The organism is Paenibacillus guangzhouensis (assembly GCF_009363075.1).
Taxonomy (GTDB): domain Bacteria; phylum Bacillota; class Bacilli; order Paenibacillales; family Paenibacillaceae; genus Paenibacillus_K; species Paenibacillus_K guangzhouensis.
In genome coordinates, this window is sequence record NZ_CP045293.1 from 2,883,571 (window position 1) to 2,998,913 (window position 115,343).

Annotated in this window: 125 protein-coding genes and 2 other annotated features (2 of these 127 only partly in view); of the genes, 15 read left to right on the forward strand and 110 right to left on the reverse strand. The window is 46.9% G+C overall.

Features of this window, described 5'->3' with window-relative positions:
* From GCU39_RS12860 to leuC, 3 genes are all read right to left on the reverse strand, one after another.
* Window positions 1-1,418 carry the 5' portion of an N-acetylmuramoyl-L-alanine amidase family protein gene (locus GCU39_RS12860; RefSeq protein ID WP_152393880.1) on the reverse strand. Its footprint begins 97 nt before the window's first position, so the window shows 1,418 of its 1,515 coding nt (coding positions 1-1,418); the start codon lies at window positions 1,416-1,418; its stop codon lies off the left edge, out of view.
* A 199-nt stretch (window positions 1,419-1,617) separates the two neighbouring features.
* Entirely contained in the window at window positions 1,618-2,211 is a 594-nt protein-coding gene (leuD, locus tag GCU39_RS12865) for a 3-isopropylmalate dehydratase small subunit (RefSeq protein WP_152393881.1), read from the reverse strand.
* Between the two features lie 47 nt (window positions 2,212-2,258).
* Window positions 2,259-3,680, reverse strand: a complete 1,422-nt coding sequence (gene leuC / locus GCU39_RS12870; RefSeq protein ID WP_152393882.1) for a 3-isopropylmalate dehydratase large subunit — start codon at window positions 3,678-3,680, stop codon at window positions 2,259-2,261.
* A 215-nt stretch (window positions 3,681-3,895) separates the two neighbouring features.
* Between leuC and GCU39_RS12875 the strand changes: the two genes are divergently transcribed.
* The gene (locus tag GCU39_RS12875; protein ID WP_152393883.1) at window positions 3,896-4,816 is read left to right on the forward strand and encodes a LysR family transcriptional regulator; all 921 of its coding nucleotides are present in this window, start codon (window positions 3,896-3,898) and stop codon (window positions 4,814-4,816) included.
* Here GCU39_RS12875 and nagZ read toward each other — a convergent pair.
* Window positions 4,804-6,702, reverse strand: coding sequence for a beta-N-acetylhexosaminidase (gene nagZ / locus GCU39_RS12880; RefSeq protein WP_152393884.1), 1,899 nt, complete (start codon window positions 6,700-6,702; stop codon window positions 4,804-4,806). The genes GCU39_RS12875 and nagZ overlap by 13 nt on opposite strands.
* Window positions 6,703-6,807: 105 nt before the next feature.
* On the opposite strand from nagZ, the gene GCU39_RS31505 reads away from it, so the two are divergent.
* Entirely contained in the window at window positions 6,808-8,148 is a 1,341-nt protein-coding gene (locus GCU39_RS31505; RefSeq protein ID WP_193726912.1) for an SEC-C metal-binding domain-containing protein, read from the forward strand.
* A 58-nt stretch (window positions 8,149-8,206) separates the two neighbouring features.
* Here GCU39_RS31505 and GCU39_RS12890 read toward each other — a convergent pair whose 3' ends face one another.
* A complete protein-coding gene (locus tag GCU39_RS12890) occupies window positions 8,207-9,004 on the reverse strand; it encodes a carbon-nitrogen family hydrolase (RefSeq protein ID WP_152393885.1) in 798 nt (265 codons plus the stop codon).
* Window positions 9,005-9,127: 123 nt separating this feature from the next.
* On the opposite strand from GCU39_RS12890, the gene GCU39_RS12895 reads away from it, so the two are divergent.
* The 9 genes from GCU39_RS12895 to pdxR all read left to right on the forward strand — a co-directional run bounded on the left by GCU39_RS12895 (window position 9,128) and on the right by pdxR (window position 18,823).
* The gene (locus GCU39_RS12895) at window positions 9,128-9,592 is read left to right on the forward strand and encodes a hypothetical protein (RefSeq protein ID WP_152393886.1); all 465 of its coding nucleotides are present in this window, start codon (window positions 9,128-9,130) and stop codon (window positions 9,590-9,592) included.
* Between the two features lie 87 nt (window positions 9,593-9,679).
* Window positions 9,680-10,903, forward strand: coding sequence for a pyridoxal phosphate-dependent aminotransferase (locus tag GCU39_RS12900; protein ID WP_152393887.1), 1,224 nt, complete (start codon window positions 9,680-9,682; stop codon window positions 10,901-10,903).
* A 60-nt stretch (window positions 10,904-10,963) separates the two neighbouring features.
* Window positions 10,964-11,177 (forward strand) — a binding site (T-box leader).
* Window positions 11,178-11,230: 53 nt separating this feature from the next.
* Window positions 11,231-12,328 carry a glutamate 5-kinase gene (gene proB, locus GCU39_RS12905; RefSeq protein WP_152393888.1) on the forward strand — a complete coding sequence of 366 codons (1,098 nt, stop codon included), beginning with the start codon at window positions 11,231-11,233 and terminating at the stop codon, window positions 12,326-12,328.
* A gap of 45 nt (window positions 12,329-12,373) precedes the next feature.
* The gene (locus tag GCU39_RS12910; RefSeq protein ID WP_152393889.1) at window positions 12,374-13,621 is read left to right on the forward strand and encodes a glutamate-5-semialdehyde dehydrogenase; all 1,248 of its coding nucleotides are present in this window, start codon (window positions 12,374-12,376) and stop codon (window positions 13,619-13,621) included.
* A 53-nt stretch (window positions 13,622-13,674) separates the two neighbouring features.
* On the forward strand, window positions 13,675-14,523 hold the full coding sequence (gene proC, locus GCU39_RS12915) for a pyrroline-5-carboxylate reductase (protein ID WP_152393890.1): 849 nt from the start codon (window positions 13,675-13,677) through the stop codon (window positions 14,521-14,523).
* 5 nt (window positions 14,524-14,528) lie between these two features.
* Window positions 14,529-15,746 carry a 2,3-diketo-5-methylthiopentyl-1-phosphate enolase gene (locus GCU39_RS12920; protein WP_152393891.1) on the forward strand — a complete coding sequence of 406 codons (1,218 nt, stop codon included), beginning with the start codon at window positions 14,529-14,531 and terminating at the stop codon, window positions 15,744-15,746.
* Window positions 15,746-16,429, forward strand: a complete 684-nt coding sequence (locus GCU39_RS12925; protein ID WP_152393892.1) for a 2-hydroxy-3-keto-5-methylthiopentenyl-1-phosphate phosphatase — start codon at window positions 15,746-15,748, stop codon at window positions 16,427-16,429. Before GCU39_RS12920 ends, GCU39_RS12925 begins: the two co-directional genes overlap by 1 nt.
* Window positions 16,426-17,070, forward strand: coding sequence for a methylthioribulose 1-phosphate dehydratase (locus tag GCU39_RS12930; RefSeq protein ID WP_152393893.1), 645 nt, complete (start codon window positions 16,426-16,428; stop codon window positions 17,068-17,070). Before GCU39_RS12925 ends, GCU39_RS12930 begins: the two co-directional genes overlap by 4 nt.
* Before the next feature lie 313 nt (window positions 17,071-17,383).
* Window positions 17,384-18,823: a MocR-like pyridoxine biosynthesis transcription factor PdxR gene (pdxR, locus tag GCU39_RS12935; protein WP_152393894.1), complete on the forward strand. Its 1,440-nt coding sequence runs from the start codon at window positions 17,384-17,386 to the stop codon at window positions 18,821-18,823.
* Window positions 18,824-18,888: 65 nt separating this feature from the next.
* Here the strand turns inward: pdxR and GCU39_RS12940 are convergent, their stop codons facing one another.
* The 37 genes from GCU39_RS12940 to GCU39_RS13120 all read right to left on the reverse strand — a co-directional run bounded on the left by GCU39_RS12940 (window position 18,889) and on the right by GCU39_RS13120 (window position 52,161).
* Window positions 18,889-19,464, reverse strand: coding sequence for an SCO family protein (locus GCU39_RS12940; RefSeq protein WP_152393895.1), 576 nt, complete (start codon window positions 19,462-19,464; stop codon window positions 18,889-18,891).
* A gap of 413 nt (window positions 19,465-19,877) precedes the next feature.
* Window positions 19,878-20,213 carry a c-type cytochrome gene (locus tag GCU39_RS12945; RefSeq protein ID WP_152393896.1) on the reverse strand — a complete coding sequence of 112 codons (336 nt, stop codon included), beginning with the start codon at window positions 20,211-20,213 and terminating at the stop codon, window positions 19,878-19,880.
* 22 nt (window positions 20,214-20,235) lie between these two features.
* Window positions 20,236-21,099 carry a heme o synthase gene (gene cyoE / locus GCU39_RS12950; protein ID WP_152393897.1) on the reverse strand — a complete coding sequence of 288 codons (864 nt, stop codon included), beginning with the start codon at window positions 21,097-21,099 and terminating at the stop codon, window positions 20,236-20,238.
* Window positions 21,096-21,422, reverse strand: a complete 327-nt coding sequence (gene cyoD / locus GCU39_RS12955; RefSeq protein WP_152393898.1) for a cytochrome o ubiquinol oxidase subunit IV — start codon at window positions 21,420-21,422, stop codon at window positions 21,096-21,098. Before cyoD ends, cyoE begins: the two co-directional genes overlap by 4 nt.
* Complete coding sequence (gene cyoC, locus GCU39_RS12960; RefSeq protein ID WP_152393899.1) at window positions 21,423-22,049, reverse strand: cytochrome o ubiquinol oxidase subunit III; 627 nt, start codon at window positions 22,047-22,049, stop codon at window positions 21,423-21,425.
* Window positions 22,049-24,022 (reverse strand): cbb3-type cytochrome c oxidase subunit I, encoded by a 1,974-nt coding sequence (locus tag GCU39_RS12965; RefSeq protein WP_152393900.1) that lies wholly within the window; start codon window positions 24,020-24,022, stop codon window positions 22,049-22,051. Before GCU39_RS12965 ends, cyoC begins: the two co-directional genes overlap by 1 nt.
* A 38-nt stretch (window positions 24,023-24,060) precedes the next feature.
* Window positions 24,061-24,969 (reverse strand): ubiquinol oxidase subunit II, encoded by a 909-nt coding sequence (gene cyoA / locus GCU39_RS12970; RefSeq protein ID WP_152393901.1) that lies wholly within the window; start codon window positions 24,967-24,969, stop codon window positions 24,061-24,063.
* A gap of 196 nt (window positions 24,970-25,165) precedes the next feature.
* Window positions 25,166-26,086, reverse strand: a complete 921-nt coding sequence (locus tag GCU39_RS12975) for a COX15/CtaA family protein (protein WP_152393902.1) — start codon at window positions 26,084-26,086, stop codon at window positions 25,166-25,168.
* Between the two features lie 352 nt (window positions 26,087-26,438).
* Window positions 26,439-26,876: an AAA family ATPase gene (locus tag GCU39_RS12980; RefSeq protein WP_152393903.1), complete on the reverse strand. Its 438-nt coding sequence runs from the start codon at window positions 26,874-26,876 to the stop codon at window positions 26,439-26,441.
* Window positions 26,877-26,878: 2 nt separating this feature from the next.
* Complete coding sequence (locus GCU39_RS12985; protein ID WP_152393904.1) at window positions 26,879-27,652, reverse strand: tRNA(His) guanylyltransferase Thg1 family protein; 774 nt, start codon at window positions 27,650-27,652, stop codon at window positions 26,879-26,881.
* Window positions 27,653-27,672: 20 nt separating this feature from the next.
* On the reverse strand, window positions 27,673-27,936 hold the full coding sequence (locus GCU39_RS12990) for a hypothetical protein (protein ID WP_193726913.1): 264 nt from the start codon (window positions 27,934-27,936) through the stop codon (window positions 27,673-27,675).
* Complete coding sequence (locus GCU39_RS12995; RefSeq protein WP_152393906.1) at window positions 27,933-28,673, reverse strand: tyrosine-type recombinase/integrase; 741 nt, start codon at window positions 28,671-28,673, stop codon at window positions 27,933-27,935. The genes GCU39_RS12990 and GCU39_RS12995 overlap by 4 nt, the downstream gene beginning before the upstream one ends.
* The gene (locus GCU39_RS13000) at window positions 28,670-28,993 is read right to left on the reverse strand and encodes a DUF2500 family protein (RefSeq protein WP_152393907.1); all 324 of its coding nucleotides are present in this window, start codon (window positions 28,991-28,993) and stop codon (window positions 28,670-28,672) included. Before GCU39_RS13000 ends, GCU39_RS12995 begins: the two co-directional genes overlap by 4 nt.
* 101 nt (window positions 28,994-29,094) lie before the next feature.
* Window positions 29,095-30,069, reverse strand: coding sequence for a 2-hydroxyacid dehydrogenase (locus GCU39_RS13005; RefSeq protein ID WP_152393908.1), 975 nt, complete (start codon window positions 30,067-30,069; stop codon window positions 29,095-29,097).
* A gap of 100 nt (window positions 30,070-30,169) precedes the next feature.
* Window positions 30,170-30,880, reverse strand: a complete 711-nt coding sequence (locus GCU39_RS13010; protein WP_152393909.1) for a DnaD domain-containing protein — start codon at window positions 30,878-30,880, stop codon at window positions 30,170-30,172.
* A gap of 42 nt (window positions 30,881-30,922) precedes the next feature.
* Window positions 30,923-32,218, reverse strand: coding sequence for an asparagine--tRNA ligase (gene asnS / locus GCU39_RS13015; RefSeq protein WP_152393910.1), 1,296 nt, complete (start codon window positions 32,216-32,218; stop codon window positions 30,923-30,925).
* Between the two features lie 34 nt (window positions 32,219-32,252).
* The gene (locus GCU39_RS13020) at window positions 32,253-33,458 is read right to left on the reverse strand and encodes an acetate/propionate family kinase (RefSeq protein ID WP_152393911.1); all 1,206 of its coding nucleotides are present in this window, start codon (window positions 33,456-33,458) and stop codon (window positions 32,253-32,255) included.
* Window positions 33,455-34,327, reverse strand: a complete 873-nt coding sequence (locus GCU39_RS13025) for a 3-hydroxyacyl-CoA dehydrogenase family protein (RefSeq protein ID WP_152393912.1) — start codon at window positions 34,325-34,327, stop codon at window positions 33,455-33,457. The genes GCU39_RS13020 and GCU39_RS13025 overlap by 4 nt, the downstream gene beginning before the upstream one ends.
* Before the next feature lie 104 nt (window positions 34,328-34,431).
* Window positions 34,432-35,937: an AAA family ATPase gene (locus tag GCU39_RS13030; RefSeq protein ID WP_152393913.1), complete on the reverse strand. Its 1,506-nt coding sequence runs from the start codon at window positions 35,935-35,937 to the stop codon at window positions 34,432-34,434.
* Window positions 35,930-36,469 (reverse strand): hypothetical protein, encoded by a 540-nt coding sequence (locus GCU39_RS13035; RefSeq protein ID WP_152393914.1) that lies wholly within the window; start codon window positions 36,467-36,469, stop codon window positions 35,930-35,932. The genes GCU39_RS13030 and GCU39_RS13035 overlap by 8 nt, the downstream gene beginning before the upstream one ends.
* 147 nt (window positions 36,470-36,616) lie before the next feature.
* Complete coding sequence (locus GCU39_RS13040) at window positions 36,617-37,018, reverse strand: cbb3-type cytochrome c oxidase subunit I (RefSeq protein WP_152393915.1); 402 nt, start codon at window positions 37,016-37,018, stop codon at window positions 36,617-36,619.
* Window positions 37,019-37,115: 97 nt separating this feature from the next.
* Window positions 37,116-37,613, reverse strand: coding sequence for a cell wall elongation regulator TseB-like domain-containing protein (locus tag GCU39_RS13045; protein ID WP_152393916.1), 498 nt, complete (start codon window positions 37,611-37,613; stop codon window positions 37,116-37,118).
* Window positions 37,614-37,624: 11 nt separating this feature from the next.
* Window positions 37,625-38,938, reverse strand: a complete 1,314-nt coding sequence (locus GCU39_RS13050) for an amidohydrolase (RefSeq protein ID WP_152393917.1) — start codon at window positions 38,936-38,938, stop codon at window positions 37,625-37,627.
* Window positions 38,913-39,578: a redox-sensing transcriptional repressor Rex gene (locus GCU39_RS13055; protein ID WP_152393918.1), complete on the reverse strand. Its 666-nt coding sequence runs from the start codon at window positions 39,576-39,578 to the stop codon at window positions 38,913-38,915. Before GCU39_RS13055 ends, GCU39_RS13050 begins: the two co-directional genes overlap by 26 nt.
* The gene (dinG, locus tag GCU39_RS13060; RefSeq protein WP_152393919.1) at window positions 39,556-42,447 is read right to left on the reverse strand and encodes an ATP-dependent DNA helicase DinG; all 2,892 of its coding nucleotides are present in this window, start codon (window positions 42,445-42,447) and stop codon (window positions 39,556-39,558) included. The genes GCU39_RS13055 and dinG overlap by 23 nt, the downstream gene beginning before the upstream one ends.
* A 118-nt stretch (window positions 42,448-42,565) precedes the next feature.
* The gene (locus GCU39_RS13065; RefSeq protein WP_152393920.1) at window positions 42,566-43,195 is read right to left on the reverse strand and encodes a tetratricopeptide repeat protein; all 630 of its coding nucleotides are present in this window, start codon (window positions 43,193-43,195) and stop codon (window positions 42,566-42,568) included.
* 98 nt (window positions 43,196-43,293) lie between these two features.
* Window positions 43,294-43,677, reverse strand: coding sequence for an aspartate 1-decarboxylase (gene panD / locus GCU39_RS13070; protein ID WP_152393921.1), 384 nt, complete (start codon window positions 43,675-43,677; stop codon window positions 43,294-43,296).
* 14 nt (window positions 43,678-43,691) lie between these two features.
* Window positions 43,692-44,570, reverse strand: a complete 879-nt coding sequence (gene panC / locus GCU39_RS13075) for a pantoate--beta-alanine ligase (RefSeq protein WP_152393922.1) — start codon at window positions 44,568-44,570, stop codon at window positions 43,692-43,694.
* Entirely contained in the window at window positions 44,567-45,448 is an 882-nt protein-coding gene (gene panB, locus GCU39_RS13080) for a 3-methyl-2-oxobutanoate hydroxymethyltransferase (RefSeq protein WP_152397227.1), read from the reverse strand. Before panB ends, panC begins: the two co-directional genes overlap by 4 nt.
* Before the next feature lie 265 nt (window positions 45,449-45,713).
* Window positions 45,714-46,688, reverse strand: a complete 975-nt coding sequence (locus GCU39_RS13085) for a biotin--[acetyl-CoA-carboxylase] ligase (protein WP_152393923.1) — start codon at window positions 46,686-46,688, stop codon at window positions 45,714-45,716.
* A complete protein-coding gene (locus tag GCU39_RS13090; RefSeq protein ID WP_152393924.1) occupies window positions 46,681-48,021 on the reverse strand; it encodes a CCA tRNA nucleotidyltransferase in 1,341 nt (446 codons plus the stop codon). Before GCU39_RS13090 ends, GCU39_RS13085 begins: the two co-directional genes overlap by 8 nt.
* Entirely contained in the window at window positions 48,022-49,191 is a 1,170-nt protein-coding gene (gene bshA, locus GCU39_RS13095; protein ID WP_152393925.1) for an N-acetyl-alpha-D-glucosaminyl L-malate synthase BshA, read from the reverse strand. It abuts the gene before it with no gap.
* Window positions 49,192-49,250: 59 nt separating this feature from the next.
* Window positions 49,251-49,949 carry a bacillithiol biosynthesis deacetylase BshB1 gene (bshB1, locus tag GCU39_RS13100; protein ID WP_152393926.1) on the reverse strand — a complete coding sequence of 233 codons (699 nt, stop codon included), beginning with the start codon at window positions 49,947-49,949 and terminating at the stop codon, window positions 49,251-49,253.
* Window positions 49,946-50,368, reverse strand: a complete 423-nt coding sequence (gene mgsA, locus GCU39_RS13105; protein ID WP_152393927.1) for a methylglyoxal synthase — start codon at window positions 50,366-50,368, stop codon at window positions 49,946-49,948. The genes bshB1 and mgsA overlap by 4 nt, the downstream gene beginning before the upstream one ends.
* A gap of 45 nt (window positions 50,369-50,413) precedes the next feature.
* Window positions 50,414-51,217 (reverse strand): 4-hydroxy-tetrahydrodipicolinate reductase, encoded by an 804-nt coding sequence (dapB, locus tag GCU39_RS13110; RefSeq protein WP_152393928.1) that lies wholly within the window; start codon window positions 51,215-51,217, stop codon window positions 50,414-50,416.
* Window positions 51,201-51,749, reverse strand: a complete 549-nt coding sequence (locus GCU39_RS13115; RefSeq protein WP_152393929.1) for a tetratricopeptide repeat protein — start codon at window positions 51,747-51,749, stop codon at window positions 51,201-51,203. The genes dapB and GCU39_RS13115 overlap by 17 nt, the downstream gene beginning before the upstream one ends.
* A 70-nt stretch (window positions 51,750-51,819) precedes the next feature.
* Entirely contained in the window at window positions 51,820-52,161 is a 342-nt protein-coding gene (locus GCU39_RS13120; protein ID WP_152393930.1) for a nucleotide pyrophosphohydrolase, read from the reverse strand.
* 177 nt (window positions 52,162-52,338) lie between these two features.
* Here GCU39_RS13120 and GCU39_RS13125 point away from each other — a divergent pair, with 177 nt between their 5' ends.
* The gene (locus GCU39_RS13125) at window positions 52,339-53,208 is read left to right on the forward strand and encodes a YitT family protein (RefSeq protein ID WP_152393931.1); all 870 of its coding nucleotides are present in this window, start codon (window positions 52,339-52,341) and stop codon (window positions 53,206-53,208) included.
* A gap of 85 nt (window positions 53,209-53,293) precedes the next feature.
* On the opposite strand, the gene GCU39_RS13130 is transcribed toward GCU39_RS13125, so the two are convergent.
* From GCU39_RS13130 to GCU39_RS13410, 59 genes are all read right to left on the reverse strand, one after another.
* Entirely contained in the window at window positions 53,294-54,172 is an 879-nt protein-coding gene (locus GCU39_RS13130; RefSeq protein ID WP_193726914.1) for a sporulation protein YpjB, read from the reverse strand.
* 85 nt (window positions 54,173-54,257) lie between these two features.
* Window positions 54,258-54,911, reverse strand: coding sequence for a DUF1405 domain-containing protein (locus GCU39_RS13135; protein WP_227793567.1), 654 nt, complete (start codon window positions 54,909-54,911; stop codon window positions 54,258-54,260).
* 69 nt (window positions 54,912-54,980) lie between these two features.
* Entirely contained in the window at window positions 54,981-55,862 is an 882-nt protein-coding gene (locus GCU39_RS13140; RefSeq protein WP_152393934.1) for a menaquinol-cytochrome c reductase cytochrome b/c subunit, read from the reverse strand.
* A gap of 17 nt (window positions 55,863-55,879) precedes the next feature.
* Window positions 55,880-56,551: a menaquinol-cytochrome c reductase cytochrome b subunit gene (gene qcrB, locus GCU39_RS13145; RefSeq protein ID WP_152393935.1), complete on the reverse strand. Its 672-nt coding sequence runs from the start codon at window positions 56,549-56,551 to the stop codon at window positions 55,880-55,882.
* 16 nt (window positions 56,552-56,567) lie between these two features.
* Window positions 56,568-57,101, reverse strand: a complete 534-nt coding sequence (locus GCU39_RS13150; RefSeq protein WP_152393936.1) for a Rieske (2Fe-2S) protein — start codon at window positions 57,099-57,101, stop codon at window positions 56,568-56,570.
* 179 nt (window positions 57,102-57,280) lie between these two features.
* Entirely contained in the window at window positions 57,281-57,706 is a 426-nt protein-coding gene (locus GCU39_RS13155; RefSeq protein ID WP_152393937.1) for a DUF2487 family protein, read from the reverse strand.
* 127 nt (window positions 57,707-57,833) lie between these two features.
* A complete protein-coding gene (locus GCU39_RS13160; RefSeq protein ID WP_152393938.1) occupies window positions 57,834-58,013 on the reverse strand; it encodes an IDEAL domain-containing protein in 180 nt (59 codons plus the stop codon).
* Window positions 58,014-58,282: 269 nt separating this feature from the next.
* On the reverse strand, window positions 58,283-59,407 hold the full coding sequence (locus GCU39_RS13165) for a hypothetical protein (RefSeq protein WP_152393939.1): 1,125 nt from the start codon (window positions 59,405-59,407) through the stop codon (window positions 58,283-58,285).
* Window positions 59,408-59,840: 433 nt separating this feature from the next.
* Window positions 59,841-60,428 (reverse strand): histidine phosphatase family protein, encoded by a 588-nt coding sequence (locus tag GCU39_RS13170; protein ID WP_152393940.1) that lies wholly within the window; start codon window positions 60,426-60,428, stop codon window positions 59,841-59,843.
* Window positions 60,429-60,541: 113 nt separating this feature from the next.
* Window positions 60,542-61,132, reverse strand: coding sequence for an anti-sigma factor family protein (locus tag GCU39_RS13175; protein WP_152393941.1), 591 nt, complete (start codon window positions 61,130-61,132; stop codon window positions 60,542-60,544).
* Window positions 61,129-61,722, reverse strand: a complete 594-nt coding sequence (locus GCU39_RS13180; protein WP_152393942.1) for an RNA polymerase sigma factor — start codon at window positions 61,720-61,722, stop codon at window positions 61,129-61,131. Before GCU39_RS13180 ends, GCU39_RS13175 begins: the two co-directional genes overlap by 4 nt.
* Window positions 61,723-62,329: 607 nt before the next feature.
* Window positions 62,330-63,430 (reverse strand): prephenate dehydrogenase, encoded by a 1,101-nt coding sequence (locus GCU39_RS13185; protein WP_152393943.1) that lies wholly within the window; start codon window positions 63,428-63,430, stop codon window positions 62,330-62,332.
* A gap of 51 nt (window positions 63,431-63,481) precedes the next feature.
* Window positions 63,482-64,579, reverse strand: coding sequence for a histidinol-phosphate transaminase (hisC, locus tag GCU39_RS13190; RefSeq protein WP_152393944.1), 1,098 nt, complete (start codon window positions 64,577-64,579; stop codon window positions 63,482-63,484).
* A gap of 20 nt (window positions 64,580-64,599) precedes the next feature.
* Window positions 64,600-65,412 carry a tryptophan synthase subunit alpha gene (trpA, locus tag GCU39_RS13195; RefSeq protein ID WP_152393945.1) on the reverse strand — a complete coding sequence of 271 codons (813 nt, stop codon included), beginning with the start codon at window positions 65,410-65,412 and terminating at the stop codon, window positions 64,600-64,602.
* On the reverse strand, window positions 65,393-66,604 hold the full coding sequence (gene trpB, locus GCU39_RS13200; RefSeq protein WP_152393946.1) for a tryptophan synthase subunit beta: 1,212 nt from the start codon (window positions 66,602-66,604) through the stop codon (window positions 65,393-65,395). The genes trpA and trpB overlap by 20 nt, the downstream gene beginning before the upstream one ends.
* On the reverse strand, window positions 66,601-67,287 hold the full coding sequence (locus tag GCU39_RS13205) for a phosphoribosylanthranilate isomerase (protein WP_227793568.1): 687 nt from the start codon (window positions 67,285-67,287) through the stop codon (window positions 66,601-66,603). The genes trpB and GCU39_RS13205 overlap by 4 nt, the downstream gene beginning before the upstream one ends.
* Window positions 67,284-68,093, reverse strand: a complete 810-nt coding sequence (gene trpC, locus GCU39_RS13210) for an indole-3-glycerol phosphate synthase TrpC (protein ID WP_152393947.1) — start codon at window positions 68,091-68,093, stop codon at window positions 67,284-67,286. Before trpC ends, GCU39_RS13205 begins: the two co-directional genes overlap by 4 nt.
* Window positions 68,083-69,126 carry an anthranilate phosphoribosyltransferase gene (gene trpD / locus GCU39_RS13215; RefSeq protein ID WP_152393948.1) on the reverse strand — a complete coding sequence of 348 codons (1,044 nt, stop codon included), beginning with the start codon at window positions 69,124-69,126 and terminating at the stop codon, window positions 68,083-68,085. Before trpD ends, trpC begins: the two co-directional genes overlap by 11 nt.
* A gap of 34 nt (window positions 69,127-69,160) precedes the next feature.
* A complete protein-coding gene (gene trpE / locus GCU39_RS13220) occupies window positions 69,161-70,711 on the reverse strand; it encodes an anthranilate synthase component I (RefSeq protein ID WP_152393949.1) in 1,551 nt (516 codons plus the stop codon).
* A gap of 392 nt (window positions 70,712-71,103) precedes the next feature.
* On the reverse strand, window positions 71,104-71,475 hold the full coding sequence (aroH, locus tag GCU39_RS13225) for a chorismate mutase (RefSeq protein WP_152393950.1): 372 nt from the start codon (window positions 71,473-71,475) through the stop codon (window positions 71,104-71,106).
* Window positions 71,476-72,570, reverse strand: coding sequence for a 3-dehydroquinate synthase (gene aroB, locus GCU39_RS13230; protein WP_152393951.1), 1,095 nt, complete (start codon window positions 72,568-72,570; stop codon window positions 71,476-71,478).
* Between the two features lies 1 nt (window position 72,571).
* Complete coding sequence (gene aroC, locus GCU39_RS13235; protein ID WP_152393952.1) at window positions 72,572-73,741, reverse strand: chorismate synthase; 1,170 nt, start codon at window positions 73,739-73,741, stop codon at window positions 72,572-72,574.
* A 183-nt stretch (window positions 73,742-73,924) separates the two neighbouring features.
* A complete protein-coding gene (locus GCU39_RS31510; RefSeq protein WP_018755320.1) occupies window positions 73,925-74,089 on the reverse strand; it encodes a hypothetical protein in 165 nt (54 codons plus the stop codon).
* 74 nt (window positions 74,090-74,163) lie between these two features.
* Window positions 74,164-74,955 carry a CheR family methyltransferase gene (locus tag GCU39_RS13240; RefSeq protein ID WP_152393953.1) on the reverse strand — a complete coding sequence of 264 codons (792 nt, stop codon included), beginning with the start codon at window positions 74,953-74,955 and terminating at the stop codon, window positions 74,164-74,166.
* 19 nt (window positions 74,956-74,974) lie between these two features.
* Window positions 74,975-75,418, reverse strand: coding sequence for a nucleoside-diphosphate kinase (gene ndk / locus GCU39_RS13245; protein WP_152393954.1), 444 nt, complete (start codon window positions 75,416-75,418; stop codon window positions 74,975-74,977).
* A 57-nt stretch (window positions 75,419-75,475) separates the two neighbouring features.
* Complete coding sequence (locus GCU39_RS13250; RefSeq protein WP_152393955.1) at window positions 75,476-76,450, reverse strand: polyprenyl synthetase family protein; 975 nt, start codon at window positions 76,448-76,450, stop codon at window positions 75,476-75,478.
* Window positions 76,447-77,313: a menaquinone biosynthesis protein gene (locus GCU39_RS13255; protein ID WP_152393956.1), complete on the reverse strand. Its 867-nt coding sequence runs from the start codon at window positions 77,311-77,313 to the stop codon at window positions 76,447-76,449. Before GCU39_RS13255 ends, GCU39_RS13250 begins: the two co-directional genes overlap by 4 nt.
* Window positions 77,270-77,920, reverse strand: coding sequence for a UbiX family flavin prenyltransferase (locus GCU39_RS13260; protein ID WP_152393957.1), 651 nt, complete (start codon window positions 77,918-77,920; stop codon window positions 77,270-77,272). The genes GCU39_RS13255 and GCU39_RS13260 overlap by 44 nt, the downstream gene beginning before the upstream one ends.
* A gap of 1 nt (window position 77,921) precedes the next feature.
* Window positions 77,922-78,791 (reverse strand): UbiA-like polyprenyltransferase, encoded by an 870-nt coding sequence (locus GCU39_RS13265; RefSeq protein ID WP_152393958.1) that lies wholly within the window; start codon window positions 78,789-78,791, stop codon window positions 77,922-77,924.
* Entirely contained in the window at window positions 78,784-79,515 is a 732-nt protein-coding gene (locus GCU39_RS13270; RefSeq protein ID WP_407671675.1) for a demethylmenaquinone methyltransferase, read from the reverse strand. The genes GCU39_RS13265 and GCU39_RS13270 overlap by 8 nt, the downstream gene beginning before the upstream one ends.
* Before the next feature lie 4 nt (window positions 79,516-79,519).
* Window positions 79,520-80,386 (reverse strand): heptaprenyl diphosphate synthase component 1, encoded by an 867-nt coding sequence (locus GCU39_RS13275; RefSeq protein WP_193726915.1) that lies wholly within the window; start codon window positions 80,384-80,386, stop codon window positions 79,520-79,522.
* Between the two features lie 116 nt (window positions 80,387-80,502).
* Window positions 80,503-81,084 (reverse strand): hypothetical protein, encoded by a 582-nt coding sequence (locus GCU39_RS13280; RefSeq protein ID WP_152393960.1) that lies wholly within the window; start codon window positions 81,082-81,084, stop codon window positions 80,503-80,505.
* Between the two features lie 57 nt (window positions 81,085-81,141).
* Window positions 81,142-81,378, reverse strand: a complete 237-nt coding sequence (mtrB, locus tag GCU39_RS13285) for a trp RNA-binding attenuation protein MtrB (protein WP_152393961.1) — start codon at window positions 81,376-81,378, stop codon at window positions 81,142-81,144.
* An 83-nt stretch (window positions 81,379-81,461) separates the two neighbouring features.
* Window positions 81,462-81,734, reverse strand: coding sequence for an HU family DNA-binding protein (locus GCU39_RS13290; RefSeq protein WP_152393962.1), 273 nt, complete (start codon window positions 81,732-81,734; stop codon window positions 81,462-81,464).
* 217 nt (window positions 81,735-81,951) lie between these two features.
* The gene (locus tag GCU39_RS13295; protein WP_152393963.1) at window positions 81,952-82,947 is read right to left on the reverse strand and encodes an ABC transporter permease; all 996 of its coding nucleotides are present in this window, start codon (window positions 82,945-82,947) and stop codon (window positions 81,952-81,954) included.
* Window positions 82,944-84,461, reverse strand: coding sequence for a sugar ABC transporter ATP-binding protein (locus GCU39_RS13300; RefSeq protein WP_152393964.1), 1,518 nt, complete (start codon window positions 84,459-84,461; stop codon window positions 82,944-82,946). The genes GCU39_RS13295 and GCU39_RS13300 overlap by 4 nt, the downstream gene beginning before the upstream one ends.
* A 41-nt stretch (window positions 84,462-84,502) precedes the next feature.
* Entirely contained in the window at window positions 84,503-85,609 is a 1,107-nt protein-coding gene (locus tag GCU39_RS13305; protein WP_152393965.1) for a sugar ABC transporter substrate-binding protein, read from the reverse strand.
* Window positions 85,610-85,806: 197 nt separating this feature from the next.
* Window positions 85,807-87,285 carry a stage IV sporulation protein A gene (spoIVA, locus tag GCU39_RS13310; RefSeq protein WP_152393966.1) on the reverse strand — a complete coding sequence of 493 codons (1,479 nt, stop codon included), beginning with the start codon at window positions 87,283-87,285 and terminating at the stop codon, window positions 85,807-85,809.
* A 376-nt stretch (window positions 87,286-87,661) separates the two neighbouring features.
* A complete protein-coding gene (locus GCU39_RS13315; protein ID WP_152393967.1) occupies window positions 87,662-88,102 on the reverse strand; it encodes a disulfide oxidoreductase in 441 nt (146 codons plus the stop codon).
* Window positions 88,103-88,115: 13 nt separating this feature from the next.
* Window positions 88,116-88,862 carry a DsbA family protein gene (locus GCU39_RS13320; protein WP_152393968.1) on the reverse strand — a complete coding sequence of 249 codons (747 nt, stop codon included), beginning with the start codon at window positions 88,860-88,862 and terminating at the stop codon, window positions 88,116-88,118.
* 24 nt (window positions 88,863-88,886) lie between these two features.
* Entirely contained in the window at window positions 88,887-89,636 is a 750-nt protein-coding gene (locus GCU39_RS13325) for a hypothetical protein (RefSeq protein ID WP_152393969.1), read from the reverse strand.
* Window positions 89,633-89,977, reverse strand: coding sequence for a 2Fe-2S iron-sulfur cluster-binding protein (locus tag GCU39_RS13330; protein WP_152393970.1), 345 nt, complete (start codon window positions 89,975-89,977; stop codon window positions 89,633-89,635). The genes GCU39_RS13325 and GCU39_RS13330 overlap by 4 nt, the downstream gene beginning before the upstream one ends.
* A 34-nt stretch (window positions 89,978-90,011) precedes the next feature.
* The gene (locus GCU39_RS13335; protein WP_152393971.1) at window positions 90,012-90,314 is read right to left on the reverse strand and encodes a 2Fe-2S iron-sulfur cluster-binding protein; all 303 of its coding nucleotides are present in this window, start codon (window positions 90,312-90,314) and stop codon (window positions 90,012-90,014) included.
* Window positions 90,315-90,442: 128 nt separating this feature from the next.
* Window positions 90,443-90,715, reverse strand: a complete 273-nt coding sequence (locus GCU39_RS13340; protein ID WP_152393972.1) for a stage VI sporulation protein F — start codon at window positions 90,713-90,715, stop codon at window positions 90,443-90,445.
* A 76-nt stretch (window positions 90,716-90,791) separates the two neighbouring features.
* Window positions 90,792-91,838 (reverse strand): NAD(P)H-dependent glycerol-3-phosphate dehydrogenase, encoded by a 1,047-nt coding sequence (locus GCU39_RS13345; RefSeq protein ID WP_152393973.1) that lies wholly within the window; start codon window positions 91,836-91,838, stop codon window positions 90,792-90,794.
* Window positions 91,831-92,445, reverse strand: coding sequence for a glycerol-3-phosphate 1-O-acyltransferase PlsY (gene plsY / locus GCU39_RS13350; protein WP_152393974.1), 615 nt, complete (start codon window positions 92,443-92,445; stop codon window positions 91,831-91,833). The genes GCU39_RS13345 and plsY overlap by 8 nt, the downstream gene beginning before the upstream one ends.
* Window positions 92,446-92,466: 21 nt before the next feature.
* Complete coding sequence (der, locus tag GCU39_RS13355) at window positions 92,467-93,789, reverse strand: ribosome biogenesis GTPase Der (protein ID WP_152393975.1); 1,323 nt, start codon at window positions 93,787-93,789, stop codon at window positions 92,467-92,469.
* Between the two features lie 128 nt (window positions 93,790-93,917).
* Window positions 93,918-94,439, reverse strand: coding sequence for a YphA family membrane protein (locus GCU39_RS13360; protein WP_152393976.1), 522 nt, complete (start codon window positions 94,437-94,439; stop codon window positions 93,918-93,920).
* A gap of 145 nt (window positions 94,440-94,584) precedes the next feature.
* Entirely contained in the window at window positions 94,585-95,646 is a 1,062-nt protein-coding gene (gene fni / locus GCU39_RS13365) for a type 2 isopentenyl-diphosphate Delta-isomerase (RefSeq protein ID WP_152393977.1), read from the reverse strand.
* Between the two features lie 27 nt (window positions 95,647-95,673).
* Window positions 95,674-96,909 (reverse strand): 30S ribosomal protein S1, encoded by a 1,236-nt coding sequence (rpsA, locus tag GCU39_RS13370; RefSeq protein ID WP_152393978.1) that lies wholly within the window; start codon window positions 96,907-96,909, stop codon window positions 95,674-95,676.
* A gap of 110 nt (window positions 96,910-97,019) precedes the next feature.
* On the reverse strand, window positions 97,020-97,592 hold the full coding sequence (locus tag GCU39_RS13375) for a lysophospholipid acyltransferase family protein (protein WP_152393979.1): 573 nt from the start codon (window positions 97,590-97,592) through the stop codon (window positions 97,020-97,022).
* Window positions 97,593-97,595: 3 nt separating this feature from the next.
* Window positions 97,596-98,297, reverse strand: a complete 702-nt coding sequence (gene cmk / locus GCU39_RS13380; RefSeq protein WP_152393980.1) for a (d)CMP kinase — start codon at window positions 98,295-98,297, stop codon at window positions 97,596-97,598.
* A gap of 134 nt (window positions 98,298-98,431) precedes the next feature.
* Window positions 98,432-98,662: a hypothetical protein gene (locus GCU39_RS13385; RefSeq protein ID WP_152393981.1), complete on the reverse strand. Its 231-nt coding sequence runs from the start codon at window positions 98,660-98,662 to the stop codon at window positions 98,432-98,434.
* Between the two features lie 61 nt (window positions 98,663-98,723).
* Window positions 98,724-99,377, reverse strand: a complete 654-nt coding sequence (locus tag GCU39_RS13390) for a flagellar brake protein (protein WP_152393982.1) — start codon at window positions 99,375-99,377, stop codon at window positions 98,724-98,726.
* Between the two features lie 170 nt (window positions 99,378-99,547).
* Window positions 99,548-100,909 (reverse strand): germination protein YpeB, encoded by a 1,362-nt coding sequence (ypeB, locus tag GCU39_RS13395; protein ID WP_152393983.1) that lies wholly within the window; start codon window positions 100,907-100,909, stop codon window positions 99,548-99,550.
* Window positions 100,910-100,993: 84 nt separating this feature from the next.
* The gene (locus GCU39_RS31515) at window positions 100,994-101,143 is read right to left on the reverse strand and encodes a hypothetical protein (RefSeq protein ID WP_193726916.1); all 150 of its coding nucleotides are present in this window, start codon (window positions 101,141-101,143) and stop codon (window positions 100,994-100,996) included.
* A gap of 40 nt (window positions 101,144-101,183) precedes the next feature.
* Window positions 101,184-101,876 (reverse strand): glutamic-type intramembrane protease PrsW, encoded by a 693-nt coding sequence (gene prsW, locus GCU39_RS13400; RefSeq protein WP_152393984.1) that lies wholly within the window; start codon window positions 101,874-101,876, stop codon window positions 101,184-101,186.
* Between the two features lie 104 nt (window positions 101,877-101,980).
* Window positions 101,981-102,595 (reverse strand): genetic competence negative regulator, encoded by a 615-nt coding sequence (locus tag GCU39_RS13405; RefSeq protein ID WP_152393985.1) that lies wholly within the window; start codon window positions 102,593-102,595, stop codon window positions 101,981-101,983.
* A gap of 357 nt (window positions 102,596-102,952) precedes the next feature.
* Complete coding sequence (locus tag GCU39_RS13410) at window positions 102,953-103,396, reverse strand: hypothetical protein (RefSeq protein WP_152393986.1); 444 nt, start codon at window positions 103,394-103,396, stop codon at window positions 102,953-102,955.
* A 95-nt stretch (window positions 103,397-103,491) separates the two neighbouring features.
* On the opposite strand from GCU39_RS13410, the gene GCU39_RS13415 reads away from it, so the two are divergent.
* Complete coding sequence (locus GCU39_RS13415; protein WP_152393987.1) at window positions 103,492-104,340, forward strand: polysaccharide deacetylase family protein; 849 nt, start codon at window positions 103,492-103,494, stop codon at window positions 104,338-104,340.
* 50 nt (window positions 104,341-104,390) lie between these two features.
* Here the strand turns inward: GCU39_RS13415 and GCU39_RS13420 are convergent, their stop codons facing one another.
* From GCU39_RS13420 to GCU39_RS13430, 3 genes are read right to left on the reverse strand one after another with little or no spacing between them, the layout of a single operon-like run.
* A complete protein-coding gene (locus tag GCU39_RS13420; RefSeq protein WP_227793569.1) occupies window positions 104,391-105,233 on the reverse strand; it encodes a metallophosphoesterase in 843 nt (280 codons plus the stop codon).
* A 24-nt stretch (window positions 105,234-105,257) separates the two neighbouring features.
* The gene (locus tag GCU39_RS13425) at window positions 105,258-105,512 is read right to left on the reverse strand and encodes a hypothetical protein (protein WP_152393988.1); all 255 of its coding nucleotides are present in this window, start codon (window positions 105,510-105,512) and stop codon (window positions 105,258-105,260) included.
* A gap of 3 nt (window positions 105,513-105,515) precedes the next feature.
* The gene (locus tag GCU39_RS13430) at window positions 105,516-106,109 is read right to left on the reverse strand and encodes a CPBP family intramembrane glutamic endopeptidase (protein ID WP_152393989.1); all 594 of its coding nucleotides are present in this window, start codon (window positions 106,107-106,109) and stop codon (window positions 105,516-105,518) included.
* 66 nt (window positions 106,110-106,175) lie between these two features.
* Here GCU39_RS13430 and GCU39_RS13435 point away from each other — a divergent pair, with 66 nt between their 5' ends.
* Together GCU39_RS13435 and serA are read left to right on the forward strand one after the other, a co-directional pair.
* Window positions 106,176-107,090, forward strand: a complete 915-nt coding sequence (locus tag GCU39_RS13435) for a hypothetical protein (protein WP_152393990.1) — start codon at window positions 106,176-106,178, stop codon at window positions 107,088-107,090.
* Between the two features lie 183 nt (window positions 107,091-107,273).
* Window positions 107,274-107,503, forward strand: a binding site (T-box leader).
* A gap of 64 nt (window positions 107,504-107,567) precedes the next feature.
* The gene (serA, locus tag GCU39_RS13440) at window positions 107,568-109,154 is read left to right on the forward strand and encodes a phosphoglycerate dehydrogenase (RefSeq protein ID WP_152393991.1); all 1,587 of its coding nucleotides are present in this window, start codon (window positions 107,568-107,570) and stop codon (window positions 109,152-109,154) included.
* 159 nt (window positions 109,155-109,313) lie between these two features.
* Here serA and GCU39_RS13445 read toward each other — a convergent pair whose 3' ends face one another.
* The 6 genes from GCU39_RS13445 to GCU39_RS13470 all read right to left on the reverse strand — a co-directional run.
* Complete coding sequence (locus GCU39_RS13445) at window positions 109,314-110,750, reverse strand: HAMP domain-containing sensor histidine kinase (protein ID WP_152393992.1); 1,437 nt, start codon at window positions 110,748-110,750, stop codon at window positions 109,314-109,316.
* A gap of 4 nt (window positions 110,751-110,754) precedes the next feature.
* Window positions 110,755-111,471 carry a response regulator transcription factor gene (locus GCU39_RS13450; RefSeq protein ID WP_152393993.1) on the reverse strand — a complete coding sequence of 239 codons (717 nt, stop codon included), beginning with the start codon at window positions 111,469-111,471 and terminating at the stop codon, window positions 110,755-110,757.
* Between the two features lie 85 nt (window positions 111,472-111,556).
* Entirely contained in the window at window positions 111,557-112,819 is a 1,263-nt protein-coding gene (ccsA, locus tag GCU39_RS13455; RefSeq protein ID WP_152393994.1) for a cytochrome c biogenesis protein CcsA, read from the reverse strand.
* The gene (gene resB / locus GCU39_RS13460; protein ID WP_152393995.1) at window positions 112,816-114,492 is read right to left on the reverse strand and encodes a cytochrome c biogenesis protein ResB; all 1,677 of its coding nucleotides are present in this window, start codon (window positions 114,490-114,492) and stop codon (window positions 112,816-112,818) included. Before resB ends, ccsA begins: the two co-directional genes overlap by 4 nt.
* A gap of 105 nt (window positions 114,493-114,597) precedes the next feature.
* Entirely contained in the window at window positions 114,598-115,116 is a 519-nt protein-coding gene (gene resA, locus GCU39_RS13465; protein WP_152393996.1) for a thiol-disulfide oxidoreductase ResA, read from the reverse strand.
* 126 nt (window positions 115,117-115,242) lie between these two features.
* Window positions 115,243-115,343, reverse strand: partial view of a pseudouridine synthase gene (locus tag GCU39_RS13470; protein WP_152393997.1) — the 3' end only. 646 nt of this gene lie beyond the right edge of the window; 101 of the gene's 747 nt are visible here — the last part of the coding sequence; its start codon lies beyond the right edge, outside the window — the gene reads right to left on this strand; the stop codon is at window positions 115,243-115,245.

The following is a 115,343-nucleotide window of genomic DNA, read 5'->3' on the forward strand; positions in this document are numbered from 1 at the left end:
AGATTCGATAGATAGCCGACCTCCAGCAGTACAGCCGGCATCGTCGTCTCTCGTGTCACATGCAAACTCTTCTGACGAACACCGCGATCTGGCAGCTGCGTAGCTTGCACCAATTTGGCGTGCATCACTTCCGCGAACCCCTTACTTGCATCCTCGCGAGTATAATAGGTCTCCGTTCCAGATATTGTAGGCTTATTCTCTACGCTGTTGGCATGAATCGACACGAATAGATTCGCCTGCACCTGCTTCGCTAGCGCAACCCGATCACTTAGCGTTGGATATGTATCGTCTGATCTAGTCATGATAATCTGCACATTCGCATCGTCTCGGAACAAATCGGCTACTTTTTGCGCAACGGACAGATTGAAATCCTTCTCACGACGCTTGTTCGGGCTGCTCGTTCCAGGATCATTCCCACCATGCCCCGGATCGATCATCACGATATATTTACCGGATTGCGGCGGCGTCACGACAGGTTGTTGTCCAGTGCCAGAATTCCCTTCAGGAATCAGAGTTCCGCTATTGAAATCTACGACAATCGTATTCGGATTTTGCTCTGTATAGACGCTGGCATTCTGACTCTGCGTCAGATCCAGCACGATTCTTACCGTCGATGGCGTATTAGAAAAGAGTGAGAACCGAATTTTACTCACCACGTCATGGTTAGGCACCTGGATCTCGCCGGTTCCGTTCGTGCCGAATACAGCGCTTTTGAAATAGGAATCCGCAAATTTCGCGTTAGGCAAATCAATGACAACACGGTCCGGATTGGTAAGCCGTTCCTGCTTCGGTACGACCCCGCTTTTGTTCACGCCGACAATGAGACGATTATCTTCGAAGGACACGGCCTGTACTTCGGCAATCTCCCCGGATTTCACGCCAGACGATAGATCCGTATCACTTGACTCGCTTGGTACAGTTGGTGTTACAATCCCGCCTTGCTCCGGCTCTGGTGTTGTCGTCGGCGGTACAGGCTGTGTAACTTCAGATCCGAAATCGGAAGAAAATAAAAAGACGGATTTGCTCTCACTCTCCCAATTCACGACAAGGCCCATTTGTTCGCCGACAAAACGCAGCGGAACCAATGTGGTATCCTTGCTCAACGTCGGCGGCATATCCAGCGTAACCTTCTTATCATTCACCGTCGCCCATTTCTGGTCTACGACAAGCTGAATTGTTTTCTCCGCATTATGTATAGAGGCCATGCGTGTCTTCTTATTCCAGTCCACCTGGAAGCCTAGTTCTTCGACGACAACCCGGATCGGAATCATCGTTGACCCCTTGATTATCTGGGGCGTCGCAGACGGCGAGACAGACTCACCATTGAGATATAACTGCAACCCCGCTTCTGCATGCATCATATTCGGCAACAAGAGCAACATCCAACAGAACAACACGATAGCACCAATTTTTTTCATCCGATTCTCCTGATCTTCATAGATTTGAATTCTATCAATGGCAACATGATAAGACGCGACATCTTATCACAACATTAGACATCCAAAACTTTACAAAAGTTGCGTGTTATAGTAAATATAAAACAAAAAAAATAGAGCTTCAACCCTCTATTTGTCAAAGGTTTGAAACTCTTATCATAGATTGAAAGATTTCTGTCGATTACGCTAGATTGCGTTGTTTCTCGTAAGCCGCAATTTTGTCTTCATGCTGCAGCGTCAAGCCGATATCATCCAGTCCTTGAAGAAGGAATTGACGGCGATGCTCATCAAGATCGAACTGAATTTCAAGACCGTATGCATCCGTAATTTTTTTGTTCTCAAGGTCAACCGATAATTGATATCCTTCATGCTTCGCTGTACGTTGGAATAGATCTTCAACCTGCTCTTCAGACAATTTAATAGGCAAAATGCCGTTCTTGAAGCAGTTGTTGTAGAAGATATCCGCAAAAGTTGGCGCAATGACACAGCGGAAGCCGTAATCCAAGATCGCCCAAGGCGCATGCTCACGGGAAGAGCCGCAACCGAAGTTGACACGAGAGATAAGTACCGAAGCTCCCTCATAGCGCGGCTGGTTCAATGCAAACGATGTGTTCACATCGCCATTTTCATGGAATCTCCATTCATAGAATAGAAATTGACCGAAGCCCGAACGTTCAATACGCTTCAAAAATTGTTTGGGAATGATTGCGTCCGTATCGACATTCACGCGATCGACTGGTCCGACAATCCCTGTTAGCTGTTTAAATGGTTCCATCGTTTATTTCCCCTCTCGTCCTTCTTATCTGACTCCGAATCTATACATTAGTTCGCTGCTTTCAATTCCCAATTACGCACATCGACGAAATGTCCCTTGATCGCTGCTGCCGCTGCCATTGCTGGTGATACCAAGTGCGTACGTCCGCCGCGTCCTTGACGTCCCTCGAAATTCCGGTTCGAAGTCGATGCGCAGCGTTGTCCTGGTTGCAATACGTCCGGGTTCATCGCAAGACACATACTGCAGCCGGCATCGCGCCATTCAAAGCCTGCTTCGGTGAAGATTTTGTCTAGGCCTTCTTTCTCTGCTTGAATCTTAACGCGTCCAGATCCTGGTACGACAATTGCTGTTACTTGACTCGAAACTTGGTATCCGCGTGCAATCTCAGCTGCTGCGCGCAAGTCTTCGATCCGACCATTTGTGCAAGATCCGATAAAGACATAATCGATTCCGATCTCAGACATCGGTGTTCCTGGTTTCAAATCCATATATTCAAGCGCTTTTTCAGCTGCTTTACGCTCATTATCTGAAGCGAAATCATTCGGGTTCGGTACAGTCGCCGTAATGTCTGTCCCCATCCCTGGGCTAGTTCCCCAAGTGACTTGCGGGATCAAGCTATCGACATCGAAGTCAACTATAAGATCATAGGTTGCTCCCTCGTCGGATGTCAGCTGCTTCCAAGCAGCAACCGCTTGATCATAAGCTTCGCCTTGCGGTGCATATTCACGGCCGCGCAGGTATTCGAATGTTACTTCATCCGGTGCGATAAGACCTGCTCTTGCACCCGCTTCAATGGACATGTTGCATACCGTCATGCGCTCTTCCATCGTCAAGGAGCGGATTGCTTCACCTGTATATTCAATAACATAACCTGTTGCGAAGTCTGTACCGTATTTCGCAATAACGCCAAGAATCATATCTTTTGCTGTTACACCTGGTTTACGACTACCGACAAATCGAACTTCCAATGTTTTAGCTTTTGCTTGTTGCAGACATTGTGTTGCAAGCACGTGTTCCACTTCGCTTGTACCGATCCCGAAAGCTAATGCGCCAAACGCACCGTGCGTTGATGTATGGCTGTCGCCGCATACGATCGTCTTGCCTGGATGCGTGAGTCCAAGCTCTGGACCCATAACGTGAACAACCCCTTGATCTAAACTGTTCAAGTCATAGCAAGTGACGCCGAAATCTGCACAGTTCTTCGATAATGTGTCAATTTGCTGCTTCGAGATTGGATCAGTAATATTGAAACGATCCTTTGTAGGTACGTTGTGGTCCATCGTTGCAAAAGTCAGTTCTGGACGGCGTACTTTACGACCCGACATGCGAAGTCCTTCAAATGCCTGTGGAGATGTTACTTCATGAACCAAATGCAAATCAATATACAAAATGCTTGGTTTGCCTTCCTCTTGATGAATCACATGATTTTCCCAAATTTTCTCAAACATCGTCTTTTTCGCCATTATCATTCACCTCGTCATCATATCGAAACCTTATCAGATTTGCGGTTATTGCTGATTTCCGTACGCAAATCTTTCCTTTGAATGAATCATAGCATTTCCATTTCGATTGCTCCAAGATATAATAACTATAAGTGTTATAGGTTTTTCTTATAGAGGAATTTCAAAAAGTCATAGTCATCAACACATAATCATTAATCTCAAAATAGGAGGTTTACCCTACAATGGAATTACGCCAATTACAATATGCTATTCAAATCGCCGCCGAGCGGAATTTCTCCCGTGCTGCCGAGAAGCTTCATATCGCTCAGCCTTCCCTAAGTCAACAGCTCTCGAAGCTCGAGAAAGAAATCGGCGTCCTCCTATTTCAGAGGAACACCAACTCCGTTGAACTGACGCATGCCGGCGCAGCGTTTATTAATCAAGCACAAAAAATTATCGATGCCGTCGATCAATTGAAGCAAGAGATGGCGGACATCTCCAATACCCGTACGGGAAAAGTCGTAGTCGGGAGTATGCCGATTACCGGGTCTCATATATTGCCGCACGTCTTACCTGTCTTCCAAGAGAAATATCCGGATATCGAAATGGTTCTCGTCGAAGATACGTCTGCCGACTTGGAGAAATTAACGGCTAACGGCCAGACTGACTTCTCGCTGTTATCTCTTCCGCTCCAAGAACCTTCTCTCACCTATGAGACAGTTATTGAAGAGAAAATTGATTTGGCGGTCCCGCCGAGCCACATTCTTGCAGCGCTCGCGAGCTGCAACCCAGAGCGGCTCATCCGCATTGAAGATTTGAAAAATGAACCGTTCATCGTGCTCAAGAAAGGCCAAGGTTTCCGTCAAATTGCGATAGAACTATGCCAAGCGGCAGGCTTCACGCCGAAAATTGTGTTTGAGAGCAGCAATATGGAGACCGTGCAATCCCTCGTAGCCGCAGGGATGGGAATTGCTTTCGTCCCACATTTCATCGCGCGTGCGCGTCGTAGTGAGTTCATTCCAACTTATCTGCCGCTGGAGGACCCATCGCCGAAGCGGACGCTCGTCATCGCATACCGGAGGGGACGTTATCTCTCCAAAGCGGCAGAAGCCTTCATTGACGTGTTCAAAACGACGATTCAACAGCAATTTCAATCTTCATAAGTTAAGCCTGCCCCGACGTCGAACAGGGTCTGGCCATTCAGATCAGGAATTCGTACAGGCAGCTTGCCTGTCGGAATATTCAGCCCTAGAAGCGTACGCACGCCTGCTGGTAAGTTGGCTGTTGGACGATCCCCATAGACAGCAACAAAGGCAGGAACATCCGAAATATATCGAATATCATAAGGCGCGCCGACCGAGAGGACGGCCGCTTTTTGTTTGGCCTTTCGAAGCTGGCTCCATACCTTGCGCACCGCTTCGCGCTGCTTCTTATCCGTATTCAAATTCCTTGTTACGAGAAGGACTGCGTCTGATGTTCCGATTTGTTTCATCTGATCAGACGATATTCCGCCTGTTATCGGAAGTGAAATGATTTTCTTAAATTGCGACTGCCCTTCCTTCGACAGAATCGCATGGAACTGCCGTTGTATCTCGGGTAATAGACTTGAAGGACCTAACACATATAGTGAGGCATTCGCATTCACCTTGAAAGGCAATTGGTGGTCAAGATTCTGTAGGAGTGTCACGGCATGTTCCGCTATTGCAAGCTCTGATTGTCTTGCTTCTTGGTCTTGCATCGCCTTTTGAGCCATACGGAATTGGTCAACATACGGCGTTGACTGCTGCGAATCGAGCTGTCCATACTTGTGCTTCAATGTTAAGATCCGCTCCACGCTTGCATTGATACGCTCCTCGGATATCACACCTTGCTTCACGGCATCTGTTAGCCACTTCACCGAAGCATCTGGATTCGACGGCATCAATAACAGATCAGCTCCAGCCTGCACCGCCTTGATGATCGCTTCTTTATTGCCAAAATTCGATGAGATGGCTTGCATTTCCAGAGAGTCCGTAACGATCACGCCGTCAAAACCTAATTCATCTCGTAAGATCTCGGTTAAGAAGGTATGGGATAACGTTGCAGGAATGTGGACGCTGGCGCCATCTTTTTTGGAGACGACCGTCTTAGTCTCGATCTTCGGGAATGTAATATGCGCGGTCATGATCATATCCACGCCTTGCTTCATCACTTCTCGGAAGGGTAGGAGCTCTACTTGATCAAGACGCTGCCGATCATAGGGAATGGACGGCAGACCTAGATGGGAATCCATCGATGTATCGCCATGCCCAGGAAAATGCTTCACAACAGAAGGCATTCCCGCCTCCTGCAACCCTTTGACCATGGCCATCCCCATGGCAGCAACATCTTCCGGCTCAGAGCCAAAGGATCTGATGCCGATGACCGGATTATCCGGGTTATTATTCACGTCGAGTGAAGGGGCGAAATTGAGATTGAATCCAAAAGACTCGATCTGTTCGCCGATCAACTTGCCCGTCTGCTCTGCGAGATCCGGGTTTCCCGTAGCTCCTAACGCCATATTGCCCGCAAATCGCGGCAGCCATGGAAGGCGTGTAACGACCCCGCCCTCTTGATCAATGGCGACCCAGATCGGTACGTTCGTCTTTGCTGATTTTAAGTCCGTGATCAACTTCACGGTCTGCTCCGCAGATTTCAGATTGCGCTGAAACAAGATCACACCGGCATATTGCTGCTTGCTGAGCTCAGATGCAGACGTCGCCTTCGATTCGCGTTCTAACGTATCCAGATCAACGATCATCATTTGGGCAACTTTCTGTGCAAGGGACATGGAATCCACTTTGGCTTGTATTGCAGGATCTACCTGATCTGGCTCAGGTGAGGACTCCGGCTTGGTTGAAGCTTCAGGCTGCGTCCCCGAAGAATCTCCTGATAGCTCAGGAGGACTCGCATGTAACGCTTGCTGCCCTGTGGTCTGACCGAATATCCAGGCAGGCTTCTGTACATAAACCATCATCGAGATGACGACAATAAGAACGAAGCTTGCTATCATGAGTATGATTTTTCGCATTTTTCCCACATCCTTCGACAAGATTTTAACATGATCAATTTATTTAAATCGGAATATATGCTATAATTTCCTTTTAGCCCTTTTTTCTAGGAGGTACTCGTACTCGTGATTCATAAAGTTGGAAGAAATGACCCCTGCCCATGCGGCAGCGGTAAGAAGTACAAAAAATGTTGTATGAACAAGAGTGAAGAGCAAAGTCAGGATACGAAGATTATTATCCCTGTTGCGCAAAAGAATGCGCAAAGCGTTCAATCTCTTGTGGAAGAATGGTTCGCAGAAACACCTTCCTACAACACGGTTGCAGAGCAAATTGTCGAACATATGAAGGAGAGCTACAGCTGGGATCAAATTACGGAAGCACTCCACATTTGGCACGCTTATGCAACTCAGACGTCTCCGACCATTCGGAAGACAGAAACATTAACAGCGGCGATCGAATATTACGTTGCCCAGACACATGGCCTTGAGCAAGTAACGCAGTCCAGTCTTGGCACAAAATATAGTGTATCACCAGGAACCGTATCCCAGCGCGTACAGCAAATTCGGGAATTTATGAATGAACATCCGTGCTATGATCCACTGGATCAGCGCATTCCGCAACTACGCCATATGCTGACAGAATCTAAAATGCATCACATTGAGAAGCTTCTTGCTGAGCAGAAGTTCGCATCGATTGATGAGGCCAAAGACTATATGCTCCAGCTTATCAATCAAGGGAAGATAACTCAAGGCATGAAGACGGAATCCGTCGCAGAGGAAGCGCAAGAATTGCTATACGAAGCATGGGAAGAACCATCACCCGCTCGCCGTACAGAGCTCGCGAACCAAGCGCTTAAGCTTGATGCGAACAACTGCGATGCATACAACATTCTTGCAGAGAGTGCAGTAGCAACCCCTGAAGAGTCTATCGGTTATTACGAAGAAGGCATGCGTGTCGGAGTTAACGCACTAGGCGCATCATTTATCGAACAGAACAAGGGACAAGCATGGGGCAGTGTTCGACTTCGTCCATACCTTCGTTCCAAAGCGGGATTTGCTCGCAAATGTATGGAGCTTGGCCGGATGAAAGAAGCTATTCTTCATAACGAAGAAATTATCCGACTCGATCCGACGGACCATCTGCATGTGCATAATCCGTTAATCACCGCTTTTATCGAAATGAATCAATTAAAATCCGCGTCCAGTCTGATCGAGACGTATCCATCTGACAAATCGGTCGCGTTCGTCTATAATCGTGTACTGGTCGAATATTTGCTTAACGGCATTACGCCACAATTGACTGCATTATGGCGTGCGGCAGCAGAGTCACATCCTGTCGTTGCGGAATACCTATTCCAATCGAAGAAAATGCCTGCTTTCAAAAACGAAGCTGTACAATATGTGCAATCGCATGCTCATCTTTGGCAGCAACATGAAGCGCTTAACGCTTGGGTTAAGCAACAATGATAAAGATAAAGCTGCAATCCATCCGGATTGCAGCTTTTTTGGTGTTGCATCATCTTCCCTAGTAATGCTGCGGTCTACGATCTTCAAACACAGGGATCCTGCCTCGTACCTCATCAACTAATGACAAATCAATCGTCGCAGAGAGGATCTCCTCACTGTCTTGTCCTTCAACCAATACTTCGCCCCATGGGTCAATAATCATCGAATGCCCGAAGAACTCCGTCGTACCGCTCGTTCCGACACGGTTGCAGGACACGACGTACATTTGGTTCTCAATCGCACGCGCCGTAAGCAGCGTACGCCAATGATGCAGGCGCGGATTCGGCCACTCCGCGGGCACGAACAAGATTTTTGCACCCGACAACGCTAACTTCCTAGCTAATTCCGGGAATCGGATATCATAGCAAATCATCATCCCTGCGTTCACGCCATCTGCCTCGAATGTACCGATATGATCGCCTTCGGCTAGGTACTTCTCTTCGTCCATCAATCGGAACAAATGAATTTTGGAATAATCCGCCACGATTTCTCCTGTGCGATCAAAGACATAGATCGTATTGTAAATCTGATCGCCACGCCGTTCTGCTATGGATCCCGCGACCACATGCACCCCATGCGTCTTACAGAACGCGGAGATTAACACCTTCGTGCGTTCCCCATCCTTATCCGCAAGCTCATGAATTTGTTCAAGGGCATAGCCCGTATTCCACATTTCAGGCAATACAATGCAATCCGGCTTCACATTCGCCTGAACGGCTTGTTGTAATAATTGCTCTACCTTCTTAAAATTCTCATCCGGCTGTCCGATTGCGACATCCATTTGCAGAACGGACAACTTCCATTTTTGCTCGCCCATTGCTCTCGTCCCCTTATCAATAATTGCCATGTTGCTTGTAATAATCATAACGTGTGATGGTTCACTGTCAAGATGGGCACCATAGAACCGAAGCCTGTAAACATGACTAAAGGAGAAGATGACATGATTCGAAATTTATGGTACAAATCATTTGCCTTATGCTTCATCCTGATTGCTCTCGGGTTGGGGATGTTCGCGCCTACATCTAATGCTGCAATGGCTGCCGCCCAACCGAATGAGCTTCAGCCGATTCAACAGTTCGAGTTAAAATCCGAGAAAATCGTGAAAGTAGTTCCGAATAATGATGCTTTTCAAAAGGAGGCACTGTCTTGGCTCAATACAGCAACTGGATTGTCGACACAGCTTAGCCTAGATGACAAGTGCGGCTCGATTTACAAGGTACCGCTCAAAAAGGAAATCACAAAGGAGTTCAAAGGGCTCACATTCGTCGTAAGCGAAATCTTCTTAATTTATTGCCCAACCAAAGAACCACTCATTCTCGTCTTTAACAAAGAACGCAAACCATTCTTACTTACATTCAGCGCAGATGTGAAACCGTTCATTACGATGGTCGATAAAGCGCAGTAATCCGAGTTCTTCACTCTGTACACCTCCGGTAAATCGTGCTAAATTAGGTGTATTGTACATCTCGAAGGATATGGAGTGAAGTAAGACATGGTAACAACAGAGAAGAACGAGCAGCCAGAGCAAGGTGGACACGCTGCATCGATTTACATCGAGCCGGCAGAGCGGATGCAAGGACTGCCAACCCAGTTCTTCGCGAACCTCGTCAAACGCGCGAATGCGAAAGTTGCAGAAGGTTATGACATCATTAACCTTGGACAAGGCAACCCGGATCAACCTACACCGCCACACATCGTATCGGCCTTGCAGGAAGCGGCTGCAAATCCGATGTATCATAAATACCCGCCATTTAGCGGTTACGGCTTCTTAAAAGAAGCGATTGCAACGAGATATCGCGAAGATTACGGCGTAGATCTCGATCCGGAGACAGAAGTCGCTATTCTATTCGGCGGCAAAACGGGTCTCGTCGAGATCAGTCAGATTTTGCTCAATCCGGGAGACGTATGTCTTGTTCCTGATCCCGGTTATCCTGATTATTGGTCTGGGGTCGCATTAGCAGGTGCCGAAATGGTATTCATGCCGCTCGTGGCACAGAATCAGTTCCTGCCTGACTTCAGCGCAATCCCAGCCGAGACGCTCGAGAAAGCCAAATTAATGTTCTTGAATTATCCGAACAATCCTACGGGCGCCATCGCGGATGAAACGTTCTATGCGAAGACGATCGATTTGGCTCGACAACATAATATCGTAGTCGCTAGCGACTTCGCCTATGGGGCGATTGGATTTGATGGTAAAAAGCCGAAGAGCTTCCTCGAGTTGCCTGGTGCCAAAGAAGTCGGCGTCGAATTCTATACGTTGTCCAAAACCTATAATATGGCGGGTTGGCGCGTCGGCTTCGCCCTGGGGAATGCAGAAGTCATCAAGCTAATAAATCTGATGCAGGACCATTATTATGTAAGTCTTTTCGGCGGCATTCAAGCTGCCGCGGCAACGGCCCTGACTGCGTCGCAGACTTGCGTAGAAGACCTGGTCGCTACGTACGAGAGCCGTCGAAATGCGTTATACGCTGCACTGGACCGCATCGGGTGGCACGCCGTTCGTACGCCCGCTTCTTTCTTCTGCTGGCTTCCAGTTCCTGAAGGCTACACGTCAAGCAGCTTCGCAGACCTGCTGCTCGAACAGGCGCATGTCGTGGTCGCACCTGGCATTGGATTCGGTGAACATGGTGAAGGTTATGTCCGCGTTGGCCTTCTAGCATCAGAAACAAGGCTGGAGGAGGCAGTAGAACGGATCGGACGGCTTGGCCTTTTTTAACTCCGAATTCGTCCCTTTACAAACCTCAATTTTCCATGTATCCTATTAGGAAATGAAGATCTAAACGTATTGACAGGACCAGTATGAAAGAGATGTGACGTTAAGAGAGCAAGCTTCATCGGCTGTAAGAGCTTGCCGCCCACGCTTTCAGAACCCTATCCTCGAACGGTCGGCTGACAAAGCTGAACAGCGCCTTCTGTTACAAGGCATTCAAGTTGGATGAGCAATCATCAATGAAGGTGGTACCGCGGAAGCATAAGCTTTCGTCCTTTAGTTATAAAGGACGAAGGCTTTTTTGTATTTATACGATTTGAAGGAAGTGAAGACATGCAGCGTATCGTAGTGAAGATTGGAAGCAGTTCCCTCACCTCTGACGAGGGTGGCTTGAATCGCACGAAGGTCGAATTTTTCGCCAGTGAGATAGCTGCTCTCCATGCATCGGGTGCTCAAGTGCTCCTCGTTACATCGGGAGCCGTAGCAGCAGGATTTAGACAGATTGGATATACAACACGCCCTAAGCTGCTGCACGAGAAGCAGGCGGCTGCCGCAGTTGGTCAAGCGCTGCTCATGCGAGCATACCAAGAGTCATTCTGTGCTTACGGTATTGGCGCAGCTCAAATACTACTTACCCGATCGGATTTCAGTAATCGCCAGCGCATTCAGAATGCGCAAATGACGATCGAAGAACTATTGAAACAAGGGATCATTCCGATCATTAATGAGAATGACACCGTCTCCGTAGATGAGCTGAAGTTCGGGGATAATGATACCTTGTCCGCTCTGGTTGCGAACCTCGTGCGGGCAACAGGACTTATCATTATTACGGATACAGACGGCCTATACACGGCAGACCCACGGTACAATCCCGATGCCGTTCGCATTGAACGGGTGCAAGAGATTAACGAAGAAATCATCGCAGGTGCCGGCGGTTCGGGTTCACTAGTCGGTACAGGCGGAATGCGTTCCAAAGTCGAAGCTGCACGGATCGCAATGCGTGGTGGTGTACCCGCTTTTGTCGGCCGGGTGATCGAACCTGGCGACTTGGATATGGCGGCACAAGGATCTGGTCGCGGGACGTATTTCGATACACAGCTCCACTCGCTCTCGACGAAGAAGCAGTGGCTCGGATTCCATTCCACACCAAGTGGGCGAGTCTGCGTAGATGCAGGTGCCGAACAAGCGCTGCTAGCTGGCGGTAAGAGCTTGCTCCCTGTCGGTGTACGAGACGTAGACGGCGACTTCCATGCCGGTGATGTGATCGAAGTGCATAACCTGAACGGCCAATTGGTCGGTCGCGGGGTCGTTAATTATACCGCGGACCAAATGCGAACCGTCGCTGGCCTGAGCACGGATGAAGTACAAAAACGCATCGAGGTCCCTCGCATCGAAGTGATTCACCGTGACGAATGGATCTCGTTGAAATAATATTGAACCAAAACAGACGATTATATTTTAGGGAGGCAGAAGAACATGAGTGAAGTTCGTGAGAAATCGACGTTAGCCAAAGGAACCTTAGTACAACTCAACCGTCTGACTTCGGCGGAGAAGAATGATGCCCTATTGAAGATGGCAGATGCACTGATCGCAGAACAACATTCGATTATTGCAGCGAACCAAGAAGATTTGGAGCGCGGGCGTGCGAATGGCACAAGTCCCTCACTTCTCGATCGTCTTGCATTAAATGAATCGCGTATTGCAGCGATGGCCGAAGGGTTGCGGCAGATTGTGGAGTTGACGGATCCAATCGGCGATCAGCTCGAACAGATCGAGAGACCGAATGGACTCAAGATCGAGAAGATTCGTGTGCCGCTTGGCGTCATCGGCATCATCTATGAAGCGCGTCCGAATGTCACGGTGGATGCAGCCGGCCTCTGTCTCAAGACAGGAAATGCCGTTGTGCTGCGCGGCGGCTCTTCCGCCATCAGCTCCAACAAGCGCATCGTTGAAGTGCTGCAGCAAGCCCTTGCAGATTCAGCCGTTCCTGTGGCAGCACTTCAATTGATCGAAGATACGAACCGTTCATCCGTGGATGAGATGTTGAAATTGAATGGGCTGCTCGATGTCGTCATTCCTCGCGGCGGCGCTTCCCTCATTCAGAATGTCGTTCAGAATGCGACGGTGCCCGTGATTGAGACAGGCGCAGGCATCTGCCATACATATCTGGATGCAACAGCGAAGCTGGATATGGCATTGCCGATCGTTATCAATGCGAAGGTACAACGCCCTTCAGTCTGTAACTCGATGGAGACCCTGCTCGTTCATGAAGATTTTGCTGCAGCGCATTTAAGCGCGATTGCAGATCAACTGCGCAGCAGCAACGTTGAATTACGCGGTTGCGAGCGTACAGCTAGATATATCACATTAGATCAGAACGCAACGGATCAAGATTATGCGACGGAATATAACGATTATATTCTGAATATTAGAGTGGTGAATGATCTCGACGAAGCACTTGATCATATTCGTCAGTATGGGACCATGCACTCCGAATGTATCGTAACGGAAACCGCAGCGCATGCAGAACGTTTCCTGCAAGAAGTCGATGCGGCCGCTGTCTACCATAATGCATCTACGCGCTTCACCGATGGATTCGAATTCGGCTTCGGTGCCGAGATCGGCATTAGTACCCAGAAGCTTCATGCGCGCGGACCAATGGGTCTTCCAGCCTTAACATCAACGAAATATCGCATTTATGGCACAGGTCAAATTCGACAATAACATCTATAGAATCGTCAAGTTTCATATTTTGTATAGAATCAGGTGAAGTCATTATGAAAACAACTATCGCAGGTCAACAAATTTGCTTCTACGGCGCAGGTTCGATTGCGGAAGCGATCGTACGCGGCTTGCTCGATAAAAATATCGCCACGCCTGAGCAGATCACATTGCTCAATCGGCAGAATCAAATTCGTCTTCAAGAGCTTGAAGCACGCTACCACGTTCAGACAACGAACGAACAAGCAGCCAAAGAACAAGCTTTACGCGATGCATCGATCATCGTGCTGGCCATGAAACCGAAGGATGCAGCCGAGGCCTTATTGGAGATACGCCCGCTCGTCAATCCCCAACAACTGATCATTTCGGTCATCGCTGGATTATCGATTGGCACGATGCAAGAACTACTGGACGCCCACAATCCGATCGTACGTACGATGCCGAATACATCGAGCACCATTGGTCTTGGAGCAACCGGCATGTGCTTCTCATCAAGCGTTAATGCCATACAGCAACAGATCGCGCTGAATATGTTCGAAGCCATCGGCGTCGTCAGCATTGTCGAGGAGAATCAGATGGATATCGTGACGGGCGTATCTGGCAGTGGACCTGCGTATGTCTATTATTTGATCGAATCGATGATCGCAGCCGGCATTCATGGGGGACTATCGAACGAGCAGGCGAGAAATCTGACCATACAAACGCTAATCGGCGCTGCACATATGGTACAATCTACAGGTGAAGACCCAGCTGAACTTAGACGGAAAGTGACCTCCCCGGGAGGAACTACGCAAGCAGCTATAGAAACACTACAATCATTTCATTTCACCGAAGCACTCATGACGGCAATACAACGCGCTGCGGATCGTGCAGGTGAGATGGGTGCTCTGATCGGGAGGAAATAAGGAAAATGAGACAGACATGTATCGCAACCTACCGCTGCTATGATGACAAAGCTGATTTCAACAAAAAAGCTGTATCCATTGCTGTCGGATTAACCGTCGGAAGCTGGACAGAACTGCCTGAAGCAAAGAAAAAAGAGATGGAGCGCCATTTGGGTCAAGTCGTTCAAGTGATAGAATATCCTGCTACAGAAGCGAATGAACGGTATGCGGATATTCAAATCGCCTATCCTGACATCAACTTCAGCCGCGATATTCCTGCACTGCTCGTGACGGTATTCGGCAAGCTGTCGATGGACGGCAAAATCAAATTGATGGATCTCGATCTCTCAGACAATTTCTTGTCAGCTTTCCCAGGTCCGAAATTCGGGATCGAGGGCATTCGCAATCTACTCGGCGTGAACGATCGACCTCTGCTCATGAGCATCTTCAAGTCTGTGATCGGCCATGATTTGGACGGTCTGCGTGAACAATTCTACCAGCAAGCGCTTGGCGGTGTGGATCTGATCAAAGACGATGAGATACTATTCGAAAATCCGCTTACGCCGATCGAACGTCGTGTCCAAGTGTGCATGGCGGCGGCGAAGCAAGCCGAAGAACAGACAGGCAAGAAGCTGCTCTATGCCGTCAATCTTACCGGACCCACGTCTAAACTTGCGGATCAAGCACGGAAAGCCATTGATGCTGGCGCGAATGCGCTGCTCTTCAATGTGTTGTCTTATGGATTCGACGTGCTGCATGAACTAAGCTCAGATGCATCGATTAACATTCCTATCGCTGCGCATCCAGCGCTTGCAGGTGCATTCTATCCTTCACAGCATTACGGAATCGCTGCCCCGCTCTTGCTCGGGAAGCTGATGCGGGTCGCTGGTGCGGATTTATCCCTCTTCCCTTCACCGTATGGCTCGGTTGTGATGCCGAAGGAAGAGAATATGGGCATTCGCGATGCACTATTAAGCGGCAAGCTCCCGCTCCGCACGACGATGCCGGTACCATCGGCTGGGATCCATCCTGGTCTTGTCCCGCTCATCCTGCGTGATTTCGGACGCGAAGTGGTCGTTAATGCAGGCGGCGGTGTTCATGGTCACCCGCAAGGTGCAGCAGCTGGAGGCCGAGCTTTCAATCAAGCAATTGACGCGACGCTCCAAGGTATTACTTTGCAGGATTACGCTGCATCCCACCCAGAACTTCAAGCAGCAATTGATATCTGGGGGGTTCGATCCTAATGCAGAACCAAGCCAAACAGCCCGTCGTCTTCTGCGATTTCGACGGCACGATCACCATCAACGACAATATTGTCGCGATCATTCAGCACTTTGACCCCCCGGGTTGGAAAGCGATCGTTGACGATGTCATTGCTGAACGCAAGTCGGTTCGTGCAGGGGTTGGTGAGATGTTCCGCCTACTGCCAACGTCGCGGCGTGAAGAAATTACCCGATTCGCGATCGATCAAGTTCAAATTCGACCCGGCTTCGCTGAATTCCTTGCATTCTGCAAAGAACAGAACATTGAGTTCTATGTGACGAGCGGCGGCATTGATTTCTTTATTTATCCTATCTTGGCTCGTTTCGATATTCCGAAAGAACGCATCTTCTGCAACGCCAGCGATTTCTCTGGCTCGCATATCGAAATTTTATGGCCGAATGCCTGCGATGACGCTTGCGACAATGACTGCGGCATGTGCAAGACGAAGATTATTCGTTCCTTCTCACAGAGCGCATATGACCGATACATTATTGGCGACAGCATTACTGATTTTGCAGGAGCGAAGTTGGTTGAACATGTCTACTCCCGTTCCCACCTTACAACGAAATGTGAACAGCTCGGATTAGCGCATGTTCCCTACCATGATTTCTTTGACATTATCCGTCACATGGAAACGATGAAAGTTGGTGCAGCATTATCATGACATTTGCAAGTATTCCATTAGAACAGAAGCAGCGTGCATTACAGGAACTACGTGAGATTAAGACCCAGTTCGCCGCAAGACATTGGTTCCCTGGCACGAGCGGTAACCTATCCATTCGTGTCGGTGAGCATGCTTCGGACGATTTCCACTTCGCGATTACCGCGAGCGGCAAAGATAAATCTGTCAATACGCCGGAGGATTTCTTATTCGTGGACGCGGCAGGTATACCCGTTGAAGCGACGAGTCTAAAACCAAGCGCGGAGACACTCATCCATTGCGAAATCTATCGGATGACAGGCTGCGGTGCGATATTCCATGTTCACACGGTCTTCAATAATATCGTCTCTGAGCTATTCCAAGAACGCGGATCGATTCCCGTCAAAGGCGTTGAATTGATCAAGGCCTTCAACATCTGGACAGAAGACGCCGAGATTGAGATTCCGATCGTACCAAATTTCGCACATATCCCGAGCATCGTCCCGCATGTGACCGAGAAGCTCAATCCGCAAATTCCCGGTATTATTCTGCGTAACCACGGCATCTATGCTTGGGGTGCGAATGCATTCGAAGCGAAACGCCATCTGGAAGCCTTCGAATTTCTATTCGAATACGTCTATCGTTGGGAGCTGCTTAAACGTTAAACGGACAAATAGCATATCATCCATCTCGAAGGGGCACATTGCCCCTTCTTTTTCATTCCACTCCCGCATTTCCCTTCCATCCTCCACCTCACGGGTAATTTCAAGCGACAACGCTCACACTATAGCCATGATCCGCGCATTCCTATGAGACCATCCAATTCTCCCATGACCGTACCATCCATGTTCAACAGATTGCTATAGATTCGACATGTTTTTGATGAAAAGTAGAGCACGCGATAGACTTGCCGAATGATATGATGAGAATGATTTCGTGACATAACTCACACTTAATTCAAGGCTAGGAGGTGCAATCATGTGGAAGCCCGACCGTAACAGCAGCCTTCCTATCTATCAACAAATTGCCGATGAAATCGAACAACGAATATCCTATGGGGAATTCCCGCCAGGAAGCCTGCTTCCTTCCGAACGCAAATTAGCGGAGCAGCTAGGGGTGAACCGAAGCACGGTAATTCTCGCTTATGCGGAGCTTCGAGCTCTAGGCATTATCGAGAGTCGTACGGGTAGCGGCACAAGAGTAAGCAAATATAAATGGACAGCGACGCCGAAGCATACGCCGAACTGGCATCGATATGTGGAGGGCGGCAGCTTTCTGCCGAATCTGCCTTTCTTGCGCCGCATCCGCGAAGCGCTTCAACAAGATAATACATTAATTGATTTTGCGAGTGGCGAACTGGGAGCAGATATTTCACCCGTAGCGGAAATCAATATGCTTATGGCTGAGCATCATCACACGGAATATCTCGGATACAACAACCCCCAAGGGTTCATTCCGCTGCGCGAATCACTCGTAGATTATTTAAGCCAGTATCGCGGGATTCAGACGACGGAATCCTCTATCCTCATCACGTCCGGATCTCAGCAGTCCTTATACTTGATTACACAATGTCTGCTAACGCCCGGTGATGCTGTTGCGATTGAAGATCCATCGTATTGTTATTCGCTGCCGATGTTCCAATCCGCAGGCCTGCGGCTGTTCCGACTTCCCGTTGATCAGCATGGCGCCAAGCCTGAGGATGTTCGCTCACTCTATAAAAAACATCGGATCAAAATGGTGTTTTTGAATCCGAATTATCAGAATCCCACTGGTGTGCGTCTCGCGCCCGAACGCAGAAATGAACTTCTCCAGGTGGCAAGTGAATTAGGCCTTCCCATCGTAGAGGATGATCCGTTCAGCTTAACTTCCTATGACGGCGTGCCGCCCATGCCGCTCAAATCCATGGACACGGTGGGATCTATACTGTACATTGGTTCCTTCTCCAAAATCGCAGCTTCGGGGTTACGCGTTGGGTGGATGGTTGCTCCTCATTCCGTTGTGGAGCGGCTCGCGGATGCAAGGCAACAAATGGATTACGGACTCAGTGTCGTACCTCAGAAGGTCGCCGCGCAGTTCTTGAATTCACCGTTATTCCCGCCGCATCTGGATCGATTGCGTATGAATCTCCAGTATAAACGGGATTTAGTGATCGAAGCCCTTCAGAAGGAGCTCCTAGGACTTGTCGAATTCTCCATCCCGCAAGGTGGACTGCATCTCTGGTGCAAGGTCATTCCGAAGGTCAACGATCACAAGCTGCTAGAGGAAGCCATTCGCCGCGGCGTCGTCTTCGTGCCCGGCAGTGTTTACGGGTCGGATTCAGGGTATGTACGCTTCACTTATGCAAGACCTAACACAGAGGACATCGTCCAAGGCATTTCTCATTTTGCTGCTGCACTTCGCAGCGTGCTAGCCAAATAAAAAGGTGACTGAAGCTTCTCGCAATGTGCGCAAACGCTTCGGTCACCTTTTTATTATGGATCTCATTATCCTTGCAGTGCCTTAATATCTTTGATGATTTGATCATATGGCGTATCGGTCATTCCATCGTATTTGGCCACGACATTACCTTCGGCATTGACCAGATAGAATGACGTACCATGAATCACTTGATCCGATGCTTGATCCTTCGCGATCGCAGATCGGAATGATTTCAGCACAAATGTCTTGATCGTGTTAAAATCATACCCTGTTAACGCATGCCAATTAGAGAAATCGGCATTGAATTTAGATAAGTAGCTTTTCAGCGCAGCAGGATCATCCCGCTCCGGATCAACGGAAAATGAGACTAATTCCGCTTCGACTCCCTCCGCCTTTAACCGCTTTTGCAAATCGGCCATATTGGCGGTCATGGTCGGACAGACGGTGGAGCAGTACGTGAACACCAAGTCTGCCACCCACACTTTACCGCGCAAATCTTCCAAGGATAGCAGCTTCTCGTCCTGATTCATGAACTGAAAGGGCTCCACCGGCATATTCAGCTGCTTAGCCTTGCCTTGGCCGCACGCCGCGAAGATGAGCATCATTATAATGATTATTACGCATAAGCTTGCTCTTTTCACCCATACTCCCTCCTATTTATTGCGTGTTCAAAAAGTCGGCATTTCAGCACCTGAGAGTTTTCGCAGAAAACTTGCATCGTAAGAGTTCGCTCAGGTTGCGAGAGCTTGAAGAGCCTATGCTTCCGTAGCGCGTTTTTCTTCGAAAAACTTTCAGGAACGGAGTTTAGGCAAAACCTAAATGAGTACCTGAAATGTTTCTGAAGGAAACATGCTTCGTAAGCGTAAACGCTTCGAAGGTGAACGCAAGATTCGATGTCGATTATGCTTCTTGAATGACTTCGTGATGTATAAACCTTTATCGAAGCAAATCCTCGATGAGCGACCGCGTCCGTAATGTAGGTTTAGACGCCAATCAGAAAGTAAGTCACTTTCTGATGCGGACAAATGATAACTTTTTGAATAACTTTTTATAGCTATTTCTGTTTGGATAGCCATTGTGTTAGCGCATCGATCTCCTCGCTGTTTAAGGCTTTCTCGAACGCTGGCATGCCTTTGGTACCATCATGGATAATGGTGTAGAGCTGCTCGTTAGACAATTTTGTGCCGATCTCTTGCAAACTCGGTCCAACTCTGCCACTCAGGTCAGCCGCATGGCAGGATAGACAGGACTTTTTATATAATGCAACGGCACTGGCATCTTCCGGAGCGATCGTCTGGGAATCCACCACTTGTGTATTCGTACTTGGTCCACACGCAGGCAGAACGAGTAGAATCAACAATATGAGCGATATTGTCAGTTTTGCCTTCATACAATTCCTCCAACCTTCTGCATTAAAATGGACGTCCTGCCGTATCGACAATCATCATCACAAAGACAACCATCAAATAATTCACCGAGATCAGGAAATTGGTTCTCGCCCATTTCTCCGTATTGGCTGATGACGTGCCACGCGCCGTATGCCATGCCCACACCAGACCCGCTGCCATGGAGACCGCGAGAAAAATGAGTCCTGCATAGCCATACATGTAGATCATAATCACGGTAGGAAGCAGTAGGACAACGTAAGGTATCATTTGCAGCTTCGTCCGTCGTACGCCCTTCTCAACCGGGAGCAGCGGGAATCCCGCCGCCCGATACTCCTCTACCCGCCGAATCGCTAGCGACCAGAAATGTGCCGGCTGCCAGAGGAACAGCAGCGCGAATAATAGAACCGCGCCGGCATCTACCTCATTCGTATAAGCACAATAGCCGATGATCGGCGGCATCGCACCAGAAATTCCACCGATGGATGTGCTCCATGTCGATGTCCGCTTGAGCCACATCGTATATACAATCATATAGACGAACATGCCTAGGAGACCGAGCCATCCGCATAGCACGTTGACTTTGGCGAAAAGAATCCATTCACCGCATACCCCAAGCACGAGTGCGTAAATCCATGCGAGGCGTCTGTTCAAGCGACCGGCTGCCAAAGGCCGATCCTTCGTCCGAATCATTCGCTGGTCCAGCTTCCAATCCCATACATTGTTCATGACGCACGAGGAAGCCATCGTAAATACGGTGCCTAACAGCACCCACCATAATTCCGTCCAGTTCACCATCCAACGGGATGCAAGCCAATACCCGCCAAACGCAGCGATAAGATTCAGTTGAAGGATACGCGGCTTCGTCAGTTCGATCCAATCTCTCATCATATCGCTACCATATTGTACATCATGATCCACATGGAACCGACGACGATCACGAGCAGAATAATTAGGCCGAGGATCAACGACAGCAGGTTATAGCGCGGTTTGTCTTCCTCACGCAAATGCATGAAGAAGATCAATTGAACAGCAAGCTGTAGAACCGCTGTAATCATCAGGACGATGCTGCTCGCCTTCCCGGCAAGCCAACCATTCATCACCACAGCGATCGGAATGATCGTGAGTAGAATGGAGAACACGAATCCGATCGTGTACGATTTCAAAGAACCATGCGCTTTCGAATCATGAGAAGCGTGCGTCTCGTGCTGCATTTAGCTCACCCCCATGAGATAGACAATCGTGAAGACGAAGATCCAAACCACATCAAGGAAATGCCAGAATAAACTGATCACATTCACCTTACGCTTCGTAACCGGAGTAATCCCACGCTTCGCAATCTGAATCATCAATGCGACCATCCAGACGAGTCCGAGTAGAACGTGAAGCCCGTGCGTGCCGACCAACGTAAAGAAAGCCGAGAGGAACGCACTCGTACTGATCGTCGCTCCTTCATTCACGAGATGGGTAAATTCATTGATCTCCATAATAATAAACGTCGCGCCAAGCGCAACCGTCGCACCCAGCCAGCCCAGTAACGCGTTACGATTGCCTTTATGCATCGCAAGCACGGCAAGGCCGCTCGTATAGCTGCTCGTTAATAGAATGAAGGTACTTGCGATGATCCCTCCCATTTGGAAAAGATCTTTCGGCCCGGGCCCTCCATTCGTGTTACCCTGTAATACAATATACGTAGCGAACAAGGTACCGAAAATAATGACATCGGTCATCAGGTAGATCCAGAAGCCGAAGGTACGCATTTCCTCCATGTCCGGGTGATCATGATGCTCCGCTTGAGACAGCTGATGCTCTATTTTGCCTGCATTGTGTAATTGAGCCATTAGCTCGTAACCCCCCTTATCGCAGCTTCTGTGTGCTTGATTTCCTCTACAGGGATGTAATAGTCCGTATCGTAATTAAAGGAATGAATCAGCATACATACGACCACGCCGACAAGTCCAGGGATGGCTAACCAGAGCCAATCGAAGATGAATCCAAACCCGGTGAAGAACCAGAACATAGACATGATGATCGGAATACCTGAGTTTTTCGGCATATGAATAGGCTCGGTAATCTTAGTCGCCGGTGTCGCAATCCCTTGCAATCTGCGCTGCTTCTCTTCCCACCATTCGTCTTGCGACGTAACCTGAGGCAATGTCGCAAAATTATAATGCGGTGCAGGCGATGGGATCGACCACTCCAACGTCCGGCCGTTCCAAGGGTCACCCGTCTCGTCTTTTTGAAGGTGCTTCACACTATAGACGATCTGCCACACTTGGAACAAGAAGGCGATGCCCATGAGTCCCGCTCCGATGGTAGACACTAGGTTCATCTCCCACCAGCCTTTATCCCAGCCGTAAGTCACAACGCGCCGTGTCATCCCCATGAGTCCAAGCGCATACTGCGGCATGAAGCAGAGATAGAATCCGATATTCCAGAACCAGAAGGCCCATTTGCCAATCCGCTCATTCAGCTTGAAGCCGAACAACTTTGGCCACCAATAATATAATCCTGCAAAATACCCAAACACGACGCCGCCAATGATGACTTGGTGGAAATGGGCAATTAAGAAGTAGCTGTTATGGAACTGAAAATCTGCTGGTGCTACCGATAGCAAGACCCCTGTCAGTCCACCTACGATAAAGCAAGGGATAAAGCCCATCGTCCACAGCATCGGCGTCTCGAACGTTATTTTGCCGCGGAACATTGTAAAGAGCCAGTTGAATACCTTCACCCCTGTCGGGATCGCGATCAACATCGTCGTTAAGGCGAAGAACGCATTCACATCCGCGCCAGAGCCCATCGTAAAGAAATGGTGAGCCCAGACGAGGAACGATAGGATACTAATGATCATCATCGCGTAGACCATCGATTTGTAGCCGAACAGCTTCTTCTTCGCGAAGGTAGATACGATCTCGGAGAAAATCCCGAAGGCAGGCAGCACGATAATATATACTTCAGGGTGCCCCCACATCCAGATCAAGTTAATGTACATCATCGGGTTCCCACCGCCATCCAACGTAAAGAAATGCGCGCCAGCATACCGGTCTAGAAATAACAGCGCCAGCGTTGCTGTCAGAATCGGAAACGAAAAGATGATCGCAATACAACTGGAGAGGACCGACCAAGGAAACATCGGCATCTTCATCAGCTTCATGCCCGGTGCGCGCATTTTCAGAATGGTGACGATAAAGTTAATCCCTGTCATCAGACTACCAATTCCTGAAATCTGTATGCCCCAGATATAGAAGTCTTGTCCGACACCCGGGTTATGCATGATCCCCGAATATGGCGGATACGCGAGCCATCCTGCGTCCGGCGACCCGCCAATGACGAAGGATAAGTTAAACAGCATAGCGCCAGAGAAGAACAGCCAAAAGCTCAGCGCATTGAGGAACGGATAGGCTACGTCACGTGCACCGATCTGCAGCGGCACCATGACGTTGAACAATCCGAACATAAATGGCATCGCCATGAACAGAATCATGATGACGCCGTGCGTCGTAAAAATCTGGTTATAATGATCCGGTGCCAGCAGACTAAGCTCCGGTGCGGCCAACTGTGCCCGCATTAGGAGCGCATCGACGCCGCCGCGGAAGAGCATAAGGAAGGCCGCTAGAATGTACATGATGCCAATTTTTTTATGATCGACGGTCGTAAGCCATTCCCGCCAGAGCCAACCCCATTTGTTGAAGTACGTCAGCCCGAAAACAATACCAATCATCGTAATGACGATACTGGCATCCGCCCCATAGATCATCGGATCTCCCGTGACGAAAAATTCCGAGGCAAAGGTTTTCACTCTTTCCCACATGGGTATTTCTCTCTCCTTACATATCGGATCGTAATCCGTTATTCTTGTTTGTCAATCTTCTGGATGTCCTTCCAAGACAGGCCATGGTTGTGTGAAGAAGCATATTTCGTCACCGTCATCTCGAACAAGCCTTCTGGAAAACCGGAAAATGTTCTGACTTCGGAGGCAGCAGGTTCCGTCAGCTTCTTGTAGCCGTCCAAGGTTAAAGCTGGCGAGGAGGCTTTGACGTCACTCACCCACGTGTTGAAGGCTTCCTTCGAGGTTGATTTCACATCAAAATACATCTTGGCGAAATACTTCCCCGTGAAGTTGGCGCCTGATCCCCAGAAGTCCCCTTGCTCATCCGCCTGCAAATGCAGTGTCATCGCCATCCCTGACATCGCATACATCTGACCTCCGAGCTGCGGAATCCAGAAGGAGTTCATCGGAGAATCGGCTGTAATCTCGAATCGAATCGGTACATCTTCTGGAATTTGAATGTAATTGATTGTCGCAATGCCTTGCTCCGGATATTGGAACAGCCACTTCCAATCCAGCGATGTCACCTGAATGGTTATCGGCTTCTCCTTGGATGCTAGCGGTTTGGATGGTTCAAGCGCGTAGGTGCTCTGTACCGTAATCACCGCGAGAATCGTAATAATAATGATCGGTATCCCCCACCAGATCACTTCCAACTTCGTGCTATGCTCCCAATTCGGCGTATACTTCGAAGTTCTACCTTTACGATCACGGTAACGCCATACAATGACCGCGAATAGAATCAGGACGGGTACGATAACGACACACGTCAATAGCAATGAAATGAACATTAAATCGCGCTGCTGCTCGGCGATCGGCCCTTTGGGATTCAGGACGATCATTTTTTCCGTGCATCCGGTGGCCGTTAGCAGCAAGATCAGCAGCATGGCTACGGAAGCGAACCATCGGCGTGCTTTGGGTAATTTCATGATTGCGGCTCCTTTCGATTTACATAAGTACGTTATAGCCACGTATTACATTAAGAGGGAATGTGATAAAAGTCACCAACCACTGCAGGTCCCGTTGCACCAACCATGTTCAAGGTTTTGAAACAAATTTCACGTTGGAAATGAACGCCAAAAAGGCTCTTCATCCTAAGATGAAGAACCTTTGACCTAATGGACGTTATCTAATTCGATGCTTCCAGGATCGGATGGCGATATCCGTCAGAATACTGAACAATGCGGTCGCCAGCACATTATGAAGCAGACTTGCAAAAAGGTATACATCTTCGTTATGGATCGTCTCGTTCAGCAGCCCACCGCTGAAGATTTGAGCGACCACAAAAATAATGGCATACATTGCGGCCTTCCGCAGCATGGATGGCTCACCGTTCGTTTCCCTCCGACGCACGAAGAAATAGAATCCTGCGATGAGCAAAAATAAGACCGCGGCAGCAACCCGGTGGAGGAACACAATGCCTGAAGCGCCTCCTAGATAAGGAATCAGCTGTCCGTTGCATAACGGCCAACCCATACAGCCCGCTTCGACCTCCAAATGGCGGATATACGCCCCGAGATAGACCACGACATAACAAAAGACCCAGATGCCCCAGGACATGAAATACATGGACTTCGGCAAGAATGTCGAATGGCCCGAATCGCCCATTCGCTCGAGGCGCCTGATCCAGACGACCAACAGCATACTGCTGGCAACAGCGAGCAATGAGATGCCGAAGTGTAACGCCATCACGGCAGGCTGTTGAGGCCATAGGACTGCTGCCGCCCCCATTAATGCTTGGACGACAGTGAAAAGCAAGGTTCCACCAGCATAGACGATAGCTTCAGTGTGCTCTCTCAAGTATCGCCATGTATATAGAAATGTCAGCAGGACGAGAATCCCTACAATCCCTGTGACCATGCGATGCGAATATTCAATCAACGATTCTACGGTATAAGCCGGAATAAATTTGCCGTTACACAGCGGCCAATCATCACCGCAGCCGCGACCTGAACCCGTCTTCGTCACCAGCGCCCCGGCAAGCAGCACGAGGAACATCCCGATGAACGTCGACCACGCCAACCATCGATATCGGGTGGTGATCATACGGCATCCCCTCCCCGATCGATTGTACGAGTCCTATAACCTCTTTCGAGTGTTGTCTTGTTGTCTATCATGTTGGTTCTACTTCCTTTCAAGAACGATTGCTAGTTGCATCCTGATCGTATCGGATCGGGGGAGGAACGTAACCATCCATTCAAGTGGTTTGTGAGCCAACCAATGAGGGGAACCTAAGCTTCAGGGCAAATCTATGTACAGAATTTTGGAATAATTGAAGTTCTTTAGAATTGTCGCGTAAACCATTTTAGATGAACAAGAGAAAAAAGCTGTAGTCATCTATTATACGTGGCATAATTCGGAGGAAAGAATAAAAAGCATTGTGAATGAAAAACTCGCTTTATTCCATTTTTTCAATCAAGAAATTTCCATTTAATGATCTAACTATAAACAACTCATCAAATCCTTCAGCGTATGAAGGCTTTTGTAACTTCTTTGAAGTGCTCTTAAGTGCAATTTCAGGTACTTTTTCTTTACCATACCTTTTCTCATTTCTTGAATAAGACAGGTCATAGTCAGGTTCGAAGTAATAACCAATAACCTTCATCTTATTTTCCTTTGCTATTTCGATATACTTCCTTCTGTCATCCATTGTTGGATTGGTATTGTCAACAACAAATGGCTGCATAGCTTTAATAGATGCTGCTAAATATATATCCTCGCGGTTTCTTGTTTTTAACATATCAAGGTTGATCCGCATATGAGACTTAAAGAATTTCTCTTTGTAAAATGTTGATTTTCCCGAAGCTTGAATTCCTACAAAAATTACACACTCCACATTTATTCATCCTTATTCAAATAGACATATTGATTAATGTATTCTCGATCCTGACTAAAAATTGGTGTTTCATAATCGACATCCCATTTACTGCGAGTAGCTTCGCCTTTTTTATAATACTGCTTAGTAATGCACACACCACGCTTTTGCCAAACGGGCAAGTCGTTCCAATTGATCCCTTTTTCTAAAAATAGCTTATCTTGGAGCTTCTTACCATCTAGGCCTTCCAGTTGATTATGCGGGAAGTTTGCCTGTGCAACCATTGAAATACTGTTCTTGCTTGCGTCTTGTTGTCTCCAAAGAAAATAGTTAGTTACTTCATCGTGAGGTAGCACCCATGCTCTAGCATCAAAAGTCGCTAATTGCTTCTCAGGATAGTATCCCTTAATTACTTCGTTAAACTTTGCGGTTGCAAGCGAAGCAGACACAGAAACGATTTTTTGAAGATTGTTTTCGAACCAAGATTGAGTCGTTAGTTTATCATAATTGGTAAGGAGTAAGGAGATCTCATCACTCTGATGATACACTAGTTTACAGCCCATAATATTCTGTGCTAAAAACTTGCATGTCTCCCACATTGCATTCGTTAACAATTCATCAAATGGTTTTTTCAATCCTCTTGTAAAGGTATGAAAGTGGCAACCATCAATCCGAATAATTACAGGAAGCCTATTAGGTAAAATTTGTCTGAATGTATTCTCATACCCCTTCATTCTGTCTCCGAAATTATCTTTTTCATTTTTTATCTCCTTTATCTGATGAAAGAATTGTTTCATTATGTCAGCATGACTTACAATTACTCATTCTCTACCCAATTAAACTCTAGACTTTCACAATTTAATCTCTGTCTTATCCATTCCTCAACTTCTCTTTTCGAGTAAAGATTCATTGAAGAAGCATATACTACCTTTGATTTTTCCCTAATCTCAACTTCGAATAGAAATTCATCAAGTGCTGCAGAATAAATCTTATTTACAACAATAGTATAATGAACGTTATTTACAACAACCTGAGAAGTCCATTCATCCATCCCTACTTCCACTTCCTTTTGATTATTCACATAAACTTTTCTGGGTATAGTTGCTGTGAAATCTTCATATATCTTTCGCATTCATGGTAATTTTCATCACCCATTATTTTTTGAACTTGAACAACTGTCTTACCTTCTGTAAACAAAAACGTTCGTCTAGAATGTCTTAATGTTTCAGTGTTGATTTTGCCAGAATTCTCTTCTGCCATTCTTCTTATTTCTTCTTCAGGTTTTCCTTCTTCTATATATACGTTTAAGAAGTAATCATAACTTGCGTCCTGAAATGCCTTAATTACTGTTGCATAAGTCAGACGTTGACTTCTATGTGTTTGAAAAAGATAGTCGCTAATGATAATGGGTTTGTAAGACCTGCCTGTTTTTCGACTGTTTTGTTTTCGGGTTTCATTGACTTGATGCACTCCACTTTCCCATTCCGACAGATGCTCTTTCAATGCTTGATGTGTTTCATCGGAGAAATATCCTATTCGATCAACATTTCCCTTCGTATCTTTTATATTAACAATTTGTTTCTCAAAATTAATATCTTGTAATTTACAATCAATCAATTCCTGCCGCTTCATACCTGTTTCATACATAAACATAATTAACGCTCGGTTACGGTAACTTAAACTATGATCAGCTATATTCATAATCTCATCGTGAGAAAGTAAAACGAACGCACCAGAACTATCATTATTATTAGACAAGAGAATATCATCTTGAGCTAAAAGTTCCTTTCGTTTATCATTGTCAGATTGTCCTCTCATTGCTCCTCCTTTGTATTGTCGATTTTCTTGAATTCCACTAACAAACTGCCTTTTACTGTGACGATGCCTGAATCTCCAATCTTCATCTTTTCATATTTTGCGGGATTCATGACTGTTACTGAGACACTTGCACCATTATCTTTTAAAAAGATGATTGTCCGTGACGTTGCTTTATTTGCTGATCCCATGACAGTAAACGTCTCTTCATCTTTATCAATAATGGTTGCATGAAACGTCTCATTGGATCTTTTCAAATAAACGATGTATAAACCAAGCAATAATAATCCTACAGTAATATAAAATAAGATTTGATTATCCATATATCACCTCATTATGATTTTCTCGCATATTCCGAAGTTCGTAAGCATGATAAATAGAGACGCGAATTGCGTCTCCATTTAATATTATTCAATTGTATAATCTACACATTCCTAAGTTCCGGAATCAACGCGATATCCGACTTGCCTTGCAGCGCATGCACAAGGTTCCTAGCCGCAAGACTTGCCATCTCCATACGCGTCGCTGATGTCGCCGAGCCGATATGTGGCAAGGTTACGACATTCGGCAGCGTAAGCAGCGGATGCGCTGGATCGATCGGCTCCTGCGCATAAACATCCAGTCCGGCCGCATAAATGGTACGCTGCGCGAGAGCATCGTACAGCGCGGATTCGTCGACAATTGGGCCGCGTGCGACATTCACGAACACAGCGGTCTGCTTCATCAGACCGAATTCACGCGCGCCGATCATCCCCCTCGTCTCCGGCGTCAGCGGCAGCATGAGCAGCACATAATCCGACGTCGCGAGCAGCTCGTCCAATCCCACATATGTGACGCCTAACTTCTCTTCAACATCGGGCTTCCGATTACGATTGTAATACTGCACATTCATCTCAAATCCAAACCTGGCACGTCTCGCAATCGCTTCGCCAATTCGCCCCATCCCTATAATACCTAAGGTAGCATGGTGTATATCCAGCCCATACAGCTCCTCTTCTTGCCCCTTCTTCCATCGGCCTTCCCTGACCCATGCATGCAATTCCGTAACGCGCCGTCCAGCAGCCAGAATTAAGGCGAATGCTAAGTCAGCGACGGTCTCATCCAGCACGTGTGGCGTATGTGTCGCAAGGATGCCACGTGCGATAATAGGCTCTAGTCGCAAGTTATTATAGCCTACAGCATTATTTGAGATCACTCTTAAACGCGGGGCCGCTGCGATGACTTCCGATGTTACGGGCGTTCCGCTCAAGAGCACGCCTTCCGCATCCCCAATTTCTTCGATTAGCTGTTCTTTGGTGATCGCTTCATTTCCGTTCCAATAACGAACTTCACAATGCGCTTCGAGATATTCCGCTACTTCGCCTGGAACCTTTTTAGCAACATAGATACTCGGTTTCATATTCTGCCCCTCCATCGTCTGGTTATCTGTTACCATCATAATCCATCCCTAGGCAAAAAAACAGCCTGAACCACATGAACCATGTGACTCAGACTGCCTCTTAATTCCCTCGTGCACCTCGAAATTTCTGTGCGTAGGCTCTTGCATCCTCTGCGGTACGGACGCGGTTACGCATCCATTCGAGCAGAATGCGATCGATATAGCGGAAGTGAACTTTACCAGCGAACACCGCTTCCTTCAGTGCCAACAAGATGAGTTCCTCCGGGTACTGATCTTGATCCAGCCACCCTGAGATCGTCTCACATTCCATTGGCGATAACGGGCGGCCGAATTCACGTTCGAAAATGATGAAAAGGTTGCTCTCTTCACTCTCGCCAGCTGCAAAGGCTGTACCACTACCCTGGGATCTGCCATTTCGCTGTTCTTGCTTCCGCTCTTCTTTCACATCTTCGGATAAGAGCTGCCCCAGCTTCTCGTAAATACCCGAAAGATTATAACGTTCATATTGAATCCCGGTCTGGGGATCGACTTCTTCATCAATCGATAAATATTGATCGCGCATGAGCTTCTGTATGGCTTTGATGACTGTATCCGGTGAAGCGCCCATGCGATCCTGCAATTCTTCAATCGTCGGGAAGGCATTCTGCTCCATTTGCTGGAACCCGGTTAATTGAAGAATCAGCATCATGTCCGTATCACTGAGCTTCATGCGGCGATAATATCGAAGAAGTGCATAGGGAAAGTGAATACTGCCCACTTCCATCCCAAGCGAGATCCCCTTGGCAAATGCCCGCCATGCTTCACTGCTCAAGTCAGCTCACCTCCATCCCCTCATCATAGCATCGATTGAGGTTTATGGATACAAACGATAGAGCATCCGTGGGAACGGAATTGTCTCCCGTACATGATCAAGTCCGCAAATCCATGCAACGGTACGCTCAAGTCCAAGACCGAAGCCGGAATGAGGCACCGTACCATATTTGCGTAGATCTAGGTACCATTGATACGCTTCCGTGGACAGCTCATGCTCCGTGAACCGCTCTTCGAGCAGTGCCGGGTCGTCGATCCGCTGGGAACCACCAATGATCTCGCCATAACCTTCTGGCGCAATCATATCCGCACAGAGGACCACATCAGGATTGCTTGGATCTGGTTTCATATAGAATGCTTTGATCTTCGTCGGGTAATGCGTGATGAATACCGGTGTCTCGTATTTCTCCGCAATCGCTGTCTCATGCGGCGCACCGAAATCCTCACCCCAAGGAATATCATGGCCAGTCTCGTTCAAGAATTTGATCGCGTCATCATACGTAATGCGCGGGAACGGTCCAACGATCTTCTCCAATTTGGAAATATCGCGGCCAATCGTCTCAAGCTCGCTGCGGCAATTATCCAATACGGATTTCACGACATAAGCGATGAAAGACTCCTGCACACGCAAGTTCTCTTCATGATCGACGAACGCCATCTCGGGCTCGATCATCCAGAACTCGATCAAGTGACGGCGTGTCTTCGATTTCTCCGCACGGAACGTCGGTCCGAAGGAATAGACTTTACCAAGCGCCATCGCTGCAGCTTCCATATAGAGCTGACCGCTCTGTGTCAGGTATGCATCTTCGTCGAAGTACTTCGTATGGAACAAGTTCGTTGTCCCTTCACAAGATGAAGGTGTAAGAATCGGTGGATCGACGAGCGTAAATCCGTTATTATCGAAGAAATCTTGGATCGCTTTAATAATTTGCGAACGAATCACCAGAATTGCACGCTGTTTCGGCGCACGCAGCCAGAGATGGCGGTGATCCATAAGAAAATCGATGCCATGCTCTTTTGGCGTAATCGGGTAGTTCTCCGTAATGTGAATCACTTCGATGCCCGTAACCGTCATCTCATAGCCCGATTGGCTGCGCGGCTCTTCGCGAATCTCACCTGTAACGTAGAGAGAGCTTTCTTGCGTTAAGCTTTTCGCCGCATCCCATACCTCTTCAGGCACTTCACTGCGAACGACAACGCCTTGGATATACCCCGTACCGTCGCGCAATTGCAGGAATTGAATTTTACCGCTTGAACGCTTATTGTGCACCCAGCAGCCGATTCTTACAGGCTGTCCGACGTGCTGACTTACTTGACGAATGACAGTTTGTGCAGCCATCCTAATTCTCCCCTTTAACAACAATTGATATTGCTTATTTCGATTCTACCACCAAGCGATGCGTATCGCGAGCGATCATTAATTCTTCGTTCGTCGGTACAACAAGCACTTTCACTCTGGAGTTCGTCGTTGAGATGAAGCGCGGCTCTTTGGAACGTACGAGATTCGCTTCTTTGTCTAGTTCAATGCCGAGGAATGTCAATTGCTCGAGCAGACGCTCACGCAGCACAGAAGCATTCTCACCGACACCTGCTGTAAATACAAGTACGTCCACACCGTTCATAGCTGCCGCATAAGCACCAATGTACTTACGAATCCGGTATTCGTACATTTCGAAGGCGAGTGTCGAATTCGGCTCATTTTTTTGCATGCCATCGATAATTTCACGCATGTCACTGCTCACACCAGAGATTGCAAGCAAGCCGCTGTGTTTGTTTAACATCGAGTTGACTTCATTTACCGTTAAATCTTCTTTGTTCATGACAAATGGAACCACTGCTGGATCAAGATCTCCGCTGCGTGTTCCCATCATTAATCCTTCAAGCGGCGTCATACCCATCGACGTATCAACGGAGATACCGCCTTGAACAGCTGTTAAGCTACCGCCATTTCCGATATGGCAAGTAATGATCTTCAGATCTTTAATGTCGCGTCCTAAAAATTCCGCTGCTTTGGCGCTTACGTAATCATGGGAAGTCCCATGGAATCCATAACGACGAACTTTGTGCTTCTTATACAATACGCGCGGAATGGCATACAAATACGCTTTCTCTGGCATCGTCTGATGGAAAGCTGTATCGAATACGACCACTTGCGGTACGTTAGGCATATTCTTCTCTACCGCCACAATACCGGACATATGCGCTGGATTATGAAGCGGCGCAAGATCGAACAATCGGCGAATTTCCGACTTGGCTTCTGGTGTAACGATCGAAGACTGGCTGAAAGACTCTCCCCCGTGCACGACACGGTGTCCGACAGCATCGATCTCATCAACCGACTTGATCACGCCGACTTGCGGATCAACCAATTTGTCGATTACTTTACGAATGGCAGTCGTATGTTCCAAGATTTCGCTTACTTCGCTAATTTCTTGACCGCCTGTCGGCTCATGGTTCAAGATCGAAGAATCCATCCCGATCCGTTCTACAAGGCCTTTCGCAAGTACAGATTCATCTGTCATGTCGTACAATTGATATTTGACTGAAGAGCTTCCCGCGTTAATAACTAAAATTTTCATACTCGATCCCCATCCTTATCGTACTTGAAAAATCCTTCGCCCGACTTCACGCCCAAATGTCCTGCGCGAACCATCTTCTTCAGCTGTACCGATGGACGGTATTTCAAATCGCCGAACTCACGGAACATACGCTCCATCGCTGCCAATACCGAATCCAGACCAAAACGATCGGCCATCTCGAGCGGACCATGTTGGAACGCATAACCAATACGCATTGCGTCATCGATATCTTCTGCTGTTGCAACACCTTCTTGCAAGACATGCAAAGCTTCATTAATTAAGGTAAGGATAATACGCGATGTCACGAACCCTGGAGATTCGTAGACCATGATGCCTTTTTTGGATACAACTTCTTCAACGAAGTGCTTCGTCTGGACGAATGTATCATCCGACGTCTTCAGACCGCGAATGATCTCCACCAAATTTACTTTCGCTACAGGATAGATGAAGTGCATACCAATAACGCGCGACGGATATTTCGTCGAGCTTGCAAGCTCAGTAAGACTGAGTGTAGACGTGTTACTCGCCAAAATAATATGACCTGGACATACCGCATCCAGTTCCGCGAATACTTGCTTCTTCATTTCCAAATCTTCGGAAATCGTCTCGATCACCATGTCGCATGTTCCAAGCTCTGCAAAATGCGATACTTTGTGGATGCGGGAGAGAATTAATTTCTTCTCCGACATCGTAATGCCCCACTTCTCAAGCTGTTTATCCAGACTTAATTCAATCATGCTGTATGCATAATCTAATTTCTCAGACGATTGCTCCACTAATAATACATCAAGTCCGCGAACCGCCAACATTTCAGCGATTCCTTGACCCATGGTTCCCCCGCCAATGACGCCAATTTTCTTAAATTGCATGGTTCAAACCATCCTTTCCGACAACTCTATATATATCATCTCTCAGAACTCCGCCATCTATTTTAACATGTCGAAAAAAATTAGACAAAAAACCAGCGCACATTTTACGCTGGTAATTGTGTATTGTCACAAAATATTCTTCTAAATTGGTCGCCAGAGACTACTTCTTCCGAAATAAGGAATTCCAAACTCGTCTCAAATACCATTTTATGGGATAATAATTCATTTCGCGTCCGTTCGAACAATTCGTTCATAATTCTTTCGTTTTCCTTCATGCGTTCTTCTTGGGTCACAATCTGGACATTGGTAATGCCCAAATTTGTCAATCCGGCATTCATCATCGTCTCCACAATTTGCAGCGACTGCTCAAAATCATTCGACGATCCTGTACTTCTGCCACCGTAGAAAATCTCTTCTGCTGCAGCTCCGCCTAACGCGATCATAATCTGGCTTTCGAGAAACTCTTTGGTGTGCAGATATTGATCCTTCAGCGGGTTATGACGCACATACCCAAGCGCTTGTCCACGCGGACTGACGGTAACTTGCGCGACACTGCCGGGTCTTACAATCTCAGCCATAATCGCATGACCTAATTCATGAATCGCGACACGACGACGTTCTTCATTGGTCGCTTCCCGATCCGTCTTCTCCCCGAGCATGACTTTATCAATTGCCATCGTCAAATGTCGCTGCTCGATCTGTTCGAGCTTCTCTCGCATGGCATAGATCGCTGCTTCATTCATCACACTCTCAAGCTGCGCGCCAGAGAATCCGAAGGACTGAACGGCAATGGTATCCAACTGCACCGAATTATCCATTGGTTTATTTTCCGCATGGATGTTCAGAATGTGTAATCGACCCTTCTTATCCGGCAAATCGACGCGAATGTGGCGATCAAATCGACCCGGACGAAGCAATGCGCTATCGAGCATTTCCTTGCGATTCGTCGCGGCAATCACTAAAATTCGCGGTGTACCGTTCGAATAGATCCCGTCCATTTCGGTTAACAGCTGATTCAGCGTTTGATCATATTCCTTCTGCTGGCCGCCTTCGCGTTTCCCACCGATGACATCGATCTCATCGATGAATATGATCGCATTTTCTTTCTTCTCTTTGACTGCTTGATCTCTTGCTTTCTTGAACAAATCACGAATTCGGCCTGCGCCGACACCTACGTACATCTCAACAAATTCACTACCTGAAGCCGCAACATAAACGGCGTTGGAATAATGCGCTGCGGCTTTGGCCATGAGCGTTTTCCCGGTTCCAGGCGGCCCCGTTAGCAAGATCCCTTTGAGCGGTCTAATCCCAAACTTCTGGATTTCCTCATGTTTGATCAGAAAATCAAGCGCTTCAATCAGTTCCTGCTTCGCACGATCCTGACCACCAATCTGTTCGAACGTCAAATAACTTGGCTTCGATGACCCGCCGACTCGTCTCTGCTGGCCGCCAACGGCCAAACTGCCGCCTCGACTCTTCATCGCGAGATAAATGACACCCATGACAAGGGCAATGCCTACAAAAGGCAGGATGTTCACCCCAATCATTCCGAGAAAAACAAATAACGCAATCACAAAGCCAAAGACGATTTCTCTCCAAGCTTTAAGCATTTGGCCACACCCCCACGGGCTCACCCTTCCTAGGAAGAATGATATATTTGCTCGCTTTGCCGTCGGTGATGGTAATATATACATTTCGATCATCCATCTCTGCAGATGCATGAACTTGTGGCTGATGTAACGACTTGCTCGTCTCTTCTAACACTTGCGGGACCTCTGTATATTGTTTGTTCTCCATGGCTTGCGCAACGCCGAACAGGGCATGCGACCACCAATCATCAAGCAGAGGAGACGAAGGATTGATGACGGTAATGTTCAGTTTCTTCTCGCCAAGCACTTTATTTCCAGACTGATATATATGTTGAACGATTTCTCGCAAATTCGCGCCGGGTTGAACTTGGATGGCAAGCTGAACATCATTACGCGTAATATTCGCTTTCGCCTCGGATACGGTCGATACTTCTTTGGCTACTTTCTCTACAGGACTTTGCACGGCAACATTCTGATAGAAGAACCAACCGCCGAATAGGACGGCCATCGATCCGACCAGTGTTAGAATTAATGGTTTAACACGTATTTTCAATGTAACGCCCTCCTTCATATCGTATATCACAGAGTATATCACAGAGTATACACGATTGAAGAATGTAATGTGTGGAAGACTTACCATCCTATCTAAAGACAAAGAAAGAGCCTGCCGTAATAGGCAAGCTCTTCGCGATCGACTGCATTACTTCGATTTTCTCAAGGTACGCGTCTCATTCGTATTCGCATGTTTAAAGATATTAATCAAGAGGCAAATCGCGCTTAGGATGATCAGGACGCCTCCACCACCGGTGATAGGTCCCCATGGCATATCTTCCTTCGTAAGCAATAACGTGACGAGAGACCCCATCATGATGATGATCCCAAGATTCATTAACCAGAAATGCCACTTGGCTAGTAGACTGCTCTCCGCTCTTGGGAACAATAGATAGATGATGCCGGATACCGCCATAGATAGCCAACCAATGAGATTTACATGCGCATGAACTCCTGTAAGCACATAATCTTTCGCCATTGACATATACAGTCCTAAGCCCATTGATAAGATAAAGTACAGCACCCCAATCTTCAAAAAACGAATGCCCATGGAACGTACCAACCCCTTCCGATCAATATCACATCATCGATCAGGAAAGTATATTGGTGAGATTCCTATTTTAGAATAAGTTTTTGAGGAGGGTAGGTTATCGATTCGGCAGCGTATAGGTTGTCAAATATCCGGCATCGGAGAAGCGATAAAAGTCGTAGTAATAATGGACTTTCTCATCTTCCGTTTTGGAAGCCTTGTAGAACACTTGCCACACATACTGCTGTTCCCATATTCCCGGTACAATCGTAATAATGTCTGCACCAGGCGATCGACTTAATACTTTGGCCTGTATCGCTTCCTTCGTCGATCCTTGCTTCAGCGGTTCCTTATGCACGGATGTTCCCTCTTGATTCACCCATACCACGACATTCTGATCTAGTTCGTCGATGCCATTCACGATGTAATAGACATCTTCCCATACGGATTTCTGCACACCGTTCACTTTCTTAAGCGCCGATTGCTCTTGTGCGGCCCGTGAAGCTCGATCTTCTGCAATCCACTCACCGCTCTGTACATTCCGATAATACAAATGCAGGCCGAGCATAATCAGTACTATGACCGATAAGATAATAACGATCCATCTTCTCTGCATCTCTAACTCCCTTAACGCGCCAGCAATCCATCGAAGCAAGCCTGTGCTTCACGCATAATTTTTTCTTCGTCGAGGGTTAGACATTCCCGATTCTTCACAACCTGCTTCCCATCTACCCATACATGCCAGACATCTTGCGCAGCACCCGAATAGATGACATGTGATATGAGATCTGTATGCGGTTTATAGTGAGGCTGATCGATATTGACTGCGATGAAATCGGCCTTCATTCCTTCACGTAACACACCCGTTACATGTTCTAATCCGATCGATTTCGCTCCATAGACTGTGCCAAGACGAAGAGCTTCTAATGCAGGTACGGCCGTCGGATCACCCGATACTCCTTTATGGATCAATGCAGCGAGACGCATTTCTTCGAACATATCGAGATTGTTGTTGCTCGCTGCGCCATCTGTACCAAGCGATACGGTTACCCCTGCTTTTAACAAATCTGTTACTCTCGCGACCCCACTCGCAAGCTTTAGGTTGCTACCAGGGTTATGCGATACACTTACATTATACCGAGCAAGGGTCTCAATTTCCTCATCATTCAAATGTACGGCATGCGCAACAAGCGTCGGACGCGTAAACACGCCAAGCTTCTCCAAATGCGCTACAGGGCGAAGACCGTATTCGTTCACGTTCTGCTGGACTTCTGCAGCTGTCTCCGACATATGCGTGTGCATAGGCAGGTCGAGATCATGCGCAGCTTGAACGAACTTCTCAATAAAGGCTGGAGGACACGTATAAGGCGCATGCGGCGACATCATGGTCGTAATTCTGCCATCTGCTTTCCCATGCCAATCTTTCGCGAATCGAACAGCCTCTGCAAGCTTCGCCTGTTGAACATCCTCAGGACATAGACCGATCGCACCACGCATCAGAACCGCACGAATGCCGGACTCGTCCGTTACTTTTGCAACTTGATCCATATGATCATACATATCTAGGAATGTCGTCGTACCGCCCTTTAACATTTCAAGGACAGATAACGATGTGCCCCAATAGACATCCGTGGACGTGAATTTCCCTTCCATCGGCCACATTTTCTCTTGAAGCCATACTTGCAGTGCAAGATCATCCCCGTGACCGCGAAGAAGAGACATCGCTGCATGACCATGTGTATTCATTAATCCAGGCAAGAACAAGAGCCCCTTGCCATCCATGACCTCTGCATCCTCAGGGATGACCAAATCCGCCGGAAGCTGCTCACCTACATAACGAATGTGATCTCCTTCGATCACCATAACCCCATGTATAACCGGTTTATCTTCGTTCATCACGGCAAAATAGCCGTTCTTAATGATCCATAGATTCTTCTTCATCTTCGTCCATATCCTTCCCATTATGCAAGTAGTACGCCAAGCTCAATAAATCTGTTGTAAAATCAGCCGTATGCACGCGCACATGCTGAGGTACTTTTAAGATGACCGGCGCGAAATTCAGAATTGCCTCGACCCCTGCATTGACGAATGCATTGGCTACATTTTGTGCTTCGAGCGCTGGAACCGTAATAATACCGATCCGAACATTATGTTCACGAACCGTTGCTTCCAAATCTTCCATCGGCTGTACCACAATATTGTTGATTTTGGTTCCGATTTTTGGTTGATAAGCATCAAAGACAGCTACAATTTTCATATTATCCTTAAGATATGTATTGTAGTTGCTTAATGCTTGCCCGAGATTACCGGCCCCGACAAGAGCGACATTAATCTGCTGATTCAGCTTTAGAATCTGACGGATTTTCTGAATGAGATAGGCAACATCATAGCCGATCCCTTTACGGCCGAACTCACCAAAATACGCTAAATCTTTACGGATTTGAGCTGGATTCAAATCCAGCTTCAATCCAAGATCTTGCGAAGAGACGGTCAGCACTTCACGCTGCTGCAATTCACTTAAATAACGTAAATAAATGGGAAGACGACGTACAACTGCTTCAGATATTTTCATTGTTTTCATGGATGACTCCCCTCTCTTCCTCGTCCGACAGCCATTCTTGCATGCGAGGCACGATCTGATCCAGGCGCATATGTTCCATCTTCGGCCCGGGTAAAGAATATAAGAAATACTTGCCATAATAAGATTCGATGACGCGGGTGTCATAAATAATGACGATGCCTCGGTCTTGCGCGGTGCGCACCAGTCGGCCAAATCCTTGCTTGAACCGGATCACCGCTTGCGGAACCGATAATTTCATAAATGGATTCTTCTTCTCCTTCTGCAGCAGTTCCGCTTTCGCTTCAATGAGCGGATGATTCGGCGGCTGGAACGGAAGCCTCACAATGGCGAGACAGGTTAGTGCATCGCCTGGGATGTCGACTCCTTCCCAGAAGCTGCTCGTACCAAGAAGAACGGAGGCGGATTGATCTTGAAACCGCCGGGTGAGCTTGCTGCGATTCCCGCTGTCGATCCCTTGTCCAATAACTTGGATTTGATGTGGGCTCAGCAGCTCTTTTAATGGGTCATACACTTGCTTCATCATCCGATAAGAAGTGAATAGGACGAGCATTCTGCCTTGTGTGGCGACAGCTGCATCAGACAGCGACTTCACTAAAGTCTGAATGAAGTGGGCGTCCGGATTCGAGCCTTTGAGCATCGGGAAATCCCGTGGGATGACGACTAACGCCTGCTTCCGATACTGGAATGGCGATGGAAGCACCATGCTCTGAAGTCGCCCTTGATCCTGCGCTTCCTGTAGACCTAACTGCTCAATCATATACTGAAACGATTTATCAACAGATAACGTCGCTGACGTGAGCACGATGCTCTTCTTGCTATCGAAGAAGTATTCCTTCAGCTGTGCGCTCACATCCGCTGGAACGGCGAATAATTGCAAGGATTTGCTGCGGAAATGACCGCTCGCTTCCATCCAGAATACAACATTGGGTTCCTTCATTTTCATGAAATAACGAATATCATCGCGAGCACGTGCCAAATCCTTCACGGTACCAGATAGGTCCGTCACAGCCGCTTGAATGCCGTAATCTTCTTGCACATCACGAAGATCTTGGAGCAATCGTTCTGATTTGCGGACAATTTCATTCAAGAGGGCATTCAGCTGGTCTTCCAGCATGGAGGCCGTATCCCAATCATTTGGCATTTTCTCCGTCTGCAGACGATAGACATATTGTCCCTGCTCTTGGTTCGCATCGCTTGTTCGCTGTGGCATCATACTGAACAGGATTTCCGTTAGTTTGTCCCACATCTCCTTCGCATCGACAAGCTGTGAGTATGAATCCTCGATGATCTCACAAGCCATCTGCGCTTTTTCGTCGGGAATGACATGAAGCCGATTCCGAAGCGTTGGCAATTGGCCATTCTTACTATCCTTAAGCAGACGCAGCAGAATATGAACAAGCCCGAAATACTTCACGTGCAGACCGAGATGTTTCCCGGCAACTTCCTCTAGATGATGCGCCTCATCGATAACCAGATGATCATAGGCAGGCAAGAATCGATGATCTACCTTAATATCTGTGAACAATAAGGAGTGGTTCGTAATAATCACGTCAGCAATATTCGCCTCGTGCCTAGCACGATGATAGAAGCATTTGCGGAACCAAGGGCATGCCCGGTTCAGACAGGAATCGGTGTCGCTTGCGACCGTATCCCAGAAGTCAGCGCCTTTATTGCCGAAGTGAAGCTCTTCATTATCCCCATGCTCCGTCTCCGCGAGCCAGACCAGCATCTGTGCTGCTGTAATAATATCTTCCTTAGGCGTGACGAAGTCCTTCGTATTTATTTTATGTTCAAATTTGCGCAAGCACAAATAATGACTGCGCCCCTTTAACACCGATACTTTAAAATCAACCGGCAGTATCGTCTTCAAAAGCGGCACATCCCGCTGTCTGATCTGCTCTTGCAGATTGATTGTATGTGTGCTGACGACGACTTTGTTCTCATTTTTGACACTGTAGTAAATCGATGGAATGAGATATCCTAAGGATTTACCCGTTCCTGTACCCGCTTCCAACAGAAGATGATGGTCATCCTCCAGCGCCGAATTTACTTCATGGAACATAATATTCTGCGCTTCACGCTGTTCGAATTGAGGAAGGAATTGTCGCAGACGATCAATCGAATCTGTACAGAACTGTTCAAAGGTCTGCCCTTCGAGTGGATTGGATAGCATCTCTTCCCGTGGTGGCGGAATTTCCGTCCAGTCTTCAATTTGAAGTGCGAACTGACGGAATGCACGTCCACTATCATCGGTAATCACCGGTCGCATCTCACGATCTGCCAGCAGTTCATGCATGAACCAGTTCAGATCGCTGTCATCCTGCGCGAACAGGTCTGCCAATCGTTGAACCGCAAGGAGCGGCAAATCATCCAGCTTCGCTAGACACTTGAGCAGTACATGTGCTGTGGCTAGTGCATCGCTATCCGCTTGATGCGGACGTTCATGCGGAATATCGAACCACGAGGTCACTGCACCTAGTTGATACGTCGTTAATGCCGGGAAACAAATCCGCAAGAAGTCGATCGTATCCAAGATGCGTCCTGTGAATGGCAAATACCCCGTCTGATCAAGTGCCTGCTGCAAGAAGTTAAAGTCGAATGCAACGTGATGCGCAACGAGCACAACATCACCGAGAAGAGGTACCATCTCCATCATCACATCGTCCAACGTTGGTGCATCAGCCACATCATCATTTGATATCCCGGTTAATTGGGTTATAAAAGGAGGGATATTCGTGCTTGGTTTCACAAGTGAAGTGAAAATGCGATCTATGGATAAATCATGATCTATAATAACAAGCCCAACCTGAATGATTTCATCGGTGGGCTGGTTTCCTGTTGTCTCAAAATCGAGAACTGCGAATTTCATCGTAATAAGGTCCCTTCGTTCCAATGATCTCTTAAGCATAACAGATCACCCGGAATTTTGGAATTAGCTATTAACTACAGGTGCAAAATGTCAGTTGTTCATCCATAATTTTCAAAGACTACATAAAGGAAGTTAATTCGCTGCCATACTGATAAGCACCTTCATACTCTGTGCTCTCGCATAGCTTCAAATTGGTGAGCGGTTCTTGAAATGTAGGATCCGCTTGGTGGGCAAATTGGAAATATTCTTGCGCCTTCTCGATATTCTGATTCTGCGCTTGAATACAGCCTAGAGCATTGTAAGAGATAGCCTTCAGCTTCTTGCTCTCGGTAAGGGGAATAATAAATTGAAAATGTCGATAAGCATCATTGAATTCATTCAATTGCAAATAAGCCATTGCCAAATAAATGCGTCCAACTAATGAGTCTGGATACTGCCGAATGACTTGCTCGAACGCTTCCGCAGACAAATCATACATACATAATTTGTAATATCCTTGGCCGCGTTGAAAAGCTTCACTTTGACTCTCAGGCAGTACGGACACTGAAGCATGTTCAGGCTGACTCTCACGCAAGACCCCCATTTTCTCCTCGAATCGAAGCCATTCCTCCACAATGCCATCACTCATGGATTTCAGCAAGGTTAATTTCTGCTGCAAGTCCTGCTTAGCTCCACCTTGAGCCTTTGGATAATGCACAAGAATCTCATCCAACATTTCGTTCATTGTCGCAAATAAATGTTGAAACATAAATGCACCCCACCTCTAGCGAAAGTGAAATAATGATGTACGACAGCTACATCTTCATTTTTCGTAAAGGTGGGGCATTTCATACTGGAAACCAACGATTAAAGAATCGTGGCGTGAATTTCCTGATGGAGCTTACTTACGATTTGATTGTTCTCACCTAGAATGACAACTTGTGGTTCATAGCTCTTCGCTTCCTCATTCGTCATCATCGCATAAGAAATAATAATGACCTGATCGCCTGGCTGGACGAGTCGTGCCGCAGCGCCATTCAGACAAATGACACCGGAGCCTCGTTCACCAGGGATAACATACGTCTCTAACCGTGCGCCATTGTTATTATTCACGATCTGTACGCGCTCGTTCTCCCACAGATCCGCTGCTTCCATTAAATCACGGTCAATCGTAATACTTCCAACATAATTCAAATTCGCTTCGGTCACCGTCGCCCGATGCAGCTTCGATTTCATCATATTTCTCAACATATGCAGTCAACCCCTTATAAAATTCGGTTATCGATTAAGCGTGTTGTGCCAAATCGTACCGCTAGCGCAATGATCGCTTGACCTCGATGAGCATGAAGCGATGTACTCGCATCGAGTTCCGTTAATTGCGGGAAAGATAAGATTTCTACATAATCGATATCGGCCTGGGGCGATGTCTCGATATGCTGAACAATACGCGCTCTAAGCTCTGATACCGTTGTGACCTCACCGGATTGCATCCAGGTATCGACTTGGAATAAGGATTGTGATAATACAAGTGCTTCTTGACGTTGTTGTTCCGATAAATAAACATTTCTAGAACTTAATGCTAGGCCATCTTCTTCACGAATGATCGGACAAGGCACGATCGTCACCGGGAAATTCAAATCCTCCACCATTTGCTGGATCACAGCGACCTGCTGCGCATCCTTCATCCCGAAGAAAGCATAGTCCGGCTGTACAATATTGAACAATTTGGATACAACGGTCGTCACACCGTCGAAATGTCCTGGACGTCTTGCGCCGCATAGCAACGTCGTCACTTCTTTCACGTTGACTTTCGTCTTGGTTGGTGACGGGTACATCGTATCTACGGTTGGCAGGAAGACCAGGTCCACGCCTAGACGTTCAGCAAGCGCTAAATCACGCTCGGCGTCCCGCGGATATTTGTCTAAATCTTCGTTCGGGCCGAACTGAATCGGATTTACGAAAATACTCAGTACGACGATATCGCATTGCTCTTTGGCAGCGCGCATGAGGCTCGCATGACCTTCATGCAAATAGCCCATGGTCGGTACAAAGCCGACGGTTGGGAGACGTCCTTCCTTGGTGCGCTCTTGTCGTAACTGAGCTAGCTGCTCGCGTAGCTCATGAATTTGCTCGATTGCGTTCATTGCACAGTTTCCGCCTTTCGTTCCTGCTTACGTGCGCCATAGAGGCTCTCTACAACAGCGTCTTCCGCTGTAAAGACATGCTCAGGCGCTGGGAAGCTGCCTTCTTTGACCTCTTGCACATATTGTGAAATGCCTTGCCGGATTAACGCCCCGACATCGGCATAGGTTTTGACGAACTTCTTAGCTCGATAAGGTGATGCATACGTAACGACGTCGTGGAATACCAATACTTGACCGTCGCATCCACGTCCAGCGCCGATGCCAATGGTTGGAATACGCAATTGTTCCGAGATATACGTTGCTACTTCTTCGGTCACAAGCTCCAAGACGATCGCAAATGCACCGGCACGTTCTAACGCTTTGGCATCCTCTAACAGTCGCTTCGCATCCTCCGGCACTTTTCCTTGCACCCGGAATCCACCGATTTGATGAACAGATTGCGGTGTAAGTCCGATATGCCCTACAACAGGCACGCCGGCTTTGACAACAGCATCCACGGCAAGCGCAATTTCCGCACCGCCCTCCATCTTGACTGCATGTGCTCTGCCCTCCTGCATGAGTCGCGCCACATTGCGCAGCGTCTGATCAACGCTGCCATGATACGTCATGAACGGCATATCGGCAACCACGAAGGTATCTTGTGCTCCGCGTACGACGGAACGAGTATGATACACCATATCATCAATCGTTACGGGTAATGTGGAATCGTAACCGAGTACGACATTCCCTAAGGAGTCACCGACGAGAATCATGTCGACCCCAGCTTCTTCCGCCAAAACAGCCGATGGATAATCATACGCCGTAATCATCGTGATCGGGTTCTTATCCACCTTCATTTGTTTGAACTTCGGAATTGTTAGTCGTTGTTTGCGTTTCATTTCAGTCATTTCTCATCATCCCTTCTTTTCTGTATTGTGCGCAAAACAAAAAAACCTTTTAGCATTTCCACTAAAAAGGTCACCGTACAAAAAAGAATCATGGTGCTGATCCTTCTGTCTCGGTCCCTTCGGCTCAGAGCAGAATCCATAGTCCACTAAGATATAGAGTTCAATTGGAATGCTAGTACAAATCTGTTAGAGTGCAGTTCAACAATCGTTGATACTGCCTCTTCACAGACAAGTATAACAAAATCAGTGCGCATTTTCATCTGTGAAATTCCACATCGCCCGAGAAAATTTTACGTCGCTCGCCTGTAGCCGTTTCGGTGATCCACAACGCACCAAGTTCATCAAGCTGCTCTGCGATGCCCGTTACTTTCCCTTGCAGGGTATTAATGGTGATCGGTCGATGGAGCGAAATAGATAGCGCCTCCCATAACGTTCGAATCGGAGCAAAGCCCTGTTCATGATATAGCGCATAGAGCGTCTCGAACTCAGCCAAGAACTCGGTAATAATCGCGGTACGGTCTATCTTCGTACCAGATTCAATCTTTAGCGAAGTTGCCACGTCGCGAAGCTGCTCTGGATAATCCTCTTGATCCAAGTTCACACTAATGCCGATTCCAGCGATGCAATACCGAACCCGCTCATCCTCAGCGTTTGACTCAAGCAAGATCCCGCTAATTTTCTTCGTTCCCACAAGCAGGTCATTCGGCCATTTGATACCGATCGAAATAGGCACCAGCCTTTGAAGGGAACGGCAAAGGGCTACGGCGATAAGTAAGGTTAGCTGCGGCGTGAACTGCAAGGAGGTCTGAGGCTTCAGAATCAGACTCATCCAGATTCCTTTGCCGGATGGGGAATAGAAAGCCCGTCCCATACGACCGCGACCTGAAGTCTGTTCTTCCGCAATGACTAATGTCCCTTCCGGCGCCCCCTGCTCCGCCAATTGGTGAGCGATAATCTGGGTTGAAGGCGTCGATTCCAACAATTTGATTTGCTGCCCCATCACAGATGATTTCAGCTGGCTGAGCAGCATCAAGGTATTCAATCGGTCCGGCTTCTGCTTCAGCCGATAGCCTACGCGAGGAATCGCATCGAACTCATAGCCTTGGCTTCGCAGCTTATTGATTTGCTTCCATACCGCCGTACGACTTATTTGCAGCTGCCGGCTGATTTCTTCTCCCGATATGTACGCATCTGGTTTGGCTAATAACAGTTGTAATAATGGTTCACTCATTTTCTTGTATCACTCGATTCACTTCATCTAGGATAGCGCTGCGTGTATTTGGAATCTCCCCCATCGCAACGCGGTATAACATTTGCTTCAATAATTCACCAAGCCAAGGTCCTGGAGTCTTCTTTAGGTGTTTGACGATATCTTGCCCTCGAATAGCTAGATCAGACAATTGACTCGTCTCAAGTGCTGCCAGCCAAGTTGCACCGTATTCCCTGAGTTCACCGATCATGGCTGTATCATTGAACAGTCGACGCAAGAACAGCTGATCAACAGCCAACAGATGAAGCAGCCTACTGGCTGTAACCTTGCCAAAGTCGATGATCGCTTGGGTCCATAAGGAATAGACACCAACGCCCTTCTGATTACTAGCATGCTGTATCTCTTCAGTCCACTCGATCAATTGCATTAACTTAACAATATCCGAAGCAGTCCGATTAGCGAATTTTAATCGCTTCATGAGTTCATCAGCCATTTCTGATCTTACACCACAACGGTGAAATAGGAGTGCCCATCTCGTAATCGCGTCATGTTCCAGAGCACAATCCCATTCGGTTATAGCTTGAATGTCACTGATCAATTCGACTCGAGATAAGACCTCTTGATCATCTGTGACAAGTTCAGATAGAGATGCCTTCGTATGCGATACAAGTCCACTGTGTACGAGCAGCCGCAATCCATGTTCGAGACTTAGCAAGGACTTCTCGACAACCTTCTCTAATTCCGTACGAACACGTTCCATCGCAATATATTGCAGCTTATCTCGGTGATGAATCAGCGCAAGCCAAGTCGGTCCGTCGATCTGACAGTCGTAGCAGGCTGCGAACCGGATCGCACGCAGCATCCGAAGCGCGTCCTCTTGAAACCTCGCATCAGCCTCACCGACACACCGTACAATACGTTGCTTCAGATCATGTTGCCCATCAAACGGATCGTGGAGCTTCCCCCCCACATCGAGAGCCATCGCATTGAATGTAAAGTCTCTACGCTCCAAATCCCCTTCTAAATGCTGAATAAACGCAACCTCCGTAGGACGTCGATAATGCTCATATTCTGATTCTTTACGGAAAGTCGTCACTTCGAAAAGGTTCTTGTCTATCACAACCGTCATGGTACCGTGTTGAAGCCCTGTTGGAATCGTATGGTCGAAAATAGACATAACCTCTGCAGGCAGCGCAGAGGTTGTAATGTCTACATCATGAATGGGCTTATGCAGTAATGTATCCCGCACGCAGCCTCCAACAAGATAGGCTTCAAATCCAGCCTCATTCAATTGCATAAGCACAGACTTCGCACCTGCAACCAAAATCGGATCCGCTTGAATTTGATCCCACATTTATGAACAGCCCACCTTCAACAAGGAATCCGGAATCGGACGCCCCAATACACGATAGTAGATTTTCTCATATTCAGCGGTAATCAGATCGTTGCAAAAGACATGACGTGCGCGATCTAGACAGTTCTGTCTAAATCGATCCATCAATTGCGGATCAGTTAAGAGTCGCAGCGCATACTCCGCCATGTCATCCACGTGACCAATCTCTGCTAAATATCCCGTCTCTCCGTGGGTCACCAGTTCAGGAATCCCTCCAGCGATCGAACCTATCGTCGGAACCCCGCATGCCATCGCCTCGAGTGCAACGAGTCCGAAGCTTTCCTTCTCGGAAGGGAGCAGCAGTAGATCGGCAAGAGAGATCACCTGTGCAACATCATCTTGTTTGCCAAGGAATGTTACGCGATCTTCGATGCCGAGCTCACGGATTTTGGATTGAATTTTCGGCAAATCCGGTCCTTCGCCAACCAATAGCAGCCTCGCAGGGGTCTTGCTCTGAACCTTTGCGAACACATCGACGACATCGCTCACACGTTTAACCGGCCGGAAATTCGAGATATGCATCAAAATCTTCTCATTCGGCAATGCGAATTCTTTGCGCAATCCAATACAATTCCGCGGGTAATAGACACGTTTGTCGACGAAGTTATACGTAAGATCAATGTCTTTCGTAATATCTAGCAGTTCATGCGTTTCACGAATGAGATCTTTGGACACCGCGGTTACAGCATCACTCTGATTAATCGCAAGCCTGATCAAATCTTTCAAAGATTCATCCTGCGCAAGGACTGTAATGTCGGTGCCATGAAGCGTTGTAACGACTTTCAACGGATGATCGCCAACCATTTGCTTCGCGAGATATGCACATACCGCATGCGGCACTGCATAATGCACATGCAGAATATCAAGCTGCTGCATCTTAGCGACTTGCGCCATTTTCGAAGCCAATGAAAGATCATATGGCGGATATTTGAACACATAATAATCGTTCACTTCGACTTCATGATAAAAAATATTTTTCTGGAATGCTCCCAAGCGGAACGGAATGCTGTGCGTAATAAAATGAACTTGATGACCTTTTTCTGCCAAAAGTTTACCTAATTCTGTCGCCACAACACCCGAACCGCCTAGAGAAGGGTAACAGGTTATGCCAATTTTCAATGATTCTCCCATACTCTTGGTCCTCCTAATCACGAAAGGGTCTTAGCTACAAAATTATATTCCGTCATCTGCTAAAAAAGATTAACCAAATAAGGCGGCTTGCTCACAAATCCCTCAGCATAGCCGACAAGGCGCTTCTGTCCGAGCATTCGGTCACGAGCTTCTACTCGCTCCAAATACCCTTGATTCAAAGGCGTTGAGACGATATCATTTCCTGCCTTTGGCGCTTCGAATTGCGAACCATAGGCACGTAATGAATCCATCTTGAGCTCATACACCTCGGTGACGTCTACCATCATCGTAGCTGGGCCCAAATCATTAATAAAATAAAAATAAAACTGCTCAACCATCCAAGGCGCGACCTCCGGCATATACCGGCGAAGCTTGGCATTAAATACAGCCTCTTCAACCATCTTCCCACATTGAATATGATCAGGATGGCGATCTTCCCAATACGGCGCGAATACAATGCGTGGACGCAATCGGCGAATCTCAGCGACGATCGGATCGATCTGTTCTGGAACCGAGCGAAGTCCCCGGTCCGGCAAACCAAGAATGCTGCGTTCTGCCAATTGTAATACCTGGCTCGCAGCCTGTGCTTCTTGTTGTCGTAGTTCAACGTTCCCGTTGGAGGACATCTCGGCAAACGTGAGATCACAAATCCCTACTCGTTGCCCAGCCTTTGTATGCTTCGCAATGGTACCTCCCATGCCGATCTCCGCATCATCAGGATGCGCGCCGAACACGAGTATATCTAGACCTGTGCTCATTCTTCCACACCTGGTTTATATTTATGGACAAGCTCTCTCCACGCGAAATCGCCGCGACCTAATGCTTTGACAAGAATCTCTGCTGTCGCAACATTCGTCGCTACTGGAATACCTTGTACATCACAAAGACGTAGCAATGCGATAATATCCGGTTCATGGGGCTGTGCCATTAATGGATCGCGAAGGAAAATAATTAAGTCCATTTCATTCTGAGCCACTAGCGCACCGATCTGCTGGTCTCCGCCAAGCGGTCCGGACATGAAGCGATGGATATCAAGATCAGTCTGCTCCATAATGCGAAGTCCTGTCGTTCCTGTCGAGTACAATTGATGTCCTTTGAACACCTGTTCATACGCAATGACGAAATTGACGATTTCATCCTTTTTGCGATCGTGTGCGATAAATGCAATCTTCAACATGTCTCATCTCTCCACTCTCTTATCTATTTCCAGCCTCTTGCTGGATCAGTCAATAAAATGTTCAAAACCGTAAATGAGCCCCGTATATTCCATCACTTTATGCACGGCCAAATTGACACCTGGCATATAACCCGCTCGTTCATAAGAGTCATGACGAATTTTGAGCGTCTGGCCAAAGCCGCCAAAAATGACTTCTTGCTGCGCGAACACACCCGGCAGGCGTACGCTATGTATACGGAAACCATTGTAGTAACCGCCACGCGCCCCTTCGATCGTCTCATGTTCATTCGGATTACCCTGACGCAATTCCTCACGCACCTCAGCAATCATCTCTGCTGTCTTAACCGCTGTACCCGATGGTGCATCCAGCTTCTGATCTCCATGATACTCGATAATCTCAAGGTGTGGAAAATATTTTGATGCTTGTGCCGCAAATTTCATCATGAGTATCGCACCAATCGAGAAGTTCGGCGCAATAAGCCCACCGATCCCCTGCTGCTTACAGTGCTCGTCCAACTCTGCAATTTGTTCTGGCGTAAATCCAGTCGTCCCGATAATCGGACGAACCTTATACTGAATCGCCAAGCGAGTATTGGCAAGCACGGTATGTGGGGTGGTGAAATCCACCATAACATCCGGTTTGGATTCGATGAGTGCACGCTCAAGATCACCTGTTACTTCCACACCGCACGCCGGCAAGCCAACCATCGAACCTGCATCCTGCCCTACCTTGCTCGGTGAAACGGCGGCAACGAGCTGCAGTTTCTCATCTTCTAATACCATTTTAACGACTTCTCTACCCATGCGGCCGCCTGCTCCAACGACTGCTACACTAATCGTCTGTGACATTGTAACTCTCCTTCGACATATTGTTCAGATCCATGTGTAAATGATCTTTATACTGTGACAATAAATTGGTAATTGCCGTGTTATAGGGGTCTAATTGCTGCGCTTCCTTGATCACTTGGATGGCTTGGTGATAATCCTTCAATTCTGCATAAGCCATGGCAAGCATCGTATACGACTCAATCGCAAGCGGATCCAGTTGGATCGCATCCCGCAGCAGCAGAATGGCATAGTGCGTCTCCCGAATGGACTGGGTTAGCAGCTTCTCCGCTTCCATGGTGCGCAGCTTCGCCGTCACAAAATTCAAGTGCGTGCGATACCCTTCATTGTTCGGGTCATATCGCAGCGCTAGTCTCGCCTGTTCGAGCGCATTCGGTAGTCGATTGCTGCGCGTATAGGTCATGGAGAGCTTATAATGATGATTCGGATTATCTGGTTCGAGTACAATAGCCATCTCGAACCAATAGATCGCTTGCTCAAAGTCCCCCTGTAGAATCGATTGATAGGCTTTATGAATACACTCTTCCGCTGTCATACGCACACCTCCCTAACGATACACTTGGTTAAGCATATGATACGATGACAATTTCGGTGTATCCTTACAATCAATCTTTTGGTGTGTCCTCAATCCGAGTCCATCGATTGGCATCTCGTGTATTAAATTTATGCATGACCTTGTTATGCGCTTCTGTCAGATCAATGCCAAGCGAATTGGCAAAGCACACCGTAATGAATAAAATGTCGCCTAGCTCCAGCTCAATGGAGTTATCTGCTTCGGATGCTTTTTTCTTCTTCTCGCCATATTCATGGTTCACTTCACGCGCCAATTCCCCAACTTCTTCGGACATCCGTGCGAGGAGTGCGAGCGGGCTGAAGTACCCTTCCTTAAACTGCGAGATATACTGATCGACTTCACGCTGAATGTTAGCGAGTGATTTCTCTTCCATCCCGTTTTTCTACTCCTATCGCCTTTTTATCATATCTGAAAACTGCATTCTGTCCATTTTATGAACATGTACTATTATCCATATGTTACTTCAAAGAACCTTTGAAAACAAATCATTTTTTAAACAACCTAAAGAAGGTATACTAAGGATATTATGAACAATATAGTGAGGGATCCCATGAAACTACATAACTTAGGCAGCACAATCAAGACCGTTATTCCAATCTTATGCGGTACAGCAATTTATGCTTTTGGACTTCTGTATTTCGTCATTCCAAATCAGCTGATGGAAGGCGGTCTTACAGGGATTGCGCTTATCCTGAACTACGCCTTTCATATTAAGCCTTCAATATCTACGTTGCTTCTTAATATCCCTCTGTTCTTCGTCGGATTAAAAATATTAGGCAAACGTTCCATGGCCTATACGATTCTAGGTGTACTCTCATTATCTTTTTTCCTTTGGTTAATTGAGATGCTCATGGGAAATGGTATCATCGATCCGCTCAAAGCAGATCATGATATCATCCTTGCCGCCTTATATGCGGGTGTAACGCTAGGCGCTGGTCTCGGCATCGTATTTCGCTTTGGAGGCACCACGGGCGGTGTAGACATTATCGCGCGCATTCTGAATCGTAATTTCGGCTGGAGTATGGGGCAGATCATTCTGCTGCTCGACGTTGTTATCATCGGATCTGCGCTACTGTTCATCCCGAAAGAAAAAATATTGTATACCTTCGTGACCGTCTTTATCGCCTCGAAGCTCATTGACTTCATTCAAGAGGGTGCTTATGCGGCCAAAGCATTCACCATCATAAGCGACGAAGCTCCTGCGATTGCTGACATTATAACGAAGGAAATGGAACGTGGAGTAACATTAATCCCAGCCATCGGTGCCTATTCCAAACAAGCGAAGCATATGGCCTACTGTGTTATTGCCCGCTCTGAAATGCGTACGCTGCAAGGCATCATCCGGTCCGTTGATCCACGTGCCTTCATTATTATTAATGATGTGCATGATGTGCATGGAGAAGGATTCAAAGAGGGATAACATTGCCTTCGGATTCAATAGCATACAATAAGCCTCAGGGCCGTGATTTACACGGTATCCCTGAGGCTTTTTTTACATTCTATATTTATTTATTACGATCATCTGGTTGGTTACGCAACCGCCGCTGGCGGGCAACCTTCTGCTCGTATTGATACTTGCGATACCCCACATACGTTAGGACAGTTACGACAACCGCTCCAATCCCTACAATCCAAATCCACGGATCTTGACCTGTGCCGATCGGCGGCACGAAAGTCGGCTTATCTGTGCGCTTCATGAATAGTTCCTGGATGATTGGGTTCCCCATGGCAACAGCTTCGGCAACATGTTTGCCTTGGAATGGCTGCGATTGGGAAGCCGTCTGTAAGAAGGACATATACGAGTCGAACTTCTCGACTGAATCCGCCGGATGAACGATAATAACGGCTGGACGAATCCGTTCATAATGCTGCTGCAGTTCTCTGAAAGCTGAAGCAAACTCCTCCTTGCTCGATGCCTTCGCTGCGCTCTCCAACTTATTCATGTCCTCGATAAAGGCCTTGTAATATTGGGTCCACAATCCTTCCTTGGCGTTCACTAACGCATCGACAGCAAGTCTCATCTTCGCTGTTACAACTAACCAACGATCCGGGTCGATACTCACTGCATGGACCGTTCGTTTGGCCTCTATAATACTGTTCGTCAGCGCACGAATGCCCTCGACGGACGTCAATCGCCCTAAAGGGATCTGCTTCAGCATTTGTTCAATCTGTGCAACATCCTCACGAACCTGCTTCGTCTCACCCGATATGGCCCCCTGGTAGATACGTTCACCTTTCGCCGCGAATTGCTCTAATAGCTGCCGCTCATCTGGTCTTTTTGATTCGATTTGCTCCAAGACAGGTCGCATTTCTGTATTCGAATCCGATTTGGCAGCATCGCTTGGCTGACAGCCCACTAACAAACCGCATAAAATAATAATCATAAAAAATCGTGAAAACACGGACATCCCCCCCATACTTACCCTATGTGGGGTTGTCCGTGCTTAGAACCTTACTCTGAGATGTTCGCTACTTGCGATTCGTACGAGACATGCCTCGTCCAGGTCGGGCAGCGATATATGCCAACAACCCCATGACAAAGCTAACGATCGTAAGGGAGAACGTAAAATTACGAACGACGGTGATATGAGGGTCAAGCCGATACGATAAATAAGGGTAAATGCCATAGGAGTAATCCATCGTGTCATTCAAGAGTGTCCATAAGCCTGCTATCACCAGTGACGTTAAGCCGAATGTAAAGAAAGGCACATAAAGCAATGCTTCAACCGCCATCGTTAAATGGGAAGACATTAACATCCAATGCTGCCATTCTAACGGATCACCGAGCGCTGTCCCAGCGAGGATCATCGCTATGGCCCAAATGCCGTACTTCACGGAAGTTACAACAGCCAACGCTTCAATCACTTTGCGAACCCCTCTCCATAGCTTAGAGGTTGGCGGGAAGAGCAGGAATCCTATGGCGATCGTAAAAAACAATGAGGCGGTAGGGCTGTCCGGGACGAATACGATCTGCCAGATCGGCTTATGATTTATTGTCTCAATCAATTGATTCCTGTACCAGTAGTAGCCGTAAACCGTACCGATCCCATTCGAGATAAATAAGGCCCATAAGATCAGTCGATTCAATAAGAGCTGTTTACAGTACCATAAGAAAGATCTCACGCTTGCTTCTCCCTCCATATAAAGAAAACCTGACCGCCTATACGATCAGGTTCTGTCTAACTTATAAGTTTACTGCGCTTTCTTCTGCTTCGCAAGCCATTCTGCGATACCCGTGATCTGATCATCCGTTAGGCCGTTCCCTTTTGCCGTGTCGTACATCGCAGGCATGTTACCCTTACCATTCTTAATGACACCAAGAATATCATCTTTGGAGAGGGTATCACCGATCCCACGCAACGAAGGACCATTCTGTCCCTTCAGATCTGTCCCGTGACATGCAAGGCACGTTGCGACCTTCATCGATTCCAATGCAGGATCTTCCGGCGCAACGAGAGCAACTTCAGCAGTTCCTTTCGCCGCATTGCTCTTCGGAGGCAGCCCTTCGAGAGCTCGCTCTCTTGCCTCTTCTTCACGAACATGATGTTCAGGGGTTGTTCCTGTAATCTTCAATTCTTCTTCATAGCCCATCCACGAAGTAACCGTTAAATAAATTACTCCTATAAGCGATAGGAACATTAGCGAAGAAGCAATTGGTCTTCTATAGAAGCGTCTTTCTTTACCACGATCCAGGAACGGTGCAAGCAGAAGGCCACCGAATAGGACGCCAGGAATACCAACAACACCAAGAACGACATAGTCTCCGGATGCGTATGGCATCTTCAATAGCTGATACAAGAACAAGAAGTACCAGTCCGGTACTGGAATAAACGATGCATTTGTCGGGTCCGCTGGATAACCAAGCGGTGCCGGTTCCGAAATCGTGAGGACGAGGAAACCGACTAACATGACGCAACCTACCATCCATTCTTTCAATAGAAAGTTCGGAATGAAGGCTTCGGATTTACCCGGATAGGATGTATAGTCTGGTGGAGTTGCAATCTCGCTTCTTTTACGAATACGTGAATCTCCAACATAGACAACTTTTTCTTTCGAGTTATGACCATGTGCCACGCGTGCTTCCTCCTCTCTTATAGTGGTCCCGAGATTCCTTGTTTACGAATCATAAAGAAGTGTCCGCCTAAGAGTGCAAGAAGTCCAGCCGGTAGGAAGAATACGTGCAAAGCGAAGAATCTCGACAACGTCTGTGCTCCGACGATTGTTCCCCCTTGCAGTAATTCTTTCACGTACGGACCAATGACCGGTACGGAATCCGCAATCTGCATACCTACTTTTGTAGCAAAGTATGCTTTGTTGTCCCATGGTAGCAAATAACCAGTGAAACCAAGTCCGAGCATTACGAAAAGGATCAATACACCAACGACCCAGTTCATTTCGCGAGGTGCTTTGTAAGATCCTGTAAAGAATACGCGGAGCGTATGTAAGAACATCATGACGATAACGAGACTCGCACCCCAGTGGTGCATCCCGCGAACGATCTGACCAAATGCAACTTTGGTCTGTAAGAACTCAACGCTCGCATAAGCATTGATAATGTCCGGAACATAGTACATCGTTAAGAACATACCGGACAAGATTTGAATTACTGTGATAAAGAACGTCAATCCGCCAAAGCAGTATACAAATGCGGAGAAGTGATGCGCGGGGTTAACGTGTTCAGGAACCTCGTGATCCGCAACGTCTCTCCACATCGGCGTAATATCAAGACGTTCATCTATCCAGTTGTAGATACCTTTAGCCATCTGATTTTACGCCTCCTTATTTTACTCTTGTGTTATCGATCAAATCGCCCAAGTAAATGAAACCGTTCTCGATTTTCATCTGATACTCTTTCAATGGACGAGGTGCGACAGCCAAGTTCTTGCCGTCTTTGGTGTAGTGAGCCCCATGACAAGGACAGTGGTACTCGTTCGGGAAGTTCTTGTCATTGTTCCAACCAATTGTACAACCTAGATGCTGACAAATCGGGGACAATGCAAAAATCTTACCGTCTTCACCTTTCGATATGTAAGCAGATAATTTGGCATTGCTCTCGTACCATCCATCCACTTGGTGCTTCTCGAAAGAAAATTCTTGCGGTTCATTCGTAATTTTGCTTTCTTCGACAACCTTAATGAACGAGCCTTTTTCTTTCTTTTCCAACAACGGATTTACGGCAAAACGAATCATCGGAAGTGCTACACCGCCAGCCATAAATGCTGTTGTACCCCCAAGCGTGTACGCAAGAAATTGACGACGTGTCATTTCCTTCCGTGCGTTTCCCTTCTTCTCATGTTCATTATGGTTACTCATTCTGTGTTCAACCCCCTTTGCCAACCATAGTTTCTTACGTTTCAATGAATAAAATCACACACTAACTAGGACATAATTATAATATCTTAGGACCTGTATAGCGTCAAGAATTTACCAATACATTTCTAGGAAGTTCCCGGAAGGCCGCAGGTAAATGTTGAGAATTTGTCACAATTAGTCTAGACATTTTTGTGCCAAAGTTGCTGAATTTTACGGGTCATAATACGTCCGATATTCTCTTCCTCAGATGGGGCAACAGTGGCTGGAGACAGCACCAGATCAGCATTCTTGACCATTTCATCTGTAAGAGATAGTTGCGCTGAGATCAGAATTACGTATGTAAAACCGCCTTCTTTGAGATGTTGACAAAATGCATTGACTCTTGCGCAATCTTCCTCTTCAGCATAATGGAAAGCGGGATATGTTACCATCCGGCCTTTAAAAGGAACCTCCACTTCATCCATCCAATCCCTCAAATGTTCTAATGCTGAAGTCGCTTCATACGGCGATTCCTTGCCGGTTAGTCCTGTGATGGGGAGGAGGCAGGTGTCAAGATAAGGCTGCAATTCTTCCCATTGATCGCTTGCAATTTCACTAAATTTCATGGTATCACTCCTCTCCCATCCATTATAAACATAATTTTCCCAGGGACAAGATAGACCATACAGAACTTCATGAAATATTTAGCATGGAAAGTGATGACAAAAACAAAGAGTCGCTGCGCGCGACTCTTCAATTCATGGATTTCAGCTCATCCGTCAGTAGTCGGAAGGAGATCCGATCCCCTGTTGCCAAAGCTTTGTCAATCTCCTGATATATCTGTTCAGTTCGATATTTGCGCAGCGCTTCGTCCAGCACCATTTCCGCTGTCAGACTTAACATTGCTTCGTAAGTAACTTTCATTTTATCCATAGGATACACCTCCACACTAACGTCCAAGAGATCCTATATTCCTTTCCTCTCACCGCATCTTTCCATAGTTCGACGCTTATGCCCATTCATCATCTGCGATTTCGGACGACCTTGGCGGGTGAACCTAGAGAAAGAGTATAGGCAGATCATTCGTATTCCGGGTGGAACGACCAACTGCCCTTACTTAAGCATATTCAGCGTTACCACGACCGCTTAGTGCTATCGCCCCCATCGCACCCGAATGTACTCTCGCCTAGCGAGACTTCATCTTATGAATGGGATGGCAGCACGATTTTATCATCATGGGGAACGTAAACCCCTTGCACAACAGCTTTTCCCATTGTAGTCATCTGAACCATTTGCCCATGATGCTCATCTTCACCAAACCGAAGTAACCCTAGGTGCATCATCATCCGTAGAATTCGCTGCTCCATGATCGACTCCGCTTCATCATAATAAAACGGCTTAATGAAGGGGCCGATGACTTGCTGTAAGGATTGTACGGTCACCCATTCTCGTGAACAGCTCTCAATCCAATGAACAAGCGATAGCAAGTTGGGAATCGCATTTTTATACAGGCGTAACCAGAAGCGATACATATTGGTGAGCAATTCCTTCTTCCCTTGCACAAACATATCTTGCCCGGCGGAAGTCAGAATCAAGCGCTCTTCCCGTTCTTCCAGCAATCCTTGATAAATCGCATAATCATACAGAAATGATAATCGATTCGGATACTCTTTGAACCTTCGTCCATAACCGAACCGCCATCCCCCTTTACCAACGAGTGATTCTGTAACCGACAGACTCTCTAGCAATTGCTGCTGACTTCTCCGATACATGACCCCTTCGCCGTTCAGCGGGATGGTGTGATGATGCACGAATTTAAGAAGTAAATGTAAATCCTCTATAATCAGCATCTGCTCATCTCGATAGACAGGTGGTTCGGAGGTATAATGCAGCTCGGCTTGAAATTTTCTCTCCAATACCGAGCGAAAGCGGTCTTTAAGATCCAGAGGAACTTGGAACAAATAACGCGTCTGCTGAGAGAACCCGTTAAATAGCCAGCCTAAATACTTAAATTTCACGATGGTATCCCGCGGATTCGACGAGAGTACCGCTTCAGATAGACCGAATTTCGTCTGCTGAACATAGGCGACCAGTTCTTCTAGACTTAGTGTCTCGCGATGATCGAACAGTATAGCGTTCAGAAATCGCAAATCTTCTATATTTAGCCGTGCAATATGTTCTTCAAAGATGTCCTTACGGCTGACGGTGGAAAGAATGGACTGAATCAGCTCATTCTTCGAGTTCTCATTACACTCGCATTGGTAGTGTTGTGCAATTCTCGTGAGTTGATGAATATCAGCATAACTAAGCATGTCTGCAAAATTCATTCGAGTTCCTCCGGTCGGTCGCTAACTACGGTATCATGTTCCGTGTGAAACAGGCTCTTTTAGTATCGAGTTCAAAAAAGTCGGCATTTCAGCACCTTAAAGTTTTCGGAGAAAACTTACTTCGTAAGCATAAACGAAGGTTGCGAGAACCTGAAGGGCCAATGCTTCCGTAGCGAGTTTTTCTTCGAAAAACTTTCAGGAGGAACGGAGTTTAGGCAAAACCTAAATGAGTACCTGAAATGTTTCCAAAGGAAACATACTCCGTAAGCATATGCTCTTCAAAGGTGAGCGCAAGATTCGATGTCGATTATGCTTCTTGAATGACTTCGTGATCAAATGAAGACTTTTTGAACATCCTCTTTTACATACCATTATGGGATTTTTATCAATTTTTATTCCCCAGAACGCAAAAAAAACGTCCAGCTCTTATGAGCTAGACGTTACTCTCTTCTAAATGACGTGTGCAGTTATATAGGATTGGACTCCAGTGAAGATCTTTCTTCTCCAGTACGGTAAAGGAAAGATTCTTAATATTCTCTTGGTACCGTTCTTGAAATAGCGCCAGATATAACTGTGCTAGGAAACTGCCATGACTCACCATCAGAATGTTCGCATTCGAATGCTGCTCACTCATATCCTGGAGGAATTGCATCGCTCGTGCCCGCACTTCTTCATTGGTCTCTTGGCCCAAATCACGTTCACGCCATTGATCTCCCCAACGGGTCATACGTTCCTCTTGCGTCGTTCCTTCGACTTGACCATAGGAACGCTCAATGATGCGCTCATCTGGCGGAAGTAATGGAACATGTAATGCGTTAGCGATAATGGATGCCGTCTCTTCTGCGCGCTGCAACCCGCTAGAGATGACATAGTCCCATGTGAACATATCCCTTGCGAGCCGATCCGCCAATAACTTCGCTTGATTTCTTCCGTTCTCATTCAGCGGAATATCGGTCCGGCCTTGTATTTTGCCAATCAAATTCCAGTCGGTCTGACCGTGTCGTATTAAGCCTATTAGCAAGATCTTCGTCTCCCTTATCCAGGTTAATCAAGAATCAACGCATCATCAATCCTTGAATCTATATCTATTCATCGCATGCAAACGTTCATTATTTGCTTATGTCTATGAATTCGCTATCGTCTGACCCTTGCCAACCAGTTCAAGAGCAACAAGGAGAATGTAATTCCTAACAATGACAGCGCGATCCAATAATGAGGATATGTAGGCACAACTTCGAGTATCGGTGGATCGCCAGCGTAAGCTACTGCAATTTGACTCAAATTCAAATCGATAGAAATATTCGCATCTCCGCCAACGAGCGCATTGATCTGATTCAGTTGATCTGTATCTGAGGGCCCGCCAGCAATCATTAAATATAGAAAGCTACATAGAAATATAGCCATAAATCCAGCAATACATGCCGTCGCATTCCGTCTAATTTTCATGGAGAAGGAATAGCTTCGACTCGTGACGGGCATCAGCCATGCTGATTCCGTATAAATACGCGCCATGACGTTCCTGCTTAGATCCATATCCGCCCCATACATCGCATCAACCGGCGCTGTAAATTCTTGAATAAGCGTCTGACTTTCTTCCCATATTCTGAATTGCTGAGTACAATCCACACAATGTTCAAGATGTCGGTCTACATGGAGACGAACAGCATCATCCTCAGGCAAATCCCAATACTCCCCTAACAATTCTTGGACTTCTTCGCACTTCATCTGGATTTCATCCCTTCATATTCCTCGTAAATCGGTTCAGCAAAATAGGGTTCCAATTGATTTTTCACGCTTGCTCGTGCACGAAATAACAAGGATTTAACGGAACTCACCGTTTGCCCGAGAATATTAGCGATCTCTTGATAATCCATCTGATCGTATTCTCGTAATATAAGGGCTGATCTCTGCTTTTCTGGAAGATTGTTAATTGCCTCGCGAACTAAGCTGACCTTCTCACTGCGCAGCACCTCTTGCTCTGGAACAATATCACTGGATGCAACAGGTACATACCCGCTCTCATCGAGAGATACATTCGCAGCCTTCTGCTTGCGCAATTCACTCAGCACGGTATTCCGAGCAATTGTATACAACCATGTCGAAAAAGAAGCATCCACCTCACGAAACGAATGAAGGCTGCGAAAAGCCTTGTAGAACGTCTCGGAACATAAATCCTCTGCTAACAATTCCAGTTGCGCGCTTTTGAGCATATGAAAAATAAATGCCACAATCTTGCGTTGGTAACGCCTCATCAGCTCCGCATAGAGCTCGACGTTCCCCTCTTTAATTTCACGAATTATCTGGGAATCGGTCATGAAATACGACCCTCCTTGCCTTTCCAAGAACATCCCAGCTCGTTACATAGTTATACCGAACTGAGTATAAAAAGTTGCGGTGCCAACACCACTTTATTTCGAAACATGCACTTTTATTTACGTTTTTGATAATTTAATCCAGATATTAGGGTAAGATACCTAAATTTTATTGTACCATATCCTATCCCTCTCAAAGATAAAGATTTTTTAAGAATTGCTCTGCATTCGATGAAAAAAAAGTAACTATTCACACAAATATTACCTATCGATCTCATACGCTCGAATGTTATTCGCAGGACGATTGTATGATTCATAGAAATGACGATTCAAGATATGTAAAAAGTTGCGTGTAACCCTTCTAACCGATGCCTACAAGTAAGTCCTCAGATTATCGTAAATCCATCTCAAAGTAAAGGGAGTAAAAACAACCATTTCCATCTCGGCCAATATCTCTTTACATAAAAAAAAGACCGCCTAACATGTAGGCGGTTGCACAAAGTGCAATTATTTGGATAGGAGTGGAGAGAAACCATACTGTACTTTTATTATATGTATACGTTTTCATTTTGTCAACACTATTTTTGCCAAAAAAATACTTCTCAAAAATTTAAACGTATACCGTAAAGCCTAAGGTAGGCAATACTTGCTGTGCACGGTCCCAATCCTTCTCATTTCGGAACGATAATCGAAGCACGCCAGGTACATCCTCACGGCTCTCAATGATCTGCAAATTGCTTAGGTTCAAATGCTGGTTCCCGAGCTCCGTTGCAATTCGTCCGATGACGCCCGGCTCATCCGGTACGTCGACGTAGACGTCATACAGCGAGGTGATCATGCCTTTCCGCCGTTCAGGCAGCTGACTGCGGAATGCTCCCGCTTGCGTGAATTCCTGAATGATCCCTTCCCCATCTTCACGGTTCAGAATATCAATAAAGGCGTCTACTTGATTGTTCCAATCCTTCAATAATCCTAGCAATACGTTCTTATTGTTGAGCAGAATATCACGCCAGATATACGGATCGCTGTTCGCAATCCGAGTGATATCGCGAAACCCACCAGCCGCCAAGCTCTGGTAGAGCGGATTCGTATCATTGTACTGCCTAATCTGATTCACGAGCGCTACTGCAATGAGATGCGGCAAATGACTAATGGCGCCAACGATATCATCATGAAGCTTCGGATCCACGCGAACGATCTGTGCTCTCGTATATTTCAGAAGCTCTTCCAATCGATGGTAAGCTTCTTCCGAAGCATCTTCTTCTGGCGTCAGGACATAATACGCATTCTCGAACAATAATGTGGAAGCTGCTTCGACACCGGAACGCTCTGATCCCGCCATCGGATGACCTCCGATGAAGGCAACCCCTTTCTTGCTCCAATCCGTCTTCTGCGCGCATGCAGCAATAGAAGCCTTCGTACTGCCAACATCTGTAATGATGCAGCCTGGCTTGAGCGGCAGCTCGCTTAACCGCTGCAGATATTCCTCAAGATTCCCCACTGGGACACAGATGAAAATAAAATCAGCATCCAGCGCCGCCTCTTCAAACGACGTTGTCGCCATATCTACGACATGGCGGTCCAAATATTTCTGAGCTGATTTAGGATTATTGGAATGACCCATCACGGTGATCCCCGGCTTGCCTTTGAAACACAAAGCCAGAGATCCACCGATCAGTCCTACACCGTAAATTGCAATTTTGATCGACATGTCAGTTCACTTCTTTTATGAAATATAGTCATGCTATCGATTGCAGGAATATTATACTTCTACGGCTACTTCCTGCAATACTTGTTCTAATGCTTGAATAAACTTGCGATTCTGTTCTTCGCTGCCAACCGTCACGCGGATATAAGTTGGATATGCCTTATGACCAGCACGTACGATGATCCCTTTACGCATGAGCTCATTGAATACCGTCATCGCAGGACGTTGAACGTCGAACATCACGAAGTTGCCGTGCGCTGGGAATGAAGATAATCCAAGACGGCTGAATTCGGCTTGCAAATATGCGATACCCGCTGCATTCGAGTCACGACACTGACGGATGAAATCTTGGTCGCCTAGTGCAGCTAACGCAGCAGCTTGCGCAAAACGGGATGTATTAAACGGCTCACGCACCTGATTAATGAGCTTCACAACCTCAGGATGACCGATGCCATAACCAATCCGTAAAGACGCTAGACCATAGATTTTGGAGAATGTACGCAGTGTAATGAGATTCTCATATTGCGGTAATAGCTCAAGACCATCGGGATACGATGGATCTGTCACATATTCGCAGTATGCTTCATCCAACACAACAAGTACATGCTTCGGCACTTGATCCAAGAAGGAGACTAGTTCTTCCTTCGAGACAATCGTACCCGTTGGGTTATTGGGGTTGCAGACCCAGACTACTTTCGTCTTATCGGTAATCCGTGCGAGCATCCCGGGCAGATCATGCTTCCCGTCAACAAGAGGCACCTGGATGCATACGGCACCCTCAATATCCGTATTATGCTTATATTGCGGGAACGTCTGGTCCGCCATAATCGTCTCGTCGCCCGGAACGATGAATGCTCGAGCAATCATAAGAATGATCTCATCCGATCCTGCCCCGTATACCAATTGGTTCGGATTTACATTGAAATGTGCTGCAATCGCTGCGGACAGCTCAACCGCAAATCCATCTGGATAGATGCTGACTTGCGAGAGCTCATTCGCAATAGCTTGCTTCGCCTTCTCAGAGCAGCCGAACGGGTTCTCGTTCGACGCCAGCTTAATGACTTCCGTCAAGCCTAGCTCCCGCTTCACATCTTCAATGGGTTTACCCGGTTGATATACTGGTAAATTCACTATATTTGATTTAGGCTGCATCGTAATCATCCTTTCAAAATTTATGCCTTTAATTGTCGCACAAATTCTTGAATATGCAACAGCGCTGCATTCCTTGTCGTCGGTGAGCCAAGGTTTGGCAGCTCATCTTCAATTTTTCGTACAATCGCACTTCCTACTACAACACCATCACACATATGTGAGAACATACGGAACTGCTCATTGGTAGATATCCCGAACCCTACGGCTACGGGTAAATCCGAAGCTTTCTTCACCGATTGAATGAAGGCTTCGATTCCTTCATGGAAGGACGAACGCTCACCGGTAACACCTAACGAAGATACACAATAGATGAAGCCTCCAGCATTGCGAACGATCCGCTCGATCCGATCTTGCGAAGTCGGCGCGACGAGCGGGATTAAATGAATCTTCGTCTTCATGGCTAATTCGCGCACATGATGATCCTCTTCCACAGGCAGATCCGGAATGATGATGCCGCTGATATCGTTCTCGCCCAAGAGGTCGAAGAATCGCTCCAGTCCCAATTGAAGAACCGGATTATAGTAAGTAAATAGAATAAAAGGTAATGTGACGCCCTGTTCTCTAGCTTCCCTCGCAACATGAATACAATCCAAAATCGTTATTCGATGCTGCAATGCACGGGAAGAGGCACGTTGGATGACCGGACCGTCCGCAAGCGGATCCGAGTATGGAACGCCAAGCTCCACCATATCCGCGCCTGCTGCTTCCAACTGCTTAATGATCTCGATTGAAGTCTGGATATCGGGGTCCCCGATAGTTAAGAAAGGAATAAGTGCTGTTTCGCTTGCCGCACGCAGCTTCTCAAACGATTGATCAATGCGATTCGTTAGCATCTGTGCCACCTCCCAAGTATTTCATGATGGATTCAACATCCTTATCCCCGCGTCCAGATAACGACACGACGATGATTTGATCCGGACTCATGGTCGGTGCAACCTTCACAACCTGGGCAATCGCATGCGCAGATTCCAGCGCCGGAATAATACCTTCTGTACGACAGAGCAATTGTAGTGCTTCTAATGCCTCATCATCTCGGATAGGAACATACTCAGCTCGGCCAGAATCCTTCAGATAAGCATGTTCTGGTCCAACGCCAGGGTAATCCAAGCCTGCTGAAATGGAGTGCGCTTCGATGACTTGTCCATATTCATCTTGCAGAAGATAACTCATCGAGCCTTGAAAGACACCTTTGGAGCCTTTCGTCATCGTTGCCGCATGGAATTCTGTATTTACCCCTCGGCCTGCCGCTTCAACACCGATTAATCGAACAGATTCATCTTGAACGAACGGATAGAAGATCCCCATCGCATTGCTGCCGCCGCCAACAGCTGCGACAACTGCATCTGGCAGTCGGCCTTCCGCCTCCAAGATTTGAGCTCTCGCTTCATCCCCGATGATTCGTTGAAAATCACGCACCATCATCGGATAAGGATGCGGACCAACAACAGAACCCAAAATGTAGAATGTATCCTGCACGTTGCTTACCCAGTATCTTAACGCTTCATTTCCCGCATCCTTGAGCGTTTTTGAACCCGATGTTACAGGAATCACTTCGGATCCGAGCAATTTCATGCGGAACACATTCAGTTGCTGACGTTTGGTGTCCTCTTCGCCCATGAACACTTTACACTCAAGTCCCAGTAATGCCGCTACGGTCGCCGTTGCTACACCATGCTGTCCTGCACCTGTCTCGGCTATCACCTTTGTCTTGCCCATCCGCTTCGCGAGTAGAGCTTGCGCAATCGTATTGTTGATTTTATGCGCTCCGGTATGGTTCAAGTCTTCACGCTTCAGATAGACTTTGGCTCCGCCTAAATGCGAAGATAGTCGCTCTGCATAATAAAGCGGTGTCTGTCTTCCGGAATACTGCTTGAGCAAATAGTTCAACTCTTCGATAAACGTTGGGTCTTGCGTATATTGATGATAAGCTGACTCCAATTCTAATAATGCGTTCATCAATGTCTCAGGAACGAATCTTCCTCCGAATTCACCGAAACGTCCATGCTGATCTGGTACCTGTTTCATTGTAACTTCACCCTTTCTACAAATGCTGTCACTTTCGCGATGTCTTTTACGCCGCCTGTCTCAACGCCACTGGATACATCTACCCCATCCGGTGCCCGTTCTACGATCAATCGCCGAACATTATCTGGATCTAACCCGCCAGCAACGATTAGCTTGATACCAGCCTCTCTCGCCCATGATTGGTATGGAACGATTAAATCCCAATCAAAGGTCTTGCCGGACCCGCCAATATATACAGGATCATAGCTATCCAAGAGAAAAGCATCGACAACCCCACGATAGGCGTCCCATGCTTCAGGTCCCTTATCATTCTCCTGATCCAACTTCATCGAATGTGCTTTGTAAATTTGAACGTGGCAGTTGTCTTTCAGTGCCTTGCAGAATTCAGGACTTTCTTGTCCGTGCAACTGCACGACATCCAGCGGGACTGTGCGTAATAATTCGACGACTTCATGCAAATCAGGGTTCACGAATACGCCAACCGTCAAAGGTATAGTCCTATTCTGCTCACGAAGATAGGCAATCATCTGGGCTGCCTGCTCCAGGCTAACCCGTCGTTTACTTTTCGCGAATACAAATCCGATTTGATCGATAGGTAAGTGTATCATCGATTTTAGCACTTCAACGCTTTGAAGTCCACAAATTTTCACCGTCGGCACGTTCGTCATTTGTTCCACAGTCATGAGCGTAACCCCTTTAAAGGCGCCTCGCCCATCAGACCATTGATCGCTTGTTCAACCGATTCCTGACGCATGAAATGCTCACCAATCAATACAGCTTGCGCGCCGATAGACTGCAAATATGAAATATCAGCTGTGCTTGAAATCCCGCTTTCACTCACATTGGTAACCCCCTTCGGCATCAAGCTGATGAGCTCTTCCGTCGTCCGGATATTCGTCTCGAATGTATGCAGATTGCGGTTATTCACCCCGATTAATGTCGCTGTCCCGATATCGAGCACAGTCTCGAGTTCGGCACGGTCATGCACCTCGACCAACACATCAAGTCCAATCGACTTCGCCGTACGATGATAGGCTGCGAGCTGCTCCTTCGTAAGAATCGCGGCAATTAACAGCACAGCGTCTGCGCCTATTAATCGCGCCTCATATATTTGACGTTCATCAATAATAAAATCTTTGCGAAGGATCGGTACATTCACGGCTTCGCGCACAGCTGTCAAATAACTGTTGCTTCCTTGAAAATAGTCCGTATCGGTCAATACCGAGATACAATCTGTTCCCGCTGCTTCATAATCTTTTGCTAATGCAACCGGATGAAAATCAGGACGAATCAGCCCTTTGGACGGCGAAGCTTTCTTCACCTCTGCAATCAGTCCCATCGCGCGGTGACGTCCCGTCGATAGTGCCTTCTCAAATCCTAAGCATGCTGGCATTTGTGAAATTTGCTGCTCTGCAATGGACAATTGGAATGTGTCGGCCAGTTGCGCCACTTCCAGCTTTTTGGTTGCTACAATCCGATCAAGAAACATAAGCCATTTCCCCTGTCGTCTTAATAAGTTGTTCTAATTTCGCGAGCGCTCTGCCCGAATCAATTAGCTCCCCAGCCAATTTCACGCCTTCTTGAATCGTTGAGGACTGACCAGAGACATAGATGCAAGCCCCGGCATTCGCAAGGACGATGTCTCGATAAGCCCCCCGTTCGCCCTGAAGGATATTCCGTATAATCATCGCATTCGTCTCCGCATCGCCGCCCAAGACATCCCCCAAGGAATGCGTGCGCAATCCCAGCTGCTCCGGATCGATATCGAATGTTCGAAGATCGCCTTGTCGAAGCTCTGTAACACGAGTTGGAGCCGATATGCTAATCTCATCTAGTCCATCATGGCTCGATACGACCATCGCCCGCTTCAGCCCTAGCTGTTGAAGAACTCCGCCGATCGTCTCCGTCTTGGAACGATCATAGATACCGAGCAATTGGCGGTCAGCGCCCGCCGGATTCGTGAGTGGTCCAAGCATGTTGAAGATCGTTCTTACGCCTAACTCACGACGCGGTCCAGCAGCATGCTTCATCGAAGGATGATAGACCTGCGCGAACATAAAACAAATATTGATGTCATTCAGACATTGTGCTGCAGCATTACTCGTCAAGTGAATATTGACGCCGAGGGCCTCGAGCACGTCCGCACTCCCTACTCGACCAGATGCCGTACGATTGCCGTGCTTGGCAACTCGAACACCGTTCGCCGAAGCGATAATCGCCGATACGGTCGAAATGTTAAATTTATGAATGCCAGACCCACCAGTACCGCAAGTATCGAGCAGTTGGTGCTGTTCTGTCAACACACGGTTCGATTTAGACCGCATAACTTCCGCAAAGCCTGTAATTTCATCGACTGTCTCACCTTTGATCCGCATCGCGGTGAGGATGCTGCCGATTTGGGCTGAAGTCGCATGCCCTTCCATGATCTCATGCATGATCTCCTGCGCTTCTTCACGGGTTAAATCATGGCCACCTATCAATTTGTCAATCGCATCAATAATCACTTGATCTTCTCTACTCATCTCTGCTCCTCCTCAATCTATTCTCAGCTACGAGCTAGGCTCTTACAAAATAATCTAAATTCGTATATTGCACTTCCGCTTTCTGTTGGTTCGGGAAAATGGCTTCCGCCATCCGAATCGCTTTCAAACAGCCCATCGCCTTGTTAACCGTCTCTTGGTACTCGTTCTCGGGAATGGAATCCCAGACAATGCCTGCACCGGCTTGCACATACGCGCGACCGTTCTTAAAGATCATCGTTCGAATCGTAATACATGTATCCATATTGCCGTTAAAACCGAGATAACCGATCGCTCCACCATACGCGCCGCGCGACTCCCGTTCCATCTCGGCAATAATCTCCATCGCTCGAATCTTCGGCGCCCCGGATAAGGTTCCCGCAGGCATGCAAGAGAGTAATGCATCGAAGAAGTCTTTATCCCGTCTGAGCTGTCCCGATACATTCGAAACAATGTGCATCACATGGGAATAACGTTCAATTTCCATATAGGAGTCGCACCGTACTGTGCCATATTCCGATACACGCCCGATATCATTGCGTCCTAAGTCAACCAACATCAAATGCTCCGCGCGTTCCTTCTCGTCAGCGAGCAATTCACGCTCTAGCGCTTCATCCTCTTCCGGTGTCGTTCCACGTGGCCTTGTACCCGCAATCGGCTTCGTCTCAATCCGTCCATCACTGACCTTCACGAGCGCTTCCGGGGAAGCTCCGACGATGACCTCGTCATCCATTTTCAAATAGTACATATATGGCGACGGGTTCATCGTTCGAAGTACACGATAGACTTGGAGAGGTGATACCTCAGTCTCGAGATGGAAGCGCTGGGACAGGACGACTTGAAAGATGTCCCCGGCTCGGATCAATTCCTTCGCTTGATTCACGTTCGCAATATATTGCTCTTTCGAAATGTTCGAAGCGACATCGCCAAGGTCGACTTGTTCCGGTATCGGATGACTGCTCATCATCCCATGAGGAATCGGTTGTCTTAAGCGATCCATCATCGACTCGATTTTACGAACAGCCTGCTCGTAGAGCGTCTCGATATCCCGATCTAAGGCATAATCCGGAATATGAATATTCGCCATAACTTGAATTTGCTGTTTCATATGGTCGAACGCAATCACTTGGTCGCAGAACATGAATTGGATATCATTCATGTTCATATCATCGACAGCGTGCGCTGGTAAGTTCTCGTAGTACTGCAGCAGATCATAGCCGAAGAACCCGATCGCCCCACCTGTAAATGGAGGCATGTGCTCGAGTGCTGGGGAACGGAAGGAACGCAAGTACGCTTTTAACGTCTCGATCGGCTTCTCTTCCACCCGCTCGACATGACCTTTTTTCTCAATTTCAATCACACCGTTTTTACCACGAATCATTAGGAACGGGTCTGTACCAATAAACGAGTATCTTGCCCACTTCACACCGCCCTCGACACTCTCCAGCAAGAACGCTCTTGGTTCTTGATAGAAGTGTTGGAAGATCCGAATAGGTGTCTCGGTATCCGCCATGATCGTACGAACCACAGGGATGAGGTTATACTTCTCTGCATATTGCATCACTTGTTCTAAACTCGTATTGGTCATTTCGATTCACTCCTCGCATTCGTGGTATTTGTCGCAGGATCTATACAAAAAAAACCTCTACCAAAGGTAGAGGTCCGTTAGATATCGATAATGATTGCCCAGGAGTATGCGGAATAACAAGCTAAGCCCATGCCCAAATACGGCAAGAACGATAGGAATAGCCTATTCCATTGTACTCATCTCAAAAAAAACTACACTCGACTGGACACTGCTCATCTCAACTCATCTATACTAGCTCTGCTCTGGCTCTGCTCACAAACACTTACATATTATCAACACTATAACGTATCTGAGGAGTATCGTCAATCCATGATCCTATTTTTATCCTGTCGTCATGCGGTTCAGAGGATTATAAAAAAAGCCCGATCCTTACGGATCAGGCTCCTGCCATCCTAATTCTGTTCTACAAGATCCGGACGAAGACGCTTCGCTTCATTCAGATAGACATGACGAACCTCATCTTGACGTTTCGTCGTATTCACTTGAACCATCAGACGGATACAACGTTCTAATCCACCCTTAACAGGAATTTCAATCGAGCACATAAGTGGCACAAGCTCCCACCCTCCCATCTGACGAATCGCTCTCGCCGGGAATGTCGCATCCAAATCCGTCGTCATCGTCACGAATACAGAACATATATCTTCTGGAATAATATCGTTCACTCGTACAATTTCATTCAGCAGCACGATCGTCTCGGACAGAATTTCTTGATCATCATTCGCCGTTACGGTCGTCGCTCCACGTATGCCGCGTACCATCACCTAGATTTCCTCCTTCAATTCCATTACCACTTGACGAACTAGTTCTGCGGAGATATTCTTCATGATCTCCACTTGTCCAATGGCCGTCGGGACAACGAAGACCATCGAGCCTTCTTTGAACTTCTTATCATGCATCATGGCGTCCATGATCTGATCGACATTCAGATGCTGAGGGATCGAAGTCGGCAAACCAAACTTCGTGATGATCCGCTTCGTCTCTGCATGGATCGATGCGTCAAACCCAAGATGCTTCGCAACTAATGCAGAGCCTACCATGCCAATTGCAATGGCTTCCCCATGCAGCAGTTCATTGTAACCGGACACCGCTTCAAGTGCATGACCAATCGTATGGCCTAAATTCAGAATCGCCCTCAGATCATTCTCGCGTTCATCCTCTGCGACGACACTCGCTTTGACGCTGCATCCTTTGTACAATCCATAGCTAAGGGACTCCGGTTCTAATGCCAGCAAATGCTGCACATGCTCATCGATCCAAGCTACAAATTCAGCATCCCAGATCAGACCATGCTTGATCATCTCCGCCAACCCTGAAGCTACTTCACGAGATGGGAGCGTACGGAGGGTATCCAAATCATACAACACAAGTTCCGGTTGATGAAACGCGCCAATAATATTTTTCGCAAGGACATGATTCACGCCGACTTTGCCGCCAACACTGCTATCATGGGCAAGAATTGTCGTTGGTACTTGGACGAACTTGATGCCGCGCATGTAAGATGCAGCTACGAACCCTGCGAGATCGCCAACAACGCCGCCACCCAAGGCAACCACGGTCGATGACCGATCAAGACCTGCCTCAAGCGCCACGGTAACAATCTCTTCCAGCTGCGACAGCGACTTCGACTTTTCTCCGGATGGAACAATAAAGCTAACCGTACGATATCCCCCTGATTGAAGCGCGGATTCGAGCACCGATAAATAGTGAGGTGCTACAGACGAATCAGTCACGATCAATAATGGACTTTTCGTTGTTATACCACGTTGTGTGAAGAACTGCGCCGCTTGGTGAAGCAACCCTGCACCAAAATAAATCGGATAAGATCTTTCCCCTAAATCAACTGTCAGTTCTCTCATATTAGTAACGCTCCAATTGGGCTAAGTAATTGTTCACGTTCGCACGGATTTCCTCGATGGAATCGCCGCCGAATTTCTCTAGGAACGCCTTCGCGACTTCCCATGCTACGACATGCTCCATCACGACACTCGCAGCAGGAACTGCGCAGCTATCTGAACGCTCCACTTGTGCCGTGAACGGTTCTTTCGTATCAATATCCACGCTCGCGAGCGGCTTGTATAAGGTTGGAATTGGCTTCATGACGCCGCGAACGACGATCGGCATGCCATTGGTCATCCCGCCTTCAAATCCGCCAAGACGGTTCGATGCGCGGTGATAGCCTTTTTCTTCGCTGTACAGAATTTCATCATGAACTTGTGATCCACGAATTTTACCCGCTTCAAATCCAATACCGATCTCACAGCCTTTGAACGCGTTGATCGACATCACTGCTTGTGCGATTCGTCCATCCAATTTGCGATCATATTGGACATGGCTTCCAAGGCCGATGGGCACACCTTCAATAATACATTCAACGATCCCGCCGATGGAATCGCCTTCCGCCTTAATCTGATCGATATAAGCTTCCATCTTCTTCTCTGTCTCTTGATCGACAACACGAACCGAAGACTCTTCTGTAAGACGAATCAGTTCATCCAATGGTAAATCATTCGCAGGTGCTTCAATTTCTCCAATACGAATTACTTGTCCGCCGACTTTAATGCCGAATTCTGCAAGGAGCTGACGTGCAATCGCACCGCAAGCTACACGCGCTGCAGTCTCACGCGCACTGGAACGTTCTAGTACATTACGTAGATCTGTTAGATTATATTTCAAGCCACCGTTCAAATCAGCATGACCCGGGCGAGGACGGTGTACACGGCGTTTCTCTTCGTCTGTACCCTCCATCGGCTCGATGTTCATGATCTTCGTCCAGTGCTTCCAGTCATTATTCTCAACAACAAGCGCAACAGGCGCTCCAGTCGTCTTCCCATGACGTACGCCACCTACGATGTTCGCTGTATCTTTCTCGATTTGCATCCGACGGCCGCGTCCATATCCCTTCTGACGACGATGTAATTGGAAATTCAGTTCTTCGAAATCTAAAGTCAAATTACTAGGCAGTCCTTCAATAATTGCCGTAAGCTGTGGTCCGTGGGTTTCACCAGCTGTCAAATAACGTAAACTCACGTTGCTTTCCCCCTTTAAACTGTAAAACTGCAATTGGCTAAAATCCGTTAATATCTTGACTCATTATAGTATAGGAGGATACGTTTGACAACCAAGCGATACAAAAACACCTTCACCACGCAAACTCGCGTCAGTGAAGGTGTTCATTCATCCGATTTCATTTTCCATGAGGGCCTTGCCTAGCTATCCGTTAGCTGAATGTTTCTTAAGTGCAATCGGAACATCCGCGAATTGCGGATCATTCATGATCCCTTTCATCTGTACAGATTCAACGCCTAATATTTGCGCACACTCTTGTATCGTAAGGAATCCACGACGATATGCAGCTATGACTTTCCGTTTGTCCATTCTGCGAACCCTCCAAATTTGGCACTTGTCCATAGTATTGGCAGGATTCCATCATGGTATACATCGGATCGGAATTATTTCTTCCGATAGAAGAAAGTCTCGGTCGACTCAAGGGAATATTGTCCTGGCGTAAAGATCTGTTCTGTACTGCCAACGAATAATACGCCGCCAGGCCGAAGCGCTCTTGCGAATTTGTGATATAACATCGTCTTCGCTTCTTCCGTAAAATAGATCATGACATTCCTGCAAATAATTAAATCATATTGTGAATCGAAGGAATCTTCGAGTAAATTCTGTTTCTTAAATTGAATGGATTGCGTAAGTTCAGGTTTGACATGATAATAATCGCCTTGCTTCGTAAAATAACGTGCGACATAGTCCGGTGGAACTTCCTTCAGTGATCGTTCCTGATATAACGCATCCTTCGCACGCTGCAATGCGCCGTCATCAATATCCGTGGCATGCACTTGACTAGATCGGAGCAAACCTGCTTCGGCCAAGATCATTGCTAACGAATAGGGTTCTTCCCCTGTGGAACAAGCTGCACTCCACACTTTTAACCGTGGGTTATTTTTATGTAAGGCAGGTAATATGATCGTTCGAAGAACATCCCATCGGTTAGGATTGCGCCAAAATTCCGATACATTGATCGTCATCCGATCAAGGAACTCATAAAATAACACTTTATCCTTCATCATCGCTTCGTAGAACGACACAAACGTATTATGCCCGTGTTTAAGGCGAAGCGTCGTTAAACGACGCTTCATCTGTGCTTCCTTATATTGTGCAAGATTAATACCGGATTTCTCCTTAATCTTGCGTATAAATGCAGTATAGTCTTCGTCTCTCTCTAATAGGTTCTCCATCCAAACATCACCTTCCGGACTAGATCCAAGGTTTAATTGCTCTCTCGTAGCTGACTAATTCATGAGGTTCAAAAAAGTTGTTAATCTCACGCGCCGCGCTCTCTGGCGAGTCGGAGCCGTGGATGATATTGAAAGGCGTATGGACAGCGAAATCTCCGCGAATCGTCCCTGGAAGCGCATCCAATGTATTCGTCTTGCCAATGACCGTGCGTGCGAGTGGAATGACTTGATCAGCTTCCCATACCATGGCGAAAACTGGACCAGAAGTAATAAAATCGACGAGTTCTCCAAAAAATGGTTTGGCCGCATGTTCTGCATAATGAAATTCGGCTTTCTCGCGCGGAATAACCATGAACTTAGCCGCAACAAGTTGAAATCCCTTTTTCTCAAAACGACTTACGATTTCCCCAATGAGACCGCGTTGTACACCATCTGGTTTAACCATTAAAAATGTTCTTTCCACAACTTTCACCTCTCAAATTAGTCAAAAAACTATATATGCAATCGTTCACTACCTAGATTAGTAGGAACGCTTCGCAACAAAGTGAGCGATGTCGGTTAAATTCTTCTTCGCCTTGCCGTTCGGCAAACCTTCAAGCGCGTGCAGCGCCTTCGCAATATAACGATCAGCCATCTGCTCCGCCAGTTCAAGACCTTGGCTGCCTCGAATCATTTGGATCGCAGTGGATGCATCGTAACCGCCTTCCTGCCGCTGGATCTCAGCGATCTCGGCCAGTAAGGGCTCGCGAAGCTTGTCTTCTTGAAGCGCAAGCAGCACGGGCAACGTAATATTCCCTTGACGCATATCACTGCCGGGTGGCTTACCAATTTGCTTCTCCGTTCCGCATAAATCAAGTAGATCATCACGGATTTGGAAAGCCATTCCTACATTGTAACCGAATCGATATAAAGCTGCACTAACTTTTTCCGAGGCTCCTGACGCAACAGCTCCAAGCTCACAGCTAATCGCGATTAACAAAGCTGTCTTGCGGCGGATTCGAAGTAAATAGTTGCGAATGGTCTGGTTCGTATTGAAAAAATCCCGCAGTTGCTCCAGCTCACCGATGCACATTTGCACGATCGCCTTCGACAAGATTTGGTGAATCTTTGGATTATGTAATTGGGTGACAAGGGTCAATGCCTTCGCATAGAGATAGTCCCCCGTGTACATGGCAATTTTGTTGTCCCACTTGGATTTCACCGTGAGTTGTCCACGTCTTGTATTGGCATCATCAATCACATCATCATGTACAAGCGTGGCCATATGGATCATCTCAAGCGGTACAGCGATATGCTTCAGCTTCTCCAGATCGTACGTTCCGAACTTGCCTGACAGCAGTACGAAGACAGGGCGAAGCCGCTTCCCCCCTGCTTTGAATAAATGCAATGACGCCTCGCTCAGCAACGCATGATCACAGCGAATCTCCGACTCAAGCTGTTTCTCGATGAATTGCACGTCCTTCTTCATCGTCGTATAGAGTTCCATTAGTTTCATTCTTTCACCTGTGTGACCGTATTATCTGACCAAATGCAGATTTCAACTTCCTTATCTATAAGCCCGAGTTCTTTGCAATATCGGAAATACAATTCTAACCCATTTTGCTGTGATTGTCCAAAATGATGGCATAATCCTCCAAAATATTGACGCCAGTACGACGGTGTTCCGCCGATTTCAATGCATGCTTTGCGTACAATCGGCTCGACATCGCGGCTCGTCCGCTCTTTGCTGTCCTTAAAGGCTTGAAGAATCGCACGCATCACGTCCGGGTATTTCTCCGTCGCTTGACGAGATACCGCCCAGACCGCAAACGTCATCCATTCGCCTGTAAAAGCATTCCAACGTTCAGCTAGGTCCATGACTTCATATTCCGCGTGCTGCCAATCTGCGCGAATGGCATGATCTCCGATAAGCAGGGCCGCATCGGCCTGTTCCATCATCTCTGGCAGTGAAGGGTCCATCACAACATACTTCGGCGATCCGCCATAGAATTTCTCGATAATAATCTTCAATAAATTGGCGGAGGTTGCCGAGGTATTCGTCAGTGCGATCGTGCCATGCAGTACCTCTTCAAGCGGTTTCTTCAGGAACAACAGAATCGATCGAACGGGTCCAAATGCGCTTACCGATAGATCTGGAAACAGATAATACTGCTCCCAGGATGCGCCATAAGCGAATGACGATATTGGACCAAGATCGATTCTTCCTTCGAGCATAGCCCGATTGAGCTCAGCGGGGACCTGCTGCGTCGTCTCTACGTTAATATTTAATTGCTCCGGACTAAAGTGATAAAACACCGGCCAGACATTCGTATAATTAATCTCTCCGATGCGAATCGGATTGCTTGACTTGCTGCGCATCCGAATCCCCCCATCTGATGTATAATTCATGATCGATATGAACCTGATCGAGCACTTTGCCAACCAGGAAATTCACCATATCATCCAAAGTCTGTGGTCCGTAGTAGAATGCGGGCATCGCTGGAACGATTCGGACGCCCAGCCGTGCCAATTTCAGCATATTCTCTAAGTGTATGGCATGAAGCGGCGTCTCCCGCGGCACGATGATCAGCGGTCGTCCTTCTTTAAGCATGACGTCTGCAGCACGCCCCATCAAATTATCAGAAGCCCCATGCGCGATGGACGATAACGTCCCCATGGAACAAGGCATGATAAACATCCCGGCCGCACGAAAAGAGCCGCTCGCGATGCTCGCGCCAATATCCTGAATCGGATGATAGATGTACGTGCCTTCGTAATGTCCGAACTTCTGGTTCAATACGTCCGGACGACGAACCACTTCCCATCCGAGCTCTTCCTTGATCACGCGCCATCCGGCATCCGTGATGATGATATGCACTTCATATCCCGCTGCGAGCAGAACCTCGATCAATCGAACGCCATAGATCGAGCCGCTTGCACCCGTGATTCCGACAGCCCATCGTTTCGATTGCGGCATGATGTTCATCTTAGTGGAACACCACCAAATCAAGGAATGTAAAGACAAATACAACGACGCTCAGAATCCCATTCATGGAGAAGAATGCCGTATTCACTTTACTAAGATCATGTGGCTTCACGAGTTTGTGTTCGTAATATAAAATTGCATAAGCAATAATCATGCCGGCAAAATACATCCAGCTCAAATCGGTCATGAAATATAGGGCAATAAATCCAATCGCCGTGAGGATATGAAAACCACGAGCAATCCATAATGCTCCCTTCAATCCAAAGCGAACAGGAATGGAATGAAGGCCCTGCGCCTTGTCGAACTCATAATCCTGACATGCATATATAATATCGAACCCTGCCGTCCAGAACGCAACGGTAAAGTAGAATACCATGGCCGACCAATCCGCATTATTCGTAACAGCAACCCAGCCGCCTAGTGGGGCAAGCGCAATCGTAAGTCCTAGAACCACATGGCATAGCCATGTAAAGCGTTTCGTATAAGAATAGAACACAAGAAAAAAGACCGCAATTGGCAATAAGCGCATTGCAAGCGGTTCGAGTTCAGCTGCCGCCCAAAATAATAGTCCGAATGAAACAACAGTAAATAATACGACTTCCCCGACCTTTAGCAGCCCGGCTGGAATGGCTCTGCCTTCCGTACGTGGATTCTTCTTATCGATCGCTGCATCAATCAATCGGTTCAATGACATCGCTGCTGTTCTGGCCCCCACCATGGCGAGTAGAATCCAACCGATCTGCGCCCAGGATGGAAGATGGTGATTCACAACAACGGAGCCAAGAATGGCTCCCATGAATGCAAATGGCAATGCAAATAACGTATGTTCAAACTTAATCATTTCTAGGAAAATAGCAATTTTCTTAAACATTGTTACGCTCCTTCATCCCAATATGAAGCGCAGCAATGCCACCGGTAAGCGGAAAAGCTTGTACATCGTGCAGGCCAATCTCGCGGTAGATATCAGCGAGCTCATGACGACCTGGAAAAGCAACTAACGAATCCGGAAGCCACTTATACTGTTCATAACGCTTCACAAGATATTTCCCAATGAGCGGAAGGACCTTTTGGAAGTAGAAATAATAAATGCCTTTGAACGGCTGCCAAGTCGGTTTGGATAACTCAAGGCATACCACCATTCCGCCAGGTTTGACGACACGCCGCATCTCCTTAAGTACCTGCTTTAAATCCGGAACATTGCGAAGTCCAAAACCGATCGTAGCATAATCGAATTGATTGTCTTCGAACGGAAGTTCCATCGCGTTGCCTTGCACCAAATCAATTTGACGGCTTTTGCCAGCACGTTCAACCTTCACTTTACCTACGTCGAGCATGTTCTGACTAAAATCAAGACCGACAATATGACCGGTCTGACTAGCCTCCGCGATACTGATCGTCCAATCACAAGTACCGCAGCACAAGTCGATCGCTGTGTTACCGGGCATGACGTTCATCTTCTTCATCGTAAATTTACGCCATGCCTTATGGCGCCTGAAACTCAAGACATCGTTCATCATGTCGTACTTCGGAGCAATATTCTCGAAGACGGCGTGAACGAATTGTTCTTTGGTTTTGGATGAATTCGTATCCATCATTCACTCAACCTTCCTTCACGACTGTCAGAGGCTCACGTGTTATTCGAAGGAATGGCTCTGCAATACTCATAAGGTCTCGGTGGACCTTCTCTGAGATCGGCTCGCGAAGCATGTTCTGAATATCAGCAATGGTCTGACGAAGCTTGTCTAATAATAAATTGTGTATATTATATTTCGTCCACAAGGACTTGATATGACGAACTTCTACTTGGTTATCCCGCAGTAATTGTTGGTCCTCTTCCGTCCCCTCCTGCAAAATATGCCAAAAGGCCCATGAGCCTTTGAACGTGCGCAGCTCACGATTCTTGTTCAATTCTTCACGAACAATTTCACATTGGGTAAAAGCGCGCAGCATATCCGGCCAAGACTTCTGATTCACCTCGTCCATGAAGTACTGAAAGGTAGTGAACAAATACATTTTGAGCTCTACGAGCATGGACATGTAGTCATCGGTAGAGAGCAATAGTTGTTTCACGCGCATGTACAAATTCATTTTCTGTCGATTCACTTCACATATGGCTTCACTTAACTGTCTCACCATATTCACTTCACCTGCTTGTGCAAGCAACTGGTAGAATCGACTACTGAAGAAATCTCCTGCGAGTACGTTTACCTGACGCGTTCGCATTTCACGTTCCGATTTCTTCTCATCATCAGTATCGATCAAGTCATGGGTGTCAAGCCCCATCTGTACGAGCGAAGTCACGAGCGCATACAGCTCGCTATTGCGCTTGATCGACGGGGTTTTATCCAAGTAAACAATCAACAGTCGAATGCGAGCGTCCGGGAAATCGGGCATCTCCATATTGCTGCTGATCATATCATGTTTCATCGCCTTTTGGGCCAATTCTGGAATCCGATATCGTTTCATTAAGATGCCTCCGAGCATACTGCGAGTACAAAATTCTGTAGACCAAGCAATCTAAATTATTATAGCATAAGTTATTTACCCACGCACTGAATCTCATTCGCTTTTTTTGACAGAAATTAATCCGTAGATCCGAATTTTTTATTCCATAATGCTGTATATCGTAAATGCAGCTTCTCTTCAACGTCAGGAGATGGTGCACTCTTCAAGGTCCGAATTTGCTCTAAATCGGCATGATTCAGATCGTCCCGACTTGCATCCGCAGCCAAGAGCAGACGCTTCGTTGAGGTTAAACCATCATCAGGCGTCACAAATCGTAGAAAAAGCTGCTTCACATTCGTTGTTTGGGTAAAACTGAATAAAATCATCTGATGCAAATGGTCATAAATGGCCTGAACCGCATCAGGTGTATTGCTCACATTTAAATCAAGGGTCAGCGTCGACCCGCTCCAAACGGCTCGGCTAATATGCATGCGAAGCGGAAGTCCTGCAAGAACATCGACCAGATTGTTCGAATGAATATCGATCGGTGCCGTCTCCAAGATGACAGGCAACGTCCGATGATCATGTGAAGATGACATCGCACCTTGCGCAAGCCCTGAGATCAAGAGTGTAACAAGAAGTGATCCTGTACATGCAAGTAAGATCGGTTTCAATAAACGCATGAATAGCGCCCCTTTCGCATGGATCGGTTCGTCCACGAATAACCACCTACTGCATTGTACAATCAAAAAAAGCAGGCTATGCCTGCAAATTTGCTAACTGTCTGTTTCTACCGTACCATATTTGGTCAATACCGTTGCACTGCCCCGAATTTTGATCGCCGAAGTATGGTCTGTAAACTGCGCAATCAGCACCTCACCCTTGTCCAGCTTCTCGGTGTGATGGAATCTTGTGTCTTGTCCGCGCGTTAAGCCGATAACTTGAACGCCTTGAGACTTCGCCTTGACAATAATATACTCGGCACTGCTGTTATTCTTCTCTTCCACCTGCATGACTCTCCCTTCGTGATAGAAAAGAAAAAGCCGTGAACAACAGTCACGGACTAATTCTAAAACATGCTAATATGTACAATCGTTTATTTAATTCCGTCTTTAAGTGCTTTACCCGGTTTAAACGCTGGGATTTTGCTAGCTGGAATTTCGATTTCTTGACCCGTTTGCGGATTGCGACCCTTACGAGCGGAACGTTCACGTACTTCGAAGTTACCGAAGCCAACGAGTTGAACTTTATCGCCGTTTTGAAGTGCTGCAGAAATTGCATCAAAAACTGCATCTACTGCTTTAGTCACATCTTTCTTCGAAAGCTCAGTTGCCTCAGCTACTTGTGCAATCAATTCAGATTTGTTCATGCTCTTTTCACCTCCCCAGAAGGATTATGCTCCAATATCATACTGTCTTTACCGTTTCGCCCAAAATTATACATACGGCTTGGATATTCATCTTTCTCAAAACGGCCCGGCACCTTCGTGCAGGCAGGAACAAACTTATAGTAATACACTGTGCCCAGAATTTCAAGTGCTCGCAGCCGTTTTAGCCCATAATACGATGGAAAATCCAAATCTTTGCTTAATTCTTCCCTGATCTTGTGCGATACAGGTAATAAAACGTGACAGCAAGCGCAAGAACAAGCACGATCCCTTTGATGATATCATGCATAAAATACTGCACATTCATCATCGTCAATCCGTTCACAAGCACCCCAATTAAGACTGCGCCGAAAAATGTGCCGATAACATTCGGTTTCCCTGCGCCCATGACAGAGAAGCCAACGAATACAGCAGCTACAGCTTCCATGAGGAGCGGTGCACCTGCATCAATCTGACCTGAGCCAATACGAGCTGCGAAGAGAACTCCCCCGAATGCAGCGAACATTCCCGATGCGATATAAGCCAGCGTACGAACCTTTTTGACCTTAATGCCGGACAAGCGCGCCGCTTCTTCATTGCCGCCCGTCACATACATTTGTCTGCCAAAACGGGTATAGGTCAAGAAAATATGAACAACGGCGACGGCGATAATCAACAGAATTACGGGCACGGGAACGCCTAGCCATTCGCCCTGGCCCAGCCAAAGAAACGATTCGCTGAATTTGCCTGGTGCCTTCGTCCCATCTTGGAATTGCATGTTGTTATAGATGGAATAACCAGACGTGTAGGTCTTATGCAATCCTGACACGATATACATAACTGCCAGCGTAGCTAATAAGTCCGGGATACGAATCTTCACGATGAAGAATGCATTTACGCAGCCAATGACAGCCCCGATCAGTAAAGGAACTAGAATAACGATATAAAGTGGCTGCTCGTACCATACCATAAGCGATGCCGCGACTACGGTAGAGATAGAGACTGTTGAGCCGACGGACAAATCGAACCCATCGACAATGAGTGATAGCGTAACCCCGATCGCAACGAACGTCACGATGGAAATCGAACGCAATATATCCGTCAAATTCGCATAACTAAAAAAGTGTGGGAGCGTTAAAGAGAAAAATAAAATAACGCCAAAAATGACGATGAGTGATCCATACCGAAATAATAATTGCAGCACATTGTTCTTCATGCCTGTTCCTCCCGACCTGCGCTTGCGTAATACAATAGTTTCTCTTGTGATGCTTCTTCTTGGCGGAACTCCTTCACGATACGTCCTTCACACATCACAAGAATACGGTCTGCGATGCCGATCGCTTCCGCGAATTCACATGTGAAATAGACAATCCCTTTCCCCTGCTCGGCAAGATCCCCGATTAAGCGAAAAATGTCGCTCTTCGCTCCAATATCGACACCTTTGGTCGGTTCATCGAACAGGAAGATATCCGCCCCTGTCTCTACCCATTTCCCTATTGCGACCTTCTGTTGATTTCCGCCGCTTAGGAACTTCACCTGCTGCTTCATGGACGAAGTCTTAACGCCAAGCCGTTCTATGAGTCGACCTGCATGAGACTGCTCCATGCGGCTGCGAACGAAACCGAATTGGCTGAGCTGTTTCAGGAGCGGCAAACTGAGATTGTGCTGCACGGAGTCCTCTACCATGATTCCATGCTTACGACGTTCTTCGGGTACCAGTACGATCCCCGCTTCGATCGCATCCGTTGGATCTTTCAGCTTCAGCGTGGCACCCCGTAATTGAACATGACCGCTATCCCTGCGCAAGGCGCCGAACAACACATTCGATAATTCCGTCTTCCCAGCACCGACTAGCCCAACAATCCCAACAATTTCACCTGCACGAACCTCCAGATTGACCTCCTTGACTTTGTTTCCTGACGTCAATTGATCGGCTTTGAGCAAGACCTCGCCAATGGCCACCTCTCGTTTCGGAAACTCTTCATCAAAAGACTTGCCGAGCATCTGCCCGATGATTTCCTCGATGGAAGAAGCCTGCGTCAATGCCGTATAGACATGCTTCCCATCCCGCATGACCGTCACGCGATCACAGTGCTCAAACACTTCCGGAAGCCGATGGGAGATGAAGATACAGCCAATGCCTTCGGTTTTCATTTGTTTCATCACACGGAAAAGGTTGTTCGTCTCTTCGTGGCTTAACGGTGCTGTAGGTTCGTCAAAAATAATAAATTGGGCTTTCTCCACCAACGTTCTTGCAATCAAGACCATTTGTTTCTCGGAAAGGCTGAGCCCTTCTACCTTCTGCCGTACATCGATCGTTGCGCCAAGTTTGGCTAATGCCGCTTCTGCTTCCTGATAGATTTGTCCCCAAGAATGCCATAAACCGCCTTCCCTATTGGAAAGTCGGTCTAGTAGAATATTCTCAGCAACGGTGATTTGCGGCACAAGCGCGGTATCTACCTCTTGGTATACACAATGAATGCCTTGTCGCTTCGCATCAGATGGCGACTGCATCCGAATCTCTTGTGAACCAATCGAGATCGTCCCGGTGTCCATGGTATATGCGCCGGACAATATTTTCATCAATGTGCTTTTGCCGGCTCCATTGGCGCCGAGAAGCGCGTGAATTTCACCGCTGTGCACGGTGAAATCCACTTCGCTGAGCGCCGGAACTCCCGCAAACGACTTCGTGATGCGCGATAGACGTAACGTCTCTTGGTTTGCAGTCATTGCATTCGAACCTCATTTCGCTCTGTTGTTCAATTTTACTTTTACTTCGTCTCGTAATCTTTCATCCAGTCTTGTAATCCTTGGGTGCTGCTGCCCCAACCTTTAATATATTTGGATAAATCCGTTGTCGATACTTGCTCTGCAGGAAGCGCATCACGGTGGACGAACACAGGATCAAGCACGACGGTGTCGTCTGTCGTATCGCCATGCAGCTTCTGATACAGGTAGCGGACTTGGACACGTCCAATATCCTTCGGATCAACCGCCGCAGATGCTACCCATGGATTCGCTTTATCTTGAATCATCTGCAAGTCTTCATCACTCATATCGATTCCGTATACTTTAATCTCATCACGGCCTGCTTGCTGAATCGCACGAGCTGCGCCTTTTGCGAACTCATCCCAAGCAGTCCATACCGCAGAGATATCCCCTTTGTTCGGGTATTGCTTCAAGATCGCTTCCATTTGCGCTTGGGTATCCAGTGCTGTATTCGCGGAAGCTGCACCGAATGTTGCAACCTCTTTAATGTCCGGATTTTTGCTCATGAAATCTTGATACGCGATTTGTCTGCGTTCCATTGGTGCAAAGCCCGCCACCCAGACTTTAACGATGTTGCCTTTGCCGCCGATATCTTTACCCAATTGCTCCAGTGTCATTTCCGCCATCTTCTGATCGCCCTGTTGAAGCACCGTTACGCCAGGTACTTTCACGTCGGCATCGAATGCGACAACTGGAATTTTGCTGTCAACTGCTTTCTGAATCCCCGCTTGCAGTGCTTCAGCCGTACCGTGATCCGTCAGAATCCCATCGAATTGCTGGGTAATCGCAACATTTAAGTTCGAAGCCATTTTCGTCAAATCGCTATCGGAAGCAAATACGCTCACTTCACCGCCGAACTTCTTCACTTCTTCCTTCACGCCTTCAATATACTGCTGTGAGAACGTACCGATGTTAAATTGCATAACAAGGGCGATTTTCTTCCCTTTTAGCGGCAGATCTTTCGATGCATCAGCTGATGTCTCCGAACCTGCATCCGCTTTGACATCGCTTGTTGTATTCTTTGCACCGCATGCGCTGATGATGAATAACATCAAGATCAAAGAAATTAACGTTATTTTTTTGCTCACGATTCCAACCTTTGCTTTCATTTTCATTTCCCCCTGTAACAAGTTCTCAATCTAGTAATCTTTAGGAACCTTTTCCCATAGATTCGTTAAGCAATACTATAACCTTTAATTCCGACCTTGTAAATTGGTTTTAAAAATATTTTGGCGATTTTTCCCGAAAAACGACAAAAGAGACGCTAGAGTAAGCGCCTCTTTTACTGAAGTATGATCCTTGAAGCCTATAGAATAATTGCGATCAATCCGCCTGAGCCTTCGTTGATGATGCGGCCCAGCGTCTCCTGCAGTTTGTATCTTGCATTATCTGGCATCATGGCAATTTTGCCTTGGATGCCTTCACGCACGATGGAGTGCAGGGAGCGGCCGAACATATCTGAATCCCATACCTTGATCGGATCGTTCTCGAAATCCTGCATTAAGTAACGTACCAATTCTTCACTTTGCTTCTCGGTACCGATGATCGGTGCGAATTCCGATTCGACATCCACACGAATCATATGAATGGATGGTGCCGTTGCTTTGAGACGTACACCGAATCTTGAACCTTGACGGATGAGTTCTGGTTCATCAAGCTGCATCTCGGCAAGCGTCGGCGCTGCGATTCCATAACCCGTCGTCTTGACCATTTCCAGCGCTTCAGAGAAGCGGTCATATTCCCGCTTCGCATGGCTGAATTCCTGCATTAATTGCAAGAGATGATCTTTGCCACGGATTTCAACGCCGACGACTTCCATCAAGATTTGATCATACAGCTCATCGGGTGCATAGAGGTCAATCTCGGCAACTCCTTGACCCATATTCATTCCGGAGAGTCCTGCACGATCGATGAAATCATATTCCATAAATTGAGCGACAACGCGATCTACATCGCGCAACCGGCGAATATCCTTCACCGTGTCACGCACAGAGTTCTCGTAGTTGCTCCGGAGCCAGTGGTTATCATTTAGCACCATGACCCAGCTCGGAAGATTGACGTTCACTTCATGCACCGGGAACTCATAGAGAACCTCGCGCAGAACGCCCATCACATCTTCTTCACCCATGGTAGCGACGCTGAGCGTCATAACAGGAATATCGTATTTGGCAGCGAGCTCGCTGCGAAGCTGTAATGCCTCTTCGCTACGAGGGCGCGTGGAGTTAATGATCAAGACGAACGGCTTGCCGACTTCTTTTAATTCGGCGATGACACGCTCTTCCGACTCCACATAGGAGCTGCGAGGAATTTCAGCAATCGTGCCATCGGTTGTTACGACGACACCTAGCGTGGAATGCTCTTGAATAACCTTACGCGTCCCAATCTCGGCAGCTTCTTGGAATGGGATCGGCTCTTCGAACCAAGGCGTTGAGATCATTCGAGGTCCATTCTCATCCTCATAGCCTTTGGCGCCGGATACCGCATAGCCTACGCAATCCACGACACGCACATTCACATCTAGGCCCTCAGCGACACGGATTTGCACCGCATTATTGGGTACGAATTTCGGTTCGGTCGTCATGATCGTTTTGCCCGCAGCACTCTGAGGTAACTCATCAATCGCTCTAGCGCGGTCTGCATCACTTGTAATATTGGGTAAAACAACCGTCTCCATAAACCGTTTGATAAAGGTTGATTTTCCCGTGCGGACCGCACCGACGACCCCGAGGTAAATATCCCCGCCGGTACGCTCAGCAATGTCCTTAAAAATGTCCACTTTTTCCACTGATATCCCCTCCTAAAATTTCTCTGATAGACAAATCTACCAGAAAACTTGTTCACTATTCACTGCAACGTATGAGCTGTTGCCGTTGTCGCCAGTGTTTGCCGCCGCCAGGAATCAACTATGCGAAATGCGCGCAATGCGACGTTAACTCGTACATGCATTTGGACTAGTAACATCTTATGAGCGAGTGGAAAAAATATGACGTTTGTTTTGCAAAAAAATAGATTCTCGTCATCTCTCTCTTCTAGGTGTTACCGTCCATGAAGCCTTCCAAGTATGATATATGACCAAAGCGGCAACCATATACATCTTTTTTGAGCTGATCAAAATAAAAAGCCCTTCAAAACGGTTCCACGTCTGAAGGACTTGCTCAACATTATTCATTGTCCGCCTCTTGCTCTTGCGCTCCGCGGCCCATTATGATCAATACAATCGCAATAAGAACAAATGCTGTTAAAGCCAGCATCGGAATCGTAATAAAGCCGAACCAGTTCAAATAATCGAAATTACAAGGAATACCTACCTTACATGGCGCTAACTGTGCAAATCCCGGAATCTTCTGCTCAAGAATATGCCAAGTCGAAATGGAACCACCGATGAGGACCATCGGCAAAGCATACCGTGTAATGCGCGTATTGTGCTCGAAAGCTGCGATCCCCAAAATAATCACGAGTGGATACATCAAGATGCGTTGGAACCAGCATAACCGACACGGCTCATACAAGAGCACTTCACTCATATAGAGACTGCCGGCCGTGGCAATGATCGAGATCAGCCATGCGACATAAAGCCCGTACTTCTGTATCCATTGTCTCATGAAAGGCCCTCCATTACTTCGATAGTTCAGCTTCAATCAATTTGGAGACATTCTCGAAATCTGGCGCCCCCACCGGCTTGCCATTCACAAATACAGTAGGCGTCGACGTGATGCCGAGTTGATTCACGATCTTATGGTCGTTATCAAGTTCCTGATCAAGCAGTCCATCCTGAACCTCTTTCTTCACTTTCTCCACATCAATCCCCGGAATATCCTTCACGATGTTCGAGAGCATCTCTTCAGTCGCCCAGATCTCACGCTCATCGCCTTGCTGCTCATACAAATGCTGATAATAGGTCCAGAACGCTTCTGGATTCTGTTTGTATACAGCTTCGCCGAACAAAGCAGCCCGCTTCGAATCGTTATCTGACAGCTTGAACGTCTCACTCATGAAAGAGAAGTTAATAAAGCTGATCTTCGCTTTCCCTGAATCAATATACTTTTCTTTTAATTTCGGGAACACGTCCGTCTCGAATTGGCGGCAAGATGGACACTTGAAGTCACCGAATTCCACAATTTCAACCTTCGCATCTTTATTGCCCAGCACCGGCTGGCCAGCCGTTGAGATCTCGTAGGTTTTTCCTTCTACAGGCGGTTCATCCGCTTTGGATGGTGATAAGGCATTGATGACAACAAGTGCGCCAACCAACAGAACGACAACAATACCAAGAAACCACCCGAAAAATTTGTTATTCGGCTTCGATTTCGTCTTATTCCCCTTATATGTAGAAGTATTTTTCTTATTCTTGCTCTCACCCATAATAGACACCTCTCCAATGATTTATCAGTTACTTAATACAGGCACAGGCTGTTCATTGACCCAATGATATGCAGTTGATTTTACCGGTGAATAGAAAGATGCATCCACCAAATAATCACGCAAATCCTCTACCTTCGTACTTACGGTTCCCCCAGCCTTCTGAATGGCGGTTACGATATCTGCCGCATAATCGACATAGACTTTCCCCTTCTTATCGATCATAATCTGCGTCGGTTCCCCTGAATAAACGCTCTTAATCTCTGGCGGTTTGCCGCTTAGCTGCTTCGTATCAACTTCATAGAAGTCGGGGTAGAGTTCTTTCCCAAGCGGCAACGTCCCTGGATGCGCTTTCGCGAACTGATCGACAAGCTTCTGAATATCATTCATATGCTGGTAGACCGTTAAATCCATCAATTTCACAACAGGCTTGGTCTCTTCATTGATAATGATGAAGTAACCTGGGCCACCTTTCTCGTAGGAGGCCACCGGAACATCGCTCAGAAACTTCCCATCAACGAGAGGTTCAAAGTTAATCCGGTACTTCTCGAACTTCGGGACATCATTGCCGCTTGTAATGATCGGCAAAATTCCTTTTTCTTTCTGAAATGCTTCTACAGCATTCTGCACCAGCAGCGTCGTCTCCCGATAGGAGACTTGATTCTCCGCGCGAAGCTCCTTAGGATATAGGCATCCCGTTGTTGATAATGCCAGCATGGTAAGCACCACCATGATTCCGGCTGTTCGTATGTACTTGATACGCGACCTTGCTGTCACAACCAGTCATCCTCCTGTTTCTGACGGGCAAGCTGCTTTCGAATCGCCGCTTTGAGCGGATCTTCCGGGACGGTAACCGTCATTTCCCCGCTGACTCGCGCTTGACAAGCAAGCCGAATCCCACGTTCGACAAGCGAGCCCAGTTTCATTTTTTCTTGCATTGTTGGAGGCATCAATCCTTCTTGATTCAACACTTCAACTTTACACATCAAGCATGAAGCCCTGCCATCACAGCGCGTACGAATGGCTACTTTGGCGCGGCGAGCTGCATCTAGAATGGACGTGCCAGGTCTCACTTGTATTTTTCGATGTTCCGGTTCAAATGTCACTTCGTACTGCATCAGATTTGCCTCGCTTTGTTATGTACTTTCATGACTAGAAGTATGTTTTGTTCTTGGCGCTAATGTCCCCTGCTTCACGAATAATCGCTTGGCAGCCCAGACGATAGCCTTCCTCAATCTCTTCTTCGTCCAGCCGATTCCATTCCGCATCCGTTGGCGGCTCTAAGAATTCTGCGCCAGACTCAACATAGCACCGGCAGCGCGCACAAGTCCCTCGCGTACAAGAGAAGCCCCAATCCACATCATGCTTGATGGCAAGATCAAGGATCGACTTCCCAACTTCCGCCTCGACGGATTTTGTAATTTTCTTACCGATTAACTCTACTGCCTGTCCCATGCTTAGCCCCCATTTCTCTGTTGTCAACTATTTATATCATACAGGCTCCACAACATTATAGCACTCCAAAAAAAAGAACAAAAGATGACTCTTCCATTCTCTCGAGTCCGCTTTTGTTCTTGGTTCATCTACTTCTTCATCAACATTTTCATCACCGATTCCATATTGCTCATCCCGCCGCTGCTCTTGACGGTTTTAATGATGTCATTGATGGTTGCTTCCGATACCGGAATCTTTGCCATGTTCGAAACTTGTTTTATAAGTTCGCGCAGCTGGGATTCGCTTTGCATCGTACTAGGCTTGACATTGCTGGCTAATTTTTTGATTTGATTCTCGGATATATTTTTGCCGGTCTTTTGTTTTACTTTATTCAATATATCCTTAGATACGTTCTTAGACATCGTACCCCTCCTCTGACGTGACTTCAACACATCATATGAGAGGGACAGTCACTTGGTGTAGGCGAATGAACAGGGACTAAGACTTTCGAATCCAATCTTCTTTCTGCGTCTTCGCGATCTCTTCAATCTCATGTGTTCTTACCCGACCCATAAGTGCTTCCACAGCTTGCTTGCTCGGTTTACCCTCGAACAACACTTGGTATAGCTGATCTGTAATCGGCATATCGACATGGTATTGACGCGCCAACGCATAGGCAGCTTTGGTCGTTCGAATTCCTTCCACCACCATACCCATCTCTTGCAGCACCGTATCAATGGACTTGCCTTGCCCGATCATCGAACCTGCACGCCAGTTCCGGCTGTGCTGACTGGTACACGTCACGACAAGATCGCCGACGCCCGCAAGTCCTGCGAAGGTCATCGGGTTAGCCCCCATTTCAAGGCCAAGTCGTGCAATCTCAGCTAATCCGCGCGTCAAAAGCGCTGCCTTCGCATTATCTCCATAACCAAGTCCATCCGACAGTCCTGCCCCAAGCGCAATGATATTCTTGAGCGCACCCGACAGTTCAACGCCGAGCACATCCGGGTTCGTATAGACACGGAAGAATGAATTAATGAATAAGTCTTGCGCCGCTTCTGCTGCTTGAAGATTCGCCGACGCCACAACGACCGTGGTCGGGCATAATCTTACAACTTCTTCAGCATGGCTAGGTCCTGACAAGACGACGATACGAGAAGGATCACATGCTAATTCTTCCGCGATGACAGTAGACATGCGCTTCAATGTCTCGGTCTCGAATCCTTTCGTCGCATGAATAACAAGTGTATCTGCAGCAAGATACGCTTTCAATTCTCGCGTCACGGCTCGCATGGCTGAGGAAGGCGCAACGATTAAGACGGCCTCTGCACCGGTAACAGCCTCTTCCATCGACGTCGTTGCGACGATGCGTGACGATAAATCAACCCCAGGCAAATAACGTTCATTCCGATGCTGTTCGTTCATTTGTTTGACTTGGTCGGCATTTCGTGACCACAGCATAACTTGGTGTTCATTATTGGCAAGGACGCTGGCAAGTGCAGTACCCCAGCTTCCTGCGACAAGGACAGCTACTTTTTTAGACAACGCGACGTTCCCCTTTCTTCGCACCCAGCTTGTTCTCTTTCCCCTGAACAATCTTCACGATATTCGTACGGTGTCTGACAAATGCGAAAATACATAAGAGCAAGCTCGCCCACAAGACTTCATGCGGCCGATTCATCACAATAAGCAATATAGGCAATGCCGCGGAGAGGATTAACGACCCAAGGGATACATATCTTGTCACGGCAATGACGATGATCGCCGTAATGCCTGCGATCAAGGAAGGTAAGAAAGCAAGAGTCGCCATGACACCAATCGTCGTTGCAATCCCCTTTCCACCTTTGAACCGGAAATAAATAGGCCAGTTATGGCCCACAATCGCCGCAATCCCGCATAACACAGGAATCCAAGGGGAGACATCGCCCATCCACTTGCCTAGCCATACGGCTAGAATTCCTTTGCCCATATCCAGCAATAATACACAGATTCCCGGACCCTTGCCGAGGACCCGTAAGGTGTTCGTTGCACCTGCGTTGCCGCTGCCATGCTGGCGAATATCAATGCCTTTTAACCATTTGGCGATAACGACACTGAAGCTGACCGCACCGATGAGATAACTTAGAATGATTGAGATAATCGCTAGAACCACAGTTCTCCTCCCCTTAACCCACTATTCTTGATCGGTCTTCCGTCGAGTAAAGATACGAATCGGTGTGCCTTCGAACGTAAACGCAGCCCGTATCTTATTCTCAAGGTACCGTTCATATGAGAAGTGCATCAGCTCCGGATCATTAACGAAGACGACAATCGTCGGCGGTTTCACGGCAACTTGTGTCACGTAGTTAATCCGCATGCGACGACCTTTATCTGTCGGTGGAGGATTAATCGCAATCGCATCAGAGACGATATCATTAAGAATATGTGTCTGGATACGCTGCGCATGCTGCTCAGATACATGCTGTACAACAGGCAGAAGCTTGTGTAGACGCTGCTTTGTCTTCGCAGACAAATAAACAACCGGACTGTACGTCATGAATAGGAAGTGATCCCGAATTTTTTGCGTAAATTGTTGCATGGTCTTATCGTCCTTCTCGACAACATCCCACTTATTTACGACAAAGATCGATGCTTTCCCTGCATCATGCGCATACCCCGCGATATGTTTGTCTTGATCAATAATTCCTTCTTCGCCATTGATGACGACGAGGACAACATCCGCGCGCTCGATCGCTTTAATCGCACGCATGACGCTATATTTCTCTGTCGATTCATAGACTTTACCCCGTTTGCGCATACCAGCTGTATCGATCAGAACATATTTCTGTCCATCGCGTTCAAATGGGGTATCGATTGCATCTCGTGTAGTCCCGGCAATATCACTTACGATGACACGCTCTTCACCTAGAATCGCATTCACAAGCGATGATTTGCCGACATTTGGACGGCCAATTAATGCAACACGAATGACATCCTCGTCATAGACTTCTTCTTCTTTCTCCGGGAGAAGCTCTACAACCGCATCGAGTAAATCGCCAATCCCTGTTCCGTGTGAGCCTGATAAGGCAATCGGATCACCTAAGCCCAGGCTGTAGAATTCATAAATTTCATCCATCCGGCTCAAGTTGTCAACTTTATTCACTGCCAAGACGATTGGTTTGCCTGAACGGAACAAGAGCTGCGCTACTTCCTCATCGGCATTCGTTAGCCCGCTCTTCGCTTCACACATAAACACAATCACATCCGCCTCTTCGATTGCAAGCTCAGCTTGGACTCGAATCGACTTCAAAATCACATCTTCGCCATCAATCTCAATACCGCCTGTATCAATGACGCTGAATGGTACACCGTTCCATTCAGCAGTCCCGTAAATACGGTCACGCGTAATCCCAGGCTTGTCTTCCACGATCGCTAGACGATCCCCGATAATCCGGTTGAAAATCGTCGATTTTCCTACGTTAGGACGCCCAACGATGGCAACTACGGGTCTAGACATAATCCATTTCCTCCTATATCGAATGCTTCTCTGCAATCATGAAGCTACATTCCTTCTAAATTTTCGTGCCCCAGCCAAAGTATTCGGAATCAACCGCAAAAGTTTCTCTTCACTTTGGTGAGTCTTTTTTATTTCTTCCAACTCTTAAACCGTTCATAGAAAAAACCTGCCGTATTCTTACCGAGCTGCATGACGCTCTCAAAACACCACGCCGTTAATCTTGCAGTTAGGATTGAAATCCACCAACCGTCATACCATGCTGCCGAACCTAATATGATTCCTAATCCTCCTGTCATTCCTTGCAATAACGCATCCCCAAGCAAGAACCCTACCGTAATAATAATAAGCTGCTCCTCGATGGATTGTACCGCGAGAAGGACGCATGCCGTCGATACGATCACAGGATCCCATCGCGATGACACCCAGATGAAGATCGGATCCATCATAACGAAATGCCCGAACAACGCATATACAATGCCAATGAGCAGCGTAACGATCAAAACGTAGATTTTACGATACCACGGTTCCAGCTTATCAAAGCAATAAACCGCTGTGACAAGCAGAACGAGTACACCCATATTCAGAGTCGTCGTCGCATAAATCGGAACTGTAAATAAGACGGATATCGGAAAAAGAATCATAAACAACATACAAGATCGATAAGTCAATGAAGAAACGAATATTTCTCTCCATCCACTGCATAGTAAAATAACAACAATTAAATACACTAATAATGCGATTGTACCAGCATTCAATAGGATCACCTCAGCTGATCCTATTATCTGTCAATCCTGTTTATTTTAACCGAGGATTCTGCCTTTGCGCATAGGTTCGAATATCTATTCCTCGGGCATAACACCAATGTGCCGTTTCACCGCTAATAATCATCGGTACATGCCAAAGATCCGAAATACTTGATGCACCGAGCCCCGTCATGATCAGTGATAACTGCTCATGAAGCTGCGTAATCTGCCGAATAACCGCATCGGTCCCTTCGTGCTTCAATGTCTTTAGGAATGTCCCTGCAAGGCCAGCAGCTCCGGCTCCAATCGACAGCGCTCTGCATAGATCAAGTGCATGATTAATGCCTCCGGAAGCCATAATCCGGTTCGGTAGAATAGCTTGTCCTACTTCCAACAGCGCACAACTCGTCGGAATTCCCCAGTCGTTAAGCCATCCTATCGATTCCTCACGCCGAGCGTTCTCGATCGCAGCGAAATTCGTTCCACCAAATCCTCCGACATCGATGACAGATACCCCTGCTTCATGAAGCTTCTTGCTCGCATCGACAGTCATTCCGAAGCCAACTTCCTTCACGATGACAGGAACATCGATCGACTGGACAATAAGGGCGATACGCTCCAAGACTCCTCGAAAATCCCGATCTCCTTCCGGCATGATCAGCTCTTGCATCGGGTTGATATGAATCTGCAGCGCATTTGCTTGAAGCATATCAACGGCTATCTTGACCTGCTCAACCGTCGCTTCACTCCCTAAATTAGCGAAGACAAGACCCGCTGGATTCATCTCACGAACGACCGTATAACTAGAACGTACTTCCGGATGCCTTAGCGCAGACATTTGAGACCCGACCGCCATAGCAATTCCAGTCTCTCTTGCTGCAATAGCTAGATCACGGTTGATTGCCTCGGTTTCTAGCGCTCCTCCAGTCATCGCATTAATAACAATCGGCGAACTCAATTTGAGCTCGCCGATGGTCGATTCGAGTGACACGGAAGAGAGAGATTGCTCAGGCAGACATTGATGCACAAACCGGATATCCGAAAGTCCGTGTTTACCGCTCTGGCCCGTTTGCAGCGCATGCTGCAAATGCTCAACTTTGCGCGAAACACGCATCTCTCCATTCCCCCCGTATGAACTGTTCTAGTTTTTGAATTTGCTTAGTTTGTCGCCGAATTTCTCTGCAAGAGAGAAGCTCATGCCTTCGTTGCTAAGCGATACGTTAGGGTTGTTCAATTTGATCTCTTCTCTAGGCGCTCTAGTCGAAGATTTTGGTTGCTTCTCAGCTTTAGGAGCTTCTGCTGGAGCTTCTTCTGTTTCTTTGATGCTAAGGCTTACGCGTTTCTCAGCAACATTCAGATCCAAGATTTTCACTTGAACGCTTTGTCCTTCTTTCAATACTTCATGCGGCGTACCGATATGACGGTGTGCGATTTGAGAAATGTGCACAAGACCTTCAACACCTGGTGCGATTTCAACGAATGCACCGAAGTTCACAAGACGTTTAACAGTACCTGTTACGATATCGCCAATATTGAATTGTCCAGCCGCTGTGTCCCATGGACCTGGTTGTGCAGCTTTGATACTCAAGCTGATTTTACCGTTAGCTGGGTCAACTTTTAATACTTTCACGCGAACGCTTTGACCTTCTTGAACAACATCAGCTGGCTTCTCAACATGAGACCAAGCAAGCTCAGATACGTGAACCAAACCATCCACGCCGCCGATATCAACGAAAGCGCCGAATTGTGTCAAGCGTTGCACTGTACCGTCGATTTCTTGACCTTCTTGCAAGTTCGCAATGATGTTTGCTTTGTTCGCTTCGAACTCTTGATCCAATACGTCTTTTTGGGACAAGATGACTTTGTTGTTCTCACGATCTAATTCTTTTACTTTAACGCGAAGCGTTTTACCTTTGTAATCGCTGAAATCTTCAACGAAATGACGCTCTACCATCGATGCTGGAATGAAACCGCGTGTACCTACATCAGCAACGAGGCCACCTTTTACCACATCTGCTACAACAACTTCGAATACTTCGCCGCTGTCTAGCTTCGCTTGCAATTGCTCCCATGCGTTCTCGTTATCGATTTGACGCTTGGATAATACCATTTTTTCGTTTTGATCATCAATTGTCACGACTCTACACTCCACTTCTTGGCCAATTTGTACCGCATCCGCTGCATTATCAACTTGTACAGAAGACAACTCGCGAATCGGGATAATACCATCATATTTATATCCAAAGCTGACAATGGCTTGGTTATCCTCAATCTTAACGATCGTTCCTTTTACCGTGTCCCCTTTTTTGATGGATACGATGTTGTCGAGATCCGCTTGACTCTCAACCGCTTCTACTTGCACATTTTCTTCAGACATTCGTTATACCTCCTCAGTTCAAAGCCCCATTTATTTAAACCTGCCATGTAGGCAGCGTTCAAAACCATTAAAATGTAGTATCTTTCCAAATACGAAATTCATGCATGCATTCATCGATATTGATGCTTTAATTGCTCGATTTGCTTCATGATCTCATCCGTAAGTGTATCCACTGCGGTCTTCGGATCTTCTTGGAAAGGGGTCATATCAATCGGTGTGCCATATACCACTTTCACTTTACTGAACAGCCGATAGTTGCCGATGATGGCTACAGGTACGACAGCGGCGCCGCTTCGAAGCGCGAAGCTTGCTGCCCCTTTCTTCCCTTCTCCTTCGGAATGACGCGAACCTTCCGGGAAAATCCCCATCACCTTGCCGTCGCGCAGAATATTCAGCGAGATCTTAATCGATTCTTTACTTACACCGCCACGTTTGACTGGGAATGCACCAAGTTCATGAATTAACTTACCGAACAACGGAATCTTGAACAATTCCTGCTTGGCCATGAAGTGCACTTTACGTTCCAATAAAACGCCCACCGTAGGTGGATCGAATAAACTAACGTGATTCGAACAGAGCAGAACGCCGCCTTCTGTCGGCACATGTTCTGCGCCTATTGCTTCAAGACGGAACAATAATCGATATAATCCGCGTAAAAGGCCTCTACAAAAATTATACAACATAGTTTACTTCGCTCCATCCGTTTTGGTTCTGCAATAGTCAATAATCTGATCCACAACTTCTTCAATGCTCATGGATGTTGTGTCCAATGAAATCGCATCTTCAGCACAGACGAGCGGTGAAACTTCGCGTTGTTCATCTTGACGATCACGTGCAGCAATATCATGGATGAGCTGCTCCAGTGTTATCTGCTGACTATCTTTAATCTCTTGATAGCGTCTCAGAGCTCTCTCCTCAACACTTGCTGTCAGGAAAATTTTCAGTTCAGCTTGCGGCAACACATGTGTACCGATATCGCGGCCATCCATAACTACGCCTTTGCCTGCAGCCATCTGGCGCTGCATATCGACGAGAATGGATCGAAGCGGACCAATCTTGGCATAAGTAGACGCATGCTGACTAATCTCGTTCGTACGAATAAAGCTTGTAACATCTTCACCATTCACGATGACCTGTTGTGTCTGTTCACCGGGAATCAATTCAATATGTAGCTCCTTCATCGCATTCAGAACCCGATCGGTATCCCCTGCTGGAATCCCATGCCCCATCATGAACCACGTTACAGCTCTATACATCGCGCCTGTGTCTACATAGACATAGGAGAGTTTCTTCGCGACCTGACGAGCTACCGTACTCTTCCCTGCTCCTGCAGGGCCGTCAATTGCAATGTTGATCTTGTCTAGTGTGCCTTGCTGCGCATTCAACAACAGGATGTTCCTCCTCAAAACGTTCCTCACGTCGAAACGACTTCATTCATCCTTAAATTTCAAGAAAAAAGCAGGCGTTGCCTGCGACGTGAAAATTATACCACACAAAAAAGAGAGATGCAAAAAATAATCCGCTATGGAAGCGATTTGTTTGGTGTTTTGTCGCTTGAAATCGGAACGCCTTCCAATCGGTCGACACCAGAGATAAACCCGCGTACCATCGGGATTCGAAGCAAAATCTGACATACAATAAGCAGGCAGCAGCATATCCATAACCATCGCTTCAGATGGCTTTCGACACGGTTCGCAAATTGAATAAATAATTGCACATATTGTTCCGATTGCTGATCTTTTTTCTCACGCATGTGATACACCTCCAGCACGAATTGGAGGCTAGTATTCCCAAGTTATGTATGAATTATGCCATTATTTTTTACGATAATCGAATTGTTTCTCAAAGCAAAAACGGATGATCTTCTGCTGTTCCATATCTACGACTTCACTGAACTTCATCATAACAAGCTGCTTGTCATGTGTTAGCGGTTTGATGCGTACTGTCTCAGCCGTGAATTGTGCATGCTCAACCGTTCCGTTACGATACGGAATCAACAACCAACAGGATATTTGCTGACCCGGCTTCACACTCCACTTCGCGTCGCAGCGAAAGGAGATCCCGCCCCCGCTCACATCTTCTGTAATCGCAATGAACTGCACTTGATCCATTAATTTCACGGCGAGCTCTAATTCTGCGGTGACACGCAAAAAATTGCGTCGTTGAATTTTCGAAATCGACTCCAGTTCCGGCTTCTTAATCGCTACCATGCGAACAACATCCTGACGGGACCCGCAGACATAAGTATTAAAGTAGTTCTTCACGCCGCCTTCCGTCAGAAAATAAACCGAAAGCTCATCGCCTAGATGAAGCGGCTTATATCGCCCCGTTCGTTCATCTAACGGAATTTCAATGTATAGATTGGTCTCATCCATCTCTACAATGCGGGACTTATATTCATGGTGTGATTCCTGTTCGTCCGCCGATGCCACTTGAATATAGACCAGATCACTTACTCGAGGTAACAACCAAATCACCTGCCATATCTAAATTTCTCCTCGTCGATTCCCTCGAACATGGGGTACAAATCTAGCCATATTATAACATATTACGTCAATAAAACACGCACAAAGTGATGAGGATATGAAAACATAATAAAGCCCTCCGACAGGATTATCGGAAGGCTGGGATCGACCACTTATGCTGGTTTCTTCTGCTTCATACCTTTTAACTCTTCAATATGTTCTTCCATTCCCGTCTCCGCATTGAGGTATATACGATAGCTAGTACCGTTAATATCCCCTACGAACTCATAGCACAATGTTTGCTGTCCAAGCTCATTTTCGATGATCGCTAACCGATTGAATCTTTCCTTCAGGTCTGGGTTCAAATATTTCCGTGCTTGTTCTACGCTAAGCTTCGGTGTAATTTTCTTCTTATCGAGAACATGCTTCTTATATTCAAAATCACTGGCTTGGATCCCTGTAACTTCACCATTATCGAGAGCAATCCGTACGGTAATACGCTCGGGGTAGAAGAGAATACCATGCTGCTTATGCACGAAGATTGTACTGCCGATGTTGTCATATTCATCATAACTTACCGGCACCATCTCAGGATATTTATGATCGTTCAGGAACTTCTGCGCCGCATCCATCGCCTGATCCTTCGAAATTTTCTTCGCACCAATATCCCGTGTATCCATGTAACTCGTGAGATGGCCTCCACGTTTGGTGTAATCTAGATGAACGACCGTCTTCGTATCTTTCCGTTTACCTGTGACCGAGTAGGAGGCGTATTCTGTCTTTGCCCCGTTCTCAACCACTTTGACATCCGTAATCTTATGGTCGCCGAGGAACGTAGATGCCTTCTTCTTAATCTCTTCCTTGGTCACATTTTGGCCAGCTAACATTTTTACCGAACGCTTGCTATAGACGCTGTTTACGGCCGGCCCCCAGTTAATCTCAGGGTAATTCCCAACCTTTTTGTCAACGGTTTTAAATCCATCGATGATGGAATTATCCAGCTTCTGCGTCTTGCTCGCCATGACTTCCTCCACATCCAGCCAGCGCATGTTATTCTTCAACGCCGTTGCTTGTACCTTGTGAAGATCATTGGCAATATCCTCTGAATTCGTATACAACGTTTTGAGCATTTTCAGCTCTTCTTTACTAAGCGGCTCCTTCGTCATATCGCGCATCGAAGCTTTGTAAGAGAAGTTAGAAATATGGGACAGAAAATCCTCTGTTTTGCTGAAAGGCAATAAAGTCAAAGGAAGCTGGTTAATCTCATTCTGCGCCTCACTTGTTATTCGCCATACATTAGCCAGACTCTTACGATGCATTCCTTGTGAAGCTGAATTTACTGCGAGCGCATTACCTAATTCACTATGTAATTTCTCCACATGATACGAGAGATCATGGAACGCTCTCTGATATTGACTTTCCGCCTTCAACATGACGGCATTCTTCTGCTTATACTGTTGATAGCCCCAGTAAGCAGTCGCAATCAAAATTAGGGCGACAACCGGAAATAACACTGCACTAATTCGCTTATACATTGTACAAACGGCTCCTTTCTCATCACAAACTGACGTTAGTATGATTCAAAAAAGGAAGCTTTATGCATTTTCCGATCAATCGCCCTAATAACGGTCTTCTTCGATTTCAAAATCTTGCGTATTATTACAAAGACATTGTTTGAACCCTGTTTCAATCCGGCCGCGTTCTTTCTTCCCGCGAAGGACGAATTTCTCTCCGCAGTTCTTGCACCGAATTCTCACTTTGACCCGCATCCGATCACCTCATTAAGCAGTATAACCGGATTTCAATCGTTTAATCTTGTATTTCCTCACGTTTTAGTAGACGGAACGGCGAGCGAGAGTTCGCACTCTTCACATTCATCATCCCGCGATACCATAGATAGATCATGAGGGGAACGATATACCAGATCCAATACGTTTTGAACGTAAGTAGTACATAGTCATATACGCCATGCCAAAAGAGCGGAACAATCACTGCATATAGCAAGTATCGTCTCTTGCGTTTCCCTTCTGTGAATTTTGCTTTGCCAAAATAATACCCCATCATGACACCAAATAGTGCATGTCCCGAAACAGGCAACAGCGCACGTATCAATAAAGTGCCAAACGAAGGATGGCTGTACCAGGCGTACATAAGATTTTCTATCGTTGCAAATCCGAGCGAAACCGCAACGGTATAGAGAATACCATCATAAGGTTCATCGAATTCCGTATGATTATAAACAATGTGATAGATCACGAACCATTTAACAGCTTCCTCAACGCCCGCGGATATACCGAAGGAGAATAAGTAAGGATTATCCCCTAACCAGAGCTGGATTCCATGCTGGATGATCATAATCGGCAGGACAATGAGAAATCCGAGCAAAAATATTTTGACCACCATGGAGATAGGCTCACTGTCATAACGATCTTTCAAATAGAAATACACAAGCAACGCGATACCCGGCGCGATTGCTGCCGTTAGTATTGAGAACAATGGCACCGAATATGACCTCCTAAAGTTTTGCGAAGTAAAACTGACTTCGTGAGCATATGCATGTTTTGCGGAGCAAAACTAACTTCGTAAGCAGGAACGAGATCGCTACATTACTGCAGCGGTGTGAAATGAGCGCAAATGGTGCCGACTGCATTCGACGGCATTACGACTTTGGCATACTCATCGAGTACGGCTGGCGTCACGGAAGTCGCCTCACCATATTCCGCAAGCAGTGCTATTAGTGCATTATATGCGCTTTGTTCTAAATCCTTTGGCTCGAGATGCAGAATGTAACGGTCTTTATAATAATATAACTTGCCTTCTTCCTCGACATGTGGTGCAATCAAATGAGCGAGGTCGATCAAATGCTCGAAGTCAGCGAAGGCGTACATAATGGTATCGCTCTGTTCCATTGTTACTTCCATCTCATAGACTTCCTCTTCTAACTCGTCTTCTAAATTCACTCCTAAAGAAGGAACATCATATTTTCCACGGGTCACGATGACCACCATACCTTGCGCGGGCAGTGCAAACACTTCAACAGCTAGCGGTCCTGTTGGATCGAATCCAAGTTCCGTATAGGCTTGATCCATCATTTCGCTGAACAATTCATGGACTTTAGGGATTTCTCTCCACATATCTTCTTTTTGGATTCCGCGCTCTGACAAGTCATCGAACGTAAGGAAAATCCGTATCTTATTGGTACTTAGGCGTTCTATTTTCATGACAGGATCCTCCTTAAACAATCATGCTGATAATATAGAAATAATCGAATGCATCTTCCATTATACCATTGAAAGCATCGGTTATAACAGTTTATGAAAAGACATATAATGTGTGCTCGAGGAACGCCCTCAGATATCATGGTAACACTAAATTTCCTCGTTTGCACTAGTTAAGTTCTAACCGCCAATAAAATAAAAACATACAAAAAAGAATCATATCACACATTTACATGTGCAACATGATTCTAGAGGCATCGGTAAGAAACCGTTCAATCGACAAAGAAATTATCGCATGAAATACGAAGATACGCCTATCGCCCTCGATGAGGACGGATAAGCGTATCTTCTTGGTGCATCTTATAAGGAGGTATTATTCTCTTTCAGGATGGCGTCCACTTCGCGTTTGACAGTAGCTGATTTATTAATCAGATCCTTCAGCTGAGCGTGGCTGCTTGCACTTCCGCTGCTCGATGATAGGTCCGATCCGAACTCGGTATCAGACACGGTTGAAGATGCAAAGCTGGAAGTGGATGACGATGACGGCGCAGACATCGCGAAGCTGCTTGGAGCTTGGCTCGTGTACGATGATGTTGTAGTTGTTGAAGAAGCAGCACTTGCATCCTCTTTGAACGCTGGGCTAAGCGTGACTTCAATAACTTTATCCTTGGCTTTGCTCATCCAATCATTGACAGTATGACCCATATCGCCTGCTTTGGCCATCATCATCTGCTTGTTATTGCTAAGATATACGGCTGCCGCCGCACCAAGCACACCGCCAATCATAAAAGCTGTCATTTTCACGACGAAAACCTCCTTTTTATGATAAGATCATTACATATTGTGACCCTTCAGATGAAACTCATCCCGTTTAAAATAAGGAAATGGAGCTAACAAACATGAAGCTTACGCCCTCAAAATGGATCCTTCTGATCACACTTGTCATTAGCCTGACTGCTTGCGGTCAACAAACCGAGCAACAAAGCCAAGCGGAGAATCAGCCAAAAGCAATATCGGAATCTAAACCTTCTGCGGTAACCAACGAACCCCAAAAACAAGCTGAAAAACCTGTTGAGGAACCACTAAACAACGATAACCAGGTTGCTAAAACGTACATAATGAACAAAGTCTATAACATTGTTCCTGCAAAGGACGGGACGGAGAAAAAAGTCGTCCTGCTTACGTTCGATGATGGACCCAAGGATGAGAAAATGATCAATCGCCTGATCGATACGTTGGACAAACACCATGCCAAAGCGATTTTTTTTGTCAATGGATATCGTGTCAAAGCGCATCCGGAGCTGCTAAAGCTGATCCACGATCGGGAACAAGTGATAGGCAACCATAGCTGGGATCACATCAATCTGAAGAAGGAATCCGAAGCCAGCATCAAAAAACAAATTGAAGATGTGCAGAAGATTGTCAAAGATACCGTCGGTGAATCACCGAAATTCTTCAGGCCGCCTTTCGGACTAGGGAATGACACTGTGCGCAGCATCGTAAAGAATAATGGGATGCTGTTCATGACATGGTCAAATGGATCCCTCGATTGGGACTCGAAGAACAAAAATAAACCTGATGCGGTCATCAAAAACGTGCTCGAACAGCTCCATCCTGGCAGTAACATTCTGATGCACGAGCTGCCATGGACAGTCGATGCCTCAGATGAACTGCTGACCAAATTGGAAGACAAAGGCTATAGCTTCGTAAATCCGCTAGCTATTGATATCGGCGAAGACATCCAGTAATTCAAAAAGCAATCCAGCGCCATGTACATGGCGGCTCGGATTGCTTTTCTTCATTTTGTGGCGTTATCTTGTTGATGGAGCGTAATGATATGTACTTCGGCTGGGCAAAATAAACGAAGCGGCAGATGCGACGTACCGAATCCTCTACTGATGAAAACACGGATAAGCGCCTCGCTTCCCTTACGGACAACACGGTCAAGTGTATATAATCCGCAGGAATACTGACGATAAATCCCGTGGGTGACGAGCGGACCAATGCCTGGCAATCGGAACTGTCCTCCATGCGTATGACCCGCAAGGATAAGGTTAACCGGTTCATCATGCAACTGCTGGACAATTCCTGGATCGTGAACGAGCATCATCGTGAAGGCGGGTTGGAATCTTGGCTCTGAGAATGCGAGTCTCAAATTCGCCCGATCGGTCAGCAGATCATCTACACCGACAAGCCACACGCCTTGATTTTCTTTTTCCAGCCAAATCGCCTCATTATCAATCACTTGCACGCCACATTCCCGGAGTACAATATCTAGTTGTCTATAGTCCGCCTTGTAATCATGATTGCCATGTACCGCATAGATGGGGGCGATCCTGCGTAGAAGCTGCATGTTACGCTTCACCCGCTCCAACGGCACCCCGCGTTCCGTCATATCCCCTCCGAGCAGGATCAATTCGATCTGTGTGTGATTCGCTGCTAGAGATGCAATCCATTCCTCCGAGATGTGACGGCGATGGATATCACTAATGAACAGGAACTTCGTCTCATGCCATGGATCAGGCAGCTCCGGGAGCGCAATATGCTCCTCCTGAATCACGGTATGTCCGGCTTCATAGCTCATTCGAATTAGAACGAGCACGATCAATCCAATCAATATCGCAATAATCACCCATAGCACGTTAATTCTTCCCCTCGCTCCTGATTATGCCATCATCTTACGACCCCAATACAATAACCCGATTAACAATAGAATAAAAAGTACGATAAGCGAATGATAGAAAAGGCGCGTTAGCTTCCCACGCTGCGATGGATGAAGCTCACGCCTAGAGCCAAGTTCTTCGGATTTCTCCGAATCAACCGAAGCTTCCGGTTGCCCTTTCTCTTTCTTCCCTTCTCTTCGATCTTGGCGCGGTCTTCTTCGCCCGTATTTCTCAACTCGACTTAACTGCTTGCTCATGAATCATGAATCCCTCCGGTAACGAATGATCAGTCCTAATACGAAATCGACGATGAAATGTGTGATGATGGGTGCCCATAAGGTCCCCGCTTGGATGTAGATATACCCCATTCCGTAACTGATCGCGAACACGAGTCCTGTCGGAATCCAATGCTTTAAATATCGTACATGAATGACTGCGAATAGAATACTCGTCCAATATGGTCCTAAGTTATGCTGAATCGCACCACGAAATAACACTTCCTCACAAATCGCTACCATCGCCGCAATGATGAAAATATGCCAGATCGGCCGCTTCTTGAACAACATGTCATTTATTCCGCCATCATTCATCGCATCCTCTGGAACAAAACGTCCTGCTAGTAGATCTGCGGCTAATACAAGAACAGAGAGACCGACTCCCCAGTATAGAAATTCAATTCCTTCTGGCCATGATAATAGAGTTATCGGATTTCTTCTCTGAAAAATAAGCCATATGATACCGATAATAAGAGTAAGAGCTTGCGTGATATACAAATTAATCAATAATAAGCGATCATTGAGATCATGAACGGTGACTTGTTTGAGCTTGAAGCGTTTAAAGTTGATTTTTTTCATCGTTGTCCTGCCTGTTCTTTATATTGTATTCAAATTAAACTCATCGTAATCGAAGGAGCGCTTCACATGGAAAAAAGACCCTCTAGAATTTATCTCTTTTTTAGTCTCGGATTCATCTTCATGCTTATCTGTGCGGTTGGATCCTTCTTTTATGGCTTGAAAGTTGGGACAGACCGGGCGGAAGCCAAATATGACGCAAAAACGGCTGCCACACAGCAAATCAAACGAGTCGGAACGTATCCGCAGCAAGACCTAGTATCATTCTATCATACTGTTCTACTGCCGTATCGTGAATTTCAGAATACATGGTTCGAGGATATGGACCAATTAAATGCTGGCGACTCCGCGACAGATAATGCATCGATCGTTCGCGCTTTAGGCAAGCTTGCTGACGAGCAATACAAGCAGGCGAATCAAAATCCGATCAATGGCACCTCTCCATTGCTGCAAGATGCCCAGACAAATTATCTCAAAGCGTTGAAACTGTTCAGTACGGGTGCATCTAAATATACGAGCAAGGCGAACTCGATTCCAGGCCCGCTGGTGGCTGAGCAGCTCGCAAAGGATGAGTACATTAAAAATGCGATGAACTATTCCTTAAAAGCGCAAGAGCAAATGTTTTTTGCCATATTAAAATGGAGCAACACGATGAACTCCGAAATCCCTAAGCAAGCAGTATTCCAGCCGAAAGTATCGATGACCGAGTGGAAGAGCTATCCAATTGCTGTGAAGAACCTGCTGATAACCAATATTCTGCTAGAGAAAAAGATCTATCAGCCTTACTATCCACAAGATATTACGACGAAAATCGATCAAATGATTCAAAATGGCGGAACCCGAGATCTTAACGTGCAATCGATTCAACAATTCGTAGATTTATTGCAACGTACAGATGCGATAAAAGCCAATGAGTTTAAGAAAAACAAAAATCGATATTATCGAAATGAACTGCTGCCGCAGCTTCCATTCTTCTATGAATAACAAGAAAAAAAGCAGTAATAGCATCATAACAAACCTTTGAATCACTATTCAAGTTCGCGACATAATGAAGACTTTTTTTGACAATGAATGACCAACTCTGAAGATTGTGTGACAAAAATCACAGTTATGCAAGTTCCTATTGACACTTTTCATTTCCGATGATAAATTAATGGAAATAAATTGTGAAAAGCATTGATGGAACGAACACTAATGCAGCCTACAGAGAGCCGATGGTTGGTGGAAATCGGCGGTGAGCAACAGTCAGTTCAGCAGTCCTGAGTTATTGCATTGAAATGTGAGTAGGTGCAATCGGCAGAATCCGTTATCGTTCATGGTCTTCGGACCGATTGAGGCTGCTAGGTTCATCAGCAGCGAATTAGGGTGGCACCACGAATTAAACTCTCGTCCCTTACTACGGTAGTAGTATGCGGATTGAGAGTTTTTATTTTTTTTAACCAATAAAGGGAGGTTTACACAATGTACAAAGTATTAGTATCGGATCCGATCAGTGACATGGGTATTCAGCAATTGGTTGACGCCGCCGACATTTCGGTAGAAAAGAAGACAGGACTCAGCGAAGATGAGCTCGTCGCAATTATTGGGGAATATGATGCCCTACTCGTCCGCAGCCAGACTCGGGTTACGGCTCGCATTATGGAAGCCGGCAAAAATTTGAAAGTGGTTGGTCGCGCAGGGGTCGGCGTTGATAATATCGACCTTGAAGCAGCAACCAAGCAAGGGATTATCGTCATCAATGCACCAGACGGAAATACGATTACAACTTGTGAACACACTTTCGCGATGATGATGGCATTGTCCCGTCATATTCCACAAGCTTACATGAAGACCGTTCAAGGCGAATGGGACCGGAAGTCCTTCCTCGGTGTCGAACTTCGTAATAAGACACTAGGCGTCCTTGGTATGGGCCGTATCGGCAGTGAAGTTGCCAAGCGCGCCAAAGCATTCGGGATGGAGATCCTTGCTTATGATCCGTTCCTGACAGAAGAACGCGCAGAGAAACTACAAGTGACACTCGCAACGGTCGATGACATTATCCGTAACGCAGATTTCATGACGGTGCATACACCATTGACGCCTGAGACACGTCATATGATCTCCAGACCTCAATTCGAAGTCATGAAAAAAGGTATGCGTATCATTAACTGTGCTCGCGGTGGTGTGGTTGATGAACTAGCCCTTGTAGAAGCAATCGATCAAGGGATCGTCGCAGGAGCTGCATTCGACGTATTCGAAGAAGAGCCTCCTCGCGCAGATCACCCGTTCTTGAAGCATCCGAAAATCGTGGTAACGCCGCATTTGGGCGCATCGACAATCGAAGCACAAGAGAACGTCGCAATTGATGTATCGGAGCAAGTTCTTCACATTCTACGCAGTGAGCCGTACAAAAATGCCGTGAACATGCCTCAAGTGCCTGCGAACGTGCTGAACAAGCTGCAGCCATACTTCAAGCTGGGTGAACAACTGGGCGTATTCGTCGCTCAAATGATTCACGGTCCGGTGCAAGAGATTCACGTCAAATATTCCGGCGATTTAGCGGATTTCGATACGCAGCCAATTACACGCCATATTATTAAAGGCGTACTGTCCTTCCATCTTGGTTCGGATGTGAACATTATCAACTCCATGCATCTTGCTAAAGTTCGCGATGTGAACGTTGTCGTGCAAAAGTCAGCGGCAACAAAAGGCTTCACGAATCTCTTGCAAGTAACATTAAAATCTTCGACGGAAGAACGTCTCGTTGCAGGAACCCTGCTTAACGGTTATGGTGAACGCATTGTTCAAATTGATCGCTTCACAGTAGACGTTGCGCCAGAAGGAACGCTGATTCTGATTTCTCATACGGATAAACCAGGTATGATCGGAAGCGTAGGAACAACGCTAGGCAACAATGACGTCAACATCGCAACGATGCAAGTAGGACGTTCTGAGGCCGGCGGAAATGCCATTATGGCGCTATCGGTTGATCGCAGATTGCCAAAAGACGTGCTCGGACAATTGCTTCAAATTGACGGCATTCTGAAAGCTAAGGAAATTACATTGTAATCATAACGCACTCTTGCTAAGAAGCCCTCTGATTGCCACATGCTGGCGATGGAGGGCCTTTTCTTTGCTGCGATGTTCCACGAACAACAAGATTTAACTGCCTCCTTCACCAAAAAACACAAAAAACACCCTCATAACGAGAGTGTTTGTCATTTCAATTTAGATTTCGACAGGAAAAGCGATTGTAAATGTCGTGCCTTGACCTACTGTGCTCTGAACCGCTATCGTAGCATGATGCGCGTCCACAATATTCTTGACAATGGCAAGACCTAGTCCTGTTCCTCCGTTCGTTCCGCGCGTACGGGCCTTATCAGCCTTATAGAATCGCTCGAAGATAAACGGCACATCCTCGGAAGGAATCCCTTGTCCTTGGTCAGCAATCTTCAACACTAACATTTTGCCCTTCGAAGTCTCCGTATACCCTGCCGCGAGAACAATCTGAAGCCCCGGATTCGTATGACGGAATGCGTTGTCTAGCAAGTTCGTAAGCACCTGCTCTAGACGATCCTCATCAGCCCCTCCCAGAATCATTGACTCTGGCGGCATTTCTAACTGTAATTGAATGTCTCGCTCTTTGGCCAGAACCGAGAACTTGCGGTAGACGCGCTGAATCAATTGATCCAATTGCACGGTCTCGTGCTGCATCTCGATATGCCCTGCTTCCATACGCGCGAGGTCAAGCAGGTCCTTCACCAAACGTCCCATGCGCAGCGACTCATCATGAATGACTTGCACGAGCTCTTGACGCTCCTCTGGCGATGCGGCAATGTCATCCATTAATGCTTCACTGTAGCCTTGCAGCATCGATAGCGGTGTACGAATCTCATGGGAGACATTCGCTACGAAATCTTTGCGCAGCTTCTCAAGCTTAACCTCTTCCGTTACATCACGAAGCACGGCAACAGCTCCACGAACACTGTCTTGTGAATGAAGCGGCGCCATAACGACAGAGAACACGCCCTGCTGTACATGAACCTTGTCCGTAAGATCACTGCGAGTCTCAAGTACGGCTTGGAATAATGCATGCAACGGCTCAGGGATATGCGCTGTGTTAGCATTCCGCTCCTCCAAGTCTCCATCCCAGGACAAGTCGTTCCAAGCTCGAAGAATGTCCTCGCCTCTTGGATTTGCTAATACAACATTGCCTTCCGCATTGAAGGTAATCACTGCATCCGTCATACTCCGTAAAATGCTTGATAGATGTTCCTTCTCATGATTCAAGTCTTGAATGGTCACTTGCATTTCCTTCGCCATATGGTTGAACGTATGCGCAAGCTCTCCAATTTCATCCGTTGAACGAATGTTGAGAATGTTGAGCCCATCCGTATTGTACTCGCCCTTACGAATTCGATCCGCAGCTTTCTTGAGCATGCGCAGCGGTTGCGTAATTTTGTAGAACAAGAAAAAAGCAAAGACCGTCGTGAGTGAAAACCCGACGATCCCTGTGAAAATAAATAGACGCTTAACATCATAAGAATTCTTGAAATGATAGACATCAATATACGGTAACAGAAAGACACCTAGAATCATAAGAATCAGTGCAACAAGACCAATGATGGTCATCCATAGCTTGCCTACGACACTTTTCCAGAACATCACGTTATTTCGGCACCTCAAGCTTGTAACCAACGCCCCAGACTGTTGTTATCATTGCAGCCGATTCAGGTGAAACTTTATTTAACTTCTCACGCAACCGCTTCACATGCGTATCAACGGTCCGTAGGTCGCCGAAGAACTCGTAATTCCATACATCCTTAAGCAGTTCTTCCCGAGAGAATACTTTGTCCGGCGATACCGCTAAGTAATGTAATAGCTCATATTCTTTTGGCGTCAGACCGACTTCTTGTCCGCCTGCCGTTACGCGGTGAGCATCATGCTCGATCAGCAAGTGCGGGAAGACGATATTGTTGCTCGAATTCGCTTCTTTCGATAAAAATGCAGTTGCAGAAGAACGGCGAAGAATGGCCTTCACACGATAGATGACCTCTCGCGGGCTGAATGGCTTGACGACATAATCGTCCGCACCCACTTCAAACCCCTGCACACGGTTAATTTCTTCTCCTTTAGCAGTTAACATGATGACCGGAGTCGCTTTGGATTGCCGCAGACGTGTGCACACCTCTACCCCATCAATCCCGGGAAGCATGACATCGAGCAAGATTAGATCAAAGTCAGAGTCAAGCGATTTCGCAAGTGCCGTCTCACCGTCTTCTGCCTCCTCAATAATATAACCTTCCTTCTCTAGATACATCTTCAATAAGCGGCGAATCCGCTCTTCATCATCGACTACCAAAATCCGATTCAATTGATCCGTCATGTGTAGGCACTCCTCCAACAATTTATGTACAACTCTATTTATCTGCATTGGAGTATATTCGACCTATCTCCTCTATACTCCTGCTCTATACTCCTGCATATGAATGTAAACCAGCAATCACAAGATTAACGCCGACAAGTGTGAACATGACGACTAAGAAACCAATGACGGCAAGCCAAGACGATTTCGTCCCCTGCCAGCCGCGCGATAAGCGCAAATGAAGATACGCGCTATAGAACAGCCATGTAATCAGTGCCCATACTTCCTTCGGATCCCATCCCCAGAAGCGCGACCAAGCGATATGCGCCCAGATCATGGCGAAGATAAGTGCTCCTAACGTAAAGAGCGGGAATCCAATCGCAATTGCACGATAGCTTATCTCATCTAAATCTTCCGGATCAATACCATCCATCGCTGGATGGATCGCCGCGCCTAATGACTTCCGCGCAATAAGTCGCAGCAAGCCGTACAGAATCAGACCAGAGATAACCGCCCAAATAACGGTGTTCAGCTTCCGCCCTGCGTTCGCTCCATTCATCCATGAAGGAGCTTCAAATAATGGTTTGCTCATGCCTAGGAAGGAGTCAAATTTGACTGTCTCGCTATTATACGGCGCAACGATGGCAGGCAGCTTGTATTTGACCTCTTCTATTTTACTACTTTCCTGCTGCTGGCTGTCAACTGTTACTATCGTTTGTTTGAACTCCGCTTCATAACCCATCGCTCTGAACGTGAACACGGAAGCAATAAATCCAATAATAATCAGGACAGATAACAAAGTAATTTCTACCCAGCGCTGGGCTCTGACCGCCTGCTTCGTCTTCGAAGCAAAATCGACCGTACGCAGCAAATACATCAGACCTGCAGCAAAACCTACAGCAAAGAAGGCTTCTCCAGCCGCAGCCGTCGTGACGTGAATCTTGAGCCAGTAACTATCTAGCGCCGGTATAAGCGGCTGAACCTCTTGCGGGAACACGGCAGCGTACGCCATCACGATAATCGCCACTGGCACCGCGAAAACGCCTAGCACCGCAGTTCGATAGATCAGATACACAACCGTAAAAGCGACCATAATCATCATCGATAGGAACGACATGAATTCGTACATGTTACTCGTCGGGATATGTCCCCCGCCGATCCAGCGCGTGAAGAAGTAAGCCAATTGCGCCAATACCCCGAGCGTTGATGTTGTAAACGATATCACTTTCCAACGCTTCAAATGTGCTGAGGGATCTGACTTCTTCCACATCTTCCCCGAAATGGCGATGATGTAGAAGACGAAGGCAAAGCAATATAAGAAAAATGCCGCTAAGAAAGCATCACTACTAAAATCCAATAAAGAATTCATCGATTTTCTCCTCCGTTATCTAGCGATTTCGCTTCCACTTCAATATTCATCTGCTTCAGCAAATTCGCCACATCGCTTCGCATCCCATACCAGTTCTTATTCGTATGTGCACCGAGTGTCAATTGCTTCCCATCCAGGCGCAGCCATATTCGACGATGGTTCCAATAGAAGCCCATGACCAGCCCGATCATCGAGATCGCCGCCCCGACCCAAATATAAGGCATCGCGCTATCCACGCGGATAGTCAGGAAAGAAGTCGTGCTGAGCCCTACATTTTTCATCCCATTGACCTTAATCTCGAATTTCTTTGCAAAATCGCCGCTCAACTTCGCGTTCAGTTCATCCTGATCGAAGCGCTCCTTATCGATCTGCAGTGGGAAGTAGAAGTATAGTTCGCCTTCCTTCGCCAAATCCGGGCCAGTGATCAGGAATAAAAAAGCGGGCGCATTCGGTTCTTGCGACTTGGTTACGGGCTGCCCATCTGAATTCAACCCGAAATCAAGATATTTCTCTTTCAGCTCCATATGGTAAGGACCGACATCATACGCTAATGCGGAATCTCGCATATTGAGCTCAAATTCGCCATACGCCTCACCGGTTTCTTTATTGCGGATTTCCGGTTTAACTGAACGCAGCCGGAGCGTCGGATCATAGTCTGTCTGATAAGCCATGAAGCCTTTGTAATTAAGCGGTTCGTTGACCTCGATATTGTGTTTCGTTACTTCCTTCAACACAGGCTTCTTTGAAGGATCGTCACATTGCTCGACACATTCATAGAGCACGGCTTGTGTCTCATATAATTCTGCGATCAGCTTGTTCTGACCTTGCATCTCCTTCGGTAGATCCGTGTCCTTATAATATTTGACCGTGAACTTCTCATTCTTCAGATAGTAGTTCGTATCGGGAATCTTCTTCACTTCCCCCTCGGGAAAAGCGATGTACTGATCCATATACCAGCCTGGAATGCCCCGTGCGAGAACTGCGAGCAAGAAGATAATCAATCCGATATGATTAATATAAGGGCCCCAGCGGCTGAACCGGTATTTCTCAGCGAGCAGCGCGGAACCATCTGTATGTACGCGATAATGCTTCTTGCGAAGCGGCTTCACGGCTGATTCGATCCACGCATCTGGCGTCCCCGTAAAGGCAATCTCTTGCTGGTAGACTACTTTCTGTCTCGTTAAGAATCGCATATGCTTGCGGATCTGCTGCTTGCTAAGTGCGCGATACAACGGTAGAACCCGGTCGAGACTGCATATTACGAGCGACGTCCCAATCATTACCAGCAACGCAACGAACCACCATGACGTATACGTATGTGATAACCCTAGTGTGTAATAAATTTTGCCGAGTGTTCCGTAGGTTTGTTCATAATACGTCGAAGGATCACCATTAATGAAGGTACTCTCTTGAGGGAATATTGTACCTAGCGTTGCGCCAAGCAGTGTAATAATAATTAAATAGACCGCGATCTTAACCGATGAGAAGAAATTCCAGACTTGATCGATTAGTGACGGGTTGGCTTTCTGAGATTTTCGTGCGACACCGTCATACCGCATTTCTAGCGGTTCATTCGTATCCTCCGAATCAAGTAACGGCTTACCGCAAGATTCGCAGAGGACTGTGCCGATATGATTCTGATGCCCGCACTCACATTTCGTATTTTGAAACACTGTGAAAGACCTCCTACATATCCATAACTCGAACTAATGATACTAACCTCTTCCAATACATGCCAAAGAAACAGTTAATCTGAGTTCAAAAAAGTGAACTACGGCTTAGTTTAACTGTTTCAGTCGCTCTTCCAGCGTGTTCTCATCCAGCATCCCGACATAGATATCCGTAATTTTCCCTTTGCTATTGACGAAATACGTTGTCGGCATCGGGCCGATCGCATATTTCTTCGTCGTGAGCTTATCCTTATCCAATAGGATTGGGAAATCTACACCGAATTGCCCAACGAAATTTTTGACCGTGAGCTCATCTTCGCCAACATTGACGCCAATAATCTCCACGTTCTTATCTTTCATGTCTTTCCACGTTTTCTCGAGCAGCGGCATTTCTTTGACACAGGGTTCACACCAAGAGCCCCAGAAATTGATGACAAGGCCTTTCCCTTTGTACTCATCCAGCTTATGTACTTGGCCATCCAGACCCACTAAAGAAAAAGCGGGCGGCTCACTGCCTCGTCCAGGTTTTTCATCCGATTTGAATACGGCAGACCCGATAGCATAACCACCCAATATGAAAACGCCAAGCAAAATAACAATCTGTACGATTCTTCTCGATTTCTTCATCTGACGTCCCCTTCAATGATGTACATCACACCTCGTGATGTATTAATTAGATATCCTATGAACATTATAGCTAAAATTCGGTTATCGACATCTGGGGAATTTTGAAATTTATGTGTACGAGATCGGTTACTTCCGGCGTTCTTTATTCTTTTTCGATAAGGCTAATTGTTTCAATTCATTGACTTCATTCGGCGTTAGCGCGCGCGTTCTGCCGCGTTTCAAATTCA

Bases quoted from the DNA above. Each gene is read 5' to 3' on its own strand.
- GCU39_RS13255 (WP_152393956.1), bottom strand. From the start codon at position 77,313: ATGCGCAGCAAGTCAAGCAATCCGATTCGCATCGGAGAGATTAATTAT.
- qcrB (WP_152393935.1), bottom strand. From the start codon at position 56,551: ATGGCTAAAGGTATCTACAACTGGATAGATGAACGTCTTGATATTACG.
- GCU39_RS13090 (WP_152393924.1), bottom strand. From the start codon at position 48,021: ATGTGGGATCAAATTCAAGCGGATCCGATTTTGGTTGCAGGTGCGAAG.
- der (WP_152393975.1), bottom strand. From the start codon at position 93,789: ATGTCTAGACCCGTAGTTGCCATCGTTGGGCGTCCTAACGTAGGAAAA.
- GCU39_RS13085 (WP_152393923.1), bottom strand. From the start codon at position 46,688: ATGAGTGAACCATTATTACAACTGTTATTAGCCAAACCAGATGCGTAC.
- GCU39_RS13330 (WP_152393970.1), bottom strand. From the start codon at position 89,977: ATGCAGTACGAAGTGACATTTGAACCGGAACATCGAAAAATACAAGTG.
- GCU39_RS12890 (WP_152393885.1), bottom strand. From the start codon at position 9,004: ATGGGCGAGCAAAAATGGAAGTTGTCCGTTCTGCAAATGGATGTCGCA.
- GCU39_RS13260 (WP_152393957.1), bottom strand. From the start codon at position 77,920: ATGAACATCATGCCGCAATCGAAACGATGGGCTGTCGGAATCACGGGT.
- GCU39_RS13315 (WP_152393967.1), bottom strand. From the start codon at position 88,102: ATGAGACAATGGATACAGAAGTACGGGCTTTATGTCGCATGGCTGATC.
- GCU39_RS13155 (WP_152393937.1), bottom strand. From the start codon at position 57,706: ATGAAATTTAGTGAAATTGCAAGCGATCAATGGGAAGAATTGCAGCCT.
- GCU39_RS13005 (WP_152393908.1), bottom strand. From the start codon at position 30,069: ATGAAACCGAGTATCTATGTTGCTAAAAAGGTTCCAGGCGAAGTAGCG.
- GCU39_RS12900 (WP_152393887.1), top strand. From the start codon at position 9,680: ATGGTAACAACAGAGAAGAACGAGCAGCCAGAGCAAGGTGGACACGCT.
- GCU39_RS13265 (WP_152393958.1), bottom strand. From the start codon at position 78,791: ATGTTTAAGAAAATTGCTATTTTCCTAGAAATGATTAAGTTTGAACAT.
- pdxR (WP_152393894.1), top strand. From the start codon at position 17,384: ATGTGGAAGCCCGACCGTAACAGCAGCCTTCCTATCTATCAACAAATT.
- leuC (WP_152393882.1), bottom strand. From the start codon at position 3,680: ATGATAATGGCGAAAAAGACGATGTTTGAGAAAATTTGGGAAAATCAT.
- panD (WP_152393921.1), bottom strand. From the start codon at position 43,677: ATGTTGAGAAATATGATGAAATCGAAGCTGCATCGGGCGACGGTGACC.
- GCU39_RS12995 (WP_152393906.1), bottom strand. From the start codon at position 28,673: ATGAGAGGACAATCTGACAATGATAAACGAAAGGAACTTTTAGCTCAA.
- cyoD (WP_152393898.1), bottom strand. From the start codon at position 21,422: ATGCAGCACGAGACGCACGCTTCTCATGATTCGAAAGCGCATGGTTCT.
- GCU39_RS13275 (WP_193726915.1), bottom strand. From the start codon at position 80,386: ATGAAACGATATCGGATTCCAGAATTGGCCCAAAAGGCGATGAAACAT.
- mtrB (WP_152393961.1), bottom strand. From the start codon at position 81,378: ATGCAGGTGGAAGAGAAGAATAACAGCAGTGCCGAGTATATTATTGTC.
- nagZ (WP_152393884.1), bottom strand. From the start codon at position 6,702: ATGCGAAAAATCATACTCATGATAGCAAGCTTCGTTCTTATTGTCGTC.
- GCU39_RS12925 (WP_152393892.1), top strand. From the start codon at position 15,746: ATGCAGAACCAAGCCAAACAGCCCGTCGTCTTCTGCGATTTCGACGGC.
- GCU39_RS13450 (WP_152393993.1), bottom strand. From the start codon at position 111,471: ATGACGGATCAATTGAATCGGATTTTGGTAGTCGATGATGAAGAGCGG.
- dinG (WP_152393919.1), bottom strand. From the start codon at position 42,447: ATGAAATTCGCAGTTCTCGATTTTGAGACAACAGGAAACCAGCCCACC.
- GCU39_RS13045 (WP_152393916.1), bottom strand. From the start codon at position 37,613: ATGCAGAGAAGATGGATCGTTATTATCTTATCGGTCATAGTACTGATT.
- rpsA (WP_152393978.1), bottom strand. From the start codon at position 96,909: ATGTCTGAAGAAAATGTGCAAGTAGAAGCGGTTGAGAGTCAAGCGGAT.
- GCU39_RS13375 (WP_152393979.1), bottom strand. From the start codon at position 97,592: ATGTTGTATAATTTTTGTAGAGGCCTTTTACGCGGATTATATCGATTA.
- GCU39_RS13025 (WP_152393912.1), bottom strand. From the start codon at position 34,327: ATGCAATTTAAGAAAATTGGCGTCATTGGCGGGGGAACCATGGGTCAA.
- GCU39_RS13430 (WP_152393989.1), bottom strand. From the start codon at position 106,109: ATGAAAAAAATCAACTTTAAACGCTTCAAGCTCAAACAAGTCACCGTT.
- GCU39_RS12910 (WP_152393889.1), top strand. From the start codon at position 12,374: ATGAGTGAAGTTCGTGAGAAATCGACGTTAGCCAAAGGAACCTTAGTA.
- GCU39_RS12985 (WP_152393904.1), bottom strand. From the start codon at position 27,652: ATGAAACAATTCTTTCATCAGATAAAGGAGATAAAAAATGAAAAAGAT.
- GCU39_RS12975 (WP_152393902.1), bottom strand. From the start codon at position 26,086: ATGATCACCACCCGATATCGATGGTTGGCGTGGTCGACGTTCATCGGG.
- dapB (WP_152393928.1), bottom strand. From the start codon at position 51,217: ATGTCACAGACGATTAGTGTAGCAGTCGTTGGAGCAGGCGGCCGCATG.
- GCU39_RS13250 (WP_152393955.1), bottom strand. From the start codon at position 76,450: ATGAAACTAATGGAACTCTATACGACGATGAAGAAGGACGTGCAATTC.
- leuD (WP_152393881.1), bottom strand. From the start codon at position 2,211: ATGGAACCATTTAAACAGCTAACAGGGATTGTCGGACCAGTCGATCGC.
- cyoC (WP_152393899.1), bottom strand. From the start codon at position 22,049: ATGGCTCAATTACACAATGCAGGCAAAATAGAGCATCAGCTGTCTCAA.
- GCU39_RS13050 (WP_152393917.1), bottom strand. From the start codon at position 38,938: ATGAAGAAGAATCTATGGATCATTAAGAACGGCTATTTTGCCGTGATG.
- GCU39_RS13335 (WP_152393971.1), bottom strand. From the start codon at position 90,314: ATGGGACAGGCAGTAGAGTTAATCGGTAAGAAAATTACAAAATCCGTC.
- GCU39_RS13130 (WP_193726914.1), bottom strand. From the start codon at position 54,172: ATGATTATTATTTTATGCGGTTTGTTAGTGGGCTGTCAGCCAAGCGAT.
- GCU39_RS13165 (WP_152393939.1), bottom strand. From the start codon at position 59,407: ATGAATTTTGCAGACATGCTTAGTTATGCTGATATTCATCAACTCACG.
- GCU39_RS13360 (WP_152393976.1), bottom strand. From the start codon at position 94,439: ATGTTGTTTATGATTCTTTTTCCGATATCCGTCTTATTTACAGTTCCG.
- GCU39_RS13305 (WP_152393965.1), bottom strand. From the start codon at position 85,609: ATGAAAGCAAAGGTTGGAATCGTGAGCAAAAAAATAACGTTAATTTCT.
- GCU39_RS13000 (WP_152393907.1), bottom strand. From the start codon at position 28,993: ATGGATAATCAAATCTTATTTTATATTACTGTAGGATTATTATTGCTT.
- GCU39_RS12965 (WP_152393900.1), bottom strand. From the start codon at position 24,022: ATGTGGGAAAGAGTGAAAACCTTTGCCTCGGAATTTTTCGTCACGGGA.
- GCU39_RS12920 (WP_152393891.1), top strand. From the start codon at position 14,529: ATGAGACAGACATGTATCGCAACCTACCGCTGCTATGATGACAAAGCT.
- GCU39_RS13445 (WP_152393992.1), bottom strand. From the start codon at position 110,750: ATGTTCTGGAAAAGTGTCGTAGGCAAGCTATGGATGACCATCATTGGT.
- GCU39_RS13055 (WP_152393918.1), bottom strand. From the start codon at position 39,578: ATGAAAACAATGAAAATATCTGAAGCAGTTGTACGTCGTCTTCCCATT.
- mgsA (WP_152393927.1), bottom strand. From the start codon at position 50,368: ATGTTGAAGATTGCATTTATCGCACACGATCGCAAAAAGGATGAAATC.
- GCU39_RS31510 (WP_018755320.1), bottom strand. From the start codon at position 74,089: ATGGACAAACGGAAAGTCATAGCTGCATATCGTCGTGGATTCCTTACG.
- GCU39_RS13415 (WP_152393987.1), top strand. From the start codon at position 103,492: ATGAAGCTTACGCCCTCAAAATGGATCCTTCTGATCACACTTGTCATT.
- GCU39_RS12875 (WP_152393883.1), top strand. From the start codon at position 3,896: ATGGAATTACGCCAATTACAATATGCTATTCAAATCGCCGCCGAGCGG.
- GCU39_RS12895 (WP_152393886.1), top strand. From the start codon at position 9,128: ATGATTCGAAATTTATGGTACAAATCATTTGCCTTATGCTTCATCCTG.
- GCU39_RS31515 (WP_193726916.1), bottom strand. From the start codon at position 101,143: ATGCGGGTCAAAGTGAGAATTCGGTGCAAGAACTGCGGAGAGAAATTC.
- panB (WP_152397227.1), bottom strand. From the start codon at position 45,448: ATGAAACGCAAACAACGACTAACAATTCCGAAGTTCAAACAAATGAAG.
- trpD (WP_152393948.1), bottom strand. From the start codon at position 69,126: ATGAGTAGAGAAGATCAAGTGATTATTGATGCGATTGACAAATTGATA.
- GCU39_RS13020 (WP_152393911.1), bottom strand. From the start codon at position 33,458: ATGAAAATTTTAGTTATTAACGCGGGAAGCTCTTCAGTCAAATATCAA.
- hisC (WP_152393944.1), bottom strand. From the start codon at position 64,579: ATGCAGCCTAAATCAAATATAGTGAATTTACCAGTATATCAACCGGGT.
- bshA (WP_152393925.1), bottom strand. From the start codon at position 49,191: ATGGGAGAATCATTGAAAATTGGCATAACCTGTTACCCTTCTCTAGGC.
- GCU39_RS13295 (WP_152393963.1), bottom strand. From the start codon at position 82,947: ATGAAGAACAATGTGCTGCAATTATTATTTCGGTATGGATCACTCATC.
- GCU39_RS13340 (WP_152393972.1), bottom strand. From the start codon at position 90,715: ATGTCTAAGAACGTATCTAAGGATATATTGAATAAAGTAAAACAAAAG.
- GCU39_RS13435 (WP_152393990.1), top strand. From the start codon at position 106,176: ATGGAAAAAAGACCCTCTAGAATTTATCTCTTTTTTAGTCTCGGATTC.
- GCU39_RS13125 (WP_152393931.1), top strand. From the start codon at position 52,339: ATGAAACTACATAACTTAGGCAGCACAATCAAGACCGTTATTCCAATC.
- GCU39_RS13120 (WP_152393930.1), bottom strand. From the start codon at position 52,161: ATGGAAGAGAAATCACTCGCTAACATTCAGCGTGAAGTCGATCAGTAT.
- ypeB (WP_152393983.1), bottom strand. From the start codon at position 100,909: ATGTATAAGCGAATTAGTGCAGTGTTATTTCCGGTTGTCGCCCTAATT.
- GCU39_RS13065 (WP_152393920.1), bottom strand. From the start codon at position 43,195: ATGTTTCAACATTTATTTGCGACAATGAACGAAATGTTGGATGAGATT.
- trpB (WP_152393946.1), bottom strand. From the start codon at position 66,604: ATGAAACAGGTACCAGATCAGCATGGACGTTTCGGTGAATTCGGAGGA.
- GCU39_RS13240 (WP_152393953.1), bottom strand. From the start codon at position 74,955: ATGGAGAACCTATTAGAGAGAGACGAAGACTATACTGCATTTATACGC.
- cyoA (WP_152393901.1), bottom strand. From the start codon at position 24,969: ATGAAATTACCCAAAGCACGCCGATGGTTCGCTTCCGTAGCCATGCTG.
- fni (WP_152393977.1), bottom strand. From the start codon at position 95,646: ATGCGTGTTTCGCGCAAAGTTGAGCATTTGCAGCATGCGCTGCAAACG.
- bshB1 (WP_152393926.1), bottom strand. From the start codon at position 49,949: ATGAGCACAGGTCTAGATATACTCGTGTTCGGCGCGCATCCTGATGAT.
- GCU39_RS13115 (WP_152393929.1), bottom strand. From the start codon at position 51,749: ATGACAGCGGAAGAGTGTATTCATAAAGCCTATCAATCGATTCTACAG.
- GCU39_RS12930 (WP_152393893.1), top strand. From the start codon at position 16,426: ATGACATTTGCAAGTATTCCATTAGAACAGAAGCAGCGTGCATTACAG.
- cyoE (WP_152393897.1), bottom strand. From the start codon at position 21,099: ATGATGAGAGATTGGATCGAACTGACGAAGCCGCGTATCCTTCAACTG.
- aroB (WP_152393951.1), bottom strand. From the start codon at position 72,570: ATGAGAGAACTGACAGTTGATTTAGGGGAAAGATCTTATCCGATTTAT.
- panC (WP_152393922.1), bottom strand. From the start codon at position 44,570: ATGAACGCAATCGAGCAAATTCATGAGCTACGCGAGCAGCTAGCTCAG.
- resA (WP_152393996.1), bottom strand. From the start codon at position 115,116: ATGAAGAAATCGAGAAGAATCGTACAGATTGTTATTTTGCTTGGCGTT.
- serA (WP_152393991.1), top strand. From the start codon at position 107,568: ATGTACAAAGTATTAGTATCGGATCCGATCAGTGACATGGGTATTCAG.
- GCU39_RS13320 (WP_152393968.1), bottom strand. From the start codon at position 88,862: ATGGGTGAGAGCAAGAATAAGAAAAATACTTCTACATATAAGGGGAAT.
- asnS (WP_152393910.1), bottom strand. From the start codon at position 32,218: ATGGCTGCACAAACTGTCATTCGTCAAGTAAGTCAGCACGTCGGACAG.
- GCU39_RS12945 (WP_152393896.1), bottom strand. From the start codon at position 20,213: ATGAAGGCAAAACTGACAATATCGCTCATATTGTTGATTCTACTCGTT.
- GCU39_RS13270 (WP_407671675.1), bottom strand. From the start codon at position 79,515: ATGATGGATACGAATTCATCCAAAACCAAAGAACAATTCGTTCACGCC.
- GCU39_RS13150 (WP_152393936.1), bottom strand. From the start codon at position 57,101: ATGAGTAACCATAATGAACATGAGAAGAAGGGAAACGCACGGAAGGAA.
- GCU39_RS13160 (WP_152393938.1), bottom strand. From the start codon at position 58,013: ATGGATAAAATGAAAGTTACTTACGAAGCAATGTTAAGTCTGACAGCG.
- proB (WP_152393888.1), top strand. From the start codon at position 11,231: ATGCAGCGTATCGTAGTGAAGATTGGAAGCAGTTCCCTCACCTCTGAC.
- GCU39_RS13385 (WP_152393981.1), bottom strand. From the start codon at position 98,662: ATGCGTGAGAAAAAAGATCAGCAATCGGAACAATATGTGCAATTATTT.
- GCU39_RS13405 (WP_152393985.1), bottom strand. From the start codon at position 102,595: ATGAAAATAGAACGCCTAAGTACCAATAAGATACGGATTTTCCTTACG.
- GCU39_RS13180 (WP_152393942.1), bottom strand. From the start codon at position 61,722: ATGACCGATTCCCAGATAATTCGTGAAATTAAAGAGGGGAACGTCGAG.
- GCU39_RS13425 (WP_152393988.1), bottom strand. From the start codon at position 105,512: ATGAGCAAGCAGTTAAGTCGAGTTGAGAAATACGGGCGAAGAAGACCG.
- GCU39_RS13030 (WP_152393913.1), bottom strand. From the start codon at position 35,937: ATGCTTAAAGCTTGGAGAGAAATCGTCTTTGGCTTTGTGATTGCGTTA.
- proC (WP_152393890.1), top strand. From the start codon at position 13,675: ATGAAAACAACTATCGCAGGTCAACAAATTTGCTTCTACGGCGCAGGT.
- GCU39_RS13205 (WP_227793568.1), bottom strand. From the start codon at position 67,287: ATGACTGTGGAACAAATGACGAACGTGCCGACGGTGAAAATTTGTGGA.
- GCU39_RS13040 (WP_152393915.1), bottom strand. From the start codon at position 37,018: ATGGGCATTCGTTTTTTGAAGATTGGGGTGCTGTACTTTATCTTATCA.
- GCU39_RS13290 (WP_152393962.1), bottom strand. From the start codon at position 81,734: ATGAACAAATCTGAATTGATTGCACAAGTAGCTGAGGCAACTGAGCTT.
- trpC (WP_152393947.1), bottom strand. From the start codon at position 68,093: ATGTTTCTTGATCGGATTGTAGCAACCAAAAAGCTGGAAGTGGCGCAA.
- ccsA (WP_152393994.1), bottom strand. From the start codon at position 112,819: ATGAATTCTTTATTGGATTTTAGTAGTGATGCTTTCTTAGCGGCATTT.
- GCU39_RS13185 (WP_152393943.1), bottom strand. From the start codon at position 63,430: ATGTCGATCAAAATTGCAATTTACGGTGTAGGACTGATCGGTGGATCT.
- trpA (WP_152393945.1), bottom strand. From the start codon at position 65,412: ATGCTAACGAATCGCATTGATCAATCGTTTGAGAAGCTGCGTGCGGCA.
- trpE (WP_152393949.1), bottom strand. From the start codon at position 70,711: ATGACCAATACGAGTTTAGAACAAGTGATGCAATATGCAGAGAAGTAT.
- GCU39_RS13175 (WP_152393941.1), bottom strand. From the start codon at position 61,132: ATGAAGTGCGAAGAAGTCCAAGAATTGTTAGGGGAGTATTGGGATTTG.
- GCU39_RS13300 (WP_152393964.1), bottom strand. From the start codon at position 84,461: ATGACTGCAAACCAAGAGACGTTACGTCTATCGCGCATCACGAAGTCG.